The sequence below is a fragment of the Carboxylicivirga linearis genome (genome assembly GCF_018271995.1).
Lineage (GTDB): Bacteria > Bacteroidota > Bacteroidia > Bacteroidales > Marinilabiliaceae > Carboxylicivirga > Carboxylicivirga linearis.
The window spans coordinates 57,672-173,014 of sequence record NZ_JAGUCO010000001.1 but is presented as its reverse complement, the minus strand read 5'-3'; the positions used below and the strand labels follow the sequence as shown (position 1 = coordinate 173,014).

General features: G+C 36.5%; 100 protein-coding genes (2 of these 100 cut by a window edge). 46 read left to right on the top strand and 54 right to left on the bottom strand.

Annotation, left to right across the window (positions count from 1 at the left end):
* Window positions 1-79: the 5' end (the start) of an HAD family hydrolase gene (locus KEM10_RS00700; protein ID WP_212212174.1), read on the bottom strand. It extends 542 nt beyond the left edge of the window; only the first 79 of its 621 coding nucleotides appear in the window; its start codon is at window positions 77-79; its stop codon lies beyond the left edge, outside the window.
* A gap of 195 nt (window positions 80-274) precedes the next feature.
* Here KEM10_RS00700 and lysS point away from each other — a divergent pair, with 195 nt between their 5' ends.
* Both lysS and KEM10_RS00690 read left to right on the top strand, forming a co-directional pair.
* Window positions 275-1,996: a lysine--tRNA ligase gene (gene lysS / locus KEM10_RS00695; protein ID WP_212212172.1), complete on the top strand. Its 1,722-nt coding sequence runs from the start codon at window positions 275-277 to the stop codon at window positions 1,994-1,996.
* Between the two features lie 69 nt (window positions 1,997-2,065).
* Entirely contained in the window at window positions 2,066-3,076 is a 1,011-nt protein-coding gene (locus KEM10_RS00690; protein ID WP_244825452.1) for an NAD(P)H-dependent glycerol-3-phosphate dehydrogenase, read from the top strand.
* A gap of 95 nt (window positions 3,077-3,171) precedes the next feature.
* Here the strand turns inward: KEM10_RS00690 and KEM10_RS00685 are convergent, their stop codons facing one another.
* The 14 genes from KEM10_RS00685 to KEM10_RS00620 form a co-directional block, all read right to left on the bottom strand.
* On the bottom strand, window positions 3,172-4,533 hold the full coding sequence (locus tag KEM10_RS00685) for a glycoside hydrolase family 140 protein (RefSeq protein WP_212212169.1): 1,362 nt from the start codon (window positions 4,531-4,533) through the stop codon (window positions 3,172-3,174).
* A gap of 217 nt (window positions 4,534-4,750) precedes the next feature.
* Window positions 4,751-4,933 (bottom strand): hypothetical protein, encoded by a 183-nt coding sequence (locus KEM10_RS00680; protein ID WP_212212167.1) that lies wholly within the window; start codon window positions 4,931-4,933, stop codon window positions 4,751-4,753.
* A 327-nt stretch (window positions 4,934-5,260) separates the two neighbouring features.
* Window positions 5,261-5,449 (bottom strand): YgaP family membrane protein, encoded by a 189-nt coding sequence (locus KEM10_RS00675; protein WP_212212166.1) that lies wholly within the window; start codon window positions 5,447-5,449, stop codon window positions 5,261-5,263.
* 143 nt (window positions 5,450-5,592) lie between these two features.
* Window positions 5,593-6,036, bottom strand: a complete 444-nt coding sequence (locus KEM10_RS00670; RefSeq protein WP_212212165.1) for a hypothetical protein — start codon at window positions 6,034-6,036, stop codon at window positions 5,593-5,595.
* 39 nt (window positions 6,037-6,075) lie between these two features.
* Window positions 6,076-7,302, bottom strand: a complete 1,227-nt coding sequence (locus KEM10_RS00665) for a low temperature requirement protein A (protein ID WP_212212164.1) — start codon at window positions 7,300-7,302, stop codon at window positions 6,076-6,078.
* 169 nt (window positions 7,303-7,471) lie between these two features.
* On the bottom strand, window positions 7,472-8,107 hold the full coding sequence (locus KEM10_RS00660) for a nitroreductase family protein (protein WP_212212163.1): 636 nt from the start codon (window positions 8,105-8,107) through the stop codon (window positions 7,472-7,474).
* A gap of 283 nt (window positions 8,108-8,390) precedes the next feature.
* Window positions 8,391-8,984 carry a YceI family protein gene (locus KEM10_RS00655; RefSeq protein ID WP_212212162.1) on the bottom strand — a complete coding sequence of 198 codons (594 nt, stop codon included), beginning with the start codon at window positions 8,982-8,984 and terminating at the stop codon, window positions 8,391-8,393.
* 188 nt (window positions 8,985-9,172) lie between these two features.
* Window positions 9,173-9,826 (bottom strand): CPBP family intramembrane glutamic endopeptidase, encoded by a 654-nt coding sequence (locus KEM10_RS00650; protein WP_212212161.1) that lies wholly within the window; start codon window positions 9,824-9,826, stop codon window positions 9,173-9,175.
* A gap of 102 nt (window positions 9,827-9,928) precedes the next feature.
* On the bottom strand, window positions 9,929-11,005 hold the full coding sequence (locus KEM10_RS00645) for a glycoside hydrolase family 43 protein (protein WP_212212159.1): 1,077 nt from the start codon (window positions 11,003-11,005) through the stop codon (window positions 9,929-9,931).
* Between the two features lie 264 nt (window positions 11,006-11,269).
* Window positions 11,270-11,863, bottom strand: a complete 594-nt coding sequence (locus KEM10_RS00640; RefSeq protein WP_212212157.1) for a methyltransferase family protein — start codon at window positions 11,861-11,863, stop codon at window positions 11,270-11,272.
* A 59-nt stretch (window positions 11,864-11,922) separates the two neighbouring features.
* Window positions 11,923-13,923, bottom strand: coding sequence for a polysaccharide lyase family protein (locus KEM10_RS00635; RefSeq protein ID WP_212212156.1), 2,001 nt, complete (start codon window positions 13,921-13,923; stop codon window positions 11,923-11,925).
* A 118-nt stretch (window positions 13,924-14,041) separates the two neighbouring features.
* Window positions 14,042-15,643, bottom strand: a complete 1,602-nt coding sequence (locus tag KEM10_RS00630) for an efflux MFS transporter permease (protein ID WP_212212155.1) — start codon at window positions 15,641-15,643, stop codon at window positions 14,042-14,044.
* Window positions 15,644-15,646: 3 nt separating this feature from the next.
* The gene (locus KEM10_RS00625) at window positions 15,647-16,708 is read right to left on the bottom strand and encodes an HlyD family secretion protein (protein ID WP_212212154.1); all 1,062 of its coding nucleotides are present in this window, start codon (window positions 16,706-16,708) and stop codon (window positions 15,647-15,649) included.
* A complete protein-coding gene (locus KEM10_RS00620; RefSeq protein WP_212212153.1) occupies window positions 16,708-18,042 on the bottom strand; it encodes a TolC family protein in 1,335 nt (444 codons plus the stop codon). The genes KEM10_RS00625 and KEM10_RS00620 overlap by 1 nt, the downstream gene beginning before the upstream one ends.
* Window positions 18,043-18,144: 102 nt before the next feature.
* On the opposite strand from KEM10_RS00620, the gene KEM10_RS00615 reads away from it, so the two are divergent.
* Window positions 18,145-18,942 carry an AraC family transcriptional regulator gene (locus KEM10_RS00615; protein ID WP_212212152.1) on the top strand — a complete coding sequence of 266 codons (798 nt, stop codon included), beginning with the start codon at window positions 18,145-18,147 and terminating at the stop codon, window positions 18,940-18,942.
* A gap of 139 nt (window positions 18,943-19,081) precedes the next feature.
* On the top strand, window positions 19,082-20,323 hold the full coding sequence (locus tag KEM10_RS00610) for a C1 family peptidase (protein WP_212212151.1): 1,242 nt from the start codon (window positions 19,082-19,084) through the stop codon (window positions 20,321-20,323).
* Window positions 20,324-20,605: 282 nt separating this feature from the next.
* Here KEM10_RS00610 and KEM10_RS00605 read toward each other — a convergent pair whose 3' ends face one another.
* Entirely contained in the window at window positions 20,606-21,094 is a 489-nt protein-coding gene (locus tag KEM10_RS00605) for a hypothetical protein (protein WP_212212150.1), read from the bottom strand.
* Between the two features lie 312 nt (window positions 21,095-21,406).
* Here KEM10_RS00605 and KEM10_RS00600 point away from each other — a divergent pair, with 312 nt between their 5' ends.
* Together KEM10_RS00600 and KEM10_RS00595 are read left to right on the top strand one after the other, a co-directional pair.
* Complete coding sequence (locus KEM10_RS00600; RefSeq protein ID WP_212212147.1) at window positions 21,407-22,072, top strand: porin family protein; 666 nt, start codon at window positions 21,407-21,409, stop codon at window positions 22,070-22,072.
* Between the two features lie 42 nt (window positions 22,073-22,114).
* The gene (locus KEM10_RS00595) at window positions 22,115-22,282 is read left to right on the top strand and encodes a DUF1328 domain-containing protein (protein WP_212212144.1); all 168 of its coding nucleotides are present in this window, start codon (window positions 22,115-22,117) and stop codon (window positions 22,280-22,282) included.
* Window positions 22,283-22,305: 23 nt separating this feature from the next.
* On the opposite strand, the gene KEM10_RS00590 is transcribed toward KEM10_RS00595, so the two are convergent.
* Complete coding sequence (locus tag KEM10_RS00590) at window positions 22,306-23,520, bottom strand: multidrug effflux MFS transporter (protein WP_212212140.1); 1,215 nt, start codon at window positions 23,518-23,520, stop codon at window positions 22,306-22,308.
* 291 nt (window positions 23,521-23,811) lie between these two features.
* On the opposite strand from KEM10_RS00590, the gene KEM10_RS00585 reads away from it, so the two are divergent.
* The gene (locus KEM10_RS00585) at window positions 23,812-24,357 is read left to right on the top strand and encodes a hypothetical protein (RefSeq protein WP_212212137.1); all 546 of its coding nucleotides are present in this window, start codon (window positions 23,812-23,814) and stop codon (window positions 24,355-24,357) included.
* A 126-nt stretch (window positions 24,358-24,483) separates the two neighbouring features.
* A complete protein-coding gene (locus KEM10_RS00580; RefSeq protein WP_212212133.1) occupies window positions 24,484-24,927 on the top strand; it encodes a YybH family protein in 444 nt (147 codons plus the stop codon).
* A 69-nt stretch (window positions 24,928-24,996) separates the two neighbouring features.
* On the opposite strand, the gene sov is transcribed toward KEM10_RS00580, so the two are convergent.
* The 7 genes from sov to KEM10_RS00545 all read right to left on the bottom strand — a co-directional run bounded on the left by sov (window position 24,997) and on the right by KEM10_RS00545 (window position 33,747).
* On the bottom strand, window positions 24,997-26,316 hold the full coding sequence (sov, locus tag KEM10_RS00575) for a T9SS outer membrane translocon Sov/SprA (protein ID WP_212212130.1): 1,320 nt from the start codon (window positions 26,314-26,316) through the stop codon (window positions 24,997-24,999).
* Between the two features lie 135 nt (window positions 26,317-26,451).
* Window positions 26,452-28,608, bottom strand: a complete 2,157-nt coding sequence (gene scpA, locus KEM10_RS00570) for a methylmalonyl-CoA mutase (protein WP_212212127.1) — start codon at window positions 28,606-28,608, stop codon at window positions 26,452-26,454.
* A gap of 34 nt (window positions 28,609-28,642) precedes the next feature.
* Window positions 28,643-29,014, bottom strand: coding sequence for a four helix bundle protein (locus KEM10_RS00565; RefSeq protein WP_212212124.1), 372 nt, complete (start codon window positions 29,012-29,014; stop codon window positions 28,643-28,645).
* Between the two features lie 56 nt (window positions 29,015-29,070).
* Window positions 29,071-30,939: a methylmalonyl-CoA mutase small subunit gene (gene mutA / locus KEM10_RS00560; RefSeq protein ID WP_212212121.1), complete on the bottom strand. Its 1,869-nt coding sequence runs from the start codon at window positions 30,937-30,939 to the stop codon at window positions 29,071-29,073.
* Window positions 30,940-31,138: 199 nt separating this feature from the next.
* Complete coding sequence (locus KEM10_RS00555) at window positions 31,139-31,588, bottom strand: DMT family transporter (protein ID WP_212212118.1); 450 nt, start codon at window positions 31,586-31,588, stop codon at window positions 31,139-31,141.
* Between the two features lie 130 nt (window positions 31,589-31,718).
* Window positions 31,719-32,684, bottom strand: coding sequence for an ROK family protein (locus KEM10_RS00550; protein ID WP_212212115.1), 966 nt, complete (start codon window positions 32,682-32,684; stop codon window positions 31,719-31,721).
* 82 nt (window positions 32,685-32,766) lie between these two features.
* Window positions 32,767-33,747, bottom strand: coding sequence for a hypothetical protein (locus tag KEM10_RS00545; protein WP_212212113.1), 981 nt, complete (start codon window positions 33,745-33,747; stop codon window positions 32,767-32,769).
* Window positions 33,748-33,941: 194 nt separating this feature from the next.
* Here KEM10_RS00545 and KEM10_RS00540 point away from each other — a divergent pair, with 194 nt between their 5' ends.
* The 9 genes from KEM10_RS00540 to KEM10_RS00500 all read left to right on the top strand — a co-directional run bounded on the left by KEM10_RS00540 (window position 33,942) and on the right by KEM10_RS00500 (window position 47,341).
* Window positions 33,942-34,556, top strand: a complete 615-nt coding sequence (locus KEM10_RS00540; RefSeq protein ID WP_212212111.1) for a TetR/AcrR family transcriptional regulator — start codon at window positions 33,942-33,944, stop codon at window positions 34,554-34,556.
* A 40-nt stretch (window positions 34,557-34,596) separates the two neighbouring features.
* Complete coding sequence (locus KEM10_RS00535; protein ID WP_212212109.1) at window positions 34,597-35,952, top strand: TolC family protein; 1,356 nt, start codon at window positions 34,597-34,599, stop codon at window positions 35,950-35,952.
* A 27-nt stretch (window positions 35,953-35,979) separates the two neighbouring features.
* The gene (locus tag KEM10_RS00530) at window positions 35,980-37,014 is read left to right on the top strand and encodes an efflux RND transporter periplasmic adaptor subunit (protein ID WP_212212107.1); all 1,035 of its coding nucleotides are present in this window, start codon (window positions 35,980-35,982) and stop codon (window positions 37,012-37,014) included.
* A gap of 33 nt (window positions 37,015-37,047) precedes the next feature.
* Window positions 37,048-40,173 (top strand): efflux RND transporter permease subunit, encoded by a 3,126-nt coding sequence (locus tag KEM10_RS00525; RefSeq protein WP_212212105.1) that lies wholly within the window; start codon window positions 37,048-37,050, stop codon window positions 40,171-40,173.
* Window positions 40,174-40,191: 18 nt separating this feature from the next.
* A complete protein-coding gene (locus KEM10_RS00520; RefSeq protein ID WP_212212103.1) occupies window positions 40,192-40,485 on the top strand; it encodes a PG0541 family transporter-associated protein in 294 nt (97 codons plus the stop codon).
* A gap of 283 nt (window positions 40,486-40,768) precedes the next feature.
* The gene (locus KEM10_RS00515) at window positions 40,769-41,386 is read left to right on the top strand and encodes a TetR/AcrR family transcriptional regulator (RefSeq protein WP_212212101.1); all 618 of its coding nucleotides are present in this window, start codon (window positions 40,769-40,771) and stop codon (window positions 41,384-41,386) included.
* A gap of 17 nt (window positions 41,387-41,403) precedes the next feature.
* Complete coding sequence (locus KEM10_RS00510; RefSeq protein WP_212212098.1) at window positions 41,404-42,729, top strand: TolC family protein; 1,326 nt, start codon at window positions 41,404-41,406, stop codon at window positions 42,727-42,729.
* 11 nt (window positions 42,730-42,740) lie between these two features.
* A complete protein-coding gene (locus KEM10_RS00505; RefSeq protein ID WP_244825441.1) occupies window positions 42,741-43,880 on the top strand; it encodes an efflux RND transporter periplasmic adaptor subunit in 1,140 nt (379 codons plus the stop codon).
* 26 nt (window positions 43,881-43,906) lie between these two features.
* On the top strand, window positions 43,907-47,341 hold the full coding sequence (locus KEM10_RS00500) for an efflux RND transporter permease subunit (protein ID WP_212212096.1): 3,435 nt from the start codon (window positions 43,907-43,909) through the stop codon (window positions 47,339-47,341).
* A gap of 67 nt (window positions 47,342-47,408) precedes the next feature.
* On the opposite strand, the gene KEM10_RS00495 is transcribed toward KEM10_RS00500, so the two are convergent.
* Complete coding sequence (locus tag KEM10_RS00495) at window positions 47,409-48,227, bottom strand: glycoside hydrolase family 16 protein (protein WP_212212093.1); 819 nt, start codon at window positions 48,225-48,227, stop codon at window positions 47,409-47,411.
* Between the two features lie 480 nt (window positions 48,228-48,707).
* Here KEM10_RS00495 and KEM10_RS00490 point away from each other — a divergent pair, with 480 nt between their 5' ends.
* Window positions 48,708-49,526, top strand: a complete 819-nt coding sequence (locus tag KEM10_RS00490) for an adenine nucleotide alpha-hydrolase family protein (protein WP_212212091.1) — start codon at window positions 48,708-48,710, stop codon at window positions 49,524-49,526.
* Between the two features lie 14 nt (window positions 49,527-49,540).
* Window positions 49,541-50,275 carry a nickel pincer cofactor biosynthesis protein LarB gene (larB, locus tag KEM10_RS00485; RefSeq protein ID WP_212212089.1) on the top strand — a complete coding sequence of 245 codons (735 nt, stop codon included), beginning with the start codon at window positions 49,541-49,543 and terminating at the stop codon, window positions 50,273-50,275.
* Window positions 50,276-50,348: 73 nt separating this feature from the next.
* Here the strand turns inward: larB and KEM10_RS00480 are convergent, their stop codons facing one another.
* The 16 genes from KEM10_RS00480 to hpt all read right to left on the bottom strand — a co-directional run bounded on the left by KEM10_RS00480 (window position 50,349) and on the right by hpt (window position 71,702).
* A complete protein-coding gene (locus tag KEM10_RS00480) occupies window positions 50,349-53,849 on the bottom strand; it encodes a beta-L-arabinofuranosidase domain-containing protein (RefSeq protein ID WP_212212087.1) in 3,501 nt (1,166 codons plus the stop codon).
* 111 nt (window positions 53,850-53,960) lie between these two features.
* Window positions 53,961-55,340, bottom strand: coding sequence for an oxygen-independent coproporphyrinogen III oxidase (hemN, locus tag KEM10_RS00475; protein ID WP_212212084.1), 1,380 nt, complete (start codon window positions 55,338-55,340; stop codon window positions 53,961-53,963).
* A gap of 67 nt (window positions 55,341-55,407) precedes the next feature.
* On the bottom strand, window positions 55,408-56,439 hold the full coding sequence (gene hemE / locus KEM10_RS00470) for a uroporphyrinogen decarboxylase (RefSeq protein ID WP_212212082.1): 1,032 nt from the start codon (window positions 56,437-56,439) through the stop codon (window positions 55,408-55,410).
* A gap of 83 nt (window positions 56,440-56,522) precedes the next feature.
* On the bottom strand, window positions 56,523-57,815 hold the full coding sequence (gene hemL, locus KEM10_RS00465) for a glutamate-1-semialdehyde 2,1-aminomutase (RefSeq protein WP_212212079.1): 1,293 nt from the start codon (window positions 57,813-57,815) through the stop codon (window positions 56,523-56,525).
* Window positions 57,816-57,899: 84 nt separating this feature from the next.
* Entirely contained in the window at window positions 57,900-58,877 is a 978-nt protein-coding gene (gene hemB / locus KEM10_RS00460; RefSeq protein WP_212212076.1) for a porphobilinogen synthase, read from the bottom strand.
* A gap of 18 nt (window positions 58,878-58,895) precedes the next feature.
* On the bottom strand, window positions 58,896-59,648 hold the full coding sequence (locus KEM10_RS00455; RefSeq protein ID WP_212212073.1) for a uroporphyrinogen-III synthase: 753 nt from the start codon (window positions 59,646-59,648) through the stop codon (window positions 58,896-58,898).
* A gap of 10 nt (window positions 59,649-59,658) precedes the next feature.
* Window positions 59,659-60,588: a hydroxymethylbilane synthase gene (gene hemC, locus KEM10_RS00450; protein WP_212212069.1), complete on the bottom strand. Its 930-nt coding sequence runs from the start codon at window positions 60,586-60,588 to the stop codon at window positions 59,659-59,661.
* 48 nt (window positions 60,589-60,636) lie between these two features.
* Window positions 60,637-61,902, bottom strand: a complete 1,266-nt coding sequence (hemA, locus tag KEM10_RS00445; protein ID WP_212212065.1) for a glutamyl-tRNA reductase — start codon at window positions 61,900-61,902, stop codon at window positions 60,637-60,639.
* A gap of 136 nt (window positions 61,903-62,038) precedes the next feature.
* Window positions 62,039-62,464 carry a hypothetical protein gene (locus KEM10_RS00440; protein WP_212212062.1) on the bottom strand — a complete coding sequence of 142 codons (426 nt, stop codon included), beginning with the start codon at window positions 62,462-62,464 and terminating at the stop codon, window positions 62,039-62,041.
* A 73-nt stretch (window positions 62,465-62,537) separates the two neighbouring features.
* Window positions 62,538-63,065 carry a shikimate kinase gene (locus KEM10_RS00435; protein WP_212212059.1) on the bottom strand — a complete coding sequence of 176 codons (528 nt, stop codon included), beginning with the start codon at window positions 63,063-63,065 and terminating at the stop codon, window positions 62,538-62,540.
* A 2-nt stretch (window positions 63,066-63,067) separates the two neighbouring features.
* The gene (locus tag KEM10_RS00430; RefSeq protein ID WP_212212057.1) at window positions 63,068-65,686 is read right to left on the bottom strand and encodes a DNA gyrase/topoisomerase IV subunit A; all 2,619 of its coding nucleotides are present in this window, start codon (window positions 65,684-65,686) and stop codon (window positions 63,068-63,070) included.
* Window position 65,687: 1 nt separating this feature from the next.
* Window positions 65,688-67,559 (bottom strand): DNA topoisomerase IV subunit B, encoded by a 1,872-nt coding sequence (locus KEM10_RS00425; protein WP_212212053.1) that lies wholly within the window; start codon window positions 67,557-67,559, stop codon window positions 65,688-65,690.
* 133 nt (window positions 67,560-67,692) lie between these two features.
* Window positions 67,693-69,507: a MutS-related protein gene (locus KEM10_RS00420; protein ID WP_212212051.1), complete on the bottom strand. Its 1,815-nt coding sequence runs from the start codon at window positions 69,505-69,507 to the stop codon at window positions 67,693-67,695.
* Window positions 69,477-70,475, bottom strand: coding sequence for a GTPase ObgE (obgE, locus tag KEM10_RS00415; protein WP_212212050.1), 999 nt, complete (start codon window positions 70,473-70,475; stop codon window positions 69,477-69,479). Before obgE ends, KEM10_RS00420 begins: the two co-directional genes overlap by 31 nt.
* A gap of 81 nt (window positions 70,476-70,556) precedes the next feature.
* On the bottom strand, window positions 70,557-71,141 hold the full coding sequence (locus KEM10_RS00410; protein ID WP_212212048.1) for an adenylate kinase: 585 nt from the start codon (window positions 71,139-71,141) through the stop codon (window positions 70,557-70,559).
* Window positions 71,142-71,165: 24 nt separating this feature from the next.
* Window positions 71,166-71,702, bottom strand: coding sequence for a hypoxanthine phosphoribosyltransferase (hpt, locus tag KEM10_RS00405; protein WP_212212047.1), 537 nt, complete (start codon window positions 71,700-71,702; stop codon window positions 71,166-71,168).
* A gap of 209 nt (window positions 71,703-71,911) precedes the next feature.
* Here hpt and purE point away from each other — a divergent pair, with 209 nt between their 5' ends.
* From purE to KEM10_RS00390, 3 genes are all read left to right on the top strand, one after another.
* Window positions 71,912-72,418: a 5-(carboxyamino)imidazole ribonucleotide mutase gene (purE, locus tag KEM10_RS00400; RefSeq protein WP_212212046.1), complete on the top strand. Its 507-nt coding sequence runs from the start codon at window positions 71,912-71,914 to the stop codon at window positions 72,416-72,418.
* A 116-nt stretch (window positions 72,419-72,534) separates the two neighbouring features.
* Window positions 72,535-73,365 (top strand): PorV/PorQ family protein, encoded by an 831-nt coding sequence (locus tag KEM10_RS00395; RefSeq protein WP_212212044.1) that lies wholly within the window; start codon window positions 72,535-72,537, stop codon window positions 73,363-73,365.
* The gene (locus KEM10_RS00390; RefSeq protein ID WP_212212042.1) at window positions 73,362-75,383 is read left to right on the top strand and encodes a helix-hairpin-helix domain-containing protein; all 2,022 of its coding nucleotides are present in this window, start codon (window positions 73,362-73,364) and stop codon (window positions 75,381-75,383) included. The genes KEM10_RS00395 and KEM10_RS00390 overlap by 4 nt, the downstream gene beginning before the upstream one ends.
* A gap of 151 nt (window positions 75,384-75,534) precedes the next feature.
* Here the strand turns inward: KEM10_RS00390 and metF are convergent, their stop codons facing one another.
* Both metF and metH read right to left on the bottom strand, forming a co-directional pair.
* Window positions 75,535-76,488 (bottom strand): methylenetetrahydrofolate reductase [NAD(P)H], encoded by a 954-nt coding sequence (metF, locus tag KEM10_RS00385; protein WP_212212040.1) that lies wholly within the window; start codon window positions 76,486-76,488, stop codon window positions 75,535-75,537.
* 72 nt (window positions 76,489-76,560) lie between these two features.
* A complete protein-coding gene (gene metH, locus KEM10_RS00380; protein WP_212212038.1) occupies window positions 76,561-80,298 on the bottom strand; it encodes a methionine synthase in 3,738 nt (1,245 codons plus the stop codon).
* A 303-nt stretch (window positions 80,299-80,601) separates the two neighbouring features.
* On the opposite strand from metH, the gene KEM10_RS00375 reads away from it, so the two are divergent.
* From KEM10_RS00375 to KEM10_RS00360, 4 genes are all read left to right on the top strand, one after another.
* Entirely contained in the window at window positions 80,602-81,570 is a 969-nt protein-coding gene (locus KEM10_RS00375; RefSeq protein WP_212212036.1) for a glycoside hydrolase family 43 protein, read from the top strand.
* Window positions 81,571-81,956: 386 nt separating this feature from the next.
* Complete coding sequence (locus KEM10_RS00370) at window positions 81,957-82,997, top strand: ATP-grasp domain-containing protein (RefSeq protein WP_212212034.1); 1,041 nt, start codon at window positions 81,957-81,959, stop codon at window positions 82,995-82,997.
* Window positions 82,997-84,040: a CDP-glycerol glycerophosphotransferase family protein gene (locus KEM10_RS00365; RefSeq protein ID WP_212212032.1), complete on the top strand. Its 1,044-nt coding sequence runs from the start codon at window positions 82,997-82,999 to the stop codon at window positions 84,038-84,040. The genes KEM10_RS00370 and KEM10_RS00365 overlap by 1 nt, the downstream gene beginning before the upstream one ends.
* A 229-nt stretch (window positions 84,041-84,269) precedes the next feature.
* Window positions 84,270-85,388, top strand: coding sequence for a glycosyltransferase family 4 protein (locus tag KEM10_RS00360; protein WP_212212029.1), 1,119 nt, complete (start codon window positions 84,270-84,272; stop codon window positions 85,386-85,388).
* Between the two features lie 35 nt (window positions 85,389-85,423).
* Here the strand turns inward: KEM10_RS00360 and KEM10_RS00355 are convergent, their stop codons facing one another.
* Complete coding sequence (locus KEM10_RS00355) at window positions 85,424-86,245, bottom strand: glycosyltransferase (RefSeq protein ID WP_212212026.1); 822 nt, start codon at window positions 86,243-86,245, stop codon at window positions 85,424-85,426.
* Window positions 86,246-86,541: 296 nt separating this feature from the next.
* On the opposite strand from KEM10_RS00355, the gene KEM10_RS00350 reads away from it, so the two are divergent.
* From KEM10_RS00350 to KEM10_RS00335, 4 genes are read left to right on the top strand one after another with little or no spacing between them, the layout of a single operon-like run.
* The gene (locus KEM10_RS00350) at window positions 86,542-87,645 is read left to right on the top strand and encodes a glycosyltransferase (RefSeq protein WP_212212023.1); all 1,104 of its coding nucleotides are present in this window, start codon (window positions 86,542-86,544) and stop codon (window positions 87,643-87,645) included.
* A 36-nt stretch (window positions 87,646-87,681) separates the two neighbouring features.
* A complete protein-coding gene (locus tag KEM10_RS00345) occupies window positions 87,682-89,511 on the top strand; it encodes an LTA synthase family protein (protein ID WP_212212021.1) in 1,830 nt (609 codons plus the stop codon).
* A 7-nt stretch (window positions 89,512-89,518) separates the two neighbouring features.
* Complete coding sequence (locus tag KEM10_RS00340) at window positions 89,519-90,787, top strand: peptidase U32 family protein (protein ID WP_212212018.1); 1,269 nt, start codon at window positions 89,519-89,521, stop codon at window positions 90,785-90,787.
* Complete coding sequence (locus KEM10_RS00335; protein ID WP_212212016.1) at window positions 90,780-91,577, top strand: DUF2797 domain-containing protein; 798 nt, start codon at window positions 90,780-90,782, stop codon at window positions 91,575-91,577. Before KEM10_RS00340 ends, KEM10_RS00335 begins: the two co-directional genes overlap by 8 nt.
* Before the next feature lie 2 nt (window positions 91,578-91,579).
* Here KEM10_RS00335 and KEM10_RS00330 read toward each other — a convergent pair whose 3' ends face one another.
* The gene (locus KEM10_RS00330; protein ID WP_212212015.1) at window positions 91,580-93,175 is read right to left on the bottom strand and encodes an FN3 associated domain-containing protein; all 1,596 of its coding nucleotides are present in this window, start codon (window positions 93,173-93,175) and stop codon (window positions 91,580-91,582) included.
* A 424-nt stretch (window positions 93,176-93,599) separates the two neighbouring features.
* On the opposite strand from KEM10_RS00330, the gene KEM10_RS00325 reads away from it, so the two are divergent.
* The 6 genes from KEM10_RS00325 (at window position 93,600) to KEM10_RS00300 (ending at window position 100,211) form a co-directional block, all read left to right on the top strand.
* Window positions 93,600-95,810 (top strand): DUF748 domain-containing protein, encoded by a 2,211-nt coding sequence (locus KEM10_RS00325; RefSeq protein WP_212212014.1) that lies wholly within the window; start codon window positions 93,600-93,602, stop codon window positions 95,808-95,810.
* 217 nt (window positions 95,811-96,027) lie between these two features.
* Window positions 96,028-97,398, top strand: a complete 1,371-nt coding sequence (hemG, locus tag KEM10_RS00320) for a protoporphyrinogen oxidase (RefSeq protein WP_212212013.1) — start codon at window positions 96,028-96,030, stop codon at window positions 97,396-97,398.
* Complete coding sequence (locus KEM10_RS00315; protein WP_212212012.1) at window positions 97,398-97,844, top strand: hypothetical protein; 447 nt, start codon at window positions 97,398-97,400, stop codon at window positions 97,842-97,844. Before hemG ends, KEM10_RS00315 begins: the two co-directional genes overlap by 1 nt.
* Window positions 97,845-97,880: 36 nt before the next feature.
* Complete coding sequence (locus KEM10_RS00310) at window positions 97,881-98,558, top strand: response regulator transcription factor (RefSeq protein WP_212212011.1); 678 nt, start codon at window positions 97,881-97,883, stop codon at window positions 98,556-98,558.
* Window positions 98,559-98,568: 10 nt separating this feature from the next.
* On the top strand, window positions 98,569-98,949 hold the full coding sequence (locus KEM10_RS00305; RefSeq protein ID WP_212212010.1) for a hypothetical protein: 381 nt from the start codon (window positions 98,569-98,571) through the stop codon (window positions 98,947-98,949).
* Complete coding sequence (locus KEM10_RS00300) at window positions 98,949-100,211, top strand: sensor histidine kinase (RefSeq protein ID WP_212212006.1); 1,263 nt, start codon at window positions 98,949-98,951, stop codon at window positions 100,209-100,211. The genes KEM10_RS00305 and KEM10_RS00300 overlap by 1 nt, the downstream gene beginning before the upstream one ends.
* A gap of 51 nt (window positions 100,212-100,262) precedes the next feature.
* Here the strand turns inward: KEM10_RS00300 and KEM10_RS00295 are convergent, their stop codons facing one another.
* The 7 genes from KEM10_RS00295 to KEM10_RS00265 form a co-directional block, all read right to left on the bottom strand.
* Window positions 100,263-100,937 (bottom strand): inorganic pyrophosphatase, encoded by a 675-nt coding sequence (locus tag KEM10_RS00295; protein ID WP_212212005.1) that lies wholly within the window; start codon window positions 100,935-100,937, stop codon window positions 100,263-100,265.
* Between the two features lie 109 nt (window positions 100,938-101,046).
* Complete coding sequence (locus KEM10_RS00290) at window positions 101,047-102,585, bottom strand: YifB family Mg chelatase-like AAA ATPase (protein WP_212212003.1); 1,539 nt, start codon at window positions 102,583-102,585, stop codon at window positions 101,047-101,049.
* A gap of 72 nt (window positions 102,586-102,657) precedes the next feature.
* Window positions 102,658-103,236, bottom strand: coding sequence for a D-sedoheptulose 7-phosphate isomerase (gene lpcA / locus KEM10_RS00285; protein ID WP_212212002.1), 579 nt, complete (start codon window positions 103,234-103,236; stop codon window positions 102,658-102,660).
* A gap of 81 nt (window positions 103,237-103,317) precedes the next feature.
* Entirely contained in the window at window positions 103,318-103,608 is a 291-nt protein-coding gene (locus KEM10_RS00280; RefSeq protein WP_212212001.1) for a DUF1330 domain-containing protein, read from the bottom strand.
* A gap of 26 nt (window positions 103,609-103,634) precedes the next feature.
* Window positions 103,635-104,372 carry a carbon-nitrogen hydrolase family protein gene (locus tag KEM10_RS00275; protein WP_212212000.1) on the bottom strand — a complete coding sequence of 246 codons (738 nt, stop codon included), beginning with the start codon at window positions 104,370-104,372 and terminating at the stop codon, window positions 103,635-103,637.
* Between the two features lie 185 nt (window positions 104,373-104,557).
* Window positions 104,558-105,016 carry a toxin-antitoxin system YwqK family antitoxin gene (locus KEM10_RS00270; protein ID WP_212211997.1) on the bottom strand — a complete coding sequence of 153 codons (459 nt, stop codon included), beginning with the start codon at window positions 105,014-105,016 and terminating at the stop codon, window positions 104,558-104,560.
* Window positions 105,017-105,291: 275 nt separating this feature from the next.
* Window positions 105,292-105,642, bottom strand: coding sequence for a beta-sandwich domain-containing protein (locus tag KEM10_RS00265; protein ID WP_212211996.1), 351 nt, complete (start codon window positions 105,640-105,642; stop codon window positions 105,292-105,294).
* A gap of 157 nt (window positions 105,643-105,799) precedes the next feature.
* Here KEM10_RS00265 and KEM10_RS00260 point away from each other — a divergent pair, with 157 nt between their 5' ends.
* A complete protein-coding gene (locus KEM10_RS00260) occupies window positions 105,800-106,507 on the top strand; it encodes a ComF family protein (RefSeq protein WP_212211993.1) in 708 nt (235 codons plus the stop codon).
* Here KEM10_RS00260 and KEM10_RS00255 read toward each other — a convergent pair.
* On the bottom strand, window positions 106,502-107,146 hold the full coding sequence (locus KEM10_RS00255) for a porin family protein (RefSeq protein WP_212211991.1): 645 nt from the start codon (window positions 107,144-107,146) through the stop codon (window positions 106,502-106,504). The two genes, KEM10_RS00260 and KEM10_RS00255, sit on opposite strands and share 6 nt — an antisense overlap.
* Window positions 107,146-107,832, bottom strand: a complete 687-nt coding sequence (locus tag KEM10_RS00250; protein ID WP_212211988.1) for an SIR2 family NAD-dependent protein deacylase — start codon at window positions 107,830-107,832, stop codon at window positions 107,146-107,148. The genes KEM10_RS00255 and KEM10_RS00250 overlap by 1 nt, the downstream gene beginning before the upstream one ends.
* A gap of 120 nt (window positions 107,833-107,952) precedes the next feature.
* Here KEM10_RS00250 and KEM10_RS00245 point away from each other — a divergent pair, with 120 nt between their 5' ends.
* The 9 genes from KEM10_RS00245 to KEM10_RS00205 form a co-directional block, all read left to right on the top strand.
* Window positions 107,953-108,771, top strand: coding sequence for an ion transporter (locus KEM10_RS00245; protein WP_212211981.1), 819 nt, complete (start codon window positions 107,953-107,955; stop codon window positions 108,769-108,771).
* A gap of 103 nt (window positions 108,772-108,874) precedes the next feature.
* On the top strand, window positions 108,875-109,204 hold the full coding sequence (locus tag KEM10_RS00240) for a hypothetical protein (protein ID WP_212211979.1): 330 nt from the start codon (window positions 108,875-108,877) through the stop codon (window positions 109,202-109,204).
* Between the two features lie 33 nt (window positions 109,205-109,237).
* Window positions 109,238-111,133: a DNA mismatch repair endonuclease MutL gene (mutL, locus tag KEM10_RS00235; RefSeq protein ID WP_212211976.1), complete on the top strand. Its 1,896-nt coding sequence runs from the start codon at window positions 109,238-109,240 to the stop codon at window positions 111,131-111,133.
* A 151-nt stretch (window positions 111,134-111,284) separates the two neighbouring features.
* Window positions 111,285-112,022, top strand: coding sequence for a rhomboid family intramembrane serine protease (locus tag KEM10_RS00230; RefSeq protein WP_212211974.1), 738 nt, complete (start codon window positions 111,285-111,287; stop codon window positions 112,020-112,022).
* A 3-nt stretch (window positions 112,023-112,025) separates the two neighbouring features.
* On the top strand, window positions 112,026-112,907 hold the full coding sequence (locus KEM10_RS00225) for a rhomboid family protein (RefSeq protein ID WP_212211972.1): 882 nt from the start codon (window positions 112,026-112,028) through the stop codon (window positions 112,905-112,907).
* 5 nt (window positions 112,908-112,912) lie between these two features.
* Complete coding sequence (locus KEM10_RS00220; protein WP_244825439.1) at window positions 112,913-114,031, top strand: endonuclease/exonuclease/phosphatase family protein; 1,119 nt, start codon at window positions 112,913-112,915, stop codon at window positions 114,029-114,031.
* 95 nt (window positions 114,032-114,126) lie between these two features.
* Entirely contained in the window at window positions 114,127-114,741 is a 615-nt protein-coding gene (locus KEM10_RS00215) for a hypothetical protein (protein ID WP_212211970.1), read from the top strand.
* Between the two features lies 1 nt (window position 114,742).
* Window positions 114,743-115,039, top strand: coding sequence for a winged helix-turn-helix domain-containing protein (locus KEM10_RS00210; protein ID WP_212211968.1), 297 nt, complete (start codon window positions 114,743-114,745; stop codon window positions 115,037-115,039).
* Between the two features lie 34 nt (window positions 115,040-115,073).
* A protein-coding gene (locus tag KEM10_RS00205) for a thymidylate synthase (RefSeq protein WP_212211966.1) crosses the window boundary here: on the top strand, window positions 115,074-115,343 show its 5' portion. Its footprint extends 525 nt past the window's final position; 270 of the gene's 795 nt are visible here — the first part of the coding sequence; its start codon is at window positions 115,074-115,076; its stop codon lies off the right edge, out of view.

Here is a 115,343-nt window from a genome sequence, read left to right as displayed (position 1 = left end):
GCTGAACATCAATATCTATAATCACTCCTCCCAAATCAAAAAGGAAAACCTCAATACCATCAAACCTTCGTAAATTCATTGAACTAACACGTTATTTTATTGCAAGAATACATTAAAATTATCACACTTCTTACTGTGTGAAACTTTCAACTGCCAAATTCAACTAAATACATTATCTTTGCAAGGATTTTTTGACTTCATGTTAATTTAAGTCGAAAAAGACAGCAACAATGAACGTTGCAAACTATGTAATTCAGATAAATTCATAAGCAGAATGAGTACGTTGGAACTGAGCGAACAGGAAATTATCAGACGCAATAGCCTAGAGGAGCTAAACAAGCTGGGTATTAACGCATATCCGGCCCCTGAGTATAAAACCACTCACTTTACAAGTGAAATAAAACAGGAGTTTGATCCGGAGAAAGAAAACCTGAAAGAGGTTTCTATCACAGGTCGAATTATGAGCCGTCGTATAATGGGTAAAGCCTCGTTTGCTGAGTTGCAGGATTCAGAAGGCCGTATTCAGATTTACCTGAACCGCGATGATCTTTGTCCGGATGAAGATAAAACTCTTTACAACACAGTATTTAAAAAGCTATTAGATATAGGTGATATTATTGGTGTGAAAGGATTTGTTTTTAACACTCAAATGGGTGAAACAACCATTCACGTTAAGGAACTAACTATCTTAAGTAAGTCGTTGAAGCCACTTCCGATTGTAAAAGAAAAAGATGGTAAAACCTACGATGCCTTCACCGATCCTGAGCAACGTTACCGTCAGCGTTATGTTGATTTGGTGGTAAACCCAACGGTTAGAGACGTATTTAAAAAACGTGCTACCATCATCAAAACCATGCGTCAGATGTTTGACGATATGGGATACCTGGAGGTTGAAACTCCAATATTACAGCCAATTCCGGGTGGAGCTTCGGCTCGTCCGTTTACTACGCACCACAATGCATTGGATATTCCTTTGTACTTGCGTATTGCCAATGAGCTTTATTTGAAAAGATTGATTGTTGGTGGGTTTGATGGTGTTTACGAGTTTGCCAAAGACTTCCGTAACGAAGGAATGGACCGTACGCACAACCCAGAGTTTACGGTAATGGAAATTTACGTGGCTTATAAAGATTACAACTGGATGATGGAATTTACCGAAACCATGTTGGAAAAAGTAGCCATGGCATTGCACGGTACCACCAAGGTTAAAATTGGTGATAAAGAGATTGACTTTAAAGCTCCTTATCGTCGATTAAGTATGACTGATGCCATTAAAGAACATACTGGCGTTGATATTACAGGCATGAATGAAGAGCAACTTCGTACTGTTTGTGCTGATTTTGAAATTGAAATTGACGAAACCTTTGGTAAAGGAAAGTTGATTGACGAGATATTTGGTGAAAAATGTGAAGGCCACATGATTCAACCAACCTTTATTACTGATTATCCGGTTGAGATGTCGCCATTGTGTAAAAAGCACCGCGACAATCCTGAATTAACAGAACGTTTTGAATTGATGGTGAACGGTAAAGAGCTTTGTAATGCCTACACAGAGCTAAACGATCCTATCGACCAGCTGGAGCGTTTCCAGGAGCAATTACGTTTATCAGAAAAAGGAGATGACGAGGCTATGTTTATCGATCATGACTTTGTACGTGCTTTGGAATATGGTATGCCTCCTACTTCAGGTATGGGTATTGGTATCGACCGTTTAACTATGTTTATGACTGGTCAGGAATCAATCCAGGATGTATTGTTCTTCCCACAAATGCGCCCTGAAAAGAAACCTCAGGTTGACGGAGATGATAAATTCACCGCTTTAGGTATTCCTGAAGAATGGGTTTCTGTAATCCGAAAAGCCGGTTTTAATAAGGTAGATGCTTTAAAAGAAGTAAAACCAGGAAAGTTATTTCAGGACATCTGTGGATTAAATAAAAAACATAAATTAGGGTTAACTAATCCGTCGCAAGACGATGTGAAAGCCTGGTTAGCATAAACTTTAAGAGATATTTAATAAAACAAAAGAGGCATTTTGCCTTTTTTTGTTTTATTTTAATGGTTTAAAATGAACCAAATGCATATGGATGAAACATCAACGGTTGGGATTATTGGCAGCGGCAGCTGGGCTACAGCGATAGCAAAAATGCTGTTGAACAACGTTCCAACTATCAACTGGTACTTCCGCAACCCTATTCACATAACCGAATTTAAAAAGAAAAAACACAATCCTAATTACCTTTCGAGTGTGATGTTTGAAACCGAGAATATCTTTTTCTCTGATGACATCAATGAAATAGTTAAAAGGTCTGATATTATTATATTAGCTGTGCCATCAGCTTTTATTAAATCAGCGCTTTCTGATCTGACTGAACCTCTGAAAGATAAATTTATTGTATCAGCTATCAAAGGTCTGGTACCTGAAGAGAACCTTATTATTGGGCAGTACCTTCATAAATTCTACGATTTACCAACCGAGTCAATTGGCGTTATCAGTGGACCTTGTCATGCTGAAGAAGTAGCTTTGGAGCGATTATCATATCTGACCATTGCCTGCCAGAATATTAAGCTGGCACGTAAATTTGCATCCATCCTTGATTGCTCCTATATAATGACATCGGTAACCGATGATATTTATGGTACAGAATACGCAGCTGTTTTAAAAAACATTATGGCGGTAGCATCCGGTATCTGTCATGGTTTAGGTTATGGTGATAATTTTCAGGCCGTACTGATCTCCAATGGTATTCAGGAGATTAAACGATTTGTAGATACAGTGCATCCGATTACTCGTGATATTAAAAGCTCAGCTTACCTGGGTGACTTGCTGGTAACAGCTTATTCACAATTTAGTCGTAACCGTATGTTTGGTACCATGGTAGGTAAAGGCTACTCGGTAAAATATGCACAGATGGAAATGCTGATGATTGCTGAGGGTTACTATGCCGTTAAAAGCATTAAAGAAATTAACGATAAATACAAGGTAAACATGCCCATTACTGAGGCGGTTTACAATATTATTTACGAAAAAATATCACCGGCAATTGAAATTCATTTGCTAACAGAACATCTAAGATAATCCCGACTGAGTCGGGATTTTTTCACTCTCTTATCCAACTATAATTTTCATGGATGAGTAAAAAACCCCTTTTCATCCCCCTTTTACTAGTATTTTCAGTCAAGATCAATCTTATAACTTTCTGCTCTCAATATCAATAGAAAATCACTTCCCCGGCCACTTGACCATGGTTTAAACTCTTGAGATGTCATAGTCTCAAATTCACCTATTTTTTTTGTTTTTCCACTTCTCGGATTAAACCAATAAGCAACAATTCGCTTTGAATCTATTGCTGACAAATCAATATTTACCGGATTTCCTGTTGGGGTATAAGCTATAACAACTTGTTTATCTGAACTGATTGCACTTAAAATATATGATTCATCCTCTGGGTTATCATTCCATATCAGGTTCTGATTTAGCCACATTTTTTGCCAAGGAAGTATCTCAAATATTTGTCTCATATAAGCCATTTGAAAAGAACCGGGCAGATGAAGAGCAGCTTGCCAATCGGTGCGTGCATTTATTATTGGCATTTTGTCAACATCATACATTTGCCAAATATCATTACACCCGTATGTATATCCGGCAGCTCCGGCTATAATGCTCCAGTAGGCAGAAACCCTAACATCTGCATCATCCAGCCAACCGTAAGGCTTTTCTTCCCAAAACCGATCCGGGATGTTTTCATATCTCGCCTCACCATTAATTATGGGGCGTTTAGTTAACGATGTCTTACTATCTAACACATAAGAATACTCTCTGGCGGTTCTACTGTGCCCACTTTGGTACATATCTAAATCAAGCCATTTATCATTGATATAATCGGTAGCTTTTTTTGCACCAACAGGATGAAAACTGAGCAAATGATTATTATCGACCTCTCGAATTCCCTTTGCCATTGCACGAATGATCTCGAGATGATTTGCGTTCTCAATAGGTCTGTCTCCTCCAAGTATCCATACTATATTGTTATTGTCAAGATACCTTTTGGCTAAAAGACGTCCATATTTTTTTGCATTTTCAGCGTTAAAGATTTCTGGTCCTGCACCCCATTTTTTATTTATCTTATCACCCCAGGAAGGCAGAAGTCCTATATACAGTCCAAGTTCATTAGCTTTTTCTATGACATAATCAACATGCTCAAAGTATTGTTCATTTAATTGACTTGGGTCATTATTCAACAATGGTTTTTCTCCATAAGCATTTGGGGTATTCAAACCATCAAGTTCGGCAAGAATAACAGTTTGTATTATGGTAAATCCTTTATTCGCTCTATCGGTTAAATATCTGTCAACTTCTTCTCTATCGAGACGGTGAATTAATTCCCAGGCAGTACCTCCTAACCAAAAAAAAGGTTTATCATCCTTTGTCACAATATAACTACTATCTCTACTAATTTTTAATAATGGAAGATTCTGTCCAAAAACTGATTGAGAGAGCATAAAACTGACAAAGAGGATAAATATTTGTTTCATGGTTGCACTGTTATTTTAATATCTGGTAATGATTACTGCTCTATAAAGATTGCTGATGTTACCACCCAAAATTCTTCCAGCTACAGCAAAGGGGTATAACCATATTATTTTGTGCAATAAATATACAGTTTAAAAGATTAAAGCACATCTAATAAAAGAAACAATAACAGTTCATTATTTTCGAATATGATAATAAAAACCTTAACGGTAATTAAAATCATTTCGCCCATCCAGGCTTTGGGAATTTTCGCATGGCTGAATACCTGATATAACTATCAAACACCACTTTATTCGGTCCAACAACTCGTGGATCTTTCGACAGTTGGAGTTCTCGCATAAGTTTATCCTTAAGTTCGCTTTCGATTGAGGCATATTCTGGTTTTCCTGCAAGATTGTTCAAGCAATAAGGATCATCAGTAACATTATACAACTCAACCTCCGGTCTTTTACCATGAGCTAGTTTAAAATATTCAGCAATTCCTGGGTATTTATTATTTACTCATACTAATTAAGCCGTAATGAAAATGTTATTTGAGGACTGATGGCCTGAAGGGAAAACACGTGTTGCATCTTTATAATCGTTAAAAAATGGGACTTAACGCCAATAAAAAACATTGCTTAATTAACTCTATTAGTAATAGAATCTATAAAGTATTATAAATAACTTAATGCAACTTTTTTGTAGTTTTCAATGAGATCAATTAGTTAGAATGATGCCAATATCTCCTTATTCTTTCACACCTGCTTTTTTTAATATCTTTTCCATCAGGCACCATTTAGTAAAGCTTGATTGAATTAAGTTTACTGCAACAAACAATGTAAACAAGAACCAGTAATGGTTAATAAAATGGCCCAGTAAAACTGAGGTAAGAATAAAGATTCCGGCAATTAGCCTAATTGCATTATTTATATTCATATGTCAATATTTAGATAAAAGAACAGCAAACTTACAAATATTGTTTAAAAGCTATTTACATTTGATACTGTATAATCTAAATATAACTGCACACAATTGCATAGAAGAGCTATTATTACGAATCATATACGGACAAGCTCGCATTAAAGGTTAAACCGGTAAAAAGTTTTGTTGTTTTTATTTACTTTGTGTAAAAGCAAAAATAGAAGAAGACCTGATAAACCACCTATTAGAGTACCGTAAATATCTTTCCAGTCGAACACCCCTTTGGGAAGAAAGGGTTGAGCTATTTCGTAAATAATATACCCAAGAACAAAAAAGGTGATGAGTCGCAAACCTTTTACTTTGGTTGGATTAAAAACAGTTAGCCCGAAAAACAGCTGAACCAGAATACCTCCTAAATTACCCATCGAATCGGCAATACCCCAATCGTTAATTTGATTTTCATAAATAAATGGCCGATAGATAAACCTGCCTATTTCGGTAAGAACAAAGAACATTATAAACAATACCAAATAGATAATCCGAAAAGTATCTATCGTTCTGATTTTTTCCTTATCGATAAAAAGGTTCTTTCCTGATTTCATGATTATATAATATTCACTGATGCAATATCTGCATTCATATTATTCGACAATTGAATTATCTTCATTAATATTTTTTATATACTGACGAATCCATATTCTAAAACCAAAATAAATAGGGGCTAGCAAAACAATATCTAATAATAATAGAAGCAGATGCATTTCTATCCTTAAAAAATATAACAATATGGAGATTATTCCTGCAAGTGCAGTAATTACCTGCCCAACTCTATTTAGCTTTCGCGATTTATCATCGCATCGTAAAGTAAAAAACATAAACGAAATGCTAATATACACAATAGCAATACCCCCCGTAAGTAACAATCGAACAGGACTCTCAACCTGATTTCCAACTGCAGTAATATTAATTGTGGCAGCACCAATGGTTGTTATTCCCAATGTTAACGGCATATGTAAATATCCCCAGATATGCTCAATTATATGATTGCTTTTGGGTTTTTGATTGGATATATAATCAAAATAAACCCACCAGATTCCAACACCTAAAGACATTGATAAAAAAGCAATTAATCCATTGATTAAATCAAGGTGATGACTTGATATTAATCCATTAACAACGCCCACAACCACCTCACCTAATACAATAATGGTAATTAACCCAAATCGTTCTCTTATAGAGGGGGATAATCCGATTGACTTATCAATCTGGGTTTGAATTTTAGTATTGTTTAATCCAATGGTATACAGCAACAAAGGTTGTATTACAATAATACCAAAAGAAATGTACCATAAATAAAACCGAAGGGAAGTATCAACAAAAATAGAGGCAAGCATTAACATTATACTAATCAAGTACGATAAAGCATATGGATTAGCCAAAGGTTTATGATCCGGATCGTGATAACCGGTACGATACCATAGGACTGTAATAATTAGCAGAAAGATGGAATAAGAAATAATAAAACCAATGGCTCCATCGGTAAAGGCATTGTGGATAAACACGGCTATTGCGGTAACAGCAAACATTTGCAGGAAGGTTACAACACGGGTTTTTATATCGTTATTACCGTGAAGATCGTGATAAATGGCTCCGTTATACCATCCCCACCAAACCACTAAAAACAAAAATGAGAATTCCCCAAAAGACGACCATGAGACATCCACAGCCAGTTTATGAGATAACTGCGCTATGATAGCCACATAAATTAAATCGTAAAACAACTCTAAGAAACTTACTTTTCTATCTTCTTCCTGAACAGCATACCGTTTTGGTTTTTGCCACCAATACCTATAATGATTAGTCCCCATTAAATATCTTTTTTTATAGAAGACTCTAATTTACCATTTAAATAAAAAGAAATCAGGTGTAATCGTAATATATACAGGTATAATCTTCTGAATGCTGCGACCAACATAAACGGTAGTGCAAAAAAAATCCCGACAGAGTCAGGATTTCTTTGATAATTATTTTAATAAGTTATTCCATATCAATAACAAATTCGTTACGTGGTATTCTTACTTTTTTCATGTTTCTCACCCAGTCTTTTTCTTCATCGGCATAACCAACATAAATGAGTGATACACTTTTTAAGCCATACTGCTCTAAACCTAAAACTTCATCCACCACAGTATTATCAAAACCTTCGGCCGGACAAGTATCCACCTTTAATTCGGCTGCCTGCGCCAAAGCCAGTCCTAAGGCAATATAGGTCTGACGGGCTGTATGAGCAAAATTTACTTCATCAGGCTGGTTTAAATACAACTCCTTTAACTTATCGGTATAGCTGCTAAATCTACCTCGGGGTAAACCTCTTTCATCGGTAGTAAAATCATATACTTTATCAATACGCTCGGCAGTATAGGTATCCCAGGCAGCAAAAACCAGAATATGCGAACAATCTTTCATGCTTTCAGGGTTTAATGCTCCGGCAACCAGTTTCTCCTTTATTTCCTGGTTCGACACTTTTATTACATTAAACTGTTGCAGTCCTGATGATGTGGGAGCCAATCTGGCTGCTTCAATAATTGCTTCAATATTCTCTTCGCTTACCTTTTTTGAGGGATCAAATGCTTTTACTGCATGTCTCCATTGCAGATTCTCAATTAATGACATATTCTTTATTTATATTATTTATCTTCTTACTCTTATCCATACATTGCTTTATTACACTTCCAGCCAATTAAAAAAATAATCTTTTCCAACGGCAGAAAAGTGTGATAGCAATAATACAGACTTAGCCTTAACTATGGTGCCAAAAAATTGTTTGGTCAAACTTTGGCAATTAACAATTTTTAAAACACTAAGCCTCTTTAAAACATATAACCAGAGTACCACACTATTATTTATGCGGTACTCTGGTCGTTCCTAACAGGTCTTATGACGTATATCTTGGTTCTTATTCTTTATCGGGTTGCAAAAATTCTCCACTTGCACTTATACGTACTTCATCACTTACAATGGCCTCAGGAAACGATCCTCCCACTTCAAAATCTGAACGTTTTATAGTTCCTGTGATCTCGAAAGCGGTAGTCAACTTCGAACTCATTGGATTAGTTGTTTGCCCTCGGTACAACAAGTCAACCGTAACTGATTTGGTTACTCCGTGAATAGTTAAATCACCAGTTAGTTTGTATTTGTTTTTACCGGCTGGTTTAATGCCTGTGCTGGTAAAAGTCAATTCAGGATATTTCTCTGCATTAAAAAAGTCAGCACTTTTCAGGTGATTGTTTCTTGCTTCCACACGGGTGTTAATTGAATTAACTTTGGCTGTTAAGCTAAATTTGGCATCGCTAAAATCCTCTTTCTCTGATTCTACGGCAACAGTAAAGTCATCAAATGTTCCGCTTACATCATTAATACCTAAGTGTGTTACGGTAAAAAACAACTGCGAATGCGCTTTGTCGTTTGTCCAGGTTGTTGACTTTGAAATGGCAAATGCTGATAAGATAAATAAAGCTGCCAACGATAGTATTAAACTATATTTTTTCATGATTTAATTTTTTAATGTTTGAATATCTTATAATTATGGTACAAAGATATATTGGACATTAAGGCCGGTGATAACACTTTTCGGAAGAAGAGTTGTGTTTTTCGGAAATGAAGTACCTAAATCCTTGGAAGAGGTCAAAAAAACAGAAGTGAGTATGAATTCAATTCTCAATAATGCAGAGCTGTGAATTAATTTAAATACCTTCCGAATACCTGCATAAACGGATCTTGATTCACTACAGTGTAATAGAATAAGCCTCCCAGCCAACCATGAAACAAGCCCAGAATCCACAGGTTTCTTATTCGTAAATATACATATCCATAAAACAATGCCAGGATAAAGGTTCCGAGTATCAACCAATTATTAGGATAATGAATGAATCCAAAGAAAAGGGCAGTTATAAATATGGTTAGTGGCTTTTTAATGGCTATGGCTTCCATATCTTGCAGATTACCTGCTACTAAAGCGACTACCAGGAACTGTTGAATCACGCCCCATAAAGGATAGATAAGCAATATGGGAATAATATGCCAGGTTACATTGATAGTATTCTGAATGACACCAATAACAACAAATGCAGTTACTGCAAAAATACCAAAGGGTAAAACTATTTTTAATGCTTGCCCAAAGTTATCGGTACGAAAGCCCCAGTGCTTCAAAATGTTTTTCTGTCTTTTACTTCTAATCACAACATATACCGTCCATGCAATAATAGATACCGCAATAAAAGGAAACCTCCAGTTGAGGTAATCCATAAATATAAACTTACCAATGCCGGTAGCTAACGCGGCAGCAATTTCACCTAATCGTCGTAGGTCCAATATGGCATTGGTTTGTTTCATCAGCATTGCGTTGTGTTTTTCTTAGGGTTGAAGTTAAAGGTGTCACTACTCACACCAAACAATAATAAGCCAGGCTCTGAAGCTGAGCACTTATTATAATTACTAATCAATCAATACATCTGTCACTCCCCCCCATTTGTTGTTTAATCGCTTAGCTTCCTCTCTTGTAATGCTAATTACAGAACCATGTCGTGGATGAAAATCTTTAGTGAACGACTCTGGTTTTTCAGTAAAATGGTATAGATCGGTACTTCTTTGAAACTCATATCTACCGCTAGAATACAAGTCGTACATCAATATATAGGTATCTGAGTTGTTTAATTTAAAAATACTCGAGCCCTCTACTCCCGTGCGCTTATCTTTATAAGCATCTATAAAATCAGTTTGCTCGTCCCAAGGGCCTTGCAGGCTTTTTGAAACAGCTTGTTTTATTCCGTTCTGTATCTCATTCCCTTCCTCATCTTTAATGTTGCCTTTAAAAAACAGGTGATATGTGCTGTCTTTATAAATAATATCTCCATCAATGGCACCGTATTTAGCCCTGAACATAAATTGAGGTTCATTTTCAAAACCTTTAAAATCTTTATTGGCATATGCACAATAGAAATCCAGTTTATCATCATCACGAAATTTAACGGTGAAATAAACCAGATACTTTTCTGCTACAGGGTCATAAATGGTTTGAGGAGCCCACACCCAATAGGCATTTTCAAATTTCTCCGGATAAGCTTCAGCCAGATTTACTTTGCCGTGTTGCCAGCTAATTAAATCTTCTGATTTGAGCATTACAATACCCGGATTCTCCTTCCACCCATTGGTGGCTGTTGACATATCTGTTGCAACTATATAAAATTCTTTAGGCTCCTCACCACGCAAAATATGAGGATCTCGTATACCTCCGCTCTGTGAGATATCATCAGAATTTATGATCGGTTCATTGTTATTTAAGGCCTTCCAGTTTATGGCATCATCACTCACTGCAAACCTCAACTGTTCCTGATTTTTACGGCTTCCAGCCGAACCTTCAAAGTAGGCAAATAAATAAGCATCGTATTTTGGTAATTGTTGAGCATCTCTTTTATTGGAACAGCTGCATAGTACTAACACAATTATAAAGGGTAGAAAAAATTTCTTTCTTGTTAGCTTTGTTTCTGAGATTTTCATATCACATATAGTCATAAAGGTTATTTAAAATGATAAAAGTACAATTTCATATTTAGATTCAATTAATCAGGCAAACATATGATAACAATGTATGAATGTCACAATGATTTGATACCACCATTTTCTTGAGTAATACTGCCAGAGTGAGCACCTATATTACTCAGAGGAGAGGGGCAGACTTAAATCGGGATCAATAAAATCCCTGGGATCTACAATATTGGTTATTTAGAGCTACATCACAATTACAAGAAATCCATCCCTTGCTATAATAGAAAATTCTCAGAGCAACCATCTTTTCACTTTGCCCATATAGCTTTTATATTCGTCGCCCAAGGTGTTTAACAGAAATTCTTCTTCGAGTCGCACCTGTATTTGAATAACCAAAATACCGGCTACCAAAATAATAGCTGTCACCATATTGGGTATGACCAGAAATAAGCCGATAAATAAAAGGATTACCGCCAGAAAAATAGGATTTCGGGAAACAGAAAAAAGACCACGTGTTACCAACTTAACTTCGTTTTCGTTATCAATGCCTATGCGCCATTCGCTGGCCATATTGCGTTGTGCTATTACAATAATTATAAAAGCCAGATGCAATAAAATCATTCCTATCCATGCTAGTACATTGCTTTGTAAGTAATCGATGGATACAAAATATTTTATTATGGCAGGAAAAAAGGCATTAACGATAATGGTTATAAAAGCCATGGCCGAAATCATCTTGTAAGCTTTTCCTACATAATTAATGGCAGTCTCTTCCTTATCGAACCGAAAAGGTTTAATACCCGTTTTTTTGTAAGTGAGGTAGGTGGGTATCACAAAAACAGCAAACAAAAAAACGCAATAGTATATAAATAGGTAGAGTGCCATGTTATTGAATTTTCAAGTAAATGTAATTAAATGAACATACATGATTTGAAATATTTCCTTCAATTATTGCAAAAGATTTTTTTCGTATACACCTTCTCAGGTGTATGCAGCTGTATTATGTATATTCCTGTATTTCTATTAAATCCATTAATCGAAGCTGAATTTACCAACTCATAGTTTTTTTGAAATACAACATTACCTGATAAATCAATTATGGAGATTGCTTGAATCTTTACATCTGTTTCAACCTGAATACTACCTGAAGTTGCGTTATAATTTAGTACAATCTTAGGATCTGACAGTGCAGAATTAACTGAGGTTCCGGTATCAATTGAATCGGCTTCCAGTAAAATGGCATCGTACATTATACCTTTATATTCGTTTGCTGATCCATAACATTTCATTTCAATGGTATTGGTCCCTTCAGCCAATAAATCTTTATTCACATTACAACTTACCTGAGTAAATTTCCCACCGGTAAGCGAACTTCGTCTAATGCCACTATCAGTTCCCAAATCGGTGGTAGAGATGGTTGTTCCATTAAGTATTATGTCTAAATGAGGCCTGGCATCGGCACCTGCAATACCAACTTTCAGCACTGGATCAATAACTGTTGATAGATCCTTTATCTCGAAAATAATATCCCAATTACTACCAACCCTCTGACAATAATACCAATCATCACGCGCATTATCATTGTTAACATGGTACGTTAATGTGTAAGGGCAATCTTTCCATCTTCCATAAGCTCTTGGAAGATTCCCCAATTTATACTCTCCTGATTTATGGTCAGCAGTTCCTATTTGAAAAATGGTTTTCTGCTTCTCGTTGGTATTCCATTTTACGTTACCTGTTGTATTTTCGCCAACCTTAATGTTAATATTATCAACTTTTAAATCATCAACCAGCTTGCCCTTTTGAGTATATGCTTGCAGAGTATACGTTCCGGGTCGGATATTACTAATTCGAAAATCACCATTTTCATCTGCTTCAGCCCAAAACATATAATCGTATGGTTGTTTTTGCCAAAGATCAATCCCCGACAGCCAACTGGGAGCACTCTTGCATAAAAGTACCATAGCACTATCAACCACGGCCTCTCCATCCACCTGTAAAGAGCCGGATAAAGTACCTCTCTCAAGTGGATAAATTGATTCGTTCAGCCAGGTATAGGGCCACATTGCTTTTAGTTCATCTGCCTTTTGTTTGGCATCGCCAATGATCTCCTCATTTGTTCCCTCGTTGATATAAATAAAATGAGGACCGAAGATTTTCTCCCAGCTAGTATATTCATCTCTTAGCTCAATCAATGCCCCTCCGTAATGAGCACTAAAAAACTGACTTATAAGAATGGGTGTTGTATCTGTTCCATGTAAAGTTAATTCCTGTGCAGTAGTTCCGCTATTACTGTATTCATGACTGGCTTCCATATTCCACACACCAACTCCATTCCCCAATAACCCATGTAAATCATCTCGTATTTTTTCTACTGCCCAGTCATACTTTGTATATATGGTACCGTCTTGCAGTAGATATGTCGCGTCTTGTATTTCCTCCACATAATTTGCCAGCACGTCGGGGTGAACCATAGCACCCTCACGCTCGGTTGTCCATGCATAGTTAAATATGTCTTTATCTACACGAACTGCAAATCGTAATGAGTTCATGGTTTTATCTGTTAATCCGGCATCAGATACTTTGTAATAAACGAAAAAGCCACTTTCATTTTTACGAAAGACATAATGCATTTCAACATTGAAGTTATCTGTAACCTGATAAAAGATATCGGCAATATCAGCATTGTTAATCTTAACCTGAGGCGTTAAGGTTGTTGGAGAAAATGATCTTTCATTATCAACGTAGGTAAAATAGGCATATCCCCTATTGTTGAGAATACTATTTTGCCCTGCCTGATTTAAAGAGGTCATTCGACCTCCTTCTATTTCTGCAGAAAGTACATTGTTATCAATGATGACATTATTACCATTAATCGTTGCAATATTCTGGGCAAAAGAACTGAACGATATGGCGAGAGTCAATATGATTATGAATGATTTCATCAGGTACAATATACTAAAACCAACGTTTGATTGGTATAAATAAAATCATACTTTCATACTAAACTCCTTATTTAGAGTCTGTCTTTAATATTTGTGTACTAAAAGGATTCTTCAAATACTAAATAGGAATCAGTTTGTTTCCTATCTTCTTAATATGATACCTGAAATGAGGAATCAGCGCAATACCCATTATTATCAAACCAATGAAGATGCATAAATACAAATAATAATCTCTCACAAATAAAAGATTATTCTGATCTGCCAGCGACTGTCCAAATAGCTTTAATGCACCTGCATGACTTTGCTCAGGTGTCAGACCTTTATTTAGCAAAGTTTGTGTATATCCATTAATCCTTTGTGCAAGATCAGAATTAGCTGCCGTTAACTCTTTGGTGATACTGCTATGATGCAATTTCTGAATATGTAATCCGGCCCATCCTGTAAATCCCATAGTGGCGGTGAAGGTAGTTGCCCTAAAAGCAACACCGGTAACTGAGGCTGAAAACCCTAAATCAGCCGGTACCGATGTTGCATAAAATATAACAATAGATAGTATTAGAACTCCGTTACCAAATCCCTGCAGGAATAACGGTATTAAAAGATCTTTTGCCTCAGCCTGGTGATTGATAATCATAAAAGAGTAAAAATGAAACAACCACAAAGCGCCAAAACCGGTCATCCATATTAATCTTATTCGCCTGTTTGCTAAAATAAAACGAGCACTCAACAAGGCTCCAACCACAATACCCAATCCATTTGTCAGCATTAAATAACCCTGGTGATAATTATCGAGGTTGACCGAACGTGCCATAAATCGGTTCAGCAGCCCCATATCTCCTTTGCTAAAATAAAACAGAATCAGCAGCAACATACCAATACGGAAGTTACGGGTCTTAAATATGCGTAAGTTAATATACGGTTCAGGTAGATTTATCTGACGTAATACGAATAACCCGAATATTACCCCAAAAGCCATGGTGCAATAAACGATACGCGCACTATTAAACCATTGATAATACTGACCGTAAAGAAATATATATGCCAGCAATAGAAGAGAAGATGCATACAAAACAAAGCTGGGCCAATCAGCCGTTTTTAATGGTATTTTACCCTGACGACGTAAATCGGTGTTTTTTCGCAGAATAATAAACATCAAAATAGTTCCGGGTATTACACTGTAAATCTTAAACAGGAAAAGACTATTGAAGTTAAAATGGGTAAAGAGATGTGCATCCAATATATTCGCTAATGGTGCAGAACCAAACAAGATAGAATATAGAGTTGCATATCCCAGAACCCGGCTACGCTGCTCGTGAAACTGCTTAAAAACCAAGGTAAACATGATACCAATGATGCCATGCGAAATTGCTCCTCCAACAAAACGCATAACTAATAACAGAGCGTAGCTTTGTACGTTATATAGCAAGATATTTATCAGCAGATATAAGGAGATACATGCTGCAAGGTATGGCTTGGATGCAAAGAAATTGAAGAATCGAGCCTCCAACGGAAAAAAAGTGGCGATGGCCAGGTAGTATACCACAATGGAATACCTAATATCAATGGAATCAACACCATAATAACTGGCTGCCGAAGGAATACCACTCATGTAAATACCCAGCACTACAGCAACGGGTAATAAAAATACAAAGAGTGTTACATAGATTAGCCAGGTGGGCACCCACTTCTTAAAAATCTGTTGATTGTTTTTAGCTGGCATGCTCTATAATTTGGGAACAGATACTTCGGCATTCATTCCAGCCTTTAACCTTTCGATTGCTTTTTCCTCATCCGTAAATTGGATTCGCACGGTAAAACGCTGAGTAATCTTTACAAAATTTCCGGTAGCATTATCGGGTGGCAAAAGCGAAAATTGCGATCCCGTAGCCGGTGATAACGATTCAATCTTACCATGAAACACTTCTCCGGGATAGGCATCAATGCTGATCTCAGCTTCCTGACCTTCTTTCATTTCGGCAATTTGCGTTTCTTCAAAGTTGGCTTCAATCCATTTGCCTTGCTCCATATCAACAATAAAACCAATGGTTTGTCCTTTTTGAATATATTGTCCTTTCTGAATAGTCTTTTTTCCAAGGTAACCATCCGATGGGGCCGTGATAACCGCATACATCAAATCGAGTTGTATTTTTTGCAGAACAGCCTCTTTTTGCTCGATGGTAGCTTTAGCAACTTCAATTTGCGTTTTCACCTCCTCCTTCTTGCTGTTGGATACCTCAAACGATTTTTTAACAGCTTCATAATTCGACTGTGCTACATCTAATTTTGTTTTGATATTTTCGAACTGTTGGAGTGTCACCGCCTCCACTTTATAAAGTTTTTCGTATCGATCGTATTCCTGCTGCTGCTTCCAGAGCTCAGCCTTTTCGGCACTTATTCGGGATTTATTAACGCTCATATTACCGGTTGCCGATGTGTAATTGTTCTCCAGTACTTTTAGGTGAGCCTGGGCTGATGCCAATGCTGCCTTAGCTTCTGCAAATCGAACCATACTTTCCTCTTTATCCAATACCAAAAGAGTATCACCTTTCTGTACTTTCTGGTGATCTTTAAACCTAATCTCCTGAACATATCCGGTGGCTCGACTTAATATAGGATTGATGTATTCCTTTACCTGTGCATCATTCGTCGATTCATATCGCATGAAATCAACCAAACGAAAAATTCCCCAAATAAGTAATCCTAACAATATGCTGAGCGCGATAAAGTAGGTTATTCGCACAGCAATATTGTCTAGTCTGTGGTATTTATTAATGTTCTCACTCATTATAATTGGCCTGTTAATCTAAGTAATTGATAATAATGTAATCGGGCTGAAATCTGACTATTGATTAAGTCAAATTGAGCTTTTAGCAATTGGGTATCGGCTTCTAATAAATCGGTTATTAAAGCCAGCTGATTAAAATAGGTCTCGTTGATGATGCGGTCGTTCTCTTGCGCTTGTTCAATGTTTAAAGTCGCCACTTCAATCTCTGTTAAATCTTCATTCAATCGCTTGTACGCTTTATTTATTTCGGTCCTCAATTTTTCTTCTGTTTGAGCTTTGACGAGCCTTTGTCGGTCAACCGTTAAACTGGCTGCATTCTCTTTATGCTTATCATGGTACAATGACGATATGTTATATGATATTCTGATGCCACCCACACCCAGTGCATAAGGCGCATTGGCATACGGATATAACATGATCTGCGGAAAAGAATAAGAATATTCGCCAAATAAGCTGATGCGAGGTAATTTGTCAGCCTTGAGATTTTTCTCATCCAGTTCCGATAATTTTATATGGGCCTCTGCCATTTTCTCGTAATGAGATGTTGACATGGCAATTTGAATATAATTTTGGTAGGCTTGTTTAAGTTCACCTAAATTCATAGCAATGTCATCAATAGGTATTAATGGATGATGATCGTCGAATCCTAAAATAATATTCAGTTGCTGTTTGGAAATATTCAGGTTGTTGTTCATTCGTAGTAGGTTGGTTTCCTGCTGCGACAATTGTAACTGAGCCCGTAATAAATCACTTTTTAAAATAACGCCATTATTATAAAGCTGTTGAATCTGTTCCAGACGTTTTTTGTTTCGATTTACATCCTGTTCAATTAATTTCACAAAAGCAGTTGATCGTTGAATGGATAAATACAATTCAGCCACTTTATAGTGAATATCAGAAACCGATTCGCTCTTTAGATATTGCAACAGTTCCGTCTTAGTTTCTGCTTTTTGAATAGCAATATGATTTTTGTGTCCACTATACAGATTAAACTCAGCTTCAATACCTGCTTCGTATGTGGTATGATCGTGAATAGGAATATAAGTGGGAGTTTCCAATATTCCGTCCTCAAAAACCGGAATATTTGCTAGCTTACCATAATGAGCATTTGTACCAACATGCGGCAACCATTGAGATTTGGCCTGTCTCAAATCTTCCATTCCAATTTGGTTATCGATGTTTTTTAACTGTATCTCCTTGCTAAATGTATTAGCTCTTTCCCAGGCTCCGTTTAATGTTATATGAACGGTATCTTCAGCAGTACTCTGTCCCTCCGATCTTGTGCCTGAAAGGATAAAGAGAAGGAATATTGCGCTTCTCAATATCAATTTCACCCTACAAAATTTCATTTTGCAAAGATCATACTATTTAATAAGTCGTATTTTCAATAATAGGACAATTATTTTATAATTTTGGCCAACTATTTTTTTGAAGGCATGGCAACAATCGATTCCTTTCTGTCCAATGTAGATCATAACGAAAAAGTGTTTTATGTGCACAATACCAAAATTGAAGGACAACTTTCGATGCACAGTCACGATAAACATCAACTGTGTTATGTTGAGGGAGGTGTAGCCTTTTTAAATACAGAAACGGCTTCGTATTTTTTACCGGCCCGGCATTTTTTATGGATTCCTGCCGGCATCAGGCATCTGGTTGATTCACGAACTTCCATAAAAAAGGTGCATAACATCTTTTTTCCCACTTTCTTATTTCCTAAAGATCACAAAGTAAAACAACAAGAAGGAATTTATCCTGTCACTAACCTACTGATGGAAATGATTTATTATACCGAGAGCTGGCAGGGAGAAGTATCAAAATCTGATTCTATGAGATATGAGTTTTTAACAGCCCTAAAAAATATTGTTCTGGAAGTTTCCAATGTACCTTTGCCTATAGCTTTACCTACTACTCATAACGAATCGCTCAGAGTAATACTTAAATATATCCATCATCACATCAATCAACCATTGTCTTTAACCAATGTGGCCGATGAATTTAGTTACAGTACACGATCATTATCGCGCCTCTTTCAAAACAATATGGATACTTCTTTTTTGCAATACGTAAAGCTAACCCGCATTATTAAAGGAATGGAAGCCTTATTGCAAACTAATCTGGCGGTAAGTGACATTGCATATAAATGTGGATTCAACAGCCTTTCTGCCTTTAGCTATACTTTTCAACAAGTGGTAAAAAAATCACCGCTTGAGTTTCGGAAGGAGAGTCTGTAAGAATAAATGATATCTGGACCAGTTTTATCATTTTTTCATAATACAAGGTCATTTTATGGGGGTTCGTCATATTTTATAGTGTTTATTTCTATTACATTTACCTTTCTTTTACGGGAAATAAATATTAAACCTAAATAATATGAAGAAATTAGTCGGATTGCTACCTGCCGTTCTGCTGACAATTACCGTGTCGGCACAAAACACTGACAAGACAAAAATTGAAGAGTATCCCAGAGGAAAAGGATTTTATTACGAAACGATATTAAAAGATATTAGTCATGTGAAAGACTCAGTTGAGGCTGAACCTGCAGCCATGAGATTAACCATGGATCAGTCCCAGTATGATCTTCCGAATAAGGTTGAAATCTATAAACGAGAGTGGGCCAACCCTGTTTTATCTCAAGGAAATACCGGAACATGTTGGGACTTCTCGACGCTCTCTTTTTACGAATCAGAAATCTTCCGAATGACTGGCAAGAAAGTCAAGTTATCGGAAATGTATGTTGCGTATTACGAATATCTCGCAAAAGCTGAGCGATTTATTGAGAAAAGAGGAAATTCTTTATTTGCAGAGGGATCGGAAGGAAATGCGGTTGCTCGGGTTGCCCTTGCTCATGGTTTGGTTCCTGCCGATGAATATACAGGCCTGATAGGTGGCAGAAAATATCATGATCATGGCCAGATGGTGAAAGAGATGAGTACGTTCTTAAAGTCACTTACCACGTCCAACGCCTGGAATAAAGAAGCAGCATTAGAAACCATTGCTTCTATTATGGATCACTATATCGGTGTACCGCCAGCTTCATTTAAAGTGGAAGGTAAGGAATATACACCTGTAAGCTATATGAAAGACTATTTGAAATTGGATCCTAACGATTTCGTAGAGATTCTTTCACACAAACAAAAGCCATACTGGCAGCAAGTGGAATACACCGTGCCTGATAACTGGTGGCACAATACGGATTATTATAATGTACCACTGGATGTATATATGGAAATTGTAAAGAAAGCCATTCGCAAAGGTTATACAATGAGTATTGGTGGTGATGTATCTGAAGCTGGTTTCCTTCGTTCAACTCAATGTGCAATGGTACCTGATTTTGATATTCCTTCGGCATACATTAATGAAGACTCGCGCGCTTTTAGGTTTGATAACGAAACCACTACCGACGATCATGGTATGCACTTGGTGGGATACCTGGAGAAAGATGGTAAAGACTGGTATCTGATAAAAGATTCGAGTTCGGGCTCACGCAATAACGACCCGGACGCTCCGGAATTTGGTTATTATTTCTTTACACAAGACTATGTAAAACTAAAGATGATGGGTTTTACCATCCACAAGGATGCGGTTAAAGATGTATTGAAGAAATTCAAGTAATAAAACATTACCCCATGACATAAAACTAAAGCTGCCCGACAAATTTGCCGGGCAGCTTTAATAATTATTAAAATATGAAGATGGTCATACTTGCTTATCTGTTTTCTTCAAAAAATTTGGTCATTCTTTCTTCATAGGCTTCCATATCTTCTTCATTCATATCACGCTTGGCCCGTTTCCCTAATTCCATTCGTGTTTCTATCTGACGAGGAAAATCCGTTTTTAAAACATTGCTTCCATCTTTTTTCTTATGCAGCTTAAATTGATCAAATAATTCGCCATCTACTCAGTATTTCCTTTTACAAAAATCAACCTATATAAATCATTTTGTAAATAGACAGTGTTCTTGTTGTATCCGGTAATAATCCAACTTCCGTTTACATCGTTTGCCAATCGTTTGTTTAACTGCAAAGTCAGTTCAAGCAATAACTCTTCTGCATCATCCCAAATATGAAGATTCGAGTTATCTTCCGGTGTTGGCTCTAATTCATCATAAAATTCAACAGGACTTATAGCTCGAAGCTGCCAAGTACCCTTATCTTCAATACTATTATGCAGTAAGAGACTTTGATCTGAAGAAAAACTTAGTAAACAATCGGGGCTCTCAATTTTTTGCTCTTGTTCTCCTTTTACTATTTGAATCTGCCAGTTATTATTTAAAAGCATATGAGTAATAATATCTTGTTGAGTAACTTGTTCCGATTGATCATCGCAAGAAGTTAAAACAGCAATTAATGTTGCTAAAATAACCAATATAACATGCCTTCTCATGACTTTCTTCTTTATATATATACAAGTTAAGATGCGTGTATTAACTTAAGATTAACCCAACTAAAAACTCATATTAATCTTTCTATACCGACCATGATACTTTGAAATATGAAGGCAATTTTCAAAAGGTATTTAGATGAAATGTGTAGACTATATTTCACTACAGTGTAGAAGATTTCCCCCTTGTTACTTAAACTATTCAATTCTGCAATTCGACAACCACCTAAATTAATTGCTGTTTACCAATATTTTAAGTATTTACATGGGACTTTGGCACGATTATGTATTCTAAATAAATCAAACAAATTACTTATGAAAAACACAAGTCAGAAGATTCTATCAGTTATAGGTTTATTCGTATTATTATTTACATTTCCTAGTCAAATAACTCAGGCTCAAAAGAGTAAAATTGGTATAAAGGGAGGCTTAAACCTTAGTTCAATGACATTTGACAATGCTGATGAGAAAAATCGGTTACCGGGTTTTAATGTAGGTGTATTTACGCATCTTCCAATAACAAAAACCTTTGGGGTTCAACCCGAGGTACTATACTCCACAAAAGGTGTTAAAGCCATTTATAATGAGGAATTTTTGGGAATGGAGGTAGCTGAAGGAGAATCAGAATTAAATCTTAAATACCTTGAAGTTCCGGTATATTTCACCTTTAATTTCTCTAAATCCTTTGATATTCATTTGGGTCCATACATAGCAGTATTACTCAATAGTAATGCCGAAACAGATACAGAAGTATTGGATTGGATGAATATTAATGAGTCAGAAGATATAGATAATGACCAGTTCAATAAATTGGATTATGGATTAGCCGGAGGAATTGCTTATCATATCAACAATCTTTCTCTTGGAGTTAATTATTCCTATGGATTAAATCAAGTAGCATCTTCAGACGAGCCAATAGAAACTTTATTAGGGGATGCTAAAAATTCCAACCTTCAAGTTTATATAGGTATTGCATTTTAATCACAGCATTCAAACATAATATTCACTTAAAACTATATTGCTATGTTACGATGGATTGTTACATTTTTAATTATTGCCCTTGTGGCAGCATTATTCGGATTTGGAGGAATTGCAGCTAGTGCGGCTGGGATTGCTAAAATTTTATTCTTTATTGCAGTTGTACTTTTTGTAATTAGTTTGATTGCAGGAATGTTTCGAGGCTTTAGGTAGCTTTCTTAAGGCAACGATTACTATTAACCTTTACATTCAGTTATTTGCTTGGCATAAAACCAAAATATGATGACCGCAACAATACAACAAACAAGCATGGTAGCGCCAATCGGAAGAAGCGTTCCATTATAAAACAATGCTGGTATTGATCCAACAATAAAACTCATGATAAAGCGGGTTACGCCAATCATGGCATTGGCCGAACCGCTAATCTCGGGCAATAAATTTAGGATCATAGCTGTGGCATTACCAAATACCATCCCCAGACTACCAATGAAAAGTACTATGCCCGAAAATACAATGATAAAACTGGCCGAAGCTTCGAGGGTAGCAACAAAAATGATGATGGCAGCCAATAGTTGAAGTAATAAACCGGTTTGCAGCATCTTCTGCGTTTCAAACCTTTTTAATAGCCGGTTATTAACAAACGATAAGGCCACATTTAAAACTACATTTGCGGCAAATAATAATGGGAAGATCTTGGGTTCCTTTCCAAAATATTCGAGATACATAAATGATGAACTGGTAATAAACACAAACAAGCCTGACATTGAAAACGCTGTTGTGAGAAGCAAAAGAACTGCCTTACGCGATTTCATGAAAATGATGTACTTACCCACAAACTGCTTCCATGTAATTTTCTTAGTTAATAAATGCTTTTCTCTTGATTCGGGCATTAAAAAAACAAACAAGACCCAAAGCACTACTGAAAAACCAGCCAAAAAATGAAAAATAGCCTGCCAACCAATTAATTGTCCCAAAGCTGTACCTATAATAGGAGCTACCAAAGGAGCAAACATCATAATCATACCAATTACTGTGGCCATGCGAGCTACTTGTCTGCCATCGAACCAATCTCGTACAAACACCATAGCGGTAACTGAAGCAAATCCACCACCAAATGCCTGAATAGCTCTTAGCACCCACACCTGCTCAATAGTAGTACATAAGGGCATAATGATGGCTGAAATACCATAGAGAGTAATTCCGGTTACAGCCAACTTCTTTCGACCAAAAGCATCTGATAACGGACCTCCAAAAAAGTTACCCAAAGCAAAGCCTAAAAAATAAACGGTTAACGAGATTTCAACCTTACTAATACTCACATCAAAATAATCAGCCATTATGGGCATCGATGATAAATAGGTATCAATGGCCAACGGCGACATTGATGTAAGCATTGCCAATAACAAGGTTATGGATTGAATAAAATATTTTGAGTCTCTTTTTATTGGCATATCAGTATTATTTATCAAGGAATAGCTCTCAGTTTTTATGATGAAATTAATGCTATTATAGCTACCGGATTATAGCAGCTGACTGAGAGATGTGATATTAGCAATCAGTTCAAGTATGCAAAATTAGAATATTTCAACCATTTACTATGAATCTAAAATATAGATTTAACAATGTTTAAGGTTGCTTAGTTGTTATTAGTAGCCTAAAAATTTCAGCACCAAAATGTTTTTCATTGAGAAAATTTTTATTCATACTATTCTACCTTTGCATGTAAATTAATGCTTTGGACGATGAAGAAACTAATCTTATTAATGCTGATTTTATGCGCATGCATAAGTAGTAACGCTCAGGTGTTAGGCTCAGCACAAACATTAGGCAAAGGGAAAGGAAACTTTGGCATGATGCCTGCTCTATTTGTATATAGTGGAAATGATCAATTAATGCTGTTTATAAATGGTGGATATGGCATATCAAATGGTGTTGATCTTGGATTAAAATTAGGTGTTTTTGGTAATAGTAATTTTATAGGAATGGATGTTGAATTCAGCAAAAGTAAGAACTTCTCACTTGCTGGAGGGTTTCATTCCTTTAATGATTTGGCCATGGATTTAACAGGCCTTGTAGGGTTTAATTTGGGTAACGGAGCTCGATTATCTACTGGTCTGGATATGGATATCGTTTTTGCCAATTCAACCAAAGTGCCGGTTTGGGTTCCAATAAACCTGGAGATATGGGTTAAGAATAATATGACCTTTATGCTGGAAGCCGATATTGACACTAAATTGTTTGATCAGAGTTATCATTTAATCACTGCTGGTTTTCAGGTTTATTTCTAACCGAGAGATAATATCATCAGGTGCCACTTCAATTTTGAGGTGGCTTTATTGTTTCTGATTGCTTATTATTGACATTCACATCATCACGGTCATATCTTTGGAAATTACAGATTAAAATGAACCGCCATGAAAAATAATGTATTTTTTTTAGCTATCGTTTTGCTACTCAGCAGTCAAATCATCTGCGCCCAAAACATGCAGAAAGAAATTGAAAACACCATTGAAGCAATGATCAAATGCTCAATTGACAAAGATCTGGAAAAATCAATGTCGTTCTGGTCAGATAGTGAAGATTTTGTTCTTATCACCGACGGTCACATAACAAATTACACACAGTTAAGAGAAATGCTTAGGCAATTTTGGGCTAATCTGGAAAAGCAGGAAGTACTTAAAAATTCTGTTCAGGTAACTCCACTTGACAAATACAAAGCTTTGTGTGTTTGGAAGGGAACAGAATCAATTAAAATGAAAGATTCAGAAGCCATCGAATCTAATTGGATATCTACCCTTGTGATGGAAAATAAAAAAGGGGGTTGGGTGATACTGCATGGGCATACCAGTCACTTTTAGATAGCAACATTGGTTAATCATGCGATACCAATCCTAGAATTTTAATAGACCAATAGTATATTTGTTTTCTTATTTAATTGTAAATTCTGCAATTCTGAAAACTACAGGATTTTCAAATCCTGTTAAATACATTCGAAGGTTTATTTCATTCATATGACTTAATTGTTCATTTTTAGCTAAGGGTATTTTGAATTGATACCATTTAATCAACTGGTTAACATCAGATTCTCTAATATCAGATATGTAATTTTGTCCTATTTCGAAAAGCTCACTAGAAATCTTAATTTCATATTCATCATAATCAGACTCCATCGAAATAATAGATGAGTAATTAAAATTTTCACTATCTGGCTTATTATGAAGTGTTACAACATAATTTTCATGCGAGAATGAAGGAGGCAAAGAATTTCGTTCTGGATTATTAATGTTTTTATAACGCTCAAGAATTGGTAATTCAATCTGGTCGTAGTATGTATCTCTGTAATAATGGAAGTCATCTGAAGATGGATCTTTTTCTACCTTTCGATAAGCTTCAACATTAACTTTATCTTTCAACCTTTCTAAAAAAGAACTAAAAAATATGGCTTCATCATTCACTCCACGTATAGTGTCACTGCACAAGCCATCCAGACCTACATCTTGAGATAACCTTTTTTCATCATCCGAATCAAAAATAGAATCACCTGAAAAAGATGAAAGTACTCCCCAAACACTTAGTTGTCCAACTTCTGATAATCCGTTTTCATAACTGATATATCCGTCCTTTAAAATATCTTTAGAAATACTACCAATATCAAAAAAAATTGATCCCGAAATTGATTGGTTATTATTTGAGGTAAAGGGTGACATCATCCAAAAGATAATAGTATCACAACTTTCCTCTTTTGGAATCTCTGTTATCATGCCTGCCCAGCGCGAAGAAGGATTTGTTAATGTGCCATCGTAATTGACACCATCAACATCAAAATTATATGGACCACGCTCATTAGGATAATAAGCTATATTCAAACAAGGAATAACAGTTGGTTCTCCATAAGCTATTTGTCGTGATGGGTATATTTCTTGCTCATAAACTTCTCTCACTAATGGATGCATACGTTGCTCTCTATCATCTTTGATGTGTTGAGGAGTCATTGTTGAATTTCGCAAAAAAACGTTTGCATTAATGTTATACCATGCAAGTTTAGCACGATTGTATCCATATTTAATATTATTGGATAAAGATGATTCGGTAAATCGATTAGGTACACTGCTCAAATGCCATACACTTTGATCACAAAGGAAATTTTCAGCAGCCTCTTCATTCTCAATAGGTGGCAAATCTTTATTATTGCAACCACTAAAAGATAAAAGGCAAATTATAGTAGAAAAAAGGAATATATTTTTCATCCAGGTTAGTAATTAACATAAATTATAGGTGAATATACTATATATATGCGAATTACCTTCTTAGAATTTGAAGTAAACAATAAAGCCATCCCGTTTGGGATGGCTTTTATATTGAAATAGCTGTAATCTATTTACTTATTCAGCGTGTTGCTCAATTAACAAGTTAAGGATATCAGAACCCGCTTTAGCAACTGAAGTACCAGGACCGAAGATAGCTACAGCGCCTGCATCATAAAGGAATTGGTAATCCTGTGCTGGAATTACACCACCACAAATAACCATAATATCCTCGCGGCCTAATTTTTTCAATTCATCAATAATTTGAGGAACTAAAGTTTTGTGACCTGCTGCCAATGAAGAAACTCCCACTACGTGAACGTCGTTTTCAACGGCTTGCTTAGCTGCTTCGGCAGGAGTCTGGAACAATGGTCCCATATCTACGTCGAAACCTATATCGGCATAACCTGTTGCTACTACTTTTGCACCGCGATCGTGTCCGTCCTGACCCATTTTAGCGATCATGATACGTGGTTGACGACCTTCTTTTTCGGCGAAATCCTTAGCCAACTGTGTGGCTTTTGCAAACTCTTTATCGTCTGCTGCTTCTGCACTATACACTCCTGAAATTGATCTGATTACTGCGTTATATCTACCAACAATCTTTTCGCAAGCGTCAGAGATCTCACCCAATGAAGCACGTTTTTGAGCAGCATCAACAGCTAACTCCAACAAGTTACCTTCACCAGTTTCAACTGCCTTAGTAATTGCGGCCAATGCAGCTTGTACCTCTTCTTCATTACGGTTAGCGCGAAGTTTTTCAAGACGCTCAATCTGCGACTTACGTACTTCAGCGTTATCAATATCTAAAATATCAATTGGATCTTCTTTTTCCAAACGATATTTGTTAGTACCCACAATAGTTTGTGTTTTCGCATCGATCTTTGCTTGTGTACGAGCAGCAGCTTCTTCGATACGCATCTTAGGAATACCTGACTCAATTGCTTTAGCCATACCACCTAACGACTCAATTTCTTCGATGTGAGCCCAGGCTTTTTCAACCAATTCGTTAGTTAATGACTCAACATAGTATGAACCAGCCCATGGATCAATACCACGACAAATTTGTGTTTCGTCCTGGATGAAGATCTGAGTGTTACGTGCAATACGAGCAGAGAAGTCAGTTGGTAATGCAATAGCCTCATCCAATGCGTTGGTGTGCAACGATTGTGTGTGACCTAATGCAGCACCCATAGCTTCGATACAAGTACGACCTACGTTGTTAAATGGATCTTGCTCTGTTAACGACCAACCCGAAGTTTGCGAGTGAGTACGTAAAGCTAAAGATTTAGGATTTTTAGGGTTGAATTGTTTTACAATTCTTGCCCATAACATACGTCCGGCGCGCATTTTGGCAATCTCCATAAAGTGGTTCATACCAATAGCCCAGAAGAAAGATAAACGAGGAGCAAAAGCATCGATATCCAATCCGGCATTAACACCTGCACGTAAATATTCTAATCCGTCAGCTAATGTGTAAGCCAACTCAATATCAGCGGTAGCACCTGCTTCCTGCATGTGGTAACCAGAGATTGAGATTGAGTTAAACTTAGGCATTTTTTGAGAGGTATATTCAAAAATGTCGGCAATTACCTTCATTGAGAATTGTGGTGGGTAGATATAAGTGTTACGCACCATAAATTCTTTCAGAATATCATTCTGAATAGTACCGGCCATTTGCTCTAACTTCACACCTTGCTCTAAACCTGCAACAATGTAGAAAGCCATTACTGGCAATACAGCACCGTTCATAGTCATAGATACTGACATTTTATCCAATGGAATACCATCGAATAATACGTTCATATCAAGGATAGAGTCGATAGCCACACCAGCTTTACCAACATCACCTTCCACACGCTCGTGATCAGAGTCGTATCCGCGGTGAGTAGCCAAGTCAAATGCTACAGAAAGACCTTTTTGACCTGCAGCCAGGTTACGACGATAGAATGCGTTTGATTCTTCAGCCGTAGAGAAACCTGCATACTGACGTACTGTCCATGGGCGGAATGCGTACATCATTGAGTAAGGTCCGCGCAAAAATGGAGGTAAACCTGCAGCATAGTTCAAATGCTCCATGCCCTCAAGGTCGTCTTTACTGTAAACTGGTTTTACGGGAATCTGTTCTGGAGTAACCCAGTCTTTTTTCACCCCGTGTTTTTGTTCCCAGGCCTTAGTGTCAGTAGCACCACAAGCCTTGGTTTTGAAATCTATATTATTAAATTTTGGTCTCATTTTTTAGATTTTTAGATGATTAGACAATAGACTATTAGAAGGTTTCTGAAAGTATTTTAGTGTCAAAGGATGAGATCATTTTTTGCAGCTCATCTATTTTAACCAAAAACTCTTCCAGAACAGATTCTATTATAAACTCAAGATCAAATGAAAGATACACTTGAGTTTCGAGCTCTAATGCTGAACTATATGCAATTTCCAGAAAACGACTAAATTCCTTGTTCGTTTTTCTACCTGAACCTTCTGCTATATTTGAAGGTATAGAAACCGAAGCACGCCTCATTTGGCTAGTCAATCCATATATTTCAGACTGAGGAAATTCAGAAGTGAGCTTGTAAATGTCTTTAACAAGCATCCTACTTTTCTGCCAAATTTGAAGTTCTTTAAAATTATGCTTCCTTTTCATTGCATTATTAGATAATATCAATCAAATTATCTATAAGTCTATAGTCTCAAAGTCTACTATTCTAATATCATTTTATTAAACCCTTGCAAAGTCTCCAAAACGTTTGAACGAACATTAACAAAGTGAGTAATACCTTTCGCTTTCAAGTCGTCAGCACAAGCTGGTGCACCAGCAATAACCAACGGAGTATCACCTAATAATTCAAAGGCTTTTGGAGCAGCTTCAGCATATTCGTCATCAGAGCTACATAAAACAACAATATCAGCGCCAGCAGCTTTAGCCGCTTCAACACCTTCTTCTACTGTTTTAAATCCTAAGTTATCAACGATCTCGTAACCAGCACATCCAAAGAAGTTACCTGAGAACTGAGCACGTGCTAAACGCATAGCCAGGTGACCATAGGTAAGCATAAATACCTTTGGACGTTTTGCAGCTTTTTCAGTAGCTAAACGTAATGCTTCAAATTCATCAGCAGCACGGAATGTTACTATTGGCTCAATTTCTTTATCTCCATCACACGAAGTGCATACTTTCTCTAATTTAGAGAAATCGATTTTAGGAGTAACAATTTCGCCTGTGTTAGGATACTGGTTAGTACCTAATAGGTTTTCGCGACGAGTAGCGATTGCTTTACGACGCTTATCAGCAGTTTCTTTAACCAATCCCTGGATAAATCCTTCTTTTAAAGCAGCTAAATAACCACCTTTTTCTTCCACCTGTACAAACAACGACCATGCTTGTTCTGCAACACTGTCAGTAAGGTTTTCGATATAGTATGATCCGGCTGAAGGGTCTACGATTTTCTCGAAGTGAGATTCTTCTTTCAACAATAATTGTTGATTACGAGCAATACGTTCAGAAAAATCATCCGAATCTTTAAATAATGAATCGTAAGGCTGAACAGTCAGTGATTGAGTACCACCTAGTGTAGCCGACATTGCTTCAGTTTGAGTACGCAACATGTTTACGTTTGGATCGAAAATGGTCTTATTCCATTCTGATGTTTCGCTGTGAACATGCATTTTACATACCTCAACACCTGTTGGCTGGTATGCTTCCACAATTTTAGCCCATAACATACGACCTGCTCTTAACTTAGCAATCTCCATAAAGTAGTTACCACCTACACCAAAGTTGAACTTGATGTTCGCAGCCGCTTCATTAATAGAAAGTCCTTTTTCCGATAATTGAGCAAGGTATTCGTTACCCATTGCCAAACCAAAAGCCAACTCCTGAGCAACAGAAGAACCAGCATTATTGTAATGCTTTGCGTTTACTGCAATGGTTTTAAACTGAGGCAAGTTTGAAGTAGCCTCTACCAATTCTTTAACACTGTCAATGGCTTTGCTCATTTCGCAACAAGCTTTTCCTTTTACAGTTAAATCTCCAATTGGATCAAAATTAATCGAACCTTTAACTTCTGTAAGGTTACGATTCATTTTTTCAAGAACTGCTACTACAGCTTGCACTAAAAGGCTGTTGCCACAACAAGCTGAGAAGTTAATTTCCACATCATCAGAAAGAATATTTTTTAATAAAGCCTCGATATTAGCTTCAGTAATAATATCCTTGTCTTCAATAATAAAACCAAGGCTATCAACTCCTTTTGTAAGTAGAGTTAAAGCTTTTTCGTTAGCTACTTTTACATCAGTTACTTTAATGTCCTGACGTACGAACCATTTGTTGCTTTTAGCGTTGTTTCCTCTAACGTAAGGAAATTCGCCCGGCTGGCTCTCTAAGTAATTTAACGAATCAAGGTCTTCAGAGCGATAGAATGGTCGTACATTGAATCCTTCATTGGTTCTCCATACGAGCTTCTTCTCAAAATCTGCTCCTTTCAGGTCTGCTGTGATTCTGTCCATCCACTCTTGAGTAGAAACAGGTGGGAAATCACTAAATAACAGTTGTTTTGTTTTATCTGCCATAATATAACTGTTTGTTTTTTTCCAAAGGCGCAAAAATACACCTTTTCATGAGACTAAGACTAATATTTAACGCTTTTTAAAGCTGTTTTTGAGCATGATTATCAATATCATATGAAATAATTCGCATATGTTGATGGCATCAATTTTTCTCCAAGTGTTAACAAATCAATACGTTATTAAAGTTTTTTTTCTTTAATTACTAAAATCGTTGAATAAAAAATACTCCAACTATAATGAATACAATTCCTGCAATTTTTCCAATAGAAAAAGGTTGTGGGTTGACACTAAACCACCCAAAGTGGTCAATTATAGCTGCCACAATCATTTGCCCCCCTATAGTTGCACCTAACATGGTGGCTACTCCAATTTTAGGAATTAATATCACTACCGATGATACAAAGATGGCCCCTAATATGCCTCCTAGAAAAAGATAAAAGGGTACTTGAGCTAACACTTCTCCTTTAGGCATTTCGGTTCTGAGAATTAAATTTAATATAAAGAGACAAATGGTTCCCACTAAAAAATTAGTGAATGAAGCTTGAATAGGGTGTTTTAGAAATCCACCTAACTGAGAGTTAATACTTCCCTGAATGGCCAATAACCCACCTATTAAAATGGCAATTGTGGTTAATACGTATTTTAAATACATAGAATAAATTGAGTGTTTGCGGATGCAAAGGTAAGGTAAATCAAGGAGACAATCCACCTTAAATGAATAGCGCTCAACAAAAAATGGGCAAGCTATTGCTTACCCATCTTCCCTTATTTCAGATAGAATATTAATTCTTCATTTCTTGCCAAACAACAGCACTTGCACCCAATATTGCAATTTTTGCACCATCCAGTTCCGAAGGAAGTAATTTAACTTTTTCGCTATACAAAAAACACATATTTTCTTCCATGGCTTCTTTTGTAGGTGTAAATATAAAATCACCTGCCAAAGCTAGCCCGCCAAAAAGAAAAACAGCTTCGGGGCTTGAGAAGGCAACAAAATCAGAAATGGCTTTACCCAACATTTTACCGGTTAAAGCAAATGCTTTCAAGGCCAACTCATCACCTTTTACAGCGGCATCATATATCATTCTGGAAGTAAAGCTTTCTGCTGCAACATTTCGCAATTCACTTTTTGTATTTGTAGTTGCCATTATCTCTGACACAGTTCGACATATTCCGGTAGCAGAAGCGTAGGTTTCCAAACATCCTTTTCTGCCACATCCGCATTCACGACCATCGGGTTGTGTAATAACATGCCCCAGTTCACCGGCAAATCCATCGTGACCAAGAACTAATTGATCGTTCACTACTATACCACTACCAACCCCGGTACCAAGAGTAAGCATAATAAAATCTTTCATCCCTTGTGCTCCACCATACATCTTTTCACCAACAGCGGCCGAATTGGCATCGTTGGTTAATACAATTACAGGGTAGTCGTAATATTCTCTCATTAATTCAACCAAAGGAACACGTTCGCCCCAACCTAAATTGGTAGCTCCAATAATTTCTCCGGTAAAATAGTTACTACTTGGTGCGCCTATGCCTATTCCTTTTACTTCAATAGTATTATTCTGTTGAAAAACGATTTCGTTAATTTTCACCGTTAACGAATCCAGGTACTCTCTTATATCAGTATTAGTTAGTGTAGGAGTTGTTGTTTCAGCTAATATGTTTCCAGCTCTATCCACGATGCCAATCACCGTATTGGTTCCACCAATATCAATGCCAATAGCAACTTCTTTCTTCATCTACATTTTGTCTTTAAGATTTATCGGCAATAAAATTGGGTAATTTTATTGTTTAGGAAATGTAATATTCTATAAATATACCTTAAAACATTTTTCTTCCCCATAAACCTTTTTGACGCCCTTGCTTTTTGCCAAAATACCAGGTTATATCAATTAACGGCAGAATAGCCATACCATTAGATGTATTATAATTAGCAATGGAAAGAATATAACCAAAATTGAATGATAATGCAGGCATAATAAATGTTTGCAATTCAGTAGCTTGTTCAAATGCATGATTTCCGGTAAAATTACCTCTGTAATACTTAAGTCCACCACCCAATGTAAGCATGCTGTTAATTTGCCAATCGGCTCTTAATTTGGCATAAGCAATAGCTCCTTTACCTATTAGCGCAGGACTTCTGTTGGTAAGAAAATGCTTTTTTAATTCGGTTAACTCAGATTCTTCAGCACTTATACCTACATCAACACCAATTCCGGCTGTTAATATTACAAACGGCTGATCGTTACTACAACGATTATCTGTGGAAATGTATCTGCTAATTAATAGCTCGTTTTTAATAGAAATAATAACTGGAACGGATATACCTGTATCAATAATTGAAGTATAGTTTCTTTTCTGCAGCCAACTCAACCCAGGACTTGCTGAGTATAAGCCATGTTTACTGGCTATATACCATTTATTATTTACCCACCTTTTTTTTAAAGTGATATTGGGCACCCAATAATTCAAAGCAAGAGAAGACGATATTTCAAGCCCGGGCTTTAATCCATACCTTGATGGTGATAACAGGCTAATATTTCCAGCTCCCGGATACACTGTATTTGCACTTTCGTGATGCCATAATATATCATCTCTTGCATCATTCTCCCTGGCTCCCATGGGTTTCATAGGATTAAATGCATTCATATCCTTATCCTGTTCAAATGCCTTCTGTTGCCTTTTTCTTATTTCGCGCTTTGAAGTACGCTTATTCAGTTTTCGCTTTTTATTCTGACATGAAGCATCCTGTACATTAAATACAATGCATAAAAAAAGTACTATGATTAGGTAATGTCTCATGATTCTCATAATTGTGAACGGTGAAGTAAGTCTAATTATTCTAACCAGATGCTAATAAATATATTAGGGTGATGTATTTATTGATGAATAAGCAAAAAAGAATGATTCAGAGGGATACAAATAATAAACTCAGGAAACTTTTTTTACTTTTTTAGTTTCCTAAATGAATTAAGTTTTCTATTTTCGCTGCCGTTATGAAAGATAAAAGGCAACAAATTATTAAGCAATCCGCTTTACTTTTTCACCAATATGGTATTAAAAGTGTAAGCATGGATGATATAGCCCGCGAATTAGGGATGTCGAAAAAAACACTGTATCATTTCATTAAGGACAAAAACGATTTAGTTGAAAGTGTAGTTGAATTTAACCTCCAATTGTATTCTGATTTTTTATCCGCATTCCATGATTTAAAATCAAATGCAATTGAACAATTTTACTTGTATACATCAAAAATAAAAGAGCACTTTCCCAAGTACAATCCTTCTATGCTCTACGACTTACGCAAGTACTATCCATTGCTATTAAATACAATTCTGGATAAAAGGCAAAAGTTAATATACAATGCCACCTATGCTAATCTGGAAAAGGGAAAAAAAGAAGGTTTCTATCAACCCGATATCCAATCTGATATTATATCCAAATTACAAGTTGCTAATCAAAATTATACTATGGATCCCTCCAATGGCTTGTTTACCGACGCCGAACTGGGAGATCATAAGGTGTTAGAGCAATTATTTAAATATCATTTTCGCGGTATATGTACCCCTGAAGGCATAAAAGAGCTCAAACGGGTATTCAACTTCAAATAATAAAAATCAACAATAATATAAGAACTAATATAAAGAATCAATGAAGTTTAAATGGATGCTGATTGTTGCGCTGGCTATGGCAAGTAAAGTAATAGCTGCGCAGGAGAGAAGTAATTCCGATTCTGAGGCTAATCCTAATAAGGTTACGCAAACAGAGTTGGGGCAAGGGGAAAAGGAAAAACTGATACTCAATTTAAGCGCTGCCAAAGATTATGCATTGAAGTATAATCGTGATATTCAGAATGCCGGGCTTGCTATTGATGAAGCAAATTCTCAGGTTTGGGAAACATTGGCCAGTGGATTACCTCAGGTAAGTGCCAATGTGGATTATACCGATTATTTGGGACATGAGTTTTTCTTTCCGGGCAGTACAGAAGGTGTACCTAATAATCCAACCAGTTTTTTAAATGTAAATGTGTCGCAGCTATTATTTAGCGGAAGCTACATTGTAGGATTACAAAGTGCTAAGCTATACAAGGCAATGACAGAGAAGAACGCCGAAAAAAGTGAGCTGGATGTAAAAGAACAAGTTGCAAGTGCATACTTTAATATTCTACTGGCAGAACGCTCTAAAGAGATAATTACCAGAAACCTTGAAAACGTACGTGATCTTTATGTCAATACCGAAGCAATGTATAAAGTGGGGGTATCTGAATTAACCGATGTTGATCAGTTATCTATTCAGGTAACCATGCTTGAAAACAGCTTGCGTCGCACAGATCGTCAGGTGGATATGGCCTACGATTTACTAAAGTTACAATTAGGTGTTGATCCTAAACAGAGCATTGAATTAACACAAACATTGGATGATTTCCTTGAGATGTTCGACTTTTACAACGCACTGGCAAAACCCTTTGATTTAAACAATAATGTTGACTATCAATTGATGGAATCGCAGGAAGAAATTACTTCTAAGCAAGTATCGTTACAAAAGATGGAATATCTGCCAACACTAACTGCCAATTACGTTCGTACGGAAAAAATTAAGGCTGCCAACTTTGATATGCAACCAAATAATGTACTGCAGCTAAACCTGAGTATACCTATTTTCTCATCAGGTATGAGAAAATCGAAAGTTAATCAAGCTAAAATTCAGTTAGAGACCTTACAAAATAACAAAGCTCAACTCGAAGATGCTTTATTAATACAGGAGCGTCAGGCGCGATTAAATTTAAATACCGCACTGGAGCAATACCAAAGTCAGAAACAGAATGTAGATGTGGCTTATCGGGTATTTGAGAATATCAACCGCAAATTTCAGCATGGATTAGTGTCGAGTTTAGACTTAACAACTGCTAATAATAACTATTTGTCGGCTGAGTCGGACTATATCCAGTCTATGCTACAAGTACTAGATGCACATACTACACTTGAGAAACTTTTTAACAATCTGTAATTCGAAATAAGATAAACTGAAATAATCATGAGAAATACATTTCTTGCAATAGCAACGGCACTTGTTTTAGTAAGCTGTGGTGGCAAAAAAGAGGCTGATAAAAGCCAGACCGATGTTGGCAAAAAAACAGTGAAGGTAACCACTCTTCAACTGGAAGTAATTGAAATAAATGAGGAATACACTGCCACAATAAATGCCTACGATAAAGTGTATCTGGCACCCAATATGCCGGGGCGTATCAAAGAAATTAAAGTAGAGGTTAACGATAAGGTTCGTGAAGGACAACAGGTTGTTCAAATGGATGCCAGCCAACTGGTACAAATGGAGGTTCAGTTTTCTAACCTTGAAAAAGAAATGGTTCGTATGGATTCTCTAATTGCCTACGGTTCAATTTCTCAACAAGTATATGATCAAACCGATGCACAATACCGTGCCACTAAAGCCAGTCTTGAAAACTTGCGTGAGAACACCATTATAAAAAGTCCATTTAATGGTTTAGTTACCGGTCGATTTTACGAAAACAGTGAGATTTATGGTGGTACACCCAACACTAACGACGGAAAAGCAGCTATTTTAACCATTGAGCAAATCGAGAAGTTGAAAGTTACCGTTAACATGTCAGAACGCTTCTTCCCAAAGGTTAAAGCAGGATTGAAAACCAGACTTACAACAGATGTTTATGGCAAAGAAGAATTTGAAGGTACGGTTACATTGGTTTATCCTACTATTGATCCTTCAACCCGCACATTTACTGTTGAAATAACTATACCAAACGGCAACCTAAAGCTTCGTCCGGGAATGTTTGCTCGTGTAAAAGTAAATCTGGGAGAAAAAGAAACTATCGTAGCTCCTGCTTCAGCCGTATTAATGTTGGAAGGAACATCAAACCGTTATGTTTTTATTGAAGAAAATGGCAAAGCCAAACACATTGATGTCACTTTAGGTGAACGATTCGATGATAAATTGGAAATCATTTCTGACGCCATCCAACCAGGTGTAAAGCTAATCACTTCAGGTCAGTCGAAACTGAATAACGGAGATCTGATTCAGGTGGTAAAGTAAACAGGTTATTACATTAATTTTAGACGAATAAGAATGAGTATATATAGTGCAGCCGTAAAAAAACCGGTTTCCACCATTATGATATTTATGGCGGTAATCGTGTTCGGTATCTATTCTTTGTTCTATCTACCCGTTGATATGTATCCGGAGATAGAACCACCATACATTACTGTTATGACAACGTATGTTGGTGCCAATGCCGAAGAAATTGAAACCAATGTTACCAAACTAATTGAAGATGGCCTTAACTCAGTGGATGATCTGAAAGAGGTAACATCCAGATCGGAAGATAATGTATCGGTAGTAACGCTTGAATTTGACTGGGAGGCCGACCTCACAGAAGCAGTTAACGATATTCGCGACGCCCTTGAATTTGTTAAGGACGATTTACCTGACGATGCCGAATCGCCATTGATTTTTAAATTTAACACCAGTTCCTTTCCAATCCTTTTTTATGCTGTTAATGCAAAAGAGAGCTTTAATGGCTTAGAGAAGATTCTGGAAGAAAAAATCGTTAATCCATTAAACAGGGTAAACGGTATTGGCAGTGTTTCGGTAATAGGTGCACCCGGACGTCGAATATATGTAGAGTGCGATCCGTTAAAACTAGATGCATACGGAATTACCGTTGAGCAGATTGGTCAGATAATCAGCACCGAGAATATGAATGTTCCATCAGGGCATATTAAAATGGGACAGTTCGATTATCAATTGCGTGTTGATGGTGAATTTAACGATAGCTACGAATTAGAAAACCTGGTGGTTGGTAACAGCAATGGTAAAACCGTTTATCTGAAAGACCTTGCCACAGTTCATGATACCAAGAGAGAGAAAGAGCTGGATGAACGCTTCGAAGGGAATCCGGGTATGCGCCTGATGATAATGAAACAGTCGGGAGCCAATACCGTGCAGGTTGCCAATGATGCAAAAGCCATGCTGGAAGAATTAAAAGAATCGCTTCCTCCGGATGTGAACTTCTTCGAAATTATGGACTCTTCATCCGACATTGAAAAATCAATCAATAACTTGTCGCAAACCCTAATGTTTGCACTGATTTTTGTAGTGTTAGTGGTACTTCTGTTTTTAGGAAGATGGAGAGCAACCTTTATTATTGTTCTTACCATTCCAATATCGTTAATTGTAGCGTTTACCTACCTTTATGTTTCGGGTAATTCAATTAATATTATTTCTCTGTCATCGCTCTCCATTGCCATAGGTATGGTAGTAGATGATGCTATTGTAGTATTGGAAAATATTATGAAGCACATTGAGCGGGGTAGTTCACCGCGCGAAGCGGCTATTTACGCCACCAAAGAGGTTTGGTTATCAGTTATTGCCACAACATTAGTGGTGGTAGCGGTATTCTTCCCATTAACATTAGTTGGTGGACAAACAGGTGTTTTATTTAAACAGTTAGGATGGATTGTTACCATTACGGTTGTAACCTCAACTATAGCAGCCATTTCATTAACTCCTATGTTGAGTGCTCAGATGTTACGTTTAAGAGAAAAACGCAACGGTAAACCTTCAATATACGATAGAACCGTTGTAAAAACGCTGGATAGTATTGATAATGGTTATGCAAAAATAGTTGATTGGAGTATCCACCATAAGAAGGTAATCATTCCTGCTGTGGCCATTATTTTTATTAGCTCAATGATGCTGGCTAAATCACTGAAATTTGAAAACATGCCCGAGCAGGATCAGAGTCAGATGGAGGTGAATATTGAGTTACAGACAGGAATGCGTGTTGAAGAATCGATGGCTACAGCTCGTCAGATTGAAGCTTATGTAAAAAGTGAAATGCCTGAAGTGCAATTAACTTACACTTCATCAGGTAGTGATGATGAAGGAGGAATTTCATCCATTATGTTTGAATCGGCAACACATACCATTAACATGCGATTGAAATTGGTTGATATTGCTGACCGCGAAAGAAGCGTATGGCAATTAGCCGATATCGTTCGTGAGAAGTTGGAAATAATGCCTGAAATCATTAGTTATACCGTTTCTACATCAACAGGTATGAGTTTTGGAGGCGGATCTAATGGAGTGGATGTGGAAATATATGGCTACGATATTAAAACAACTACTTTAATTGCCAATGAGGTAGCTGAAAGGTTAAAAACAATTGAGGGTGCTGCAGATGTTAAAATCTCTCGTGAAAAAGAGAAACCACAGCTTCAGGTAGTTTTCGACAGAGAAAAACTATCGGAATACGGTTTAAATACATCCACCGCTTCCATGGCAGTGCGAAATCGTATTTCTGGCATGATTGCCTCTAAATTCCGCGAAGAAGGTGATGAATACGACATTGTGGTTAGGTATGACGAAAACGCCAGAAATACCATTGCCGATATTGAGAATATTACTATTATGACACCAACAGGAAAACTGGTTCGCGTTTCGGAACTGGGAACTGTTGAGGAATATTGGGCACCACCTCGTATCGAACGAAAACAACGTCAACGTTTAGTTACGGTTTCAGCCGTTGCAGCTAAAGGTTTAGCTCTGTCTGATTTGGCCGAATTGGTTAAAGCAGAATTAGAGACGGTTGATTTTCCTAGTGAAGTTTGGGTTTCTGTTGGTGGAGCTTATCAAGATATGCAAGAGAATGCTCAGGATCTTGGATTACTATTCCTGATCATCATCATCCTTGTTTACATTGTAATGGCATCACAGTTCGAATCATTAAAAATGCCATTCATCATTATGCTTTCTATTCTGTTCTCATTCTCAGGTGTAGTAGTTGCCTTGTATATTACCAACACAACCATGAGTACTATTGCCATGCTGGGAGCCATTCTTTTGGTAGGTATTGTGGTAAAGAATGGTATTGTAATGATTGACTTTATGAACTTACTGCGCGAGCGCGGTGTTGAGTTACATGAAGCAACCGTAACAGCCTGTCGTTCACGTTTACGTCCTATTTTGATGACTGCTTTAACAACCATTTTGGGTATGATGCCAATGGCATTAAGTGTGAGCGAAGGATCAGAAATTTGGGCCCCAATGGGTATTACTGTTATTGGCGGTTTATTATTCTCAACCATCATTACCTTGGTTATTGTGCCTGTGGTTTATGTTATGATGGCTCGTCATGGGGCAAGAGATAAAAAAGCCAAAGTGGCCAAAACATTTAAGTTTTTAGATCATTAATCAACAAAACTACGAAAGATGAAATCAGTATTTATAGTATATAATCAAGCCAACACTGAGCGGGTTGAGTACATGCTCGATAAGCTTGACGTGAGAGGCTTTACCATGTGGGAAGATGTTAAAGGCCGTGGGACCAATGATGGTGAACCCCGAATGGGAACCCATACCTGGCCTGAAATGAACTCGGCCATAATGGCCATTGTGCCTGATGAAAAGGTAGAACCTCTGCTGGATGCAGTCCAAAAGCTCGACAAAATAAACCTGGAAGTAGGAGTTAAAGCTTTTGTATGGGATATTCTGCAATCTGTATAAAAAAGTTTATTCAATTTGAATACGGCTGCTCATAATGGGCAGCCGTTTTTTTTGCCATTAATGCTTCATCTCCACCTTTTTGATTTGAACAACTTCAACATACTCATGTTATTTTATAGTGCCGTAAAACAACGAATAGACAAAGCTTTTTTAATCAGAAGGAAACTCTCCATTTTCAAAAGCAATTAGCACACTTATGTAAGCACTTCATATTTTGAATAAAAAGACGGAAACTTACAACACACCTATAGTTTCTTTTGTCATAATATTGTACATTCGCAAAATGAATGAAAAAAGACTAACCATAATCTCTAAAGCTGTAGATCTATATCATCAATATGGAATTAAAAGTGTTAGCATGGATGATATTGCCCGTGAAATGGGTATGTCAAAAAAGACACTTTACCAATTTATAAATGATAAAAACGATCTGGTTGAATGTGTAGTTGATTACCATATTAACCTGATTTCGGAGTTGTTCTCGGTGTTTTATAATGAAGACAGTAATGCCATTGAGCAACACAAAATTCATACTCAAAATGTAATGGACCGTTTTCCTCGTTACAACCCATCCATGTTGTATGACTTACGAAAATATTATCCAATGCTCCTCAATAAACTCAAAGAGCACAAATTTAAAGAATCATACAAAGCAAACTTAAACAACCTCGAGAAAGGCATAGAAGAAGGGTATTATATCAAGGATATCAATTCACATATAGTAGCTAAAATTCTGGTAGCTTATCAGCAGTTCTTATTCGATGGTACCACCGAATTACTTACCGAAAACGAACTGGCTGATAAAACAACATATGAAGAGGTATATAAATATCATTTCAGGGGTGTATGTACTCCAAAAGGTTTAGATGAACTGAAACGTTTATTTATCGATAATAAATAATGATTAAACACACAACTATGAAAAAAACGCTTTTAGCGATGGTAGGTATAATGATAAGTCTGGGCATCTCCTCCCAAACCGATTCATTGGAATTTACACTGCAGGAAGCACTTAATTATGCCACAGAAAATGCTTTTGACAGTAAAAGTGCTGCTTACGACATTGATGTTGCGGAAAAAACCGTTTGGGAATACATAGCCATTGGGTTACCTCAAATAAGTGTAGACGGACAGTTAACCGACAACCTGGCTATTCAGGAGAATGTTATTACCATGACACCAGAAGATGGGTCAGATCCCATGCGCATCAAAACAAAGTTTGGCCAAAAATATAACTGGAATGCAACCGGAAATGTAAGCCAGTTACTTTTTGACGGATCTTATATTCTGGGAGTAAAAGCCAGTAAGATATATGTTGAAATTAGTGAAAAGAATAAAACTAAAACCGAGATTGATGTTCGACAGGCGGTAGCGGAAGCTTATTATGTTGCCTTAATTGCTAAAAAAAATCTGGAGACCTTTAAGAAAAACCTGGAAGTAAATGAGCAAACCCTGAAAGAAACAAATGCTTATTATGAAAATGGTTTTCGTGAATTAACCGATGTTGACCAACTACGTTTAATGGTTAATAACTCACGTAATATGGTACTCGATGCTGAACGTCAGTTGGTAATTGCTAAAGCTGTTTTAAAGTATTCGATGGGTATTAGAATTGAACAGGCCATTAAGCTAAGTGATGAACTGAATAATCTGCTAAATCCTGTTGAGGCCACTATTACTCAAGGAGATAATTTTGATGTACGTTCTCATATTGATTACTCTATTTTAGAAACTCAGGAAGTAGTACAAAAAACACTGATAAAGAATGAGAAATCGAAATACCTACCAACACTAAGTGCTTTTTACAATATTAGTTATATTGAATTTGGAGATGATTTCAAATCGTTAGATAACACCAATTCTCAGATGTTAGGCCTTACTTTAGCGATGCCTATATTTAAGTCGGGCATGCAACACGCAAGGGTACAGCAAGAAGAGATTAATTATCTGAAATTGCAAAATCAAATGCTCCAAATGGAGGAGGGTTTAAAGCAACAATTAATGGTTGCTGAATCAAATTTCAAAAATGCACAGGCTACCTATTTAAATGATAAAGAAGGAGAGGAAATTGCTTATCGCATATACGACCGCACTCGTATAAAATTCACCAATGGACTGGTATCCAGTACCGAATTATCACAAATTGAAGGTCAATATATCCAGTCGCAAATCAGTTTTATCCAGTCCACACTCAACTTACTGGATACACATATTAAATATCAAAAGGCCATTAACCAGTTATAACCCTGCTTAATATGAAACCGAAAAGAAATCAAATAATGAAGAAGTTTGCTTTAATACTGTCAGTAATAGTATTATCAGCATGTGCTGCCACTACAGATGATGACAGAAGAGAGAAAGAAGAGGAGCTAAAGACGTACAAAAATGAGTTATCAGAATTAAAGAAGAAGATTGCCAAACTAGAAAAAGAACTGTCTGAAAGTTCAGGTGAGGGTATTATTTCAGTGGTGGCTACTCCTATATCACCTTCCTTATTCGAACATTTTGTTGATGTTACCGGGCAAGTACAGGCTGATAAAAACATCATTGTTAGCCCGGAGTCATCAGGCAAAATTGTTAGTATTGATGTAAAAGAAGGTCAACGAGTAACAAAAGGTCAGGTATTAGCCCGTTTGAACACTGAAATGATTGAACGCAGTTTGGATGAAATTGAAATTAATCTTCAACTGGCTAAAACCACTTTCGAGCGTCAGGCAAACCTTTGGGAACAAAACATTGGCTCTGAGATGGAATATCTTCAGGCTAAATCGAGCATGGAATCATTAAAGCAAAACAAAGAGGCATTACAAGCACAGTTAGATATGGCCGTTGTAAGGGCTCCTATTAATGGTATTGTTGATGATATTATTCAGCGCCAGGGTGAGATGGCTAATCCGGCAGCACCATTTGCTCGATTGGTTAACATCGACCAGGTTTATATAACAGCTGATGTGTCGGAAATATATCTGCAAAAAATTACTTCAGGAGATGAAGTAACAATTGATTTTCCGGTACTGGATAAAACCATATCAGCCAACATCTACCGTACATCATCAGTGATTGATGCCGATGCCCGAACATTTCGTTTACGCATAAACCTGTCAAACCCAAATGCAGATTATAAACCCAATATGTTATCGGTTTTAAAACTTCGAACCTTCTCAGCTGATAACTCTATTGTGGTTCCTTCCATTTTGGTAAAAAAAGATTTTAGTGGCGAGTTTGTGTTTATTGCTACCGAAAAAGACGGAAAAACCATTGCACAAAAGCAATACATCAAAACGGGTATAAAAGATAATAACAATACTCTGGTGACCGAAGGATTAAATGCCGGAGACTTACTTATAACCAAAGGCTACGCGCAGGTTGTAGATGGATCAGTTATTTCAATTTAATTATCCATTCTTGAAAAATAAGAAAAATGACAGAAGATAAAAGACCCAAAGAGAAAGTCTCGACGCGGAAGTTTAAACCTACGTTTTGGGCCCTCGACAATAAAAATACCATCTACATTCTTACCCTGTTTTTGATTGTAGCTGGATGGATGGGTTACCAATCGATGCAGCGCGAGCAGTTCCCTGAGATTGTAATTCCATATATATCAGTTAGCACTCCTCATCCGGGAAATAGCCCTTTGGATATTGAAAACCTGATAACTCGACCTATTGAAAAAGAACTGAAAGATTTGGATGGAGTAAAACGTATGTCATCCAACTCATTTCAGGATATGAGTTTGATAATTGTGGAGTTTGAAACGGATGTACCGGTTGATCAGGCCAAACTGGATGTTAAAGATAAAGTTGACAAAGCATTAAGCGAACTGCCCGATGATTTAATGGACGAACCCATTGTGGATGACATTGATTTCTCGGAGTTTCCGGTTTTAAATATCAATCTATCTGGTGATTATTCAATTTACGAACTGAAGAAGTTTGCCGAAGACTTACAGGACGAGTTTGAGACCCTGCGCGAAGTGCGTGAAGCAGATATTCGGGGAGTTGATGAGCGAGAGATAAAAATACATGTCGATCCACACCGAATGAATGCTTACAACCTAAGCTTTATGGACATTGAACTGGCTGTGCAGACCGAAAACTTTACGGTTGGCGCCGGTGAGGTAAAAGTCGATGGTACACGACGCTCCATTCGCGTTCAGGCCGACTACACCAATATGGATGAAATCCGCAATACCATAGTAAAAGAAATAAACGGTAAAGCTATTTACATCAAAGACGTTGCTGAGGTAATTGATGGATTTGAAGAGCAAAGCTCCATCTCTCGATTGAATCACAAATCGGTGGTAACTCTTTCTATTATCAAAAAGAGTGGTGAAAACCTCTTGGATGCAACTGATAAAATATTGGGTATCATCAAACAAAAACAAGAAAGTGAAACATTACCAAAGGATTTAGCTATTACCATTACTGATGACCAATCGGTGTTTGTACGAGATCAGATTACCAACCTTGAAAACAGTATTCTGTTGGGGATGATTTTTGTGATGATAGTACTTTACATGTTTCTTGGTTTGCGAAATGCCATATTCTCTGGTTTAGCCATACCTATGTCAATGATCATCTCAATGATGATTTTAAAACAGATTGGATATACCATCAATACAATGGTACTTTTCTCATTAGTATTGGCATTGGGTATGCTGGTGGATAACGCCATTGTGGTTATTGAGAATGTATACAGGATGATGGAACATGGAGTTAAACCCTCTAAAGCCGTTAAAAACGGAACCAGCGAAATTGCCATTCCAATTATCTCATCCACAGCAACTACTTTGGCAGCTTTCTTTCCATTGATTTTCTGGCCAGGCATTGTGGGTAAATTCATGAGTTACCTGCCAATTACACTCATTATCGTACTTACCTCATCTCTTTTTGTTGCATTGGTAATTAATCCAGCCTATGCTTCTAATTTTATGAAGCTGGAAGATGTGAAAGAAAAGAAAAGTTTCAGAAAGTATTTTTATGTAACTGGTGCCATCGCATTTATTGGGTTAATCGCTTATATATCGGGCAGTATACTTTGGGGTAACATACTGATATTACCATTGCTTATTACGGCTTCCAATAAATACATCCTTAAGCCGTCTGCCATTTGGTTCCAGCATACTTTCTTACCGTTTCTGGAAGATCAGTACGAAAATACATTACGAAAGGCTTTAGGGCGCAAGACCAGTAAGTGGTTATTTGGAGGATCGATAGCTCTATTTCTGTTTTCTGTTGTGTTCTATCGAGTTATTCCAACTAACGTGGAGTTTTTCCCGCAGAATGAACCTCGTACCATTTATGTAACTATGGAGCTTCCTTTGGGCACTGATATTGCCGTAACGGATGAAGTAACGGTGAATGCCGAGAATATTCTTTATGGAACATTGGAACCTTATATGGATATTGTTAAATCAATTGGTGTGAGTGTTGGAACGGGTAAAGGAGGCTTATTTGACTCAGGTCGATCGCCCAACAAATCATTAACCACCATAACATTCCTCGACTACCAGTATCGACAAGGTTATAGTACCCGCGATATCATGTCTAAACTTTCAGATGCGTATACCGGCTTTGTAGGAGCTAAGATATTTATCGAAAAAGAAGAAAACGGGCCACCGGTTGGTAAGCCTGTCAATATTGAAATTGCAGGTGATAATTACGAGCGACTTATTGATTTAGTCGCAGATATTAAAAGGGTGATTGATGAAGACCATATATCAGGTATCGAAAACCTGGAAATGGATTTAAATACCAATAAACCCGAGATGCAACTTTTTATCGATCGAGATAAGGTACGTCGAATGGGATTATCTACTCAGACTGTTGCCATGTCTTTACGAACCTCGTTGTATGGCAAAGAAATTGGTAAATTTAAAGATGGTGAAGATGAGTTTGACATCATGCTTCGCATGCAGGATAAATATCGATATGATGTTTCTACCTTGATGAATCAGAAAATTAAAGTGGAAAAGAATGGAATTAATCATTTGATACCAATATCGGCAGTCGCAACCTACGAATATGCTTCAACCTACGAAAAGATTATCAGGGTTGACAACACACGTGCTATCACCTTAAGTTCAAACGTGATTGAAGGATACAATGCCAACGAAATAAATGCACGTATTCGTGTTTTACTCGATGATTACGTGATGCCTAGCAATTACACCTGGAAGATGACTGGTGAACAGGAGAATCAAAAGGAAACAGCTGACTTTTTAGTGGGTGCCTTACTGTTTGCATTAGCCTTAATTGCCATGATTTTGATTACTCAGTTTAACTCAGGAGCTAAACCACTAATTATCATAGGTACTGTAGGATTGAGTACCATTGGTGTGTTTATGGGCTTAGGTACTTTCCGAATGGATTTTATCATTCTAATGACAGGACTTGGAATCGTTTCGTTGGCAGGTATAGTGGTAAACAATGGCATTGTATTAATCGACTATATTGATCTGATTCGCAAACAGAAAAAAGATGAATTAGGTATGAGCGAGCATGGCCGTTTGTCGCGAGAAGAGGAAATTGACAGTATTGTACGTGCAGGTAAAACACGTCTTCGCCCCGTATTACTTACAGCCATTACAACGGTGCTGGGTTTGATACCTATGGCAATAGGGCTGAACTTCGACTTCTTCAGCTTATTTGAGAATTTGGATCCAAATATCTACTTCGGTGGTGATAATGCCGACTTCTGGTCACCTATGGCATGGACGGTTATTTTTGGCTTATCAACCTCAACGATATTAACCTTAGTAATGGCTCCGGTTATGTATAATCTGGCCGTACGAGCCCGCAATCGACTTTTTAAAGCCAAGCCTATTGACTTGGTTAGAAATGATCAGGAAGAATAAAAAAGAAGGCTGTCCAGAAATAATTTGGACAGCCTTTTATATTAAGGGCAAGTAAATGGGGTTAATGTTAATTTGCTACTGATCTTCCTACATAAATATTACGAGCTTTCATAGTTGTGCTACCTGATGGACCCGGAGAACCAGATGATCCTTCCATTTGCATATTTATAATCAACCACATAGGCTTTCCTACAAAATTACCTGTATGCATTCCTTTCCAACTACCATCAATATAGTAATGGATATTTACATCTGAATCATTCGCTTTTGTGATCCAAACTCGATATTCATGCCATGACCCGGGACTATATACTGAAGTCGTTATCGTTGAAACGTCATTCCAGGCCCTAAAAGTGTTCTGCCAATTAACACTATTCCCTTTAAACTCCATAATATCACTTTCTGGAGGCCATGTCCATGCTCCTGACAACCAAAATGCAGGCCATGTACCAGTTGCTGTTGGAACCTGAAATTCACCTTTTACCTCATAGTTCGGATATTGATCATTAATTAAAATTTGATGCTTTGCATGTATCGCACCTGAATGATATTTAATGGCTAGATATGGGTCGGCTGAGCTATTACCTTCATCCCACGATATTCGATTGGCAGTAATAGTTAATGTTCCATTCTCCATATATACATGATCAGGATAACCATACATTCTGGCAGAACCATTATGATCACGGCCCCACGGGTAATAGTAATTCCAATTCTCCTCAAACGTAGTTTTATCCGAGAAAGTCCCTTGCAATACAGTTTCCCATGTTTTTAAGCGTGCTTCTTCATATTTATAATCATCATTCTCCGGTGCTATATCTTCATTTTTACAGCTCGTTAAATTCACTGCTCCTATTACGAGCATTGATAATAAGATTTTTTTCATAATTCTTAATTTTTTTATTTAGTTAACTTGCCCTATTAAAGTGTAAACGGATTTATTAAGGGTTAAATAAATGAGTAACCAGAAGGTAAATATTTGAGTTACTCACAAATGAACATTCAGTAGGGGGGTAAACATCATCTATGAACTATTATCAGAGGTATTAAAGCACATTACTATTTTATTTGGTTTAGTTAGTTAATTTATAATTAGTAGATTTTCTGAGCTAAAGGTAGTTGTTTAGTATCCGTATTTTTATTATGTTTTCGATAAACAATATAACGGATCCTGCACATTAGATACTTCTACCTTCGTTAAATTTCTACTCCAAACAGCACTCAATACACATTCTCCCATTAATTACTGTAGCTATGTCTTCTATTAATTCTCTGGAAATTATGAATTCGGCAATCTTAATTTTTCTTTCTATCTTGCTATTGCTTAACCCAGGCATCCCTATTCATCTAACTAAAAGCTATTAAAATGACTAAAGCAGATCAGCTTATCCAATGGTTTAAACATAATAGCCAAGGCTATTTATTGTTTTCCGGAGGGTTTGATAGTAGTGCTGTAATGGGCGCTGCTATAAAGGCAAAGTCTTCTGTTATTCCTATTTGGGTAGATAACGGATTTAACCGGGCTTCAAGTGACGACATGAAAATACAGGCAAGAAACCTTGGAGCACCTGAGCTAATAATTGTAAAGCTAAAACCTAGTGAAACGGTTATTGAAAATCCGGTTAAACGTTGTTATTTCTGTAAAAGAAGCATTTTAGAGCGAGTACCTAAAGATGCTATTGCCATTTTTGATGGTACAACAGCCAGCGATCTTGAAAATTACAGGCCAGGCAAAATTGCATTAGAAGAATACAATGTAAAATCACCTTTAGCTGAATTAGGGATAACTTCATCTGAAGCAAAGGATATCGCTATTAGCTTTGGTGCAGATCCGTTATTAGCGGATTTGGAAAGTTGTTTAGCAACACGCATTAACTATACCCACTTTTTATATCCCGAACGAATAGAGGCCATAAAGCAAATCGAGAATTTTGTAATTGAGCAGACCAACGATTTTAATGTTCGTTGTCGTTTTGATGATGATGATCATATACGTATAGAATTCTCAAAAGCTGAAAGCTACAGTGCCTTAACCGACTCTGCATTTAGAGATACAATATATGAAATGGGTAACACTGCTGCGTTATTTGTTACAATTGACATGAAAAGATCGCGACCTAATGAGTATGACAATAAAATTAATAAGGTCCAAACACAGCAAGGGATACACATTCCATCTCATTAAAGACTGAATTAAGAATGACTTTCGACGAATTATTTGATAAAATACAACAAGGCGAAATATCAAAAGATGAAGCTCATAAACATTTTTCGTTAGAATGGATGGAAACGGCCAGCCGATATATTCTGGATGTAAATAGGGGAATGAGAACCAACATCCCGGAGATTATTTATGGCGAATATAAAACATTGGAACAAACACTGGAATTAACCACCAAGCTACTTGATAAGCATCCACGTGTGGTTGTTTCACGTAGCCCATTCTACAAAGAGTTAAATGAACACTTTAAAGATAATTTTCCTGTTTTGTGGTCGGTAAATGCTACAGTTATTGGTGAAATGCCACAACCCAAAGGAAAAGTTTTGGTGATTAGTGCAGGTTCGGCCGATCATCCGGTTACATATGAATGTGAAGTGGTTTTACGAGCTGTTGGTGTTGAACCCATGGTGTTTGAAGACAGAGGCATTGCTCACCCCACTAGAGTTTTAGAAGCCATTAAAGCAGGAGTTGAACAAGATGTAGCAGCTGTTATTGTTGTTGCCGGAATGGAAGGTGCCCTAGCTCCATTTGTTTCATCGTTGGTAGCTCTTCCTGTAATTGGTGTTCCCACATCTGTAGGTTATGGATTCAGAGCAAAAGAAGCTGCGCTAACCAGTATGTTGGCCAGTTGTGCTCCCAACCTAACGGTGGTAAATATCGATGGTGGATTAAGAGCTGCTGTTGTTGCCGCATTAATTGCTAAGAATAGGTAATCTAACTTTTACTATAAAATTATTTAATGTGCCGGTTATCGTTACTGACTAACCGGCACATTTTTATATTACCTTAATTGTAAATTATCACTTTATAAATATAGGGTATCGAATCAACAATAACCTGAACCAGCTTTAGTCCGGTTTGATTACAAGGAATATCCACTGAAGCATCATCCGTATGGATACTAGATAAGTTACGTCCGTTTATATCATAAACCTTAATGGTGCTTGGTTGATCAAGTCCGGAAACAGTAATCGTTTTGTTTTTTGCTGCTACCTGATAAGTTTCTTTTGAATACTTTTTATCAACTCCTGTTGAATTCAACGGCTCAAGAAGTCTTACATAAAACAATCCTCCTACTACATTACTTGAATTGATAGCCTGAAACTTAACAGTTATTGTTTCTTTACCTGAAGTCATGGAATTGGGTATGTCATATTCCTGATTGACAAATTCATTCACATTCCATTTACCAACTACATTCTCAGTTATCAAAAGCTCATCATCAATATAAATATTAAAACTTCTACTTCCACTTTCATTACCCCAATATCGTACCATTAATGATAGATCGGATTTTCCTGCTGTTGAAAGATCATAACTAATAAATCCACCGTCTCTGGCATCTCTCCAGAATTCGTTTTGATAATTACCTGTATACGAATTTTGTGTTTGCATATTATGATCTACTTCTGGTTGCTGTTCTCCGGTAGCCACTTCATCTATCGTTCTGGCCTGCAATTCAAGTGCTTCTTGTTCTGCAGCAGCTAAACTATCTAAAACATCCTGATATTGATCTTCCGTTAAGGTTAACCAATACATCATATAACGCGAATCATGAATATTATAAAATGGCTCAAGAATCAGATCTTTATTTTCCTCTTTGGGGAATAAATCACTGGCTGTAAACTTCATCGTTTCACCTTCAATAGGCACAATTTTAGATGTTAAATCCTCACGAGAACTTACTATTACAGGAGCCTGATCGAGCGGTAGCAGACTGCCATTTGCTATGTGACCCCAGCGACTATTATCAGCTACTAAACCGGCTAAATCTTCTGTTCCTGTTTTTGCACCCAATAATATAGGCCCATGCATAACGGCAACATACTCTGAAACATTTGGCAATTCTTCAATTGTATTTTGCATTGGCAACAGCACATGTACTGAATCATTATTACTCCAGGTTCTGTCAATCGAAACGTAAGATTGAGGTTGAGCAGTTACAGTAATAGTATCTGTATTAACAACCACTTTTAAATCTCCTTCTGCCACCCAATGTGGATACCTGATCATAAGATTAAGATCAGTCGATGCTTCAGCAGTAAAATATAATCTGGATTTCTCTTCATTCGGGAAATCAGTCTCCTGACGAACAGTAACCCCTTTAGCTCTCCAGTTTAATTCTGAGGCAATAAATAGATTCACATATAACGAATCATCAACATGTGTGTAAATAAACTCTCCATATTTACCATGATTTTCCATTCCCGTTCCCACACAGCACCACATAGCTTCATTAGGAGCAGAGTATACTCTATAGTGACGAGGACGAGCTGGTGTAAAATACACATAACCTCCATGTTCGGGATGAATGGTTGATAATATATGGTTGTATAATGCTTTCTCATAATACTCAGCATACTTAGCGTCCACATTTGTTCTGAAGAGATCTTCAGTAAGCTTAAGCATGTTATTGGTGTTACATGATTCGGGCCCCTCAATATCTGTTATGTAATCGCCACAAGCTGAAGCCTGAGGGAAATATTCCTTTCGACTGTTTCCTCCCAATGCAAGACTACGATTCTCCGTAACCGTTTTCCAGAAGAATTCACCAGCATCTACATAATTGCTTTCTTTCGACACTTCAGCAATTCTTTGGAATCCAACAGCCTTAGGCACCTGGGTATTGGCATGCATATTATCCAGATTATCAACACCCGAAGCCATACTATTTAATAATACTTTATGAGAAAATCGTTTGGCGGCAGTCAGGTATTTGACTTGTCCTGTCATCTGATAGGCATCAGCCAATACTTCATTCATTCCTCCATGCTCAACATTCAGCATGGTCTCCATTTGCGTATCATTTAATCCTGAAGTGATATCGATCGCCCAATCGCAGAAAGAAAGGAAAACTCCTTTGGCTGTCACATTTCCGCCATATAACCAGGCATCTCTTAATCCTGCATAGGCTTTATGCAAATTATACCACGGTACCCAAGCCGAATTATAGTTACTAAAATTACCTGTTTTAAATGTTGACCAAACACTACTGCTTGATGGAACTCCACCTGTATAACCTACTCCCCATGTTGGAAAATTTAAGGTATTGGCATCCTGACAGGCTTTTAATTCTGTCACCATATAATCCATTAAATTTTTACAATCAACATTACCTGTTGCTGCGTAATTAATGGCCATGGCCGATAAATAATGACCTCCTATATGACCATCCAAACCAATCCAGTTTGAATAGCTAGAAGCTTTAGGCGTTAAACCAGCTTCTTTAAGATATGGAGCTAGCAACCTGTCAGCATCGTATTGAAGTAATGTTTGAATATTTAACTCACTGGCCTCTTTAAAAGGACCATCCAGCAAAGTGATATCTCCCAATGGAAATTCATTAGTGTATAACTTATCTTGCTGAGCTCCTTCTTCAGGGGTATTAACAGTGTATTCAATAGTATAAGTTTGGGTGGATGTTCCATTTAAAGCTGTTACCGTAATGGTTGACAATCCTGTTCCTGAAGCGATTTGAACCTCATCATCACCACTAATAGACACACCTGTTACAGTTGGTTTAACTATTGGCGTAACAGATGTAGTTCCTTCTGGTAATGTAGCGGTGTAAGTAAAGGTATTTTCATCAAAAGCCGAATCCAGAAATCCGGTATTTAGAGAAATAAAATCTAAAGTGGCCACATCTGACACTTCTGTGACGGTAAAGTGATCGAATTTAAAGAATCCGGCATCTTCTTTAGAAGTATGTGAGAAATCATATCCTTGAGACGTTGACTTCCCGCTAACACGAATTCCCAATGTTAAACTTCCTTCAACCACATGTTTGAGAACTGATAACTCGTAAAAAGGACCATTTTCTGCAGAAGATTCCCCATACCCACCAAAGGTATATTCTTCGTCGCCCCCTAAAATAGTTAAATTACCAGTTGAATAGGCTGCGTGATTATCGGCACCGTAAAGCATTGATTTGGTTGTTCCATCGGAGGTTACAAAAAGTCGCTGATTGGTTAATCTGTTGGTACTAACAGATACTAAAGCGGTTATTAAATAATTTCCTTCCGGAAGACCTGTTATAACTTGTGAACATTCGGCATCGCCAATACTACTATTCCACAAACCATTGATGTATGTGCCGTCTTTAGTAGCATCACCATCATTATTCGGACCAATCCATGCGTAACCACTTGTACCTGTCCAGGTCCATCCTGATCCGTCGCCGGTTTCAAAACTTGGATTGGTAATATTAGAGGTATAGCTTGTTTGAGCAAATGCCTGCAGATACAGGCCTAGCAATAAAGAAAATAAAAGTATAGATCTTTTTTTCATCTTGGATTTATTAATTCAATAAGGGATAGTCCAAGATTACAGATAACTATGATTTTTCTATTGCATAAAATCGGTTTTCAGTTACACTTTTTAGTCAAGTGTTATAAACCTTTAGACGGTCTTTGAATACTGCCCTTTACCACTCTTCAAAGCGGGATCAAATGCCATGGCGATATTTCGTATCACAAAACGTCCTTGTCCTTTAACAGTGAGTTCATCATTATTCAGTTCCAGTAAGTCATCATTAATAAATGACTGAATCTTCTCCAATTGAAAATCAACTGCTTTATAAACCTCACTAACTGATACATTAAATTCTGTAGCTACCTGCTTAAAATCTACAAAGTAATTACACATTACTTCGTTAATAATCTGACGAACTATCTGCTCATTCTGATTCAACTTATAGCCTCTGACTACTGCACGTCCATCCTTCTCAACACGTTCCATGTATTCTTTGATGGTTTTCTCATTCTGGCTGTAGGCAGTAAACAGCTGACTAATACTTGAAGTACCAAATCCATAAACCTGCCCTGTTGTTTCACGCGTACAATACCCCTGAAAATTACGATGGAGTTTCTTTTCCTTTAATGCCACAGCAAACTCATCGTTAGGCTTGGCAAAATGATCCATTCCAATAGGTACATACCCTTTATCAACAGCCATATTATAGGCATCTTCCAACATAGCTATTTTCTCATCGGCTCCTGGCAAACCATATTGTTCTAACTCTTTCTGACGAGTCATCACTGATGGAACATGAGCATAGGAAAACGTAACCAATCGATCAGGGTTAGCTTCTAAAGCCTGAGCTACGGTCTCATTAAAGCTCTCACGAGTTTGAAAAGGAAGACCATATACTAAATCAAGATTGATACCTGAAAATCCAGCTTTTCTTAAATAGGCAATCATCTCCTTTACCGGAACACGTGGTTCCTTTCGGTTGATGGCAGCTAAAACTTCCTGCTTAAAATCCTGAACTCCTAAACTAATACGGTTAAATCCCATATCTTTAAGCTCATCAACCATCTTATAATCAAGATATGCCGGACTACATTCCATGGCCATCTCATAGCTTTCAGCAAATGTAAAATTGCGTTTAATAGCATCTGTTACTTTTCTTATCAGCTTAGCTGAAATAGCATTAGGTGTACCGCCACCCCAATGAACCTGTGTTAATTTTCGATCATTGGAAACGTCCTTCGAAACCAAATCAATTTCCTTAATCAGAGTATCTATATAACTCTCGATTACATTCCTGCCCATTCCGGTGTAAGTTGTACAACCACAGAACGTACACAGTTGAGGGCAAAACGGAATGTGAATATAAACCGAAACATTCTCAGGTTTCTCTTGATTTGATACAATCACACTCTCCTTATAATCCTCGTTTCCATACTCATTGTGAAAGAATGTAGCGGGCGGATAACTGGTGTATCGTGGTCCTGCTACATTATATTTATCCAAAAGATTCCTATCGAATGTTAACATTTTTCTAATGATTAATGTTAATGATTAATGGTCTCATTCACAATCAACCATTTATCATTAATAATTGCTATCGTTGCCAATCTACTGATTTAACCCAGTCGATGACAAATTGAACATTTTCAACAGGCAAGTCAGGTAAAATACCATGGCCAAGATTAAAAATCCATTTTTGGTTATCTCTACCAAACGGTAAATACGTCTTATTTAACTCGGCTTCAATCTCTGCCTGACTCGCATACAAAATTCGCGGATCAAGGTTACCTTGTAATCCTACTTCCGGATCAACAATGGAACGTGCATACTTCAACGACATTCGCCAATCGATACCCACAAAATCAGAAACATCTTTGGTAACCGCACTAATTCCGTGTCCCAGATCTTTAGGGAAATAAATGGTTGGAATACCTTTATCTCGTACCGCTTGTAGTATTTTTTGGGAAGCAGGTAGGATCATTTCCAAATACATTTCTTCAGGCAATAAACCACCATAAGTCTCAAAAAGCTGGAATGCTTCTACACCATGCTCGGCTTGCTTTACCGCATATTCAACTGATACTTCGGTTAGTGCATCAATAATCTTCTGACTGGTTTTTCTATCCTTATAAAGAAATTCCGTAGCATTCTTAAATGTTATATCACGCACATTATCGCGAAACATAAAACAGAAAGTGGTCAACAACCCGCCACAAAAACCAATTAGTGGTTTACCTTCCGGCCTCGTTTCAATAATCTTATCAATGGCTGCGTAAACATGATCTAACTTGGTCATGTCTTTATTCAGCTGTTTGACTGGATCATCATAGGTATGTAAAGGTGCACCAAAAACAGGTCCGGCATCAGTAAATTTCAACGACATTCCTAAAGCTTCAGGTACCACTAAAATATCTGAAAACAGAATGGCAGCATCCACGCCTAAATCATAAATAGGCATTAAAGTAACTTTAGCAGCCAATTCCGGATCCTCCATCAGCTCTGAGAATGTGTAATTCTCCTTTAAAGCCCTGTAATTCGGTAACACTCGCCCAGCCTGACGCATAAACCAAACCGGCGGTCGTTCGGTGTTTTTACCTTGTATTGTATCTAGAAATATGTTTGTCATTTGTTTAGTATCAAGATTTAAGTATCAAGTATCAAGATTCTTAACCAAGCATGAACTTTGGTCTTGAATCTTCTGTCTTGATACTATTTTATCGCTTCCAACGCTTTACGGTTCCCTTTAATTAACTTCTCCAAATCCTTTTCGGTGTGAGCCATTGAAATAAACAGGCACTCAAACTGCGAAGGTGCAATATATAAACCATTCTCAACCATCCCTTTAAAATAGTCTGCATATTTAGATGTATCAGAACTCATTGCCTCGTCAAATGATGCTACTTGTTCTGAATCAGTGAAGAAAGCTGTCATCATAGAACCTACACGATTCAAAACAACATTCAAACCTAATTCCTGAGCGTTCAATTTTAAACCTTCTTCAACAAACTGTGCTTTTTTCTCCAGCTCTTCGTAAGCATTAGGTGTTTCATCCAGCTTTTTCAAAGCTGTTAATCCGGCAGCCATCGCTAAAGGGTTACCAGATAAAGTTCCGGCTTGATAAACCGGTCCGATAGGAGCCAGCATGTCCATTATTTCTGCACTTCCTCCGTATGCTCCAACAGGCAGACCTCCTCCAATAATCTTACCAAGTGTTGTTAAGTCAGGCATTACGTTATAATATTCCTGAGCACCTCCTTTTGCAAGGCGAAACCCGGTAATTACCTCATCAAAGATTAAAAGAGCCCCATTATCTTTTGTCATTTTACGCAGCCCTTCTAGGAATCCATCTGCAGGTGGTACAACACCCATATTACCAGCCACAGGCTCAACAATAACAGCCGCAATTTCATCTTTATGCTGATCGAACAACTCCTGAACCGAGTCCAGATTGTTATAATCAGCTGTTAGCGTATCCTTAGCTGTACTTTTGGTCACTCCCGGACTATCAGGCAATCCAAGTGTAATGGCTCCAGATCCTGCTTTAATCAAAAAGCTATCGCCATGACCATGATAACAACCAGCAAACTTAATAATCAACTCACGATTTGTATACCCACGAGCCAAGCGGATGGCGCTCATGGTGGCCTCGGTACCCGAATTTACCATACGAACCTTCTCAATTGATGGCATCATCTTAACGATCTGCTCTGCCATCTCGGTTTCAATAAGGGTTGGTGCACCGTAACTGGTTCCTAAAGACGCTGCATCGGTTACTGCTTTTACCACATCATCATGAGCATGACCTAAAATCAACGGACCCCATGACGCAACAAAGTCGGTATATTCATTATCATCTATGTCCCAAACCGTAGTTCCTTTGGCTTTTTTTATAAAAATAGGATCGATACCAACACTTTTGAAGGCACGAACCGGAGAATTAACACCTCCGGGAATTGCTTTTTGAGCTTCCTGAAAGGCTTGTTTGCTATTATTGTTATTCATATTAGTATCAAGAATAAAAACACAAGTTTCAAAATGATAACTTGTAGTTTGTTGAAACATAAGCTAGCAGCAAATTACTGACAGCTAATAGCTATTAAGGATATCAGCTGCATCCAATGCATGATAGGTAATTATGATGTCAGCACCAGCTCGTTTAATTGACAGTAATACTTCCATCATCACACGGTTTTCATCAATCCAGTCTTTACTACCGGCAGCTTTTACCATACTAAATTCACCACTTACATTATAAGCAGCTGTTGGCATTTCAAATTCATTTTTAACACGATAAATGATATCCAGATAACTCAAAGCTGGTTTAACCATCACAATATCTGCACCTTCGTTGATATCTTCAGCTACCTCGCGCATAGCTTCATCACTATTGGCAGGATTCATCTGGTAGGTACTTCTGTCACCAAACTGAGGTGCACTCTCCGCAGCCTCACGGAATGGCCCATAGAATCCAGAAGCATATTTAGCAGCATAGGACATAATAGGAGTTTTTTCAAATCCATTATCATCCAACGCCTTTCTAATTCTACCAATACGTCCATCCATCATATCACTTGGTGCAATAACATCGGCACCAGCCTGTGCCAGAGAAACAGACTGATCAGCTAAAGTCTGCAAAGTTGAGTCATTATCCACATCTCCGTCAATAATGGTTCCGCAATGTCCATGAGTGGTGTACTCACAATTACAAACATCAGCAACAATCAAAATATCATCAATCTCAGCTTTGATGGCACGAATGGCTTGTTGAACAATACCATCTGCCTGACAGGCAACATGACCATGTTCGTCTTTATGTTCCGGAATTCCGAATAACAGAATACTTTTTACACCTTTTGAAACAGCTAGTTTACATTCTTCAACCAACATATCAACCGACATCTGATAGTTACCAGGCATAGAACTAATAGGATTTTTCACCCCTTTTCCTGGACAAACAAACAATGGATATACCAAATCTTCTACTCTTAAATGAGTTTCGGTTACCATATTTCGCAATACTTTGTTATATCTTAATCGTCTTAAACGGGTTTCCGGGAAAGCCATATAATTATATGTTTTATATTATTGATAATCGGGTTTTAATTGTAATTTCATCTCCTGCCAAAGCCCCTCGTAGGTAGAAAGACGAGCGATAACCACAGGAGTGATTTCAAGTTTTTTCATACTTTTGGTTGTGGTTGGTCCTATGGATGCAAAACCTACTTCTTCGTGAATTAAATCACCATATATATCCATAAAACCATTAAAACATGAAGGACTTGTACAAACAACCAACATGGGTCGTTTTGCCTTTAATAAAGCTTCTGTTTTTTCATGGCGCTTTTCAGCTGTTATGGTTTTGTAGATATTAAAGCGCTTGTATTCACAAATATCCTGCAAGCCACTTTCCAGGGTATTTTCAGCCAGTTCGCCTAACAAACCTACCCATTTCTCGTTCTTTGGAATATGTACTTCGTGCAATTCTTCCACTAAATCAGAAGCAGTTCTGCCATTGGAAACCCACCAGGCTTTAATACCAGTTTTTTCCAGTATCTGGGCTGTTTTTTTACCAATACAAATAAAATTCTTATCCAGAATATCTGCTGGTTTAACCTGATTTAGAAAATACTCGACTCCTCTTTTACTGGTAAAAATGATGCGGCGACTATTAAAAACTACTTCCAGCTCCTCCTTGCTTAGGTTGATCTGTTCTGTATTAATCATTGGATCGCGGATAACATCAATGCCCTCCCCTTGTAATCCGTTATACAATAAATCATCCTCCCCTATTGGATGAGTTAAGATTACGGCCGTTTCGCGCGAATAAGGATCCATAAATGCTGATTTAAATATTTCTTACTTGGGTTAAAATATCATGTGCCCCTAAAGTAATGATTTTTTGTCCTAATTTACGACCAATTTTTTCTGCATCAACAGATTTTCCACTTTCTGTTGCTCTTAGTTCTTTCGTTCCATCGGGTAATGCTACCAAGCCTGTTAAGGTAAGCTCATCGCCTTCAATTGTGGCATAGGCACCAATAGGTATCTGGCAACCTCCCTCCAATTCATTTAAGAAACTTCTTTCAGCCGTTATTTTATGGTAGGTTTGATTACAATGTAGAACGTTTATAAATTGTTGAATTCTATTATCATTCTCTCGTGTTTCTATGGCAATAGCCCCTTGACCACAAGCTGGTATTAAATATTCTGGCTCAAAAAGCTGGGTAATTTCTGAGTTGTATCCTAAGCGAATCAATCCTGCACCAGCCATCACCATGGCATCGCAATGACCATCCCTCATTTTTCTTAATCGTGTATCAACATTTCCTCTGATATCAACTACTTCTACTTTAGGATTAATACGCTTTACCTGTGCAATACGACGAAGGCTTGAAGTTGCCACTTTATGCGTTTCGTTCATCTCTTCTAATGACAAACCATCTTTACTAACCCACGCATCTTTAAATTCGGCCCGCTCAAGAATGGCGCCTAATTGAGCCCCTTCAGGAAATACGGTTGGTAAATCCTTCAGACTATGCACACACATATCAACTTCATTGCCAAAAAGCGCGTGTTCCAGCTCTTTGGTAAAAAGTCCTTTATCACCAATTTTTGAAAGTGCAACATCCAATATTTTATCTCCCTTGGTTGAGATGATAACAATTTCGAAAGATTGTTCGGGATAAGCTTCTTCCAGCTTTGATTTTACCAGATTGGCCTGATACAAGGCCAGTTTACTGCCTCGTGTTCCTATGCGAATGGTTGCTGTTGTCATAAGTGAGATTTCAAAAACGGATGGGTGTAGACCCATCCGTTATCGTATTTAAGAGCTGAAATTAAAAAATTCTTCGATAAGTTTGACCTTTTCGGGGTCACGACCTTCATTGGTCACATCTTTAATTTGCTTAATAATCATTCGGGTAAATTTAGCACTTAAATGATCACCGTATTCAGTAATCTTTTTAGCACCCTCTTCATCCTTTACCTTTTTATAATTTTTTGCTTCAACAGCATGTATATTTTTAAAAGTTGAAGTGATTGAACTTATAGCTGCACTCATCATGCGCATGTTCAACCAACTTTCAAATTCTTCTAATACCTCTTCAATAATAGCTTCCGCCTGCGCTAGTTTACCTTTTCTTTTTTCAAAGTTAGCTTTTACGACTTCCTCCATCTGATCAAGATCGAACAATGTAACACCTTCAACTCCGGCTACTGATGACTCCACATTTCTTGGATTACATAAGTCCATAACCATCAATGGTTCACCATTACGTTCTTTCATTACTTTTTCAGCAATATCCTTGGTTAATAAAGCTCTTGGAGAACCAGTGGTAAACGTAACAATATCAACATTTTTAAGCTCATCAATAAATTGTTCAAACGCAATTGCTTTTCCGTTTACTCTGTCTGCTAATTGTATTGCTTTATCGAAAGTACGGTTTGATACCAGGTTATTAACGCATCCTTTTTTTGAAAGGTTGATGGCTACAATAGTACCTGTTTCACCAGATCCTACTGTAAGGGATTTAATTCTTGAATGACACCCTAATTTCTTACCCATTAATTCAACTGCAGCCGAACTAACAGAAACAGCCCCTTTATTGATGGAAGTGCGGGTGCGGACTTCTTTTCCTGCTTCAAATGCTTTATGAACCATTCGTGTTATTTCTGGTCCAACCATAGCTGTATTATCAACCCATGAAAAAGCTTCTTTTATTTGAGATACAATTTGATATTCACCTAAAATTAATGAATCTAAACCAGTAGTAACCCTGAATAAGTGACGAGCTGCATCCAAGCCCATGTGAGTGTACAAATATTGCTTTAAAGCTTCTGATTTTTTGAAGTAATTGAGATATGACTTAATTACATTTGCAAGAAACTCCTGAGGGTTGGTGATTTGCGAACTATCTGACTCGAAATATAATTCAGTTCTGTTACAAGTACTTAAAGCCATAATACCATTTACATCACATTCGCGATTAAGGTATTCGTATAAACCAGCAATTTCATCTTTAGAAATAACCAGTTGTTCACGTATTTCAAGTCGAGCTGTTTGGTGACTAATTCCAATTAAACCAACCATATAACTTTTCAAATTTTGGCGTTGTTCACAAACTTAAGAGTTACCTATATTCAAAAATAAAATTGAATTCTGTAGCAATTCTGTAAAACCTAAAAAAAGATTGTAAATACAGGTAATAAAAAAGGGATGATAGACATTATGAAGCTTGCTTCCGTTTAATCTCACGAATGATTCTAACCAATGTTTCGGGATCAGCAGTACCAATCCAAACTTTCATATTCTTACCCCTTACAGTTAGTTCCACTGCTTTGTTTCCGGATACATTGTATATTATTTTACCGGGTCTAAATCGAATTCCCCAACCTAATGGAATGTAGTCAACAGCTTTACAATCCAAGATATCTTTGATTGGAAATTTGCCATTGATTAAGCCTATTCCCATTGAAAATTTTACCCAATTATTATCAATAGTTATGGTTAGTCTAAAAAAAAGTAGAAGTATAATAACACTGATGGCACCAACCAACCAAAGACTGTTCTGTGGAATAGTAAAACCCAGAATAGTCATTAATGTTAATAGGATAAAAATAATTGTCCAACCTATTTGTACCGATCTATACATAGTAAGCTAATATCATACAAAAATGACACGAACGCAAATTTTGAATGGACAACAATTGAGTAAGTAAAGGCTATTAAACCGATAGGTCTCCGGATGCTTTAATAATGTTTACAAAGGCTTCAACTCCTAGAACCTCAGCATCAGCAATTACCTTACTTTGGTTATAAAAGAATTCTCGCTCCTCCAGTTTTTCTTTGATAAACTGATAGAGTTCATCACCGGATTTATTAGCTACCAATGGTCTCACATTCTTTCCTGAATTCAATCTGCTAATCAAGGTTTCAATAGATAGTTTCAGGTAAATAGTAAGTCCATTTTCATTCATCACATCCATGTTATCAAAAAAGCATGGTGTTCCTCCTCCGGTTGCTATTATAAGGTTCTCCTGATGAATAACATCTTCCAAACATTCTTTCTCTGCCTGACGAAAAGATTCTTCACCATAATCGGCAAAATACTGCTTTATACTAGTTTGAAACTTATCTTCAAACACATCATCCAGATCAAGGAAATTCCAACCCATCTCATGTTTCAAGCGCCTTCCGAGAGTGGACTTTCCACTCCCCATAAAACCTACCAGAAATACGCGCTTAATATCCATTTTTAAAACAATGACATTTGGTCCTTATCATCTTCACCTTCCTGATCGTGATCTATATCTTCATTTACTTCAGGTTTTTCTTCTTCCCTTACCAGAGGCTCTAGTTCATGAATCTTTGAAACCTGATAAGTTGTTAATCGCTTACCTTTTGCTTTAACGCTTTTAACACCAATAAATTCAGCTACTTCCACAATTAGTTTCTCACGAAGCTTATCATCTCCACCGAATTTCACTTCCAATCGAGGATAATCAACGTGCATCATTTTTACTAGTCGCGATTTTGGATTATCTCCAATAAAGGACTGTGGCTTATTGGATGCATCTAACTGAAAACGTTTTATATAGTAGTAATCCTGATCAGCATCGTAATAAACAGCAGACCAAACCATATTTGAATCAAATTTCTCAATCTTAAGAATATTATCCTCATAATGATTACTTAAATCGTAACCTGTATGGAAGTATTTACCGTCTTTAGTCACCACAAGAATCAAATCGCCTGCATGAAATTCACCTAAGAACAGACCTCTTCCGTCGGCATTTAAGCGTAATGTTTCTTCCTCAAACCATATTTTTCTTCCACCAAGCGTTGATTCCCCTTTTTTCTTCAATGCTACCTTCTGCACTTCGTATTTCGTAACAATATTACCTCTGGCACCACGTCCTTTAATGGCTAGTTCACCCATATCAAGATCAAAGATTAGGTTTCGGATTCTTGCTTTGGGGCGCAGAACAACCTTAAGTATTTCAGATTCTCCATTAGGATTAGCACTAAAATACATTATTGAAGAACCCGGTTTGCCTTGCGTTACATCATACTCTTTATCTCGCGTAATACCAGTTACGGCAAATCGTTTCATGTAAACTAATCCACCTTTTCCATCGCGATATACCGTATTGTAAATGGTTCGTTTGTCATTCTTTTTAAATACTGCTATATGGATAATATTTTTTCCAACAAATGCCTTATCAGACACTTTGGTAACCATATATTTACCGTCTTTGTAAAAAATAATTACATCATCAATATCTGAACAATCGCAAACAAACTCATCTTTTCTTAAAGAAGTTCCAATGAATCCATCTTCACGATTAATATATAACTTCTCATTCTTCACAACCACTTTCGAAGCCTCAATACTTTCAAAACTTCTGATTTCGGTTTTACGTGGAAAATTCTTACCAAACAGCTTTTTAATTCGTTTATAATAATCGATACTGTAGATAATAATGTTGGCCAGATTATAATCAATCTGTTCCATCTCTTCCTCCAATGATGCGATATACTCATCTGCCTTTTTAGCATCAAACTTAGAAATACGCTTGATTCTGATTTCGGTCAGTTTGGTTATATCATCACGAGTAACTTCGCGTCGTAGGGCAGGTTTAAATGGCTCCAACCCATGATCGATAGTTTGGATGATGGCTTCCCATGTCTCACAATCTTCTATTCGCTGATAGATCTTATTTTCGATAAAAATACGCTCCAAAGATGACATGTGCCATGCATCTTCCAACTCACCACGTCTTATTTCCAGTTCACGGGTTAAAAGGTATTTTGTATTTTCAGTGTTTTCGCGAAGAATCTGAGAAACACCTATAAAGTGAGGCTTATTCTCTTTAATCACACATGAGTTAGGAGAAATAGAAAGCTCACAGTCGGTAAATGCATATAAGGCATCTATCGTTTTATCAGGTGATGATCCGGGTGGCAAATAGATAAGAATTTCTACATTTTCAGCCGTATTATCATCAATCTTTTTAATTTTTATTTTACCCTTTTCATTGGCCTTTAATATTGATTCAATCAAACTGGTGGTATTTCTACCAAAAGGAATATCTGATATCATCAACGTTTTACTGTCGACCTTTGAAATTTTAGCTCTTATTTTGATGGCACCACCTCGTATTCCATCATTGTATCTTGAGGCATCCATCATTCCTCCGGTAGGGAAGTCGGGATACAGCTCAAATGGTTTTTCCTGCAGATGAGCTATGGAAGCATCTATTAATTCGTTAAAGTTATGCGGCAATAGTTTGGATGCTAATCCAACAGCAATACCTTCCACACCTTGAGCCAGTAACAATGGGAATTTAACAGGTAGAGTTACCGGTTCATTATTTCTACCGTCGTAAGATAATTTCCACTCCGTGGTTTTAGGGTTAAACACTACTTCTTGTGCAAATTTGGTCAAACGAGCCTCAATGTAACGAGGTGCTGCAGCTCTGTCACCGGTATACACATTACCCCAGTTACCCTGACAATCAATTAACAAATCCTTTTGTCCCAGCTGAACCAATGCATCGCCAATAGAGGCATCTCCGTGAGGGTGAAATTGCATGGTGAACCCAATAATGTTGGCAACTTTATTATATCGCCCATCATCCATGCGTCGCATTGCATGAAGAATGCGTCGTTGCACAGGCTTTAAACCATCATTAATGTGTGGTACGGCTCGTTCGAGAATCACATAAGAAGCATAATCCAAAAACCATTCGCGGTACATGCCCGGCAAATGGCTTAACTTAGGATCGTTCTTAAATTCATTTGCTTCTGTTTTATTCTCCTCCGGATTTACATCTTCTGGCAGGTCGGTATTATTTGTATCGTCGTAACTCATGCTACTTAATCGCTTCTATTTCTTTAACCAAATCTTCTTCAATCACCAGATTATCGATAATAAAATCCTGGCGATCGGGTGTGTTTTTACCCATATAAAATGATAACAGATCCTTTACCGGTACGTCTTTTTTCAATCGCACCTGTTCCAATCGAATATCTTTACCAATAAAATGTTTAAACTCGTCAGGCGAAATTTCACCCAGCCCTTTAAATCGGGTTATCTCAGGTTTTGCTCCCACCTTTTTTACCGCCTGATCCCGCTCTTCTTCTGAATAGCAGTAATACGTTTTCTTTTTGTTGCGCACCCTGAACAACGGCGTTTGCAATATGTACAAATGCCCGTTTTTCACCAACTCAGGAAAGAATTGCAAAAAGAAGGTTAGTAACAATAAGCGGATGTGCATTCCATCCACATCGGCATCGGTTGCAATAATAACATGGTTGTATCGCAATGTTTCCAAACCATCTTCAATATCCAAGGCTGCCTGAAGCAGGTTAAATTCCTCGTTTTCATACACCACCTTACGCGTTAAACCATAGCTGTTTAATGGTTTTCCTTTCAAACTAAATACAGCCTGAGAATTAACGTTTCGAGCTTTAGTGATTGATCCACTAGCAGAATCTCCCTCAGTGATAAAGATCGAACTATCTAATTTTTCTTCTTTGTTTGATGTATAGTGGGTACGACAATCGCGAAGTTTTTTATTATGAAGACTTACTTTTTTAGCACGATCACGTGCCAGTTTTTTGATACCTGAAATAGCTTTTCGCTCTTTCTCCGATTCAAGAATTTTCTTGTGCAGGATATCAGCACTATCTGCATTTTTGTGCAAAAAGTTATCCAGTTTTTCGGTTATCATATCCAGTACGTAGTTACGCACCGATGGCCCTTCCGGTCCCATATCTTTTGAACCCAGTTTGGTTTTGGTCTGAGACTCAAAAACGGGCTCTTCTATTTTAATACTGATAGCAGCAATTATGCCTGTCCTGATATCAGAAACATCAAAGTTTTTATTATAAAATTCGCGAATGGTTTTTACATAAGCTTCTCTAAAAGCAATCAGATGAGTACCTCCCTGAGTAGTGTGCTGACCATTTACGAAAGTGTAATATTCTTCACCATATTGATTACCATGCGTGATCGCAATTTCTAAATCTTCATCAGCCAGTTGAATAACAGGATACAATGGTTCGGAGTCCATGTTTTCATTCAACAAGTCGAGCAATCCGTTTTTACTCTGAAATACCCTACCATTGAAAACAATAGCCAGCCCTTTGTTCAGATAGGTATAATTTTTAAGAAGCGTTTCGATGTATTCTTCCTGGAACTTATAATTTTCAAAAATGGTTGTATCAGGAGTAAATTCAATAAAAGTTCCGTTTTTATCAGGAGACATCGTGATTTCATGATCGGTGACTACTTCACCACGACAAAATTCCACCCGCTTGGTCTGGCCATCGCGATACGCCTGAACATTAAACATGGTACTCAAAGCATTAACCGCTTTAATACCTACCCCGTTCAAACCTACTGATTTCTTAAACGCCTTTGAATCGTACTTGGCACCAGTGTTCATTTTTGAGGCAACATCTATTACCTTACCCAATGGAATTCCGCGACCAAAATCACGTACGGTAACTCTTCCATCTTCACTTAGTGTAACTTCAATTTTCTTTCCGTTACCCATCATAAATTCATCAATGGAATTATCCATTACCTCTTTCAGTAACACATAAATACCATCGTCGGCAAATGTACCGTCACCTAATTTACCAATGTACATACCAGGACGCTTACGGATATGCTCCTTCCAATCCAGCGTCCTAATAGCATCTTCTGAATAGTTCTGTGTATTTTGACTACTCTGCATACGCGCTTACTCCTTTAAAAATTTGGAAAAATGGTCCAACCGAATGAAAAACCTTCCAAATATAATTATTTCAAGAAAAGTTTGATAATTTGTTTATCAACAATCAAGCTTCTATTTCCATTAAAAGACAGACTCAATCATTTGGTATCAAGCCCATTTTACGCATCAAAAAAGAAGCGTTATGACTTTGTGTTACGCCGTTTCTTAGCTTATAATCAAACTGAAGTCCATCATGTTCAAAAGATACTTCGAAGCAGTTGTTGAAAATTTCTCCAGGATGTTGACTTTGTAATTCTCCCAATTCCAAATCATGCGTTGCCACAATACCACTTCCGTTTAGCTTCAGTAATTGTTTAATCAAAGCAATCGACCCTTGTGTTTTATCATGCGAGTTGGTGCCTTTTAAAATTTCATCTAAAATAAAAAATAACTCACCTTTTTCTTTCAGTCTTTCAACAATCATTTGCAATCGACTTAATTCAGCAAAGAAATAGGATTCATGCTTTAACAGATTGTCAATTGCACGCATATTCGTTATGAATGTCATGGGCTTGTAAACAAACTCACCGGCAGTTACCTTACATCCGTTTGCCGCTAAAACCATGTTAACACCAACAGTACGCAAGAAGGTACTTTTACCTGCCATGTTAGCTCCTGTCACCACACAAATCCGATGATCATCATCAATGGAGAAATCATTACAAACCCTTTCTTTTTGAGGAATTAACGGATGCCCTAAATCGGCAGCATTTAATATTACTTTAGAAGAAACTTCAGGCCAAATTGCTTCTGGGTGATTATATGCAAACGTGGCAAAACTATTTAAAGCCTCTACCTCTGTTAGTGCATCAATCCAAACTATTAGCCTTGAACCATAGTTCTTATACCATTTTTGCAAAGTTAAACAGCCGATTAAATCCCACAAAAAGAATCCATTTAATATGGCCCCCATTAACATATTTAGTCGTTGATCGATAAACTGAATAGCCTTACTCAAACCTTTAACTGTATCGCTGGCTGATTTACCTTTTGTTTTTAATTGCTGCTGCAAACCGGCTAAGTATTCCGAATCTGTTTGATAGTTCTCAAACAACTTAATGAGCGATGAATAATTATTTAAATATCCGCCAAGAGTTGTGATCTCACTATGAACCCTATTTACCCTTCTAAAGTATTGACCGGTTACACCTAAACCGACAAAGAACCAAATAAGCACTGAAGATGAAGGAATAAAATCCAACACAGCTAATGAGATTATCAATACCGTGATGATTGGGAAAGCCTGAATGACATATTTAAGAAAGCCTGAAACAAAGTCCAAAATAGGTTGATTCTGAAGATCGAAATCTTTTTTTGTTTTTCTACTTTCCTCTACCAGTTTTGCCCTTACAAAAAACGCCTCCCTAAATTCAGTATTCCCAGCCAGTTCTTTAATGGCTTCTTGCTTCTTCAGGATTTCTTCTTTATTTAAGGAGATAGAATTAAGCTTTTCAGCCAGCTTTTGGCGACCTCCTTTGGTTGCAGACCTATTGATATATTGGTATATCGAACCTTTTCCAAACAAATCAAGATCATGTGAAAAATCATGCTCGGGATTTATATATTCCGCACCATCTGGTTCATCAGTCCATTCCCAATTAATAATCCTAAGCTCTTTGTCATATAGATCTAAATAGGTTTGATTTTCTTTCTTCTGCTGCCCCAAACGGAAAGCCAGGTAAACTGAAAACAGAAAAAGTGTAAAGAGAATTCCAAAAACAAGAAAGAATGACAGGCTCCAACTTTGGAAAAATACAAAAGGGATAGCAAAAGCAGAAACAAACAAAACCAATCGCAGCAAGGCAACAAAATTACTTTGCCTTTTAATATGCGATAGTCTTTGTTGCCTTAATTGCCGTAAATCTTTATATCGTTTAGTTACTTGTTGGCGTTCATTAGTTCCTTCCATATCATATCCTTCAATTCGGTGATACCTTGCTGGGCCACCGAAGATATAAAAATAGAAGGTATGTCAGGAAGATCTTGTTTAATTTCTTCTATCAGCTCATCATCCAGCATATCGGATTTTGATACAGCAAGCAAACGTGATTTATCAAGTAACTCAGGATTATACTGTCGAAGTTCGTTCAACAGAATTTCATATTCTTTTCTGATATCTTCAGCATCGGCTGGCACAAGAAACAGTAAGATGGAATTTCTTTCGATATGTCGAAGAAAACGCAAGCCTATTCCTTTCCCTTCGCTGGCCCCTTCAATAATACCTGGAATATCAGCCATACAAAAGGAATGATTCTCGCGATAAGAAACAATACCTAAATTAGGTATTAAGGTAGTAAAAGGATAATCTGCAATTTCGGGTTTGGCAGCAGAAACAACCGATAAAAGTGTTGACTTACCGGCATTTGGAAAACCAACTAATCCAACATCTGCTAACACCTTCAACTCAAGTATAGCAGCTCTCTCAACAGCATCTTCACCAGGCTGAGCATAACGTGGTGTTTGATTGGTAGATGATTTAAAATGCATATTTCCTAAACCACCACGGCCTCCTTTCACCAATATCTCTTGCTGATCGTGCTCTGTAATCTCGAAAAGAATTTCGCCCGTTTCAGCATCTTTAGCAACGGTACCCAATGGAACTTCAATATATCTATCTTCACCATCGGCACCTGATGAACCTTGTTTTCCACCAGATCCGCCATGACCGGCAAAAATATGACGCTTATATTTTAAATGAAGTAAGGTCCATGTATTTCTATTACCCGTAACAATGACATGGCCACCACGTCCGCCATCCCCGCCATCGGGTCCTCCCATGGCAACAAATTTCTCACGACGCAAGTGCGCTGATCCTGCTCCACCTTTTCCTGAGCGGCAGAATATTTTAACGTAATCAACAAAATTGGATCCAGCCATAACATTTATTTATAGGTGCAAAAATACAATAAGCCACGGTAATACGAAAGATTACCGTGGCTTCAGAATATATTAGTATTGTTAAGCCTTAGCTTCTGCTTTTTCATCAATAACCGAGCAAATATCTCCAAAAATCTCTTCGATATCACCGGTTCCTTTCACAGAACTATAAAGACCTTTATCTTTATAATAATCAATTACATGATATGTTTGATCGTGATAAATCTCAAGACGTTTTCTAATGGTAGCTTCGTTATCATCAGAACGCCCTGAAGTTTTTCCTCTTTCTACCAAACGCTGAACCAGCTCGTTATCATCAACTTCCAGATTAAGCAAAGTAGAAATGGTTTTACCATGACCATCCATTAGAGTAGTTAAAGCTTTTGCCTGTGCTACTGTTCTTGGATAACCATCAAAAAGAATTCCTTTATGAGCAGGTAGCTTTTCGATAAAACTGTCTAACATATCAATAATAGTTTCATCAGGAACTAACTCCCCTTTATCAATGAAACTTTTTGCAATAACACCTTCGCTAGTGTTATTATGAATTGCATTTCTAAGTAAATCCCCTGTAGAAATGTGTTCTAAATCGTACTTCTCAGCAATTTTTACCCCTTGAGTCCCTTTCCCCGATCCAGGAGGTCCAAAGATTACAACATTAAGCATGTTTTGATACTTGATTAATTATTATTACTCCACCAACGTATAGATATTCCTAAGGTTACGTCCGTAACCATCATAGTCTAAACCATAGCCCACAATAAAATCATTAGGAATACTCATTCCAACATATTCTAATGTTACGTCTTTTTTACAAGCATCAGGTTTAAAAAGCATGGTAGCTACACGTACGTCAGCCGGCCCTAATGCCTTCACCTGATCAATTGTATTGCAAATTGTTAGTCCTGTGTCAACAATATCTTCAAGCAACACAACAGTGCGACCTTCAATATCTTCATTCAGGCCAATCAACTCTTTAACTTTACCCGACGAACCAGTACCTTGATAGGAGGAGAGCTTCACAAAGCTAATTTCGCAAGGGATAGTAATACGTTTCATTAGATCTGAGGCAAACATAAAAGAACCATTCAGGACACAAAGCATCAAAGGATTCTTTCCTTCCAAATCACGGTTAATGCGGTTGGCTACATCATCAACTGCTTTTAAAATATTTTCTTCGGAAATTGTTAATTCAAACTCCTTATCTAATACCTTAACTCGTTCCATTTTTTTTGTAATTTTTATTTATGCCTCAAAAAAAACACAAACCTCTTTTAAAGAGACGTTAAGCGCCTTAAAAGAGGTTATTTTAGGTTTTAAGCTGCAAAATTATAAAAAATATACTTAAACACATGCATTTAGTTTGTTGTTATGTATTTTTGTGAAATATTTTGGTTTCTTACCACTAATAAATTAATTCATTTAAACCATTTGACATGCAACCAAAAGTGAGCATTATTATGGGTAGCACATCTGATTTACCAGTGATGAAAAAAGCTGCCGACTTTTTGAATGATCTTGAAATTCCTTTTGAAATTAATGCCTTGTCGGCCCACAGAACACCGGCTCAGGTTGAGGAATTTGCGAAGAATGCTGAAGACAGAGGGGTAAAAGTTATTATTGCAGCAGCAGGTATGGCTGCTCATTTGCCTGGAGTAATTGCTTCTATGGTAAAAATTCCTGTTATAGGGGTACCCATTAATGCAAGTCTTGATGGCTTAGATGCATTATTAGCCATTGTACAAATGCCTCCGGGAATTCCTGTTGCTACAGTTGGCATTAATGGAGCCCAGAATGCAGGAATTTTAGCTGCACAAATTATTGCAACCGGTGATGCCGCATTGGCTGAAAAAGTGGCTGCTTTTAAAGACAGTTTAAAAGACAAAATTGTTAAGGCTAACCAAGATCTTGCTGAGGTAAAATATAAGTTTAAGACTAATTAAGAAGACTTTACAGTTCTGTTGAGGCCGTTTCATAATGAAATGGCTTTTTTTATGTTTTATTTTGGCAAAATGCTTTTTAATAAATAAATTTATAATACTGATAACTAATCCGTATTATGAATTATCGCTCTCCTACCCTTATATGCATCTTAAGTTTTGTTGCCAGCTCTCTCTTTTCTCAGGATCTACTATTTAACGGACCTGTCAATACAGCTTTAGCAGATGTTAGAACAATTGATCATTCACACTGGGCTGTTTTTAATAATGCAGCCTCTTTAAGCAGTCTAAAACACAGTGGACTAGCAGCTTCTTACCAGGCCCGATTTAATATCAAAGAATTAAGTACCCGCGCAATCTCTGGTTTTTATTCAGGAAATTTTGGAGTTATTTCAGGTGGTGTATTACAAAGCGGCTACAGTAAAAGTCTGTTAAGCAGGTATCTTTTTTCCTTCAGCAGAAAGTTTGGAAACTCTACTTCTGCCTTTTTACAGTATAACCTAATTACTCATCATATAGAAACAGCAGATGAAAGCCTTGCGTTTTATTCAGCTTTTGGTTTACAACAAAAAATAACATCAGAAATTTACATGGCTGTTTTGATAAGTAATATGGAGCAATCAAAAATAAATTATGGTAATATTGATGTTGATGTACCTAGTCAATTTTTAATCGGTTTAATGTGGACCAATGAACAATGGGTTAAGGTATTTACGGAAGCTGAAAAGGAATTAAATCGCACCCCTGTTTTCAAAGGTGCAGTTGAAATGGCAATTAATGATTTTCTCTTCCTTAGAACAGGTATAAAAGGCGAGCCGGTTGAATTTACTTTTGGCTCAGGCTTTAATTGGACACGATTAAATATCGACATTGCATTTAAGTATCATCAACTATTGGGTGTCAGTTCAATTGCGGGTATTTCGTACTCGTTCAACAAAAGAGCAAAATGAAAAGAGCAATAATACTTGTGATTACACTGAGTATTGCTGCTACAATTCATGCTCAGGACGTGGAGGGAGTTAGAAAACTAATTGCCGATATGATTGAGCAATTAGCCGAACAGCAACAGATGGACATTGATTATGAGGAAATGGTAAATGACCTGATAAACTTAAGTCAAAACCCAATTGATTTAAACAATACTAACAAGGAAGAATTGGAAACCCTTTTCTTCCTTAGTGATTTTCAAATTGAGAACATCCTTTTTTATCAATACAACAATGGTCCTATAATGGGTATTTACGAGCTTCAGGCTGTTGAAGATCTGGACAGGCAAACCATGCAACATATGTTACCCTTTGTAAGAGTTGGAGAAATTGATGAGAAGAGAAAGAATTATACGAACTACCGTTTGTTAAGCAGATTGCAAACATGGGTACAAACACCCGAAGGTTATTTAAGTAAATCCGATACGATTCCTCCTGCTTATGCAGGAAGTAAAATACGATGGCTAACAAAAGGGCGTGTTAATATAAGCGACAAATGGTTGGCAGGATATACTCTAGAGAAAGATCCTGGTGAGACGTCATTTGGAAATGGAGTTCCATTAGCTGATTTTACATCTGGTTTTATTCAATGGAATAATAACAATAAGACCATTAAAAAAGTAGTAATTGGCGATTACCGTCTTTCATTTGGACAGGGTTTAGGCATATGGACGGATATGGCTTTTTCAAAATCAACTGAAACAGCACAACTAAGGAGGCGATCAAAAGGAGTGAATAACTATACCTCGGTAAACGAATCTTCTTTTTTCAGAGGAATTACAACAGAACTTGATTTTCATGATTTTCGATTCACTCCCTTCTTATCCTATAAATCTATAGACGGAAGCGTACACGCCGATTCTCTTTTGGATGAACAATCCATTAGTTCTATTCAGGAAACTGGCTATCACCGAACCCAATCAGAATTAAACAATCGCCATGCAATCGGAGAAACCATTTGGGGTACAAACGTAAAGTGGACTCATCATTTATTATCGATAGACGCCGGTTATGCACAATGGAACATTGATAAAGAATGGCAACCTGATAATCACCTCAAAAACAAATATCGCTTTTCAGGAAAGAAGTTTGAAACCATATGGATGTCTCCTTCTGTGTTTTTAGGACGCTTAAATCTATTTGGTGAGTTGGCTTTTCAGAATTATAAAGATTGGGGAGTATATCAGGGATTAACTTACAAGCCAGGTTCGGATATCATAACCAGTTTGGCATATAGAAAATACAGTAGGGGATACACTGCTTTGATGAATCAACCCTTTGCAGAATCATCGGTCCCGGGAGGTGAATCGGGAATTTACGCATCCTTTCAGTTTAAGCCAATCGCCAGATGGACCATAAAGGCCTATGCTGATTTATTTAATTACAGCTGGTTACGATATAATGCATACGCACCTTCCAATGGTTTTGAATGGTTTCTTCAACTCGATCATCAAGTAAACTGGCAACATTCTTTTTACATCCGGTTTAAAAGTACCTCTAAAGAGATCAACTCTTCCCAAACAACATCAATGTATGAACTCACGGATTATACAAAGAAAAGCCTGCGTCTATATTATGATTTCAGTCTTGATGAACAATGGCAATTACATACACAGACAGAACATTCGTTTTACAATGGAGATGACAATTTTACTGGTTGGATGGTTTTGCAAGATATAATATGGAGAGGTAAGAAAGTCGGTGCTTCTTTCAGGTACACTTTATTTGATATTGACGATTACAACAGTCGCATTTATTCTTACGAGCCGGATGTACTTTACGCTTTTACCATTCCATCCTATCAATATCAAGGCGCAAAAGTGATTATTAACGCCAATGTTAAAGCTATAAAAGGACTTCGAATCTGGTGTCGTTTATCTCACACCATGTATCGCAACAAAGAAAGTATCAGTTCGGGGTATCAGGAAGTGAAGGGGAACAAACTCACCGAAATAAAATTTCAAGTCCAATATTTATTTTGATCCCACAGAAGACAAATTTTCATAGTTATGAAAAAAATATTTCATAGGTACGGAATTTTACTTCCATAACTATGAAAATATTTTTTCTCCCTTATGGAATTTTTCTTTCCTCTTGAAGAAAGTTTTATTGCATCAAGAAGCAAATATGTTTTTAATAAATTGCTTCTGCCACTTTTCGTGTACTTTTGGTGGCCATCATAGTGTAAAAATGCAGAATAGGAACATTATTTTCCATCAGTTCTTTGGCCTGTTGAATGGTCCACTCAACACCCACCTGTTTCACCTCATCATTATCCTTACATTTGCGCAATTCTTTCGCAAAATCCTCAGGTATATCAACATGAAAGATTTTAGGCAAAACCGTTAACTGACTCATTGCCGTAACTGGTTTAAGTCCTGGCACAATAGGAATATTAATTCCGGCAGCTCTGCATTTTGCAACAAAATCAAAATACTTCTGATTATCAAAAAACATTTGTGTAACAATGTACTCTGCCCCGGCATCAACCTTTGCTTTCAGATAAGCCAAATCAGAATCCAAATTAGGAGCTTCTTCGTGCTTCTCGGGATAGCCGGCCACACCAAAGCTAAAAGGAGTGTCGAAAGGATCCATTAAGGTACCATCCAAAAATTTACCTTTATTGAGTTCGTTCACCTGATTGATCAGATCAACAGCATAGCTGTTTGCTTGCTCATGCGGCTGATAAAAACGCTCGCGCTGAGCATTATCTCCTCTAAGAAGCAACACATCGTGAATTCCTAAAAAGTTAAGATCTATAAGAGCATATTCGGTTTCGCTTTTAGTAAACCCACTACAAATAATATGCGGCACCACCTTAATTCCATAGCGATGTTGTATTGATGCAGCAACAGCCACCGTTCCGGGGCGCTTTCGCATCACTCTGCGTTCAAAAAGTCCGTTCTCGGTATTTTTATAAACCATCTCATCGCGATGCGAGGTAATATTGATATATAAAGGATTAAACTCCTTCAACTGATCGATGGTATAAAATACTTTATCAATATTATTTCCTTTTAAGGGTGGTAATAACTCAAAAGAAAAGCCTGTCTTATCTGATGACTTAATTAATTCAGCTACGGTCATGTTTTACTATTCATTTATGCTCAATCTATGACGCTGTGGTTACGTCACCGATTGGGCTATATCAATTAATCTTTATTTATACTGAAGATTTAATGGAATCCATTTCTCAACGTCTTCAACTGTTGTATTCTTTCTTCTTGCCAGATCTTCTACCTGATCTTTACCAATTTTACCAACCCCAAAATACATTGCATCAGGATGGGCCAGGTAAATACCACTTACCGAAGCATTTGGTAACATACTAAAATGCTCGGTTAAGGTTATTTCGGCATTATCTTCGGCCTGAAGCAAATCAAAAAGTAATCTCTTCTCGCTATGATCTGGACAAGCAGGATAACCCAATGCCGGACGAATACCTCTGTATCGCTCCCGAACTAAATTCTCATGATCAATCTGCTCTTCCGGTGCATAGCCCCAAAACTCAGTTCTTACCCTGTAATGCAGTAACTCAGCAAAAGCCTCGGCTAATCTATCAGCCAGCGATTTTAATAGGATGCTACTGTAATCATCATGATCAGCTTCAAATTGAGCTATCCATTTATCAATTCCAACACCAGTAGTTACAGCAAAAGCTCCGATGTGATCAAAACGTTTGCTTTCCTTTGGAGCCACATAATCACTCAAACAATGATAAGTTTCCTTGCCTGGTTTTTCCTGTTGTTCTCTAATATGATGGAATGTAGTTAACACTTGTTGTCTTGATTCGTCGGTATAAACCTCAATATCATCACCCTCACTGTTAGCCGGGAAAATACCAAAAACTGCATTAGCTTGAAGCATGTGCTCTTTTTCGATGCGATCGAGCATAGCTTGCGAATCGCGATACAGTTTTAAGGCTTCTTTCGCTTTTGCCTTACCTTCTTCTGATTTAAACCGCTCTAACCAACTCTGCTCAGATGCATCATCTGATAAATTTTCCATACCATCGTAATTACCTGTTAATCGCCAGGCCTGATAGAAGAAAGTCCAATCAATAAACTTACGAATTTCATGAATAGGATAATCCTCTAACACTTTTACACCGGTTTCTGATGGTAGCTGCGTAATGGTATTTTTCCAATCAATCTGATGTTTTTTCTCACGTGCTTCCTCAATCGAAATGAGTTTCACCTCTTTTTTATTAGCATTTCTCTCACGCAAACCTTCGTATTCACCTCTGATAGACTTAGCGAAATTCTCTTTATCCTTCTTCGATAACAAGGCACTTACTACCTGCACACTCTTTGATGCATCTTTTACATGCACCACAGGATGTTGGTAGTTTGGCTCTATTTTAACCGCAGTATGTATTTTTGAAGTGGTAGCACCACCAATCATTAATGGAAGCTTAAGGTTTCGTTTTTCCATTTCAGTGGCAACAGTCACCATCTCTTCTAATGAAGGTGTAATTAATCCACTCAACCCAATGATATCCACATTTTGCTTGATGGCTTCATCCAGAATTTTTTCCGTTGGAACCATCACGCCTAGGTCAATCACTTCATAATTGTTACAAGCCAGAATAACACCCACAATATTTTTTCCAATATCATGAACATCACCTTTAACCGTAGCCATTAATATCTTACCGGCTGATGAACCTGCATTTCCGGTCGCTGCCTTTTCTTCTTCAATATAAGGTTGAAGTATGGCAACTGCCTTCTTCATTACACGAGCCGTTTTTACAACCTGTGGAAGGAACATTTTACCTGATCCAAAAAGATCACCCACCACATTCATTCCATCCATTAACGGCCCTTCAATAATATCTAATGAATAATCGTATTTCTCACGAGCTTCCACCAAATCTTCATCCAAAAAATCGGGAATACCTTTTACAAGACAGTAAGACAACCGTTCTTCCAGATTGCCTTCACGCCACTTCAAGCGATCATCTTCTTTGCCTTCAATCTTTTGATCTTTTAATTTCTCAGCAAACTCAATCAGACGCTCAGTAGCATCATCTCTTCGGTTCAAGATCACATCTTCCACTCTTTCAAGAAGATCTTTTGGTATATCATCATAAATTTGAAGCATACCCGGATTTACAATTCCCATATCCATACCCACTTTAATAGCATGGTACAAGAATGCTGAATGAATGGCTTCGCGAACCACATTATTTCCTCTGAATGAGAAAGACAGGTTACTTACACCGCCACTCACCTTGGCATATGGAAGATTTTCCTTGATCCATTTGGTAGCATTGATAAAATCAACACCATAATTATTGTGTTCTTCAATACCCGTAGCTATCGCCAAAATGTTCGGGTCGAAGATGATATCTTCAGGAGCCATTTTTACCTTTTCGGTCAATAGCTTATATGCTCGTTCGCATATTTCTATACGTCGCTCAAATGTATCTGCCTGGCCCTTTTCGTCAAAAGCCATAACAACCACAGCTGCTCCGTATTGTTTAATTTTGGTAGCCTGTTCTATGAAAGGTTCTTCCCCTTCTTTTAAACTGATAGAGTTCACAACAGCTTTACCTTGCAGGCATTTTAATCCGGCTTCCAGCACTTCCCATTTAGAGCTGTCAACCATTACCGGCATCTTGGCAATATCCGGTTCCGAAGCCATCAGATTAAGGAAAGTTACCATCTCTTTTTTGGCATCCAGCATGGCATCATCCATATTCACATCAATGATTTGTGCTCCACCTTCCACCTGATCACGGGCAATGGTTAATGCCTCGTCATATTTCTCTTCTCTGATTAAACGCGCAAATTTACGAGAACCGGCAACATTAGTTCGTTCCCCTACATTTATAAAATTAAACTCCTTAGAAAAGGTAAGTCCCTCTAAGCCACTCAAACGAGTAGTATGATCTATCTCTGCTTCCTTATGAACCTGAGCCTCATTGATCATTTTTGCAAACTCGCGAATATGATCAGGTGTTGTTCCGCAACAACCACCAATGATGTTAACCAAACCACCCTCCAGATACTCTTTTACCTGTGGTGCCATTTGATGCGGTGTTTCATCATATTCTCCAAACTGGTTTGGTAAACCAGCATTAGGATAAGCACTGATTTTAAAAGGAGCTCTCTTTCCTAACTCTTCGATATATGGTTTTAAATCTCGTGCCCCAAATGAACAGTTAAGGCCAACAGAAAGTAAATCAACATGCGATACTGAGTTAAGGAACGCTTCCATGGTTTGCCCCGATAGAGTTCGGCCACTGGCATCAGCCACAGTAGCAGAAACCATTACCGGCATTTTTTCAATACCACGATTCTTCAAACCTTCATTAATAGCAAATAAAGCAGCTTTGGCATTTAAGGTATCAAAAATAGTTTCCACCAAAAACAAATCAACTCCACCATCCAGTAAACCATTCACCTGCTCGAGGTAAGCATCTTTTAAATCATCAAAACTAACCGCACGATAACCCGGGTTATTAACATCAGGTGATAACGATGCTGTTTTATTCGTTGGTCCTATTGCCCCGGCAACAAAACGTGGTTTATCTTCCGTACTGAATTCTTCAGCAGCCTCACGGGCTATAATAGCACTTTGCTTATTCAACTCCTTTACAACAGCTTCCATTGCGTAATCAGCCTGTGAAATAGAAGTTGCATTAAAAGTATTGGTTTCAATAATATCTGACCCTGCGGCAAGATACTGTTTGTGAATTCCTTTTATAATCTCGGGTTGCGTTATTGACAAGAGGTCGTTGTTACCCTTTAAAGGTGATGTATGGTTTATAAAACGTTCACTCCTAAAATCCTCTTCTTCCAGTTTATGATTCTGAATTAGGCTCCCCATGGCCCCATCCAACAGGAGCACACGTTCCTTCACAATTTTATATAACAATTCCGTTCTTGTCATAAAACTTTGAATAAAATAAATGTGGTTAATGTTTTTATGGTATTTGCTTCAACTCCGGAGAGCAGCAGTCAATGTTTAATAACATCTGGCTTTGACAAATGTTAAGCACATATTGCAAAATTACTATAAATTTTACGAATAAGGTGAATTATAAAGATTTGAAATAAGGCCATCGGACAATTCCGCTATTTTTCCATTATTCTCCACCTCAAATACGCTTGTTTACTCCATCTATTGTAAATACATTTCATATTTTTGATAATTGAAGTTAAAAAAGAAGTAATCTTAAATCAATTGATAAACATGAAGCAAATTAAATTTTTACTTGCTGCAATAACCTTAGTGCTTGCAGTCTCGTGCCAGACAAAAGAGGTTAAATATAGTGGCAATCCACTATTTGATGATAATCCATTAACTGCCGATCCTTGTGCATTGGTATACAACGATACACTTTACCTATTTACGGGTTCTGATGAAGCAGTTCCAGGTCACGAAGGTTTTGTGATGAAGAAATGGTACGTCTTTTCAACTCCTGATATGGTAAACTGGACAAACCATGGTGTAAAACTAACTGTAGAAGATTTTGAGTGGGCTTCGCATAATGCTTTTGCCGGTCATTGTGTTGAAAACCATGGTAAATTTTGGTGGTATGTACCAATGGTTCATAAAGATCCAGCTACTAAGGTTAACGAAGGATTTGCTATGGGTGTAGCAGTTGCAGATCATCCACTTGGACCTTACAAAGATGCTTGTGGTCAATCCATCATTGCTGATACTACACAAAATTCAATTGTTTTAAATATCGACCCTGCTGTTTATGTTGATGACGACAAACAAGTTTACATGTTTTGGGGATCGTGGAATGCAGCCCGTTACGTAAAACTGAAAGACAATATGGTAGAAGTTGACGGACCTGTTCAAACAGTGGAAGCTAAAAACTTTTTTGAGGCACCATGGATTCATAAAAAAGGCGATACGTACTACTTGTCGTATGCAGCTCACTACCCTTCAACCACCGAATATTCAACTTCAAAAAGTATAGAGGGGCCATGGGAGTACCAAGGTGTGATAAACGATACACTTCATAATTCACCTACCAATCATCAGGCCATTATCACTTTTAAAGGTCAGGATTATTTTATTTACCACAATGCTGCCTCAAAAACAGGAGGACCATTCCGTCGTAGCGTTTGTATCGACAAACTGGAGTATGATGAAAATGGTAAAATCAAAAAAGTAGTCCGCACAACAACAGGTGTACCTGAAGTATAAGAAACTTAATTTGATTAATAATTTAAAGCGATTCTGGATTAATTCGGAGTCGCTTTTTTTATGGTAACCTCTAGGTATCTGTAGAACTAAAGAAGATTAGAAATTTTAATTCATATAACAAGTTAATATCCTTCACACCAGGCAAAATTCGATGCACTAAATGAGGTGTGTCAACTTTTCTTTCATATAATCCTTAATAATTCTTAATAATAGATTAATTTTGCTTTCGCTTAATCCTATTACACTGACTTATCCTAATCTCAACCTAAAGGGCAAACTGATAATAATTTTACAAAAGCTGTAGAGACATAAAATATAAATCCCACATAAGAAATGAACATTTAGTATCTAGTATGTTTTAATTTCACTCCGGAGAACCTAAAAATATGGAAATATACTTTTTAACAACAAACTACAACTTTTTTGGTCAAATGCGTAAGCCGTGGGCCTCAATGGATGTAGAGCTCATAAAAAATACAATAGAAGGCGAAGGAGTAAAGGTAAAACACTATCTCTTCTCTGACATAATTGATAAAATTGGTGAAATTAAAAATCAAATTATATTCTACGGATTTAGTCAAAAGGAAGAAACACGTGGTTATATTTCAGATATTATTTCTTTTTTAGATAAAGAAAATACTGTCATTCCATCATTAGAATTACTAAAGTGCCACGAGAATAAAGGTTATCAGGAACTACTTAAAAAACAATTAGGTTTTGAATCTTTAAAATCTCAATATGTTGATTCAATCAATAAAATTGATAAAACCACTTTTAAATATCCATTTGTTCTGAAAACCATTGATGGATCAAATGGCAAAGGAGTATATCTTATAAAACAAGATTCTGATCTAGTACAAATCCAAAAATCTTTTAATAAGATACCCTCTTTAAAACAACTTGACCTATTTAGGCGAAAGTATTTTAGGAAGAAAAAAACGTACCCGGAATATCCGGATTATAATAATCGAAAAGATTATGAGGATTACTTAAACTTCTATATTCTTAAAGATAAACGCTTTATTGTTCAAGAATTTGTTGAGGGACTGGAATTTGATTATCGCGTACTAATTCTGAACAATCAACTATATATTACTAAAAGGCATAATAAAGACAATGATTTTCGTGCCAGTGGAGCCAAGAAGTTTGATTTCAATTTTGAAGTTCCAACATCGATACTTGATTATGCCCTCAGTGTTTTTGATGTTTTTAATTCTCCGTTCTTATCAATTGATATTGCTGCTCAAGGAAATAATTACTTCTTAATTGAATATCAGGCTTTACATTTTGGTGTTAACGTATACTCAAAAAACAAATACTATTACAGCAAAGTAGATGGGGAATGGTCAAAATTCGAAATTAATCAGAGTATTGAAGAAGTAATCGCAAAACAGCTAGTTGATTATATTAAAACGAGGCATGCATAATGGTATTTTCTTATTATCTCTTAAAATCACCATACACAATAGCGTGGCACATACTAGATAAATTTCAGAAGAATAAAGAAACTATTTTCTTCTGTGAATATTACCTGGATTATATTGTTGCAAAAAATGTTTTGGATCACCTTGATAACATCACAATAGTTGCTAAGAACAGAAAAGTTAAGTTGCAATTAAAAGAAAAAGGTATTAAAAGTTCATTATGGCCAGTATTTCCTAAGAATGTTCTAATGACTCGTCATGGCATTCACAAATTTCCATGTTCTAAAATTAAACTCATTGGAATGAGGCATGGCCCATATCATTTTAAAAAGATGATACGCAATGAAAAATACAATGCCTTTGATCTGTTTTTAATGTCTTCTGAACATGAAGTAGAGATAGCTAAGTCACTGGGAATAAAAACAGCTAAATCAGGAGGTTTCCCAAAACTTGATGATGCATTTAATGGTAAAATATCAGCGAACGAAATAAGTGAATTAAAAACAAAACTTAATCTCTCGCAGACTAAGAAAACCATTATTTTTAGCTCAACCTATGATAAATCAGGAATGTCAGCTATTGATAAATGGTATGACAGAATTGAAGAACTCTCAAACACGTATAATATAATTGTTACACTTCATCCTTTTATGTCGGAAAAGTATGTTAATGAACTAAAAAAGAAGAAGAACATCTTTCTTTTAAAAGATAATTATACTTTACCTTATTTAATGATGGCCGATTTAATGGTTGCTGACGCGAGTTCAATAATTGCGGAGTTTTGCGCCCTTAAAAAACCGTTAATAACATTTAGGACTAACAAAGTGCCGAAATTAACAGACGAAATTCAACAATTGATTAAGGATGTTTCATTTCAAGTTGAGGATTTTTCAGAATTAGAATCCACAATCGAATCTGCTTTTGCAAGATTTTCAGAGAAAGATAGCTTTTATAAAAAATACAATTCAATGATGTTCGATCAGTTAGATGGTCGCCATGGAGAAAAATCTGCTAACTTAATAAAAGAGGTAATAAATAAGAGTTAAGTACTATCTCTGCAATAAATAAATATTCACCAACATTACTCCTATAGTTTACTTATAAGATACTAGTACAGTAGGTATTATTTTCTTCAATAAATGCTAATTCATGCGTGTGATAAGCTTCATGAGTTAGAGAAAAATGTAGTCACTTATATTCAAGAAATATTTGCTAAGTTTGTTGCATTTCACAATCAATATTACAATCGTACACTAACTATATATCCATATATAAATGAAAATATGCATTACCAGATCGGAAAAATACGCTTACTCAGAAACATTTATCCGAAACATCATAAGCGGATTATCTAAATACGCAGATATTGATACAATACATACAGGACGTTTACCCGAAAGAAAGGAAGATAATACTTTAATATATTCCAGGTTTTTATGGGTAATGCATAAATTTTCTAAGATCTTCATCGGTAGAAATAACTTTTTTAGTACCTATGGCCTAAAAAAACACCTGCAAAAAAATAATATTGATTGTGTATTTTCCAATTATGGAATGTCTGCTTCTCATATGGTTCCAGTTTGTAAGAAATTAAACATCCCTCTTATTGCAATCTTTCATGGACACGATGCAACTGATATTAAAATACTAAAGAATTACAAAAAGAAATATCAGAGACTATTTGATTATGCCACTTACATAGTTGTTGTTTCAAACGAAATGAAAAAACGTTTAATGAGTATTGGTGCTCCAGAAGAAAAAATTCAACTAATCCCTTATGGAATTGATACGACTCAATTTAAACCAGTATCAGAAGTAATTACAGATAGAAAATTTCTTGCAGTTGGTCGATTCACTTCAAAAAAGGGTCCTCTCTATACCATTCGGGCATTCAGTAAAGTTGTAAAAGAATATCCTGATGCAACATTAACCATGGTGGGAAAAAAATCCGGCTTGTATGAGAAATGTAGTGAATTAGTCTCCAGCCTGAATATTAGCAAGTCTGTAACCTTCACAGGTATCTTAGATCAAAAACAAATATCTGATTTAATGCAGTCATCAACGGCATATGTTCAACACTCAATAATTGCACCTAATGGAGACATGGAAGGAACGCCCTTAAGTATATTAGAAGCTGCAGCTTCAGGATTACCAATAGTTAGCACATTACATGGTGGGATAAAGGAAGCTGTTATACACGGAGAAACAGGCTATTTAGTTGAAGAAAAAGACGAAAACAAAATGGCTGACTACCTTATTTTACTTTGTAAAGATCCTGAAAAGGCCAAAACAATGGGCTTAAATGGACGCGACCATGCACTTGATAACTATAACAGAGTCAAACAAATTAAGAAGTTGTACACTTTAGTTGAAAAGGCCGTTCAGAACAATTAATAGTTTATTGCAACTTTTCAACCAGATTTAATTTTCTATTTATATTTATCAATTCCATTATCAGCCCATACTATATTTTCTTCTCTTACTTGCTTTCTTCTGGCTCTGTTTTTTAAAAGCAGTTCTCTATTTCTATAGGGCCTTGGATGGTCGAGATGCACACAAATTGCTTTATAGCGAACCTGCTTTCCCACAATACCCTTATTTACTAAACGTTCTCCTAATTCCCTGTCCAAACCACCATAAAACATATCTTCATTATAGCCGTTTACACTTATGATATCTGATTTGAACCCACTAACATTATGACCATTCCATGTTGGTTTGGTAAATGTGATAAGGTTCATAAAAAGAGTGTATATTTTATTACGAGAAACTTTCCCCAATTTATAACTCTTTTCTTGCCCATGTTGAAGCAACCACTTTTTCCTGAATATTTCCTGAGAGATAATATTTTCATCCAGGACAGAATCGGTAACTTCTTTATTCAATTTTAAGTAACCTCCACTTAGAAAGCGTCCTTTCTGAGCATTTTTTAAATGTACATCTACAAAATCAGCTCTTGGAATGCAATCATCATCCGTAAATAGTAAATAATCATATGTACTTTCTACTATCGCCTTATTTAAAATTTCACATTTACGGAAACCATTATCCTCATGCCAGACATGTTTAATGCTTAAATTGGAGTTCTCAGTGAACCAATTTATTAAATCTTTAGTCTTATTTCCTGATCCATCATCAGCAATAACAACTTCGAAGTTCTTATTTATTTGAGTTGTGAAGCCTAACAATACTTTTCTCAAATATTCTTCTTTATTGTAGGTTGTTATTATTACAGACAAATTGTCTACCATGATTGAATAATTTTATTTTGTGCGTAAAGGCAGCTAATTACCTTTCAACAAAGGTAAGAAAATGAAATTGAACTTATCGAAATACTTATTGCCACACCATAAATGCTTGATAGAAATCAACTGTTTTATATTGTTTTTAATTTTTCCTTTGCGAAAAATTGAAAAAGCTACCTTATTATTCATATTAATACATTTATTTTGCAGCTTAACTGTCAAAAAAAAGACAATTCACATCCACTAAAATTTAATGTGAATTTTTTCTGTTTTTAAATGACAAACAAGAAAGAATAATTGGAATGAGGCTTTTATTATTGAATTCCATAGGACGCTCGAAATGGGGTGGCGGAGAGAAATGGATGCTTATGACCGCAAAGAATTTGATTTCGAGAGGACATGAAGTATACATTGGCTGTTCTGCAAACTCCCTATTGGAGCAACATTCCAAAGCCGAAAACCTTCCGGTGCTTCCGATTAATATTTATTCCGACTTCAGTCTATTAGGTATATTAAAACTAAAACAATACTATAAACAAAAAGCATTTGATGTAATTATTGGATGCCAGAATAGGGATGTACGAATTGCCGGATATTTGGTTAAGAAAATTCTTAAATCTAAATGTTTGGTATATAGTCGCCAGGGAGTTCAACTACTCAATAAGTCGATCAAATATAAATTTAGTTTTCTTCCATTCTGCGATGGAATAATTACTAACACCTACTCAATTAAAAAGGAGTATGACAGTTACGGTTGGTGGGATAAAGATTTTGTAAAGGTTATATATAATGGCGTTGAAAGTCAAAACCACGATTTAGAGGGATTTAATTTTAATGAATACTTAAAACCTTCAACAGAAAATCCTTTTATTATCTTTTCAGCAGGCCGATTATCAACTCAGAAAGGGTTCCGTTACCTAATTGATGCTGCTAAGAAGGTAGTTATTAATCACCCTGACACCTATTTTTTTATTGCTGGAAAAGGAAAATTGCAACGAGAACTAAATGAGCAAATCGTACGAAATGGATTATCATCAAACGTATTCCTAATTGGTTTTCATGAAAATATAATCCCTTTATTGAAAAAGGCCGATTTATTTATTCTTCCATCACTTTTTGAAGGTATGCCCAATGCCTTAATGGAAGCCATGTCTGCAGGCGTTCCGGTAATCAGCACTAATGTAAATGGTGTGAGTGAGTTAATGCAGGATCAACAACATGGTTTAATCATTCCACCTGCTGATCCCGAAGCATTATCGAGTAGTATCTTAAAAATGATTGAAGATAAAAACTATAGAGATATGGGACTAGAAGGAAAGAAGCATGTAGCTAATAACTTCACCGTTGATAAAATGGTTGATGAGATAGAATCATTTCTTGAGGAAGGAATCCGAATAAAGTCATAAACACCATTTTAATTTCTTAATCTATTATCAATCTGCATGGTTAAACAATTTTATATCTTTTGGAGTAAAACCATTTTATTCTGGATCCTATTTTTTGCTCTACATCGTCTAATTTTTATAGGTTTTAATGCTGATTTCATAAAAGACACAACCATCAAAAACCTATTCCAATCATTTATTTACGGTGGAAGGATGGATATTTCCATCATTGGTTATTTAATGATGTTAGTTGTTTTGGGGCAGATTATATCCATTGTTACCTTACGTCAGTTTAGTACACGACTCATTAGTTGGATTACTTTTGGCCTTATTGTTGTTTTTACCGGATTACTGTTAGGCGATACTTATTTGTTTTCTTTTTGGGGAAGACACATCGACGCTGAAGCTATGAGCTTTTTAAAAGATCCTAAGGTAGTTCTTTGGTCTTTAGAATGGCATCAGTCCATTGGCTTCTTTGTTTCATTTGTTCTTATTAATGGCCTATTTATCTTAGGCTATAAAAAGTTGGTTAACCCTACTGTAACAAGATACAAACTCAACTGGAAACTAATTGGTATTCAGTTACCTATTTTACTATTCTTAGGAGGTTTATTAATAATTCCAATACGTGGCGGAGTTGGTGTGGCTCCATTAAACACTGGTGCCGCTTATTTCTCATCACAGCGCTTTGCTAATCAATCAGCATTAAATCCTATCTGGAACCTAATGTATTCTCTAAAAAAGATAGATGCAACCCAAAAGCACTATCATTTTATGGAGGATGAAAAAGCTGAAAAGATTTTTTCTGACCTTAAAAAAGAATCAGGTCATTACCCTTCTGTTTTAGCTGTTGAGAAGCCCAACGTTGTAGTTATTTTACTTGAAAGTTTTGCCGCTCATGTAATTGAGCCATTGGGTGGACATGCTGTATCGCCAAATTTCACAAAGCTTTGTAAAGAAGGCATTCTGTTTTCTAACTATTATTCAGCATCATCTCGTTCCGATAAAGGATTGGTTGCTGCAATAGCAGGTTATCAGGTTATGCCAACCTACTCAATCATTCGCATGCCTGATAAAACTGAAACATTATCATTTCTTCCGAAACAATTTGAAGAAGCAGGTTATAATGACATTATGTACATGTACGGCGGAGATATGGGTTTTAAAAATATGAATTCATTCGTTCTACAAGCCGGGTTTAAGCGAACAATAACCATGAGCGATTTTCCATCGGATTATCAAGGAGAAAAATGGGGGGTTCACGATCAGTATACTTTTGACCGTTTAGCTGACGAAATGCAAAGTGCTACGGCTCCATATTTCTACTTTTACTTTACTCTTAGCAGTCATGAGCCGTTTGACGTCCCTATGGTGCAAATGTTTGAGGATAAATACCATAATTCAGTAGCTTACACCGATAAATGCTTAGGTGATTTCTTTGATAAGGTAAAGAAAAACGGATTATGGAATAACACTTTGTTTATTCTAATGGCCGATCATAGTACTCCTGGTCCGGAGCGCTTTACCGATGACACAAAAGAGCGATTCCATATACCTATGTTATGGACTGGTGGAGCCTTGGCAGTAAAAGATACGATAATTAATAAGGTAGGTAGTCAAACCGATATGGCCCGAACTTTGTTAACTCAGTGTGGTATAAATGATGATGGTTTCCCATTTAGCAAAAACTTATTCGACGAAGAGGTAAATGGTTTTGCATTCTTCGATTATCCGGATGCAATGGGATTCATTCAGGACAGTTTATATCAGGTCTATGATAATAGAATGAGACGTTTTATCCGGATGGAAAATGCTCAAAATTCAGTTGATAGTTTGAAAGCGAAAGCTTATTTACAAGTGCTCTCGCTTGATCATAAAAGCAGATAGTATTACAATGAAAGGATTGAAAAGGGAAGATTTTGAGGTAATGGCGCCGGTTGGATCTTATGAGTCATTACAGGCAGCTATTCAAGGGGGAGCCGATTCTGTTTATTTTGGTATTGAACAGCTAAATATGCGTTCGCGCTCATCAAATAACTTCAGTACCGAAGATTTAAGAAAGATAGTTAGCATCGCCAAAGAAAATGGCATTAAAACCTATCTAACTGTTAATGTGGTTATTTTTAATAATGAACTTTCGTTGATGCGCGAGATTATTGATGTTGCAAAGGAAATGGAAGTAACTGCAATTATTGCATCAGATCAGGCAGCCATTAATTATGCTCATCAAATAGGAGTTGAAGTACATATTTCTACACAAGTGAATATCTCTAATGTTGAAACATTAAAATTCTATAGTCATTTTGCTGATGTAGTAGTATTGGCTCGCGAATTAAATATGGATCAGGTTAAAAGTATCCACCAGGCAATTGTTGAAGAAGACATTAGAGGACCAAAAGGTGAGTTGATTCAAATTGAAATGTTTGCCCATGGCGCATTATGCATGGCAACATCGGGTAAGTGCTACATTAGTCTTCATCAGTTAAATTCGTCAGCTAACCGTGGGGGGTGCCTGCAACCGTGCAGAAGAGGATATGATGTAACAGAGAAAGAATCGGGCATGCAAATGAGTCTGGAGAATGAATACATCATGTCGCCAAAAGATTTGAAAACCATTCATTTTCTGAATAAAATGATTGATGCCGGCGTAAGAGTATTTAAAATTGAAGGACGTGCACGATCGGCTGAGTATGTTAAGAATGTTTGCCAGAGCTATAGCGAAGCCATTTCTGCTGTTTTAGACGGAACCTATGGAGAAGAGAAGATACAGCAATGGGATACCAAACTTTCAGAGGTATTTAACCGTGGTTTCTGGGATGGATATTACATGGGACAGCGCCTAGGAGAATGGAGTCATAACTACGGTTCAAGAGCCACAAAAAAGAAGACCTATATTGGGAAAGGAATGAATTATTTTCCAAAATTGGGAGTAGCTGAATTCTTGATGGAAACACAAAACCTGAAAGTTGGCGATGAAATTTTGATAACAGGCCCTACTACAGGTGTTGTTCAAATGAAAGTATCCGAAATCAGAGTGGATCTCAATCCTGTTGAAGAAACAAAAAAAGGAGAGCGCTTTAGCATGCCAGTTGATGTTAAAATCAGACGTTCAGATAAATTGTATAAACTAACCGAAACATTAAATAATCAATCCAATGGCTGAAGGTAACTTACTTAAGATGCGCACTAGTATTGATGGTGACACAATTCAATACCAAATGGTGATGAAAGATACTACCATCAATTTAAATGAGTTCGTTGGAAAGCCATTAAAGCTAACCTACAAAAACCAAATTAATTGTATTGCCTGTGGAAAGGTGACATCAAAATCGTTTGGACAAGGGTTTTGCTACAATTGCTTTCAAACAGCACCCGAAGCTGAAGAGTGTGTGTTAAGACCGGAATTGTGCAGAGCTCATCTGGGTGAGTCACGTGATCAGGAATGGGCCGAATCGCACTGCCTTATTCCTCATTATGTATATCTGGCTGTAGCATCAGGTATTAAAGTTGGTATAACAAGAAATACACAAATACCCACGCGTTGGATAGATCAGGGAGCCTGGAACGCAATGATTATTGCCGAAACTCCTAACAGACATATAGCAGGTGTAATAGAGTCATATTTAAAACAACACTTTTCTGATAAAACTAATTGGAGAAGTATGTTGAAAAATATTTTGGCAGAAGAGATTAATCTATTGAGCGAAAAAAATAGAGCTATTGATCTTTTACCAAAAGAATTGCAAAAATATGCTTTTCAAGAGGAAAAGCTATGGGAATTAAATTACCCTGTTTTACAGTTTCCAATAAAACCACAATCGGTTACATTTGATAAGGAAGCGTCTATAGAAGGAACCTTACAAGGAATTAAAGGTCAATATCTTTTATTTGATAACGATAGAGTAATTAATATTCGTCGCCACAGCGGATATCTTGTTGAAGTAGAAAAGTAAATCTAAATAATTACAATTTCATCGATAAACAATTTTGATGGTATACTATCAATTGAAATTTCGGGATTAACAATTCTAATCTTTAAGTATCTACCTGTTTGTTGACCACTTATTAACTCAATACTTTTTTGATTTTCACCTTTATCTGTTGAAGGAACCAGCGAAACAGAACCGAAGATCTCAAAATTTTTATTGTCTTTCGAGATACTTACTTCTATTGATTTGGGACTAAGTATTCCTAAATTGGGCCGACTTAAGTGAGATAGATAAACCTCACTAATTTGAGTCATGCGATTAAGTTTACAGGTCATAATAACTTCACTGCTATCAGACTTTAACCATCCATTTTTTAAATCAATAGCACCTTGTTTATTATCTTGCAGAAAGTCAAACAAGCCATCAGTCAGCTTATCATTATTCGGTGATACATCTATAACTTTACACTCTACATTACTTCTTTTTATAAAAGTTTTAGTGATAGTATTTGATGGTTTTTTGCGCTTTTTAAATGCAAAGGCAGTAATAGTTGTTGTTTTATTTAATACAATGGGTTCGTCATATTTAAGCGAAGCAGTATCGGGTTTTGAACCGTCGAGAGTATAATAAATGTTTGCCGAATTATCGGGTAAAACAATGGGTACAGACATTTTTTTTGCAAAAGCAATTCCATCTGTATTAAAAAAAGGATCTTGCAATGAAGGGATTAACTCTCTGGGTTCTTTGTCGCTTAATTTCTCATTTAAACGGAATGATAATACTGCTTTTATGGGGAAATGGTCAGAAATAAATGTATCACCTTTCTTAATAGGATAGGTTCGAAATGACTGAACCAAAAACATGCCGTTAACCAAGATATGATCAATGATCATCTTTTCTGTATTGTCATTAAAACCATTAAAGGTTGTTACGGTTTCATTATCGGTTGTAAGATTCTCAAATCTTGAATCCCACAAAGCCGAATGATCAATCCAATGATCGGTTAATGTTTGGTAAGCAACCTGATTAAATGTAGCGTTAAAATCGCCCGTAACAACTACCGGAGCATCTCCTGCTAACAACTGAATTTTGTCTAACAATAAAACTGAACTTTCGTTTCTGGCAAACGAACTAATATGACTAAAATGAGTATTAAAAACATAAAAGATATATCCATTCTCTATGTTTCTTAACTGAACCCACGTCACGATGCGAGGAAAATGCGTACCCCAATTTTTACTGCCAGGAATATCAGGAGTATTTGACAACCAAAAATGAGAAGAGGAAATTAATTCGAACTTATCTTTTTTAAAAAATATGGGGGTCATCTCACCAGCGTCTTTCCCATCTTCTCGTCCTGCTGCAATACTCGTATAATCCTTAAGGTGTTCTTGTAAGTGTTTCAATTGTCGTGGAAGTACCTCCTGAAATCCAATAACATCAGGTTTTTCCTTATCCAAAAATGAAAATGCAATACCCTTTCTGTTATCCCAACTGTTGATACCATCTCCAGGATTATCGTAGCGAATATTAAAACTAATTACACTTAATGATCTGTCGTTAACTCCACAAGAGCTAAAAACAAGAACTAATAAAAGGATATATAATAGTTGCAACCTCATTAATTTACTTTTTCGAAAGTGTAGACCACCAAATAAAAAATAGAAGTCCATTAACCATAGACTTCTTGATAACTAAAAATATATCCTAATTATTCAATTATCACTATTTATTACATGTATGCTTATAAATAATTGATAACAATGTTATTATTTAAGGTTTTAATTCTATAATCCACTTGTATACTTTAAACTGATTCTGTTTTTATGCAATTAAGTTTTGAAGAGTAAACCTCGTCTATTATTGTAGCAACAAACTATTCTTTGCCATTTAAAGGCCTTATTATTTTTCAAGTTATACAAAATACAAATTAACACTACTATGCACTTTTCTATGCAGGATCATTATCTTTATTTTATTGTAATGTTCTAAAAAATCTACTAGTTTTATATTATTAATTGAAAAACCACAACCCATTTTCTACCTATGAAAATAAAAAAGCGCACTCTCATTATAGGGGGTATTTTATTACTAGTTTTTATCTTTTTGTTCTTTCTTTCAAGACTTGTAAATAACTACATTAATAAGAATGGACAAGAACTAACGGGCCGAAAAATTGAATTGGGTAAATTAAATTTTAACTACTTTAAAGTGGCTGTTCGCGCCCAGGATCTGGTTGTCTACGAAGAAAATCAAAAAGACACTTTTGCTGGTTTTAAAGAACTTTATATCAATTTCGACCCATGGAAATTGGTTCGAAACGAATATTCCTTCTCAAGTATCACACTCGATAGCCTTTATGCATATATAGTACAAGGTAAGGATGATTTTAATTTTAGTGATTTAATTCCGCCTGAAGATTCTTTGGCAACGGAAGACCTTGATACAGTTCCTTCTCAACCATTGCGTTTTTCTGTTTATAACATAAAAATAACACGTAGTAAAGTTGATTATTACGATAAACAAATAGATAATCGTCTCTTATTTGATGATTTGAGTTTAAACCTGCCAAAAATAGCCTGGAACGACCAGGAATCAGAAATGGGTGTTGAGTTTGAATTTGGCGAGAAAGGACTAGTTTCTATTGGTGCAGATATTAATAATCAAATTAATCGCTACCACCTTGTCATTGGCATGAAAGATTTGTCGTTAGAGCCCATTTCAAATTATGTTGAGCAATATGTAAATATTGATGGAATCTCAGGTAATTTAAATGCAGATGTAATAATCAATGGCAACACTAATAAAACTACAGATCTAGTAGTATCAGGAAGTGCTAGTGTTGATACGTTTAAAATGTGGGAACCAGGCAACAAAGACTTTTTGAATCTGCAACGTTTTTTTGTGAAATTCGATTCTCTGGATCTGGGTAGATCCAACTATTATTTTTCTGACATAGAGATTGAACAGCCTGTATTAACAGCTGATCTAAATAAAGATCAATCGAACTTCGAACGAATCTTCCAAGCTTATCTTGAAACGGATTCTATTGAAACCGATGTTGAAAGTGCAACAGAGACTGATGTTGACTCATCCTTATTATCATACAGGATTGATACTATTAAACTAATCAATGCCAAAATTCTATTCAGTGATAATACGCTCAACAGACCTTTTCAATATGATTTTAAGGATATTAATGTAAGCTTAGGCAAGATTACAGAAAGCACTGCAAAAATCCCTGTTGATTTTAGCATCAATTTGAATGATCAGGGTAACCTGAATGGAAATACTACATTTAGTATTATTGATCCTTATGACCTAAATGTGAAGGCTAAACTTAAAAAACTTCGCTTGATGAGTTTCTCTCCTTACACTGAATATTATATCACTTGTCCTATCACTAAAGGTGATTTCAATTATGATTTATCAATTGAAATGTCAAAAACCGAGATGGTCAATGAAAACCAAATTACTATAAACGAACTTGAATTTGGACATAAAACAAAAGACACAACAGGCATTAATGCCCCAATCAAATTAGGTTTATATTTAATGAAGGATCCCAAAGATGTTATTGACATTAATTTACCGGTGAAAGGAAATCCATCTGATCCTGAATTTAGTGTTAGTAAACTTGTTTGGAAAGCATTCCTAAATTTATTGGTTAAAACAGCCGCATCGCCGTTTAATACACTTGGAAAACTGGTATCAACCCGTCCAGAAGAATTGGAAACCTTGCCGTTTGAATATGCACAGGATTCGCTTACTGTCGATCAAAAAGAAACACTCAATAAGATTGCTACTATTTTGCATAAAAAGCCAGAACTCTTCTTTACCTTCTCCCAACAAACTTTTGTTGAGATTGAAAAAGATTCATTAGCAGTAGCAATTGCTAAAAAACAGATGTTAATTGATAAAATAAAACCGGATACCGAGGCAGATTACCAGAAATATCATAAACAATTAGCAGAGTTAACTAGTGATAATGATGCTTTTAAACGCTTCGTCAATAAATCAGTTGAAGGTGCAGATACATTAGCTTTGCCTCTTGCCTGCCGTAAGTTAATTGGTGAAAATGAACTAGATGAGGCATTTAAAAAGTTATTGAATGATCGATCAATATTATTACAACATTATCTGATTAATGAACAACAAGTTGATTCATCATCGGTTGAAATCATTCTCTCAGACTTAAGAAATATACCGGAGCAACTAAAATCACCTAAATTTGATATTGAGGTTTCAATTAAATAAGAAGCACGAAAAGCGTCATCTTATCAGGGTAATTCAACCATTCTGGTTATATTGCTGTTCATAATATGTAAATGCGAATCCTACTAACGTTAAGTTAAAAAATAGGTAATTCGCATTTGATTAGCCAAACCTTTACCCATCAGGTTTCACGTAGACGCCTTCTTTTTAACCAGAATGAAGACATCTGTAAGTATCGATTTTTGAAAACGTTTTTTTAATGAGTAATCAGCATTATTCTGTTGTTGTATTAGGTGCAGGGGTAACAGGGTTAACCTTAGCTCATCATTTAAATAAAAAGGGAACCAACTTTTTGGTATTGGATAAAAAACCTCGTCACGGTGGTGTTATTCATACCAAATCAAAGAATGGTTTTATATATGAATCAGGTCCCAACACAGGAGTAATTTCACATCCTGAAGCCGTTGCCTTATTTGATGACTTAAAAGATCTAATAAGGGTAGAAAAAGGAAACGATGTTGTGAAAACGCGTTTTGTAATGAAAAATGGAAAATGGCATGCTTTACCACAGGGATTAATATCAGCCGTAACAACTCCTTTATTTAGTTTAAAAGATAAATTTCGGATACTGGGAGAGCCTTTCAGAAAACCAGGAGTAGATCCTGATGAGTCATTGGCAGAACTGGTAAAACGAAGAATGGGTAAAAGCTTTTTGGATTACGCCATCGACCCATTTATTCTGGGTATATACGCTGGAGATCCATCTTTGTTAATAACAAGGCACGCCATGCCAAAGCTCTATAACCTTGAACAAAACTATGGAAGTTTTATCAAAGGAAGTATTAAAAAGCGAAAAGAGCCCAAAAGCGAATTAGAGAAGAGGGTTGATCGTGCTGTATTTTCTATAGAGGGCGGATTAAGCCAATTAACAGATGCTCTGTTAAAAAGTGCCGGAGAAGGAAATACAAAATTGGGTGTTGATAATGTTGTCATAGAACCTTTAAATACTGGAGGCTACAAGGTTTCTTATTCGCAGAATGGAGAAGATATTGAAATGACTGCTGATAAAGTTGTAAGTACTTTTGGATCTGTTGGATTAAAGGAGACGTTTGCGTTTATTTCAGATGAGGATATGCAGGATTTGACAAACCTTAAATATGCAAGGGTTGTTGAAATTGCACTAGGATTTGACCAATGGAACGGACGACCACTGGATGGCTTTGGAGGCCTGGTTCCGCATAAAGAAAAAAGAGATATTTTGGGAGTTCTGTTTATGTCCTCTTTATTTAAAAACAGAGCCCCTAAAGATGGTGCATTACTTTCTGTTTTTATGGGAGGAATACGAAATGAGAAATTATGTGATTTAGATGACGAAGCTCTGATGCAGGTGCTTGAAAGAGAAATGAAGGATTCGATGGACTTGAAAAAGTTTGAACCATCAATGGTTGATATCATGAGGTATTCACATGCCATACCTCAGTATGCAGCTAATTCAGATAAACGTTTGGCAGCCATAGAAAGAGTGCAAAAACAGCACAAAGGTTTAATTATTGCAGGTAATCTTCGTGACGGAATAGGTATGGCAGACCGCATCAAACAGGCAACCATAATTGCTCAAGAAATTAACTAATGACACGAAATGTTATTCTCATATTACACATCATCACCAGTACATTAGCTTGTTTGGTTACATTGGTCATTGTTTTAAGAGCTATTTATGGCTTAAGAAAAAAAGCAGCTATAACCAATTGGGATATAAAGCTTCCACTTTGGGCTACTATTCTTTTATACATTCAATTAGCACTCGGAACAGCTTTGTTTATATTTTACATGGTTGATTATACACATGGACAAATTGACTTGTTAAAACGAACCGAATTGAGAAGTCGTTTCTGGGCAGTTGAGCATTTTATATTAATGGTGTTTACTTTAGTGGTAAGTCATATAGGATGGATTTTTGCCCGTAAAAGCAAGCAATCGATCATCATTTATAAAAAAAATCTTTTGTATTTTGGTGTTGCCTGTACGATGATACTAATTTCAATGGCTATGAATGTTATCAGGCATGCTGTATAGGCAATTTAATGTAACAACAAGAAATCGCATTCTTATATGAAAATTCTTATTGTTGAAGATGAACCGGAATTAGCGAAGAGCATTAAGGCTTTTTTAGAGTCTGAAGGTCATATTTGTGAACAGGTAAGTAACTTAAGTGATGCTTTACACTTAGTGGATTCCATTTTCGATATTGTTGTGTTGGATCTTAACCTACCCGATGGAAATGGACTGGAAGTCGTTCGTAAGGTAAAAAGCAAAGGCATAAAAACGGGTATTATTATTGTATCTGCCAGAGATAGTTTAGATAATAAAATAGAAGGTTTAGAACTTGGTGCAGATGATTATCTTACCAAACCATTTCAAATGGCTGAGTTAAATGCCAGGCTAAAATCTGTAGTCAGAAGAGTTCACTTTAAAGGAGATGACAAAATTCTTTTTAACGAACTGACGGTCATTCCTGGTGAGATTTTAGTAACGGTAAATAATAATCCCGTTGATCTGACAAAAAAAGAATTTGATTTATTAGTTTATTTCATCGCTAACAAAAACAGAGTATTAACAAAAACAGGCATTGGCGAACATATGTCGAAAGACTTTATGGATTATGGATTCACGGATGATTTTATATACACTCATATCAAAAATCTTCGAAAAAAGTTATTGAAAGCCGGATGCGGTGATTATATAAGAAATGTATATGGCGTTGGATATAAATTTACTGATGCCGAATAACCTCAACACCATGCAAAGACCCAAAGCCAACAAGAAGACACTTATACGCTGGAAAATTTACATCGACCGGGCAAGAATGTATATAGGTTATATCCAGTTTTTTATGATTGGTTTTGTATTCCTTGATTCATTTCGAGACAATCAGGTTGGTGAGTTAATTTACAATCACCTTTATATTTCAATCCCCATCTTATTCTTACTTTTCATCGTCTTTTCTCTTTTACTTGGAAGAATCGATACTGTTTTAGGATTACGGGAAGAGGAATTGCGAAATTCAACACAATCCAATCCGGTAATGAGAGAAATACTGGAAGGAATAGAGGAAATGAAAAAAGAAGTTAGTGAATTAAAACAGCAGCTATACAATCAAACTAATAATAATAGCAGATAATGAAACTATTAACCAAAACCAGTTTAAATTTTATCTCTGCCAGTATTTTCTTTTTTCTATTGGGTAGTTTGGGTGGTTATTACTTTATTAGATATGCAGTTAACAAATTTTTAAATAATGAGCTATTAGGTGCAAAACGTATAATTGAACAGTTAGATGCTACTGAGAGTTTTCACCTTTCGTATGCCGATGTTACACTTGACACTCTACAGAGTAAACCTATATATACCGACGGAATTTTTAACGACACCGTTGTTGTTAATCCTCAGAATGGACTATATGAATTCTACCGAAGCTTTACCTTTGACAAGCATTTCGAAGGAGGTACTTTGCGGTATTCGATACTCCGGTCCACAGCTCCTTCTGATTTACTAGTCATGAAATTTACCTTGATGCTGGCTGTATTTCCCATTCTGTTTTTTATGATTCTATACCTGGTAAACAGGGCATCTATCAAACACTCACTGGGTGTTTTTTACGACACCATTAAAAAGTTAAAGGCTTTTGATGTGAATAAAGTAAATAAACTGGAGTTAATGACCTCTGATATAGATGAATTTGAACAGTTAAATGAGGTATTTAACGCAATGGACAAAAAAATCAAAGAAGATTTTGAGCACTTAAAAGAATACACCGAGAATACATCCCATGAGCTACAAACTCCTTTAGCAATAATTACCTCTAAAATTGATGAATTACTCCAATCAGAAAATCTAACAGAGGGTCAAATAAAAACATTGGCTGGGTTAATGGATACTGTAAGTCGACTATCTAAAACCAATCAGGCTTTAATTTATTTGGCAAAATTAGATAACCGGATGTTCAGTGACGAAGAAGAAATCAATTTTGTTGAATTGGTTCGCGAACAAATACAACTTCTGGATCCTATGATTGAAGATAAAAACATAAATGTCGATTTTATTTCATCAGGAGCCTGTAGCTATATTATGAATCGTACATTGGCCAATACACTTATTCAGAATTTAGTTAAAAATGCAATCCGCCATAATAAAATAGAAGGATACTTAAAGGTTGACTGTTCCGAAAAATCACTGACTATAGCGAATAGTGGTGACCCATTGGATGTAAATGCTGAAGAATTATTTGAACGTTTTAAGAAAGCAGGTAGTCATCCTCAATCATTAGGTATTGGCTTATCTATTGTAAAACGTATTTGTGACATCTCAGGGATTGATATTAAATATGAATGTATTGACACTGAACATCGTTTTATCTTACAAAAAGCAATTCTTGAAAACTAAAAAATCCCTACTATCAGCAGGGATTCAATCTATATTTTTTTTACTTCAATTCTAATAGGAAGAGAGAGCTTTTCGTAGCCCTTCAAATCTATTCTCGTAATCCTCCATCGAAAGTTTAATAACTTTTTTGGCTTCTTCAGCATTATAAATATGGGTTATTTCCGAATCGTTACTTAATCCAGGCATATCCTTATATGTTAAGAAATAATGCTTTAAGCGTTTGATAACCATTTCAGGCATTTCGGTAATGTCTTTGTATTCTCCATACATCACATCATTCTTTAAAACCGAAATAATTTTATCATCCGCCTGATTTCCATCCAACATTCTGAATCCTCCGATAGGGATGGCTTGTGCTAATACATCGCCGTGAGGAATATCTTTCTCAGTCAGCAATAAGATATCCAACGGATCACCATCTCCTATAATATCTTTTTTACCGGTTTTTTCAGAGCAGTAAGCTCCTACCTTCTTCCCACAATACGTCTGAGGAATAAAGCCATAAGGAGCGGGCACCACATTTGAATACTTCTGTGGACGGTCAATTCTTAGATAACCACTTACCTTATCAATTTCATATTTGATTGTATCGGTTGGTACCACTTCAATAAAAGAATTGATAATATCAGGACTCTGATCCCCAATATCAATTCCATGCCAGGGGTGAGATTTATAACGTAGGCCCATTAATCGCCCAATTGGATCCATTAAACTGTTTGCGCTCATATCTTTGCATTTTTTCGCCATTTGGTTTTGGTTTCATTTGTAACATCTTAACGAACTGATTGTTTCTTCGTTTCTGTTAGTAGATTATTTTCATTGACGAACCGCAAATTTAAGCACCCCAACCCGAACGATCAAGACTTCGGTATTGAACAGCCTCAGCAACATGATGTGATTGAATTGAAACTGAGTCCTCTAAGTCAGCAATGGTACGCGAAACTTTTAATATTCTGTCATATGCACGTGCCGATAAATCCAGTCGTTCCATGGCAGTTTTTAAAATTGCCATCCCATTTTCATCAGGAGTAGCATATTTAGCAAGCATTCTACCAGTCATTTGGGCATTACAGTGTACCTTTTCATTAGAAGCAAAGCGTTCATTTTGAAGTTTGCGGGCATTGACCACTCTTTCTCTTACTTCAATACTTTTTTCAGAAGGCGGCGTTTCAGCCAGCTTATTAAAAGGAACCGGAACAACTTCAATGTGCAGGTCTATTCTATCCAACAATGGACCTGAAATGCGACTTAAATACTTTTGAACCACACCTGGACTACAAACACATTGCTTTTCAGGATGATTAAAATACCCACAAGGGCAAGGATTCATACTTGCCACCAACATAAAACTAGCCGGGTAATCAATAGAAAAACGTGCTCTTGATATATTAATATTTCTGTCTTCTAAGGGTTGACGCATCACTTCCAAAACGGTTCTTTTAAATTCTGGCAATTCATCAAGAAAAAGAACACCATTATGTGCTAAACTTATTTCTCCGGGTTGAGGAAAGGAGCCTCCACCGATAAGCCCGGCATCTGAAATTGTGTGATGAGGACTTCGAAAGGGGCGTTGGGTTATTAATGAATTTTTGGAATTTGTTTTACCGGCTACCGAGTGAATTTTTGTAGTTTCCAAAGCTTCATCTAACGATAAAGGAGGAAGAATACTTGCCAACCGTTTTGCCAACATAGATTTACCGGCTCCTGGTGGTCCGATCATTATAAGATTATGTCCACCGGCAGCTGCAATCTCCAAAGCTCTTTTTACACTCTCCTGACCTTTTACATCAGAGAAATCAAAATCAACAGTTTGAATACCTTTACTAAATTCTTCTTCCGTGTTGAGTTGAATAGGTTCAGCATCTGATTGCCCATCAAGAAACCCAATTACTTCACTTATATTTTCAAATCCATAAACTTGTAAACCTCCAACAACCGCAGCTTCTTTTGCATTTTGTATAGGTAGAATACATCCTTTGAAACCTTCTTCTTTGGCCTTTATAGCCATGGGTAAAACACCTTTAACAGGCTGCAAACTGCCATCTAATGACAACTCACCCATAATAATATAGTTAGCTAAGAGTGAATCATCTATTTGTGTGGAAGCAGCTAATACACCAATGGCAAGAGGTAAATCGTAAGATGATCCTTCTTTACGAATATCAGCAGGAGCCATATTAATTACAATTTTATGACCCGGCCATTTGTAATTACTTATTTTTAAGGCGGATTCTATTCGTTGTTGACTCTCTTTTACAGCATTATCAGGTAAACCAACCAAATGAAAACGAATACCTTGAGATACATTTACTTCTATTGTAATTGTGTAGGCATCAACCCCACTTACAGCTGACCCAAAGGTTTTTACAAGCATATGTGTGCGATTTTTCATTCAAGTTAAAAAAAAATCGCTTAAAACAGACTTACTACCGGAGTAATTAATAAATTAATTATTTACAACACCTTCAATATACTGAATCAACACATGAATAACTTTAATATGAATTTCTTGTATTCTATCGGAATAACCATTGTGTGGTGCGCGAATTTCAACATCGCATATTTGAGCTAACTCACCCCCTTTTTTACCAGTCAAAGCCACAACTTTCATCCCTTTTTCTTTAGCAACTTTGGCAGCATTGAGTACATTGGACGAATTACCACTAGTACTTATTGCCAGTAGAACATCTCCCTCACAACCAACTGCTTCAACATAGCGGGAAAAGATAAAATCAAAACCATAGTCATTGCCCACACAAGTAATATGGGTAGGGTCTGAAATAGCAATAGCAGGCATTCCTCTTCTTTCGTCTCTGAACAGTCCGGTTAATTCTTCTGCAAAATGCATGGCGTCACTCATAGATCCACCATTACCACACGAAAAGATCTTCTTGTCAGAGTTAACAGCTTCCACCATTAAATCTCCAGCCTTTTTAATTCTATCCCAATTCTCTGCATCTTCAATAAAACGATTCAGAACTTCCTGCGCTTCTATAAAACTCTTTGCGATGTCTTCTCTTGTCATTCTTCTATAAATGTTGTGTAAAAGTACTGTGCTTTTTTAAAATACAAAACAACTTGTTAATTCACTAAACTGTGAATACAATTATTTTAATCCTTTCACTAAAACAAAATCACAATAAGCACCTTCTAACCGGTGTTTGATAATACTTTGATAATCATCAGAGAAATACCAACTATTAAAATCGTTCTCTGATTCAAATTCAATCAATACACTTCTTGAATACTTCCAGGTTCCTTCAATAATCTTTGGGGAATCGTCTACTGCCAGATACTTACCATTAAATTTTGAAAAAACTTCATCGACTTTATCAAGGTATTTTTGATATTCATCTTCATCAATCATTTCAATTTGAACCATAAAATAGTATGACATGATGTTCGTTTTTTTAGCAATAGTTCTTATAGATACAAGGATTCTCCACTGGAATGTTCTTCATCTAAGTTGATTAGCAACAAGCCATTTCTATGCCTATCTAACTCAGCAATTAGTCTACCTTCCTTATTCCAAAATGCGCTCCCTCCACCGGCAGGTAATTGATACGACTCACCGCAAAAATTAGAAATTAAAATATTCATCTGATATTCTTTTGCATAACTGGCCATTTTTAAATGCAAGTTGTCTATACTCTGAGCGGTATAAAAGATACTTGCCAAATAAAGTTTTACCTTATTAACGGCCGCAGCTTTGGGATGATCTGAATTTTCGATATCGGCACAAATGGCAAACTGAGATTTATAATCACCTACATACAAAATTGGGTTATACTCAAATGATGACTGATAAAATTTCTCCTCTCCATTATGAAGATATTGTTTAGTGTACAAATCTATTCCTCCTTCGGGTGTAAGAATAAATGATCCAATATGAAGTCCACTCTTTTGATGGACGGGAGCACCTACAACAATGCAAATATTATATAACATCGCATAATCGCGAAGCAGACTAATGGAGGCATCATAAATAGTTAATGATAATTCAGATGCACCTTCACGAATATAATCGGTTAGTGATAGTTCCGGAAAAAGAATTAGCTCTGCTCCTTGCTGAGCCGCTACTTTTATGTATTCAATATGATTCTCCAGATTATCGTGAATAGCACCTTTAACGGAGTTAATTTGGGCAGAAGCAATGAACATGATAATTAATTTATGTCCTAAAATTAAGCCTTTTATTTGTATCTCAGAATTTTATTCTCCAGCTAAAATTATATACCATTTTTAAATGGGAAATCATCTTCAACACATTCAATAACCTTAAAAGATATAAACAAAAAAAAGGGCAAACCCCAACGATTTGCCCTTTCTATAATTATTACGAGAGTTTAATAATCCTTTTGTGCTACTAATTTTCCTGATTCGTCCCAAATTTTCCAGGAACCTATTTTTTTACCATCTGAGTAAAGCATCTCATACCGTAATACTCCATTTTCATCCCAAATGTACCATTTGCCATCTTTTACGCCATTCTTATAATTAGCTTCGGCTGTTTTTGTCCCTTTCTCGTCATAGGTAATCCAAGTTCCATCCATCTCATTTTTCTTGTATGAACGAACTTCGTTTGTTTTTTGATTTTCGAAATAGAGAGTTGAAATACCGTGCTTTTCGCCTTTGACAACATTCATTTCTACCTTCTTGTTGCCCGACTCATAATATTCTACATATACACCGGTATATAAGTTATCTTCCTGATCGTAATATTTACCATCTTTAACTGTAAGCTGAGCATTAACGATTGTAGTTAACGTAGCTAAAATTGCGAATAAAAGTACCGACTTGTTCATATGGTTAAATTTTCATTGTTAATACTAATCTCCCAACTAAGCCCTGTGTGTAATGCTTTTAGCAAATTAATATCCGAATGAAAATCCAAACGGTTAACACAAAGTTAACATTTAATTTACATTCACATCAAATTGTAAGTAAAAAAAGTATCATGCTCATAATTGAAACTGCATATATACCTATATATCAGCCACTATTCTAATGTTAAGTTTTTATAACCAAAAAAATAGCGACTCTTTTCAGAATCGCTATCTCAGTTATGGTTGTTTGTCTTTTATTTTTCAGCCTTTAGCTTAATTGCCACTTTACAATCCTTTTTTGTGTCGATAGTTGTCTTTTTGTCAGCGTATGATATAAAATCTGACTTTAAAGTATAGGTACCTTTTTTAATATCTTTAAAAGTAAACATGCCATCAAAATCTGTATAAGCAACCTGATCCGTGCCTTCCAAAATTACTTTTACACCTGCAAGGTTCTCTCCTGTTGCTTCATCAGAAATTGTACCCGATAAAGAAGTGATGGCAGTTGTTGATGCTTCTGCATCTTTTTTGTTGTCTTTGTTATTTGCAAAAGAACTAACTCCAATCATTAACAATCCAACCAACAATATAATCTGTGTTTTCATTTTTTTCTGTGTTATGTTACAATGCAAATGTATATGTGATATGTTACCAGATTATTAAGACCAATTTATGAGATGGTTAATTGATTGTTAACTTTAGATTACATTCTCATTTTTGAAGATTTTAATTATTTGGTTTATATTAACTTAAAAAATAAACATGAATTTCACTGCCGGTATAAGAAGAGCATCTGAAGGAATTTTTGATTTACTCTATCCTCAAATTTGTTCAACTTGTGGTACTCATTTATTCAAAGATGAAGTTGAAATTTGCAAACTATGCCTCAAGCGTTTACCAAGAACTAACTTTGAGAAAAGACCTACAGATAATGTCGTTTCTGCATTATTATGGGGAAGATGCAAAGTAGAATCGTCCTATTCTGTTTACTACTATAGAAAAGGTGAACGGGTACAGCAATTATTACATTCACTAAAATATAAAAGTAATCAAGCCTTGGGTGTAGTATTGGGCTCTGAGTTAGGAAAGGCAATTAAATCAAGTGAAGAATCTTTTGATGTAATGGTTCCAGTTCCTTTACACCCGCTAAAACAACAGAAAAGAGGATTCAACCAAAGTGAAGTCATTGCCAATGGAATTCAAAAAGCTTTAGACATCCCCATAAATACAAATACGTTACAAAGATCTGTACATACTTCTACTCAAACAAAAAAAGGACGTTTTGACAGATGGAAAAACGTAGAAAGTATTTTTCACCTTGCCAATAAAGAATCATTAAAAGGTAAACATATCTTAGTGGTTGATGATGTAATCACAACCGGTTCAACAATGGAAGCTTGTATCAATACGCTTGCTGAAATTGAAAACGTAAAAATCAGCTTAGCTACTATTGCTTGTGCGTACCTATAATCTGTTTATAGCATAATAAACCGAGAATACAATATTATTATTGTATTGACCGGGTTTACGACTTAACCAATGTTTTTTAGGGTCATAAATTTCAAGCTCACCATCATAAGGAATACGTATGCGGTTTAACGAATACAACAATCGGCCATTTATCCAAAGTCGTTCGCTAATGTGATAGTTAAGTCCAAAGACTGTTGAAAATTCTAATGACTTAAAAGGAGGAACTCCTTCATTTCCTTTAATAGATTGTTCATCCCAAAACTCATCATCATGTAATAAAGTTGCTATAGCTATACCTCCTTCAACCGAAAAATCTCTAAAATGATAACGCGCTGTTACAGGAAACTGAATATATCCCAAATCTATTTCATAATCATCATAAATAGCCTTTTCAATATTGGGTGCCCGCCTTGCACCTTTCTGAATATAACTAATATCAAATTGCAGATCTATTGAGGGTGAGATTTGTCGACTCACAAAACCACCTAAACTAAAACCTAATTTATTAAAGCCTGCATAAGTGTCACCATCAACCTGCGACATAGTTGGTCCACCGGTAAATCCTGCTCTAAATTCCTGTGCCTGAATAGTAATAAAACAAAATAGACTGATAAATAAGATTAATATTTGCTTCTTCATTATTGGGATTTAAGAATAGTAAGTAAATGTTGAACACCTGTAGTAGCTTTCTCCTGAATAAAAGTTATAGAAGGTGAAGGTGTAAATAAAGGCTGAGCCGGATCAATTAAGTAAATAGGCACACCGGGCGAAACATAATTAAGCAGACCAGCAGCAGGATAAACATTTAAAGAAGTACCTACCACCACAAATATATCAGCAAGTTGTGTCAGTTCAATAGCAGGCTCAATAGCCGGAACCGCTTCTCCAAACCAAACAATATGAGGTCTCAGCTGTGATCCCTTCTCACATTTATCACCCCAATGTAACTCTGATCCGTCTAATTCATAAACCAGCGATTCATCAACCGTACTTCTAACTTTTTTCAACTCTCCATGTAAATGCAAAACTCTTGAACTTCCGGCTTGCTCATGCAAATCATCAATATTTTGAGTGATAATATTCACATCAAAGTGTTTTTCTAACTCAGCCAATCCCTTATGACCAGCATTAGGTTCACATTCGTGTAACTGTTTACGACGTTGGTTATAAAAGTCTAGAACCAGATGCGGATCCTTCGCCCAACCTTCAGGGCTGGCAACTTCCGTTACATCATGATTCTCCCATAGCCCGTCATGATCGCGAAACGTTTTAATTCCACTTTCAGCACTCATTCCTGCTCCAGTTAATACAACCAGTTTTTTCATTTCAATCAATCTCGGTAACAATGCTTATTAAAGCAATAAATTTAGCAATTGTTTTCATTCCTGACCTCTTTTGTTAATTTTAGGCTACCATAATTTTCTTGCCTATACCAATATTGGCTTATGAATAGCTTAAAGAGCAAACTTTACGAAATAATATTCGAAGCAGACACCAAATCAGGTAAGTGGTTCGACATCATTTTAATAGTACTTATTCTTTTAAGTATTATCATTGTAATGATGGAGAGCGACAGCAGAATTCTATCGCATGCAGGTACCTGGATTACATTAATTGAATGGGGTGTTACCATTTTATTTACCATCGAATACCTTCTTCGCATCTGGATTTTAGAAAAACCCGGAAAGTATATTTTTTCGTTTTATGGAATAATTGATTTGCTTGCCATCTTACCTTCTTTTATAGGTTTATTCTTTTCCGGAACGCAGATGTTAATAGTTCTTCGATCCTTAAGATTATTAAGAATCTTCAGGGTATTAAAATTAACACGGTACGTAAAAGAAGCTACCATTCTTTGGGAAGCATTGGCTTCTGGCCGCAACAAGATAGGGGTCTTTCTATTTGTTGTTTTAATACTCATTACCATATTGGGTACCATCATGTATTTAATAGAAAGTCCGGTAAACAATGGATTTAGAAGCATTCCGGAAAGTATATACTGGGCTGTTGTTACACTAACAACAGTTGGATATGGTGATATTGCGCCGGTAACCACCCTGGGCAAATTTGTTGCTGGAGTAATAATGATTACAGGTTATGCAATTATTGCAGTTCCAACAGGTATTGTAACCAGTGAGCTGGCAAAAGAATTTACCAGAAAAACACCAACCAACACACAAATTTGCTCGCAATGTTTTAAAGATAATCATGAAGATGATGCCCTTTACTGTAAGCATTGTGGAGGAAGTCTTAAGAATGAATAAGATAACACCTGTTTATAACTTCTTATTGGTGTAAAAATCCTACAGTTTCAGATTACTTCTTATCTTTGCATATGGCGCGGATGAAACGCAAAAAATTACGATTATGAAGTTTACTTTTACAAGAGTGGCAAGGCACCGTGTATTTCAGCACGATCCGATCTACTACGATGAGCAGAAGGAAAAAAGAGAAGATAGGGAGCGTAGGATAAAAGAAGAATTGGGGCTACTCTCAGAGGAAGAGAAAGAAAAAGGTTATGCTGACCGGATTAAAGGAGGCATGCGTCGCAGACTCAAATCGCATTATGAAGTTACGCGTAGTGCCAAACGCAAATCTAATCTAAGACTGATTCTGATATTAATTGTTTTAATGATTATTGGATTTTATCTGATCGAATCAGGCCTGGACTGGATGCATACCTATCTGGGAGAATAATTTTTTTGAAACGCTAGTAGGAGAAAGGAACAAATGTCAAATATTATTCAGTTATTGCCCGATTCGGTTGCTAATCAGATTGCAGCCGGGGAGGTAATACAACGACCTGCATCAGTTATAAAAGAGTTGATGGAAAATGCTGTGGATGCAGGTGCTACCGAAATTCAAGTTGTTACATCAGAAGCAGGGAAGAACCTTATACAAGTAGTTGATAATGGTTCGGGAATGGCCGAAACGGATGCCCGTATGGCTTTTGAACGTCATGCCACATCCAAAATAAGAGAAGCCAAGGACCTTTTCGAACTGACTACAATGGGTTTTCGTGGCGAGGCATTAGCCTCTATAGCAGCTATTGCTCAGGTTGAGCTAAAAACCCGTCGCAAAGAAGATGAGCTGGGAGTTCATATCTGTATATCAGGCTCCGAGGTTGAATCTCAAGAGCCTGTTCAATGTGCGACTGGAAGTCAGTTTATCATTAAAAACCTGTTTTACAATGTTCCTGCACGCCGGAGGTTCCTTAAGAAGAACTCAACAGAGCTACGTCACATCATAAATGAATTCCAAAGGGTTGCCCTAGCTAATCCGGGTGTGGCAATGAGCCTGATTCATAACAGTGTTCCTCTTTTTAATTTACCTGTTGGAAATATTAAGCAACGCATCGTTAATATGATGGGTAAGCAGATGGGAAATCAACTGATACCTATCGAAACCGATACGTCTATGATTAAGATTTCTGGTTACGTAGGAAAACCTGAATCGGCACGAAAAACTCTGGGCGATCAGTTCTTCTTTGTCAACAATCGTTACATGCGTCATCCTTATTTGCATAAGGCATTAATGGATGCTTACGATAATATTTTAATGCCAGAAACCATTCCGGCCTATTTTATCTTCCTCGAAGTAGATCCTGAAATAGTGGATGTTAACATTCATCCAACCAAAACGGAGATAAAGTTTGAAAATGAACGTGCCATTTGGCAAATATTAAATGCATCCATTCGCGAAAGCTTGGGTAAGTTTAACCTAATGCCATCCATCGATTTTGATACAGCTGACCAGATTGAGATTCCTGTTCCGCAAAAAGATTTTGTTCCACAGGCTCCAAACGTAGAGGTAAATCCATTTTACAATCCTTTTGAAGAAGAAAAGAAAAGAGCTGTAACCTCATATGGAGGATCATCAGGAGGATCATTTTCAGCTACTCCTAAAACCGAAGGGTGGGAAAACTTGTATGATGGATTTAGTACCAACCCATCTCCATCTGATTTTGAACCTTCAGAAAGTGAAATGAGTTTTGAATCGGAACAGGAACAGCAGCCGGTACAACAAACTATTTTATCATCAGGTGGCGAGGAAAGCTCAGCATCAAACAATCATTTCTTTCAGCTAAAGAATAGATATATTCTTACGTCCGTTAAATCGGGGTTAATGATGATTGATCAGCGAAGAGCCCATGAACGAATTATTTTCGAGGGTTTTATGCAGGCATTAAGCAGAGGTGCTTCTTTGTCGCAAAAAATGTTATTCCCGGAAGAGCTTCCATATGGTCCTCATGAAGTGGGCATGATTAACGAGTTGAAGGAAGATTTATTGACATTGGGATTAGAACTGGAACAAAAGGATGACGAAACCTTTTTAGTACTATCAACCCCTGCCGGATTGGAAAATATTTCTGCTGCACAACTGGTTGATGGCATTTTAACCGATTTTAAAGATGGTGAAGTGGATGTGGATAAAGAAGTTTGTGAGCAAATAGCATCATCAATGGCTAAAAGAGCGGCCATTCCATACAATAAAGGTTTAAGTCAGATGGAAATGAGTGAATTGTTCGATCAGTTATTTGCATGTAGCATTCCTAACTTTTCGCCATCAGGTAAGCCCATCATATCTATTTTAGACAACGATGAGCTTACTAAACGATTTAGTTAATATGACACAATGACAGATTTAGTTGGGTTAATGAACTGCTTCCCGACATAATTTGTTATAAATCTATTCAACTACATTAATTTAGTTATTTTTTAAAGTGTGGCACTGATGTTGTTCATTTAATGCTCACTGTGAATTTTAAATTTCAAATATGAACTATCGTCCGTCACCGTTTGCAGGTTTACCTCCGGTAACAAAGAATTTATTAATAATAAATGCCATCTTTTTATTAGCTACCTGGGTAGCAGAAAACACTTTTGGCATCAATTTGAATACATATTTAGGATTGCATTTACCCAGTTCTGAGCTTTTTAATCCAGCTCAGTTAGGTACCTACATGTTTATGCATGGCGGTTTTATGCACTTATTCTTTAACATGTTTGCAGTTTTCATGTTTGGTAGGGTTCTGGAAGTGTATTGGGGACCAAAGAAGTTTTTTACTTTTTATATTATAACCGGAATTGGTGCTGCTGCCATTAATATTGGAGCCAACTATATTGACTATTTCTCAACGCTTTCACAATTATCTGATCAACAATATCAGATAGTAATGGAGAAAGGAGCAGAAGCTATGAGAAATTACCAGAATTTCACAGACCCTTTAATGGGTAAATTCAATAAGATATTAAACGGTCCAACCGTTGGAGCTTCCGGTGCAGTATTTGGTATTCTATTGGCATTTGGAATGTTATTCCCAAATACAGAATTGATGTTATTATTTCCTCCAATTCCTTTAAAAGCTAAGTATTTTGTTATAATTTACGGTGTAGTTGAGCTATTTATGGGTGTTGCTAATTTTTCATTCGATAATGTAGCACACTTTGCTCATTTAGGCGGAATGGCCTTTGGTTTTATCTTAATAAAGTATTGGCAGAAAAAAGGTGTTTAACCAATGAGTATAGTTGACGAAATAAAACAATCATACAAGCAAGGCGGGGCTTTAATTAAACTTATATACATCAATATTGGTGTATTTATAGTTATAAGATTATTACAGGCATTTCTCACCCTTTCAACAGGATCGTTAGACTACCCTTTGCTACAATGGGTTTCTGTACCGTCCGATCCATTGGAATTATTATTCAAACCCTGGACAATTATAACCTATATGTTTGTCCACTACGACTTTCTGCATATTCTTTTTAATATGCTTTGGTTGTATTGGTTTGGTAAAATATTTCTTGAGTTTCTGAATCCTCGTCAGCTGTTAGGAGTTTATTTTTTAGGTGGAATAACAGGTGCTGTTGTTTATTTGATAGCCTATAACTTATTGCCCGGACTGTATCAATTTCAGCCTAATTCTATTTTATTGGGAGCCTCTGCATCAGTTATGGCATTACTTTTTACCATGGCTCGTTTACGCGGAAACCATAAAATTTACCTTCTTTTTTTTGGTGGCGTTCCTTTAAAATATCTGGCAATAGGTTCTCTTGCTTTAGATTTAATAAACATATCTGCACTATCGAATACAGGTGGTCACCTGGCACATATAGGCGGTGCGTTATTTGGGTATCTTTATGCCGGATGGCTTGGGCAAGGAAAAGATGTAACCATACGTTTTAATCGTGTGATGGATTCTATAGCAACTGCGTTCTCCAAAAAATCGAAGATGAAGGTTACACACCGACGTCCATTGACAGATATGGAGTATAATCAAAGAAAAAATACAAAACAGCACGAAGTAGATCGTATCTTGGAAAAGATTAAATCCAGCGGTTACGATAGCCTGACAGCTACTGAGAAAAAAACATTATTTGACGCCAGTAAAAAGTAAACTTTTTGAAACGCTTTTTTAAATCCATAATCACCCTATTCTCATTTTTTGCAGCATTAGCATTATTGCTTTCTGTTATAACTGCATATATCAGCCCTGCTCATACCTGGATATTAGCATTTCTGGGCTTCGGGTTCCCAATATTATGGATAGCAAACCTACTTTTAGCTGTTCTTTGGGCTGTGAAACGCAGGTGGCAATTCTTGTTTCCCGTAATAGCCTTGTTAATAACATGGAGTCATTGGAATCATACTTTTCAATGGAAAGGTCAAAGCCTACCTGAAGATCAAGTATTGGAAAGTCCTTTATCCGTAATGAGTTTTAATGTCCGTTTATTTGATTTATATAACTGGACGAACGAAAAAGATGTACATGAGAAGATATTTGATTTGATACGAAAAGAAAATCCTGATGTAATTTGTATACAGGAATTTTATAGTACCACCAAAAAAGGATCTTTTAATGAAAACTACATCCTCTCAAGACTGAACCAATACAAATACAAACATATTGAATATCATTCGGGCAAAAGAGGACAACGAAATTTTGGATTAGTCACTTTTAGTAAATATCCGATCGTTGAAAAGGGGACATTAAGATTTGAGCACACCAGTAATTTTAGCATCCATTCAGATATCGAAGCTCATGGTCAAAGAGTTAGAGTGTTTAATAATCATCTGGAATCCATTCGATTTTCATCCAAACACCTTAATTTCTTAGACAGTCTCAACTATAAAAATGATAAAGAACGCCGCGAAGGAATGAAGGAGATTAGCGGTAAGTTAAAGTTGGCATTTCAACACAGGGCTGATCAGGCTGAACGAATTGGCAAACACATTAGCAACGCGCCCTTTCCGGCTATTGTATGTGGTGATTTTAATGACACTCCCGTTTCGTATGTGTACCGCAAAATGAAAGGTGATTTAAAGGATGCCTTTGTTGAATCAGGAAGAGGCTTTGGTGGAACATATAATGGAAACCTACCGTCTTTTCGTATTGATTTTATATTTCATGATAATCGTTTTAATTCATATGGATTTAAAAAACTTAATGTGAATTATTCCGACCATTTCCCCATTATGACAACCATTAATCTTCAGGATAAGAACACTGCCTCCACCTAATTTACTTCTGAATTTCAACTGATTAAACAACATAACTAACTTGACATCTACATTAATTCTCATTAAGTTTGTAATACAAACTAAATTGAAGAACTATGAATTTAGATGAAGATCTGGGTAATGAATTAAATGAAGAACAATCGTTACTGGTAATCAGACAAATGATAGAAGTTTCGCAACAGAAACTTAAGAATGACGGAATTCTATTTATCCTTTGGGGATGGATTGCGGTTATTAATTACTTTGTTCTTAACTACCTGGTTGACATATATACTCCAACCTATCACCTCATGAAAGTGGTTCATGCACTTCGTCTAATTCTTCCACTCGGAGGTATTGCATACACCATTTATTATATGTATCAATCCCGAAAAAAAGTAAAAACCTTTATTAGCATCTCACTTCGCTACGTATGGATTGGTCTACTAGCGTGCATGGTACTCATCAACTTAATACAGTTTAATGTTTTACATCAAATTCACTTTGAATTACAGCATCCTATTTTTATGGCAATTATTGCATTTGCAATAGTCATTACAGGAGGAATTCTTCGATATAACGTTATTATTTATGGAGGCGTTTTTTTCGGCCTCCTTGCTTATGTTGCGTCCCTTTACCCAATAGATAAACAGTTAATGATTGAGGCCTTAGGTTGGTTAGTCGCTTTTGTTATACCAGGTCACGTTATGTATTCACAACGGGAAAAATAGTATGTTTAAAGATCTGGATCCGGTTTTGCATTCTCAGGTGCGTCTGGCTATTATGTCGGTATTAATTAGTGTTGAATCAGCAGAATTTGCATTTCTATTAGAAAGTACCAAAGCCACAAAAGGCAATTTGAGTTTTCAGCTTACCAAACTAAAAGCTGCCGGATATGTTGATATTACAAAGACCAACAAGGGCAACTACCCCTTAACAATTTGTAAAATTACCTCAGTAGGTATTAAGGCATATACAAAGTATGTCGATGCAATTGAAGACTACTTTAAAGTATTTAGACAGCAATAAAAAAAAGACTATTTTTGGCCTAAAATTTCTTATAATGAAGCAATATCTGGATTTACTGCAGAGGGTACTCGACGAAGGTGCTACTAAAGATGATCGCACGGGAACTGGCACCATTAGTGTGTTTGGGCATCAGATGCGATTCGATTTAAGTGAAGGATTTCCTTTGCTAACAACTAAAAAGCTGCATTTAAAATCCATCATTCATGAATTGCTTTGGTTTCTAAAAGGAAGTACCAATGTTAAGTATCTTCAGGAAAATGGTGTTCGCATATGGAATGAGTGGGCAAAAGAAGATGGTGAGTTG

Coding starts and splice junctions, on each gene's coding strand:
- KEM10_RS00265 (WP_212211996.1), bottom strand. CDS start 105,642: ATGAAAACACAGATTATATTGTTGGTTGGATTGTTAATGATTGGAGTT.
- KEM10_RS00540 (WP_212212111.1), top strand. CDS start 33,942: ATGAAAGATAAAAGGCAACAAATTATTAAGCAATCCGCTTTACTTTTT.
- KEM10_RS00310 (WP_212212011.1), top strand. CDS start 97,881: ATGAAAATTCTTATTGTTGAAGATGAACCGGAATTAGCGAAGAGCATT.
- KEM10_RS00665 (WP_212212164.1), bottom strand. CDS start 7,302: ATGGGGACTAATCATTATAGGTATTGGTGGCAAAAACCAAAACGGTAT.
- KEM10_RS00565 (WP_212212124.1), bottom strand. CDS start 29,014: ATGAAAAGGAAGCATAATTTTAAAGAACTTCAAATTTGGCAGAAAAGT.
- KEM10_RS00580 (WP_212212133.1), top strand. CDS start 24,484: ATGAAAAATAATGTATTTTTTTTAGCTATCGTTTTGCTACTCAGCAGT.
- KEM10_RS00585 (WP_212212137.1), top strand. CDS start 23,812: ATGAAGAAACTAATCTTATTAATGCTGATTTTATGCGCATGCATAAGT.
- KEM10_RS00410 (WP_212212048.1), bottom strand. CDS start 71,141: ATGCTTAATGTTGTAATCTTTGGACCTCCTGGATCGGGGAAAGGGACT.
- KEM10_RS00325 (WP_212212014.1), top strand. CDS start 93,600: ATGAAAATAAAAAAGCGCACTCTCATTATAGGGGGTATTTTATTACTA.
- KEM10_RS00355 (WP_212212026.1), bottom strand. CDS start 86,245: ATGGTAGACAATTTGTCTGTAATAATAACAACCTACAATAAAGAAGAA.
- metF (WP_212212040.1), bottom strand. CDS start 76,488: ATGACCGTAGCTGAATTAATTAAGTCATCAGATAAGACAGGCTTTTCT.
- KEM10_RS00670 (WP_212212165.1), bottom strand. CDS start 6,036: ATGAAATCAGGAAAGAACCTTTTTATCGATAAGGAAAAAATCAGAACG.
- KEM10_RS00645 (WP_212212159.1), bottom strand. CDS start 11,005: ATGACTATATGTGATATGAAAATCTCAGAAACAAAGCTAACAAGAAAG.
- KEM10_RS00605 (WP_212212150.1), bottom strand. CDS start 21,094: ATGAGAAGGCATGTTATATTGGTTATTTTAGCAACATTAATTGCTGTT.
- KEM10_RS00660 (WP_212212163.1), bottom strand. CDS start 8,107: ATGTCATTAATTGAGAATCTGCAATGGAGACATGCAGTAAAAGCATTT.
- metH (WP_212212038.1), bottom strand. CDS start 80,298: ATGACAAGAACGGAATTGTTATATAAAATTGTGAAGGAACGTGTGCTC.
- KEM10_RS00370 (WP_212212034.1), top strand. CDS start 81,957: ATGGAAATATACTTTTTAACAACAAACTACAACTTTTTTGGTCAAATG.
- KEM10_RS00630 (WP_212212155.1), bottom strand. CDS start 15,643: ATGCCAGCTAAAAACAATCAACAGATTTTTAAGAAGTGGGTGCCCACC.
- KEM10_RS00280 (WP_212212001.1), bottom strand. CDS start 103,608: ATGTCATACTATTTTATGGTTCAAATTGAAATGATTGATGAAGATGAA.
- mutA (WP_212212121.1), bottom strand. CDS start 30,939: ATGGCAGATAAAACAAAACAACTGTTATTTAGTGATTTCCCACCTGTT.
- KEM10_RS00305 (WP_212212010.1), top strand. CDS start 98,569: ATGCAAAGACCCAAAGCCAACAAGAAGACACTTATACGCTGGAAAATT.
- KEM10_RS00350 (WP_212212023.1), top strand. CDS start 86,542: ATGAGGCTTTTATTATTGAATTCCATAGGACGCTCGAAATGGGGTGGC.
- KEM10_RS00270 (WP_212211997.1), bottom strand. CDS start 105,016: ATGAACAAGTCGGTACTTTTATTCGCAATTTTAGCTACGTTAACTACA.
- KEM10_RS00550 (WP_212212115.1), bottom strand. CDS start 32,684: ATGAAGAAAGAAGTTGCTATTGGCATTGATATTGGTGGAACCAATACG.
- lysS (WP_212212172.1), top strand. CDS start 275: ATGAGTACGTTGGAACTGAGCGAACAGGAAATTATCAGACGCAATAGC.
- KEM10_RS00545 (WP_212212113.1), bottom strand. CDS start 33,747: ATGAGACATTACCTAATCATAGTACTTTTTTTATGCATTGTATTTAAT.
- KEM10_RS00440 (WP_212212062.1), bottom strand. CDS start 62,464: ATGTATAGATCGGTACAAATAGGTTGGACAATTATTTTTATCCTATTA.
- KEM10_RS00555 (WP_212212118.1), bottom strand. CDS start 31,588: ATGTATTTAAAATACGTATTAACCACAATTGCCATTTTAATAGGTGGG.
- KEM10_RS00685 (WP_212212169.1), bottom strand. CDS start 4,533: ATGAAACAAATATTTATCCTCTTTGTCAGTTTTATGCTCTCTCAATCA.
- KEM10_RS00420 (WP_212212051.1), bottom strand. CDS start 69,507: ATGGAAGGAACTAATGAACGCCAACAAGTAACTAAACGATATAAAGAT.
- KEM10_RS00240 (WP_212211979.1), top strand. CDS start 108,875: ATGAAGTTTACTTTTACAAGAGTGGCAAGGCACCGTGTATTTCAGCAC.
- KEM10_RS00215 (WP_212211970.1), top strand. CDS start 114,127: ATGAATTTAGATGAAGATCTGGGTAATGAATTAAATGAAGAACAATCG.
- KEM10_RS00210 (WP_212211968.1), top strand. CDS start 114,743: ATGTTTAAAGATCTGGATCCGGTTTTGCATTCTCAGGTGCGTCTGGCT.
- KEM10_RS00590 (WP_212212140.1), bottom strand. CDS start 23,520: ATGCCAATAAAAAGAGACTCAAAATATTTTATTCAATCCATAACCTTG.
- KEM10_RS00655 (WP_212212162.1), bottom strand. CDS start 8,984: ATGAAAAAATATAGTTTAATACTATCGTTGGCAGCTTTATTTATCTTA.
- hemN (WP_212212084.1), bottom strand. CDS start 55,340: ATGTTAACATTCGATAGGAATCTTTTGGATAAATATAATGTAGCAGGA.
- KEM10_RS00390 (WP_212212042.1), top strand. CDS start 73,362: ATGAAAAGAGCAATAATACTTGTGATTACACTGAGTATTGCTGCTACA.
- KEM10_RS00275 (WP_212212000.1), bottom strand. CDS start 104,372: ATGTTCATTGCTTCTGCCCAAATTAACTCCGTTAAAGGTGCTATTCAC.
- KEM10_RS00505 (WP_244825441.1), top strand. CDS start 42,741: ATGAAACCGAAAAGAAATCAAATAATGAAGAAGTTTGCTTTAATACTG.
- KEM10_RS00245 (WP_212211981.1), top strand. CDS start 107,953: ATGAATAGCTTAAAGAGCAAACTTTACGAAATAATATTCGAAGCAGAC.
- hemE (WP_212212082.1), bottom strand. CDS start 56,439: ATGACAAACATATTTCTAGATACAATACAAGGTAAAAACACCGAACGA.
- KEM10_RS00315 (WP_212212012.1), top strand. CDS start 97,398: ATGACACGAAATGTTATTCTCATATTACACATCATCACCAGTACATTA.
- KEM10_RS00255 (WP_212211991.1), bottom strand. CDS start 107,146: ATGAAGAAGCAAATATTAATCTTATTTATCAGTCTATTTTGTTTTATT.
- KEM10_RS00395 (WP_212212044.1), top strand. CDS start 72,535: ATGAATTATCGCTCTCCTACCCTTATATGCATCTTAAGTTTTGTTGCC.
- KEM10_RS00510 (WP_212212098.1), top strand. CDS start 41,404: ATGAAAAAAACGCTTTTAGCGATGGTAGGTATAATGATAAGTCTGGGC.
- KEM10_RS00425 (WP_212212053.1), bottom strand. CDS start 67,559: ATGCAGAGTAGTCAAAATACACAGAACTATTCAGAAGATGCTATTAGG.
- KEM10_RS00690 (WP_244825452.1), top strand. CDS start 2,066: ATGAACCAAATGCATATGGATGAAACATCAACGGTTGGGATTATTGGC.
- KEM10_RS00675 (WP_212212166.1), bottom strand. CDS start 5,449: ATGAATATAAATAATGCAATTAGGCTAATTGCCGGAATCTTTATTCTT.
- KEM10_RS00375 (WP_212212036.1), top strand. CDS start 80,602: ATGAAGCAAATTAAATTTTTACTTGCTGCAATAACCTTAGTGCTTGCA.
- KEM10_RS00360 (WP_212212029.1), top strand. CDS start 84,270: ATGAAAATATGCATTACCAGATCGGAAAAATACGCTTACTCAGAAACA.
- KEM10_RS00300 (WP_212212006.1), top strand. CDS start 98,949: ATGAAACTATTAACCAAAACCAGTTTAAATTTTATCTCTGCCAGTATT.
- obgE (WP_212212050.1), bottom strand. CDS start 70,475: ATGGCTGGATCCAATTTTGTTGATTACGTTAAAATATTCTGCCGCTCA.
- hemA (WP_212212065.1), bottom strand. CDS start 61,902: ATGGTTGGTTTAATTGGAATTAGTCACCAAACAGCTCGACTTGAAATA.
- hemG (WP_212212013.1), top strand. CDS start 96,028: ATGAGTAATCAGCATTATTCTGTTGTTGTATTAGGTGCAGGGGTAACA.
- KEM10_RS00525 (WP_212212105.1), top strand. CDS start 37,048: ATGAGTATATATAGTGCAGCCGTAAAAAAACCGGTTTCCACCATTATG.
- KEM10_RS00625 (WP_212212154.1), bottom strand. CDS start 16,708: ATGAGTGAGAACATTAATAAATACCACAGACTAGACAATATTGCTGTG.
- KEM10_RS00260 (WP_212211993.1), top strand. CDS start 105,800: ATGAATTTCACTGCCGGTATAAGAAGAGCATCTGAAGGAATTTTTGAT.
- sov (WP_212212130.1), bottom strand. CDS start 26,316: ATGAAAAATATATTCCTTTTTTCTACTATAATTTGCCTTTTATCTTTT.
- KEM10_RS00480 (WP_212212087.1), bottom strand. CDS start 53,849: ATGAAAAAAAGATCTATACTTTTATTTTCTTTATTGCTAGGCCTGTAT.
- KEM10_RS00595 (WP_212212144.1), top strand. CDS start 22,115: ATGTTACGATGGATTGTTACATTTTTAATTATTGCCCTTGTGGCAGCA.
- hpt (WP_212212047.1), bottom strand. CDS start 71,702: ATGGAACGAGTTAAGGTATTAGATAAGGAGTTTGAATTAACAATTTCC.
- KEM10_RS00490 (WP_212212091.1), top strand. CDS start 48,708: ATGACTAAAGCAGATCAGCTTATCCAATGGTTTAAACATAATAGCCAA.
- larB (WP_212212089.1), top strand. CDS start 49,541: ATGACTTTCGACGAATTATTTGATAAAATACAACAAGGCGAAATATCA.
- KEM10_RS00535 (WP_212212109.1), top strand. CDS start 34,597: ATGAAGTTTAAATGGATGCTGATTGTTGCGCTGGCTATGGCAAGTAAA.
- KEM10_RS00340 (WP_212212018.1), top strand. CDS start 89,519: ATGAAAGGATTGAAAAGGGAAGATTTTGAGGTAATGGCGCCGGTTGGA.
- hemC (WP_212212069.1), bottom strand. CDS start 60,588: ATGACAACAGCAACCATTCGCATAGGAACACGAGGCAGTAAACTGGCC.
- KEM10_RS00495 (WP_212212093.1), bottom strand. CDS start 48,227: ATGAAAAAAATCTTATTATCAATGCTCGTAATAGGAGCAGTGAATTTA.
- KEM10_RS00435 (WP_212212059.1), bottom strand. CDS start 63,065: ATGGATATTAAGCGCGTATTTCTGGTAGGTTTTATGGGGAGTGGAAAG.
- KEM10_RS00225 (WP_212211972.1), top strand. CDS start 112,026: ATGAGTATAGTTGACGAAATAAAACAATCATACAAGCAAGGCGGGGCT.
- KEM10_RS00530 (WP_212212107.1), top strand. CDS start 35,980: ATGAGAAATACATTTCTTGCAATAGCAACGGCACTTGTTTTAGTAAGC.
- mutL (WP_212211976.1), top strand. CDS start 109,238: ATGTCAAATATTATTCAGTTATTGCCCGATTCGGTTGCTAATCAGATT.
- KEM10_RS00230 (WP_212211974.1), top strand. CDS start 111,285: ATGAACTATCGTCCGTCACCGTTTGCAGGTTTACCTCCGGTAACAAAG.
- KEM10_RS00455 (WP_212212073.1), bottom strand. CDS start 59,648: ATGGATCCTTATTCGCGCGAAACGGCCGTAATCTTAACTCATCCAATA.
- scpA (WP_212212127.1), bottom strand. CDS start 28,608: ATGAGACCAAAATTTAATAATATAGATTTCAAAACCAAGGCTTGTGGT.
- KEM10_RS00250 (WP_212211988.1), bottom strand. CDS start 107,832: ATGAAAAAACTGGTTGTATTAACTGGAGCAGGAATGAGTGCTGAAAGT.
- KEM10_RS00520 (WP_212212103.1), top strand. CDS start 40,192: ATGAAATCAGTATTTATAGTATATAATCAAGCCAACACTGAGCGGGTT.
- lpcA (WP_212212002.1), bottom strand. CDS start 103,236: ATGACAAGAGAAGACATCGCAAAGAGTTTTATAGAAGCGCAGGAAGTT.
- KEM10_RS00610 (WP_212212151.1), top strand. CDS start 19,082: ATGAAGAAATTAGTCGGATTGCTACCTGCCGTTCTGCTGACAATTACC.
- KEM10_RS00290 (WP_212212003.1), bottom strand. CDS start 102,585: ATGCTTGTAAAAACCTTTGGGTCAGCTGTAAGTGGGGTTGATGCCTAC.
- KEM10_RS00650 (WP_212212161.1), bottom strand. CDS start 9,826: ATGAAACAAACCAATGCCATATTGGACCTACGACGATTAGGTGAAATT.
- KEM10_RS00345 (WP_212212021.1), top strand. CDS start 87,682: ATGGTTAAACAATTTTATATCTTTTGGAGTAAAACCATTTTATTCTGG.
- hemL (WP_212212079.1), bottom strand. CDS start 57,815: ATGAATAACAATAATAGCAAACAAGCCTTTCAGGAAGCTCAAAAAGCA.
- KEM10_RS00515 (WP_212212101.1), top strand. CDS start 40,769: ATGAATGAAAAAAGACTAACCATAATCTCTAAAGCTGTAGATCTATAT.
- KEM10_RS00295 (WP_212212005.1), bottom strand. CDS start 100,937: ATGAGCGCAAACAGTTTAATGGATCCAATTGGGCGATTAATGGGCCTA.
- KEM10_RS00335 (WP_212212016.1), top strand. CDS start 90,780: ATGGCTGAAGGTAACTTACTTAAGATGCGCACTAGTATTGATGGTGAC.
- KEM10_RS00365 (WP_212212032.1), top strand. CDS start 82,997: ATGGTATTTTCTTATTATCTCTTAAAATCACCATACACAATAGCGTGG.
- KEM10_RS00330 (WP_212212015.1), bottom strand. CDS start 93,175: ATGAGGTTGCAACTATTATATATCCTTTTATTAGTTCTTGTTTTTAGC.
- KEM10_RS00640 (WP_212212157.1), bottom strand. CDS start 11,863: ATGGCACTCTACCTATTTATATACTATTGCGTTTTTTTGTTTGCTGTT.
- KEM10_RS00430 (WP_212212057.1), bottom strand. CDS start 65,686: ATGAGTTACGACGATACAAATAATACCGACCTGCCAGAAGATGTAAAT.
- purE (WP_212212046.1), top strand. CDS start 71,912: ATGCAACCAAAAGTGAGCATTATTATGGGTAGCACATCTGATTTACCA.
- KEM10_RS00600 (WP_212212147.1), top strand. CDS start 21,407: ATGAAAAACACAAGTCAGAAGATTCTATCAGTTATAGGTTTATTCGTA.
- hemB (WP_212212076.1), bottom strand. CDS start 58,877: ATGGCTTTCCCGGAAACCCGTTTAAGACGATTAAGATATAACAAAGTA.
- KEM10_RS00615 (WP_212212152.1), top strand. CDS start 18,145: ATGGCAACAATCGATTCCTTTCTGTCCAATGTAGATCATAACGAAAAA.
- KEM10_RS00635 (WP_212212156.1), bottom strand. CDS start 13,923: ATGAAATCATTCATAATCATATTGACTCTCGCCATATCGTTCAGTTCT.
- KEM10_RS00500 (WP_212212096.1), top strand. CDS start 43,907: ATGACAGAAGATAAAAGACCCAAAGAGAAAGTCTCGACGCGGAAGTTT.